This window comes from Pseudomonas sp. PK-RTE-24 (genome assembly GCF_054052265.1).
Genome location: NZ_CM133224.1, coordinates 3,847,917 through 3,960,765 on the forward strand (window position 1 = coordinate 3,847,917; position 112,849 = coordinate 3,960,765).

The following is a 112,849-nucleotide window of genomic DNA, read 5'->3' on the forward strand; positions in this document are numbered from 1 at the left end:
TCCTTGCTCAAGCGATTGTCGCACAGCGTGTCGTACCAGATGCGTCCGGCCTTTTCCCAGGCGAAGCCACCAAACGCTCGCGCTGCCAGGTAAAACGCGCGGTTGGGAATGCCGGAGTTGATGTGTACGCCGCCATTGTCTTCGCTGGTGATGACGAACTTGCGCATGTGATCCGGTTGCGGATCCTTGCCCAGCATCGGGTCGTCGTATGCCGTGCCGGGGTGCGACATCGAGCGCAGGCCCTTGCCTTGGATCTGTGGCATCAGCAGGTCGGCACCGATCAGCCAGTCTGCCTGCTCGGCGGTTTGGCCGAGGATGTATTGCTTGATCAACACGCCGAATACATCCGAGAGCGACTCGTTCAGCGCGCCGGACTGGTTGGCATAAATCAGCCCGGCTTCGCTTTCGGTGACGCCGTGGGCCAGTTCATGGCCGATGACGTCGAGCGAGCGGGTGAAGCGCTGGAAGATCTCGCCATCGCCGTCACCGAAAACCATCTGCGCGCCATTCCAGAACGCGTTTTCGTAGGCTTGCCCGTAATGCACGCTGCCGATCAGCGCGAATCCCTGATTGTCGATCGAGTCGCGACCAAGCACCTTCCAAAAGAAATCATAGCTGGCGCCCAGCGCATCGTAAGCCTCATCGACCGCCGGATCCCCGGACGCCGGCTGGCCCTCGAGGCGCACCGGCATGCCCGGCAGGAGCATTTTGTTCTGCGCATCATGCACACTGCGCCGCGCCACGCCCGGCTTGCTCGCCTCCGGCAGAATCGCCCGCGCCGGCGCCTGCGAAGGGCGTCCGGGGTTGGGCAGTAGACTGCGTACATGATTGAGCGTCTGCATCGCGGCGTTGCGCTGCGGCTCGGAACCGTGGGCAATGATGCGGTTGAGGATGTAGGGCGGGATGAAACTGCGCAGCAATCGAGAGTCGGTCATCTAAGCATCCTTGTCGTCATTCGATGTCGATACACATGTGAGCGGCTAGGCGTGTTTTCGGTTCCATGGATTGCCATCGCCGCCGGATTCTGCGAAAAACGCCGCCTGCGAACATCTCAAGAGCCAACGACATGACAGACGAACTGCAAATCATCGACCTGCAACCGGGCGACGGCAAAGCCGCGGTGAAAGGCGCGCTGATCACCACCCAATACACCGGCTGGCTGGAAGACGGCACTGAATTCGATTCGTCCTGGAGCCGGGGCAAACCGTTTCAGTGCGTGATCGGCACTGGCCGCGTGATCAAAGGCTGGGATCAGGGCCTGATGGGCATGCAAGTCGGCGGCAAGCGCAAATTGCTGGTACCGGCGCATCTGGGGTACGGCGAGCGGACCATGGGCAAGATCCCGCCGAATTCGAATCTGGTGTTTGAGATTGAGTTGCTGGAGGTTTTGACGCGGGAGGATTGAAGGGGAGGAATCATCCAGCGGAACTCCTGTGCAGCTGGATGATGTCGATGGTTAGCTGCGAAGTTGCATGCTATTCAACTCCCTCGATTTCAAAACTCGGAATGCAGGGTGGACATTGCCACGCAGAGCCAGTGTCAGGCCCATTGCAACGGGCCTGACGGAAAGCAAATGTCCACCTCCAGCCTTGCAGCAGCTGACAGGTTGACCAATGCATCGAGCGAGAATTTGTCGATTTTCCCGTTGAGTACATCATTGAGGCGTGGCTGCGAGATTCCCAATCTCTGTGCCGCGTCCTTTTGAGGGAGCTCCCACGCTCGAATGGTCTCGCAAAGCGAACGCATGAGCTTGGCTCGCAGACGCATGTTGGCAGCTTCCTGAGGCGTGTCCTCCAATGCATCCCATACACTGGAAAATCGTTGGGATGAGTCTTGATGTTCCTTCATGGCTTAACCTATTTCCTGATATCTGGCCCGGGCCAGTTCGATGTCTCTAATTTCCGTTTTACGTGTGGTTTTGTGCATGGCGTGAAGCACATAGATTGCTTCAGGTCGATTGACTACATAAAACACGCGAAACGCCCCTGAGTCCTCGGTGATCCTGATTTCGTTAACACCGCGTCCTACGGTTTTCACAGGGCGCCAATCGAGTGGGGCATCACCCTGTTGCAACAGATCCAGCTCAAACCCCGCCGCTCTTCGGGCATCAACCGGGAACGCTTTGAGATCTTTCAACGCGCTTCCCACGAACACCACATCCTTGTGTTTCGGCATCGGCTTGTCCTGTGTCAAAAGGAAAAGCGTAATAGCTGAACGTAAGCGGCGACGGTGAGTTTTATTGCAAGAAATGCCAGTGCCCGTTTGATTTTCAGGTTATATCAGAATCAATATAAAGCAAGCCGCATTTTCCGTTTCACAATTTTCACCGCGAGCGTTTCTGCCGGCCTCGCCGTCAACGTCAGCGCTTAAAACGCTGCGGGATGGAGCGAAAGCTTGTTGCTTCGCCCAAACCGCTCCCGATAAACCGACGGCGGTACGCCCACCACGCTGCGGAACGCCACACGAAAACTTTCCACCGAGCGATAGCCGCAGCGCTGGGCGATCTGCTCGGTGTGTTGATGGGTGCTCTCAAGCAGCTCCCGCGCTCGCGCCAGGCGTTCATGTTGCAGCCAGGCTTTCGGCGATTGCCCGCTGGCTTCGGTGAAGCGCCGCAGAAACGTGCGCTCGCTCATTGCCGCTTCGCTGGCCAGATCGCGGACTTCCAGTGGTTCGTGCAGGCGTTCGCGGGCCCATTGCATGACGCGCGACAGGTCGCTGCGGGGCGTCGGGCTGACCGGGGTGGGGATGAACTGGGCCTGGCCGCCGGTGCGTTGTGGCGACATGACCAGGCGCCGCGCGACGGCGTTGGCGACCTGCGTGCCGAAGTCACGTGTCACCAGATGCAGGCAGGCGTCGATGCCGGCGGCGCTGCCGGCGGAGGTGATCAGTTGACCGGCGTCGACGTAGAGCACGTCCGGATCGACCTCGATCGCCGGGAAGCGTTGCGCCAGTTCACCGGTGTAGCGCCAGTGTGTGGTGGCGCGGTGGCCGTCGAGCAGGCCGCTGGCTGCAAGGACGAACACCCCGGAGCAGATCGACAGCAACCGCGCGCCTCGGTCATGCGCCCGACGCAATGCGTCGATCAGCGCTGACGGTACCGGGGCGTTGCGGTCGCGCCAGCCCGGAATGACGATGGTGCGCGCTGCGGCGAGCAATTCCAGGCCACCATCGGCCAGCACCTGAATGCCACCCATGGCGCGCATCGGGCCTGGATCGACTGCGGCAATCGCATGCTCGTACCAAGGGAAATCGAACTCTGGTCGGGCCAGGCCGAAGATCTCCACGGCAATGCCGAACTCGAATGTGCAGAGGCCATCGTAGGCCAGAATGGCAACCAGATTGGGCTGAGTGAGCATTTGGCGGAAAACTCCCGGTCGGTGTCTTGCGCGCCACTGTAGCGGCAAGCGCCGTCTCGATAAAGTCTGTTCATCCCCCACAGACAAAGGAGCAACACAACATGACCAGCCTGGTTCGCGAAATCCCCGCCGCACCTTCGGCGATTGCCCTGATGCATTTCAGCAATCGTCTGACCTTCGAAACCGATTGTTCCGACGTGTTCAGTAGCCAAGAGGCCGGGGAGGTCGACTTCGTTCTGGTGGATGTGCGCGGCCCATTGGCGTTTGAGCGCGGCCATGTGCCCGGCGCGATCAATATCCCGACACGCTTGCTCACGGCGGAGCGCTTGGCCGATTACCCGAAACACACTTTGTTCGTAGTCTATTGCGCCGGGCCGCATTGCAATGGGGCGAACAAGGCTGCGGTGAAGCTGGCGGCGTTGGGTTATCCGGTGAAAGAGATGATCGGCGGCGTCACCGGATGGCTCGATGAAGGTTTCGAACTGAGCGCGGCGTCAGTCGCCAATACACCTGTCGCCTGCGAATGCTGACGTTTCTGTAGGAGCTGCCGAAGGCTGCGATCCTCTGATCTTGATCTCAAAAAAACAAGATCAAAAGATCGCAGCCTCCGCGAGCTCTACGGGAGGATCGGCGTTTCTTGCTCTGAAAACAGTCTTGTCCTACATCCTTCGCACCAACACGGCGCACGCGTTTACTCTCGTCAAAGTGATCGCCGATGTTCTGTAAGTATTTGTCGCTTAAAAACAATTGCCTCCGTGCGCGCCGCCATAGACTGCCGGCCACTTCGGTTTTTGCCGTTAGAACGCCATGACCGAACGCTGACTCGAAAGCTGCCAATAAAAGCCTCCGCACGGGAGTAATAAATGAAAAAGCTAGTGATGTTCGGTGCCCTGGCACTGTCGATGTTGTCCCTGACCGCTGTGGCCAAAGACGACGAGCCGTTCCGCATCGGTATCGAAGCCGGGTACCCGCCATTCTCGATGAAAACCCCTGACGGCAAACTCACTGGTTTTGACGTGGACATCGGTGACGCACTGTGCGCGCAGATGAAAGTCAAATGCACGTGGGTCGAGCAAGAGTTCGATGGCCTGATCCCGGCACTCAAAGTGAAAAAAATCGACGCGATCCTGTCGTCGATGACCATCACTGACGATCGCAAGAAGAACGTCGACTTCACCATCAAGTACTACCACACCCCGGCACGCTTCGTGATGAAGGAAGGCTCGGGCGTCAAAGACCCGCTGACCGAACTCAAGGGCAAGAAAGTCGGCGTGCTGCGTGCCAGTACCCATGACCGCTACGCGACCGAAGTGCTGGTTCCGGCCGGGATCGAACTGGTGCGCTACGGCTCGCAGCAGGAAGCCAACCTCGACATGGTTTCCGGGCGTATCGACGCGATGCTGGCTGACTCGGTCAACCTCAGCGACGGTTTCCTGAAAACCGATGCCGGTAAAGGTTTCGAATTCGTCGGTCCGACCTACGAAGACGCCAAGTACTTCGGCGGCGGCGCTGGCATTGCCGTGCGCAAGGGCGATACCGCACTGGCTGAGCAGTTCAACAAAGCCATCACCGAAATCCGCGCCAATGGCGAGTACAAGAAAGTCCAGGACAAGTACTTCGACTTTGACGTGTACGGCCATTAATACGCCGTGAAAAAAAGTGGCCCCGTTTGCGCGGTGGCCACTTTTTTTATGCTTTTTTATTGATGGAAATTCTCTGTGGGAGCGAGCCTGCTCGCGAATGCGGTCTGACATTCGACATCGTCATCGTCTGACCTGACGCATTCGCGAGCAGGCTCGCTCCCACAGGGTTTTACGTAACCCAGCTATTCAGGAGTTTTTCATGCAACGCATCGACCACGTTCTGCCCTGGAGCCATTTGGGCAGCGAGCGCTCCCTCAGCGTTTTTCGCTACGGCGCTGGCAGCCGCAAGGTGTATATCCAGGCCAGCCTGCACGCCGATGAACTGCCGGGCATGCGCACCGCATGGGAACTCAAGCTGCGCCTGAACGAACTGGAACGGCAGGGCCGTTTGCAGGGCGTTATCGAGCTGGTGCCGGTTGCCAATCCGATCGGCCTGGATCAGCATCTGCAAGGCAATCACATGGGCCGCTTCGAAATGGGCAGCGGCAAGAATTTCAACCGCGCATTCGTCGAACTCAGCGCCCCGGTCGCTGCGCTGGTGGGCGAGCGTCTGGGCGCGGATGCCGAGGCCAACGTCGCGCTGATTCGCCAGGCCATGGCTCAGGTCTTCGAAGAATTGCCGGCGCCGGCCTCGCAACTGGAGGCCTTGCACCGCTTGTTGCTGCGCCACGCCTGCGACGCCGACATCACCCTTGATCTGCATTGCGACTTCGACGCTGCGATTCACCTCTATGCGCTGCCGCAACACTGGCCGCAGTGGCAATCGCTGGCGGCGCGGCTGAAGGCGGGCGTGGCATTGCTCTGCGAGGACTCCGGTGGCAGCTCGTTCGATGAGTCCTGCTCGACGCCATGGTTGCGTCTGGCCAAAGCATTCCCGAACGCGGCGATTCCGGCGGCGAATCTGGCGACCACGCTGGAGCTGGGCAGCATGGGCGACACCCGCGTCGATCAGGCTCAGGCCAATTGCGAAGCGATTCTGGGCTTTCTCGCCGAGCAGGGTTTCATCAGCGGCGAATGGCCGGCGGCGCCGAGCGAATGTTGTGAAGGTCTGCCGTTTGAAGGCACCGAATACCTGTTCGCCCCGCACCACGGCGTGGTCAGTTTCTTGCGCAATGCCGGCGAGTGGGTAGAGCAGGGCGATGCGCTGTTCGAGGTTGTTGACCCGTTGCAGGATCGCGTGACCACCGTGCGCACCGGCACCAGCGGGGTGCTGTTCGCGATTGATCGCGGGCGTTATACCGAGCCGGGGATCTGGCAGGCGAAAGTGGCGGGGCGGGTGCCGTTTCGTACCGGCAAGCTGACCAACGACTGACAGGTTGCGGTAAATGTGCGGGCCTCTTCGCGAGCAGGCTCGCTCCCACAAGGGAAAGCATTTCAACGGTGGGAGTGAGCCTGCTCGCGAAAGGGCCATCAGCCACTCCACAAAATTTGGATCCTCAGCCGAGAATGTTAGGCTCCCCCGCGAACCCGACACTCTGTGAAGGAACGCTGCAATGCTCAAATTGTTCGCCCTGCTGACCCTGCTCGCATCCACCGCCGTCCACGCGCAAACCACCCTGCAATCCGATCTGCCACTCAAGTACCTCGAACAGGTCCACGCCGACGCTGAACCACGTCCGCTGGTGATTTTCCTGCACGGTTACGGCAGTAACGAGGCCGATCTGATCGGTATGAAATTTCAGCTGCCGGCGCAGTACAACTACCTTTCCGTGCGCGCGCCGATGACGTTGGGTGAAGGACGTTACCAGTGGTTTCGCAAGAAGGGCGAAGGCGCCTACAACGGCGAGACCGATGATCTGAAGGTCAGCAGCCAGAAGCTGCGCGACTTTATCGCCCAGGCGGCGAAGAAATATCACGCCGCGCCGGACAAGGTGTACCTGATCGGCTTCAGCCAGGGCGCGATGATGAGCTACGAAGTGGGCCTGCGCGCGCCGGCGGTCGTGGGCGGGTTTGCCGCGTTGAGCGGGCGCTTGTTGCCGGTGCTCAAAGCCGAACTCAAGCCTGGGCAAGCGCCGCTGCCGCTGAGCATTTTTATCGGCCACGGCACCGCTGATGATCCGGTGCCTTACCGTCACGGCACCGAGGCCAACGCGCTATTGCAGAAACTCGATTACCAGCCCGAGTTTCACGCTTATCCGGGCGTCGGCCACAGCATCAGTGCGGCCGAGTTGCGCGATCTGAATGGCTGGTTGCAGCGGCTCAATCCTTGACGATGGCTTTGATCAAGGCATCGTGAGCTTTCTTGTCGCTGGCGCGGGAAATCACCTGCACCAGCGCCATCTTCGTCCCCGAGCCGGCCAGCAGCGTGGTGTTCAGCGTCTGGCCACCGCCCTGAGTGGCGGTGCTGTCAACCTGACGCAGCCCCAGGCCGGTGCCTTTCTGGGTCAGGCTTTTTTCGCTGAGCTTGTTGAAGTCCGGCAGGGCCTTGCGCTGATCGTCGATGAAACTCGACACGCTGCCGTCGAGAAACTCACCGTCGTTGTCCTTGACGTTCTGCCCTGCGGGGATCTGGTTTTCGGCGGCGATGACCACGGTCTTGGTGGCCTGGTTGGTGTACATCGTGCCCTTGGCCCCGCTCGGGCTGGCGGGCAGCGGGTCGGCGACAAAGCCTTTGGGCAGGACAAAGGCAAACTTGCCGTCGAGCAGCGAGACCTTCTCGGTTTTGACTTTTTCCTTGGCGGCGTGCGCGTTGATCGCGGCGAAACCAGCGATGGCCGCCAGCATCAGGACGACGGCTTTTTTGCTCAACAATGACATGTGAATCTCCGGTGAATGGTCGCGCGAGGCGGGCGATCATCCCACGGAGCGTGCCGGGCGTTCCAGCGCGATTCGTCCGGGGGGTTATTGCGCTTGCGCCTTGGCCACTGGCCGCGCCAGCAGACGCCGGGTCACCCCGAGCATCGCCACCGACACTGCCACTCCCACTGCGAAGCCGCTGAGGCCCATGGTCGGCAGCGTCAAGGCCGACACCAGGCAGAACGCCGAGAACGAATACATGCCGGTTGCCGTTGCGCGCAATAACGCAGCGGTAAACGCCGGGCCGCGGGTTTGTTGCGAGAACACTGCCATGACGCTGCCGAGCACCGGGAACACCGCGAGCAGGCCGCTCCAGCGTTCGCCGACGGTGCTGGCGAGCATCGTCACCACCAGCGTCAGCGCCGCACCGGCGATCATCCGCCAGATCAGTTTGTCCGACTTCGGTGCTGGCCCGTTCAACACCGGCTCCACCTCGGGGAACAGATAAGGCGAAGCGAGCAGTGCCACCGCTGCCGCAATCACCGAGAACGGCAAGGACGCCGGGATCACCGACAAGACCGCCGCCAGCGCGGCCCAAACCGCCAGTGAAATGTTCAACGCCCACGGCCAGTTCGCCCGCTGCGCCACCTGCGCATAGGTGATGCAGAAAGCGATCATCGCGAACATTGCCGACAGCGCCGCGACCGCCGATTGCGCGGCAAACTGCGGCCCTTGTTCGATCGCCAGAAAGAACAGAATCGGCCCGACCACTACCGGCAATCCTGACAGCCACCCGGCCACGCTCGGCCCCCAACGTTTGCCCGCCAGGGAAATCAGCAGGAGAAAACCGGGAATCAGCAGCAGTTTGAGGATCAGCACGCGGGTGTCTCCGTCGGGTCAGGATGAGCCACGTTAGCACTGCCGATTAAAGATTGCTGCCTATGTTCGCAATTTTTGTATACAAAAATTCAGGCGCGAATCCGGCTATGCTTTGATCATCAGAATGCAGCGGAGACGATACGGCGATGAACAGAACACCCAAGCTCGTTCGTGGCTGTTGTGGCATCGGTTTATGGGCACTGTTGCTGACGCCGACGTGGGCCAATTGGCAGGACGCAGTGCCAGGGGCGCAAATCATCGGCAGTGGCGATTTCAGCGTGTTCGGCTTCGATGTTTACAGCGCGCGCTTGTGGAGTGCCGCGCGGCCTCTGGCGGACGGCCAGCCGTTTGCCCTGGAGCTGATCTACCGGCGCAACATCTCGCGAGACGATCTGGTCAGCACCAGCGTCGATGAGATCAAACGCCTTGCCGGTCCCCGGGTCACTTCAGCGCAATTGGCCGGCTGGCAGACGCAGATGCAGCAATCGTTTGTCGACGTTCAGGCCGGCACGCGGATTACCGGCGTGTATCTGCCGGGGCAGGGCGCGCGGTTTTTTGTCGGCCAGAAGCTCCAGCATGAGATTGAGGATCCACAGTTTGCCAAGGCGTTTTTCGATATCTGGCTGGATCCGCGAACACGCAGTCCCGAGTTGCGCGAGCAGTTGTTGGGGGTGAACCCATAGGTTCAGTGATCTTTGCGCTTCAAGGCACCAAGCGAAACGACTAAGCTGCCGGGCTCCCGTTTTGTTTCTGGATGTGTGCGTGAAATTCAGTCTGCCCAAAATCGCCACCGCGCCGTTTTGCCCGCCGGAAGTGGCCGGCAGTGTTGCGGTCGATCCGACTGCCTCGTTCTTCAAACGTGTGCTGCGTTTCGCCGGTCCCGGTTTGCTGGTGTCGATCGGCTACATGGATCCGGGCAACTGGGCGACCGCGATCGAGGCCGGTTCGCGTTTTGGCTACAGCCTGTTGTTCGTGGTGTTGCTGGCGAGTCTGGCCGGCATGGTCGTGCAATGTCTGTGCTCGCGGCTGGGCATCGCCACCGGGCGCGATCTGGCGCAGTTGTCCCGCGAGCGCTACAGCACCCCGACAGCGCGCCTGCAATGGATACTGGCGGAGATCTCGATCATCGCCACCGACCTCGCCGAAGTGCTTGGCTGCGCTCTCGCGTTTCACTTGCTGCTCGGTTGCTCGCTGACCTTCGGCATCGCCCTGACAGCGTTCGACACGTTGCTGGTGCTGGCCTTGCAGAACCGGGGTTTCCGCCGTCTCGAAGCAATCATGCTGGTGCTGGTCGCGACCATCGGCGTGTGTTTTTTCGTTGAGCTGTTGCTGATCAAACCCTACTGGCCAGACGTCGCGCTGGGCTTCAAACCTTCGCTGGCGGCCATCGGCGATGCCGCGCCGCTGTATCTGGCCATTGGCATCCTCGGCGCCACAGTAATGCCGCATAACCTTTACTTGCACACCTCGATCGTGCAGACGCGGATGATCGGCAAGGATCTGGCGAGCAAGCAGGACGCGGTGAAACTGGCACGTATCGACACCATCGGTTCGCTGGCCCTGGCGCTGCTGGTCAACGCGGCGATCCTGATTCTCGCGGCGGCGGCGTTTCACCAGTCCGGACACACCGATGTGGTCGACATTCAGGACGCCTATCACCTGCTCGACCCGCTGGTTGGCGGTGCGCTGGCCAGTGTGCTGTTCGGCGTGGCGCTGCTCGCGTCGGGGCAAAGTTCGACCTTCACCGGGACCATCGCCGGGCAGGTCATCATGGAGGGCTATCTGAACCTGCGCATCCCGTGCTGGCAGCGGCGTTTGATCACCCGCGGGCTGGCGCTGATTCCGGCGTTCATCGGCGTCTGGCTGCTCGGCGATGGCGCTATCGGCAAGCTGCTGGTGTTGAGCCAGGTCGTGCTCAGCCTGCAACTGCCGTTTGCCTTGTACCCGCTGATTCGCATGACCAACGACCGGCAGTTGATGGGGCCGTTCGTCAATCGCTGGCCCACGCGGGTGCTGGCCTGGGGGCTGTTTGTGTTGATCAGCGGGGCGAACAGTTGGTTGATATTGCAGTGGGCGGCTTGATCACTGAGTTGAGGTGACTGGCAGGGCCTCTTCGCGAGCAGGCTCGCTCCCACAGGTTTTCGCGGGCGGCCACAATTCAGCTGGCCAGCCGACGAGGGGTCATCCATCAACTTGTTTCCCGGTGGGCGAGCCTATACTGTATATGCACACAGTAAAGAGCCCGCGCCATGCAAATCATCGACAAGCTGAGCATCCTCGCCGACGCCGCCAAATATGACGCCTCCTGCGCCAGCAGCGGTGCGCCCAAGCGCAGCTCCGAGGGCAAGAGCGGGCTTGGTTCGACGGATGGCATGGGCATCTGTCACAGCTACACGCCGGACGGGCGCTGTGTGTCGTTGCTGAAAATCCTGCTGACTAACTTCTGCCTTTACGATTGCCAGTACTGCGTCAACCGCCGTTCCAGCGATGTGCCGCGTGCGCGCTTCACCCCGGAAGAAGTCGTGACGCTGACCATGGATTTCTACCGCCGCAACTGCGTCAGCGGCCTGTTTCTCAGCTCCGGGATCATTCGCTCGGCGGACTACACCATGGAGCAACTGGTGCGGGTGGCGAAGTTGCTCCGAGAAGAGCACGAATTTCGCGGCTACATCCATTTGAAGACCATTCCGGAAGCCGATCCGGCCTTGATCGAGGAGGCTGGGCGTTACGCCGACCGCCTCAGCGTCAACATAGAATTGCCCACCGACGCCAGCCTGCAGACGCTGGCGCCGGAGAAGGACATCACCTCGATCAAGCAAGCGATGAACACCATCTACACCGGCGTGCAAACAGTGTTGAACGAGCCGCGCTCGGCGAAATTCGCCCCGGCCGGGCAGAGCACGCAATTGATCGTCGGTGCCGATGACACCGACGACAGCACCATCCTCCACAGCGCCCAATCCTTGTACGGCAACTTCCGTTTGCGCCGGGTCTATTACTCGGCGTTCAGCCCGATCCCCGACAGCCCGAAAAGCGTACCGCTCGCCGCGCCGCCGCTGATGCGCGAGCACCGTTTGTATCAGGCTGATTTCCTCCTGCGCAGCTACGGCTACAGCGCTGACGAATTGCTTAAAGGCCCGGGCAATCTGGCGCTTGATATCGACCCGAAGCTGGCCTGGGCGCTGGAAAATCGCGAAGTGTTTCCGCTGGACCTGAACCGTGCCGACGCGACGTTGATCGCGCGCATCCCGGGCATTGGCTTGCGCACCACCGAGCGCCTGGTCGAGTTGCGCCGTCAGCGGCGAATCCGTTACGAAGACGTGGCGCGGATGCGCTGCGTGCTGGCCAAGGCGAAGCCTTTCATCATCACCAGCGATTACCACCCGCAACAGGCGGAAGTCACCAGCCACATGCTCTATCAGCAATTGCGCGACCGACCGATGCCGCAGCAGATGGGGTTGTGGGGATGATCAGTCTTGATTGCGATGACCTGTTCGACACATGGCGTCAGCAGGCGCGCTGGTTGCTCAGCCATGAAATCGATCCGAGTCTGGTGAGCTGGGCGGCGGAAGGGGTGGGCGATCTGTTTGCCAGTGATGAGCACGTGCCCGAGGGGCAGGGGCCGTTTCAGGCGCGTATTCCCCGCGCGCTGCTCGACACCCTCGAACAAGCGGCGCGCTATCGCGGCGAGCAACGCTGGAGCCTGTTGTATGAAGTGCTCTGGCGCGTCAGTCACGGCGACCGCACGGCGATGATGGCAGGCGACAAACTCGGCAGCGAGTTGCAGCGGCGCATCAAGCAGGTCAGTCGCGAGGCCCATCATCTGCATGCATTCGTGCGTTTCATCGAGCGGTCGAAGGATCTGCCCGGTCCACAATACGTGGCGTGGCACGAGCCGGCGCATGACATCCTGCACAGCGCCAGCGAGCACTTTATCGGGCGCATGGGCCAGCATCGCTGGTTGATCGCCACACCGCGTGACGGCGTTTATTACGACGGTGAGCAATTGATTCACGAGCGGCAGTGCCCGATTGAGTGGCAGCAACTGGCGCAGAACGTCGACGATCCCCACGGCGATTTGTGGTTGACCTACTACAGCCACATCTTCAACCCGGCGCGGTTGAACCCGAAGGTCATGCAAGGGCATCTGCCGGTGCGGTTCTGGAAGAATCTGCCGGAGGGGGAGTTGATACCGGGATTGATCACCCAGGCGCGGATGGGCAAGCAGCAGAATGGGCAGGCGAGCGGGATTTCGGATCGGACGGGCAAGCGCATTGCCTCCAAAAATCAAAAGCAAACCCTCACCCCAGCCCTCTCCCGGAGGGAGAGGGAGCCGACCGAGGTGTTCTTGCGAACTCCATCGACCTGAATGGCCGAGGTGAACGCGATTTTTGAAAAGCACACAAGTCGGCTCCCTTTCCCCCTCGCCCCCTTGGGGGAGAGGGCTGGGGTGAGGGGGTGACGTTCTTCAATACGACACCAGAGCCCAGCCCTACAAAAAAGCCCCCCACCAATCACTCGGTGGAGGGCTTTGAGCATCAGCAGTCGTCAGATCAAACCTTGACGATCCAGCCCGCTGGCGCTTCGATGTCGCCGGTCTGCACGCCAGTCAGCTCTTTGTAGAGCTGCTGGGTTACCGGGCCTACCTCGGTTTCGCTGTGGAACACATGCAGGTGGTCGTTGTAGCTGATGCCGCCAATCGGCGTGATCACCGCAGCGGTACCGCAGGCACCGGCTTCCTTGAAGTCCGACAGCTTGTCGATCAGCACGTCGCCTTCAACCACTTCCAGGCCCAGACGCGATTTGGCCAGTTCGATCAGCGACAGGCGGGTGATGCCTGGCAGGACCGATGGCGAGTTCGGGGTGACGAACTTGTTGTCGTGGGTGATCCCGAAGAAGTTGGCCGAACCGACTTCCTCGATCTTGGTGTGGGTCATCGGATCGAGGTAGATCGCGTCGGCGAAGTTGGCCTTCTTGGCTTTCGAGCCCGGCATCAGGCTGGCGGCGTAGTTGCCACCGACCTTGGCCGCACCGGTGCCTTGCGGGGCCGCGCGGTCGTAGCTGGAGATCTGGAAGTTGTGCGGGGTCAGGCCGCCCTTGAAGTAGGCGCCGACCGGGATGCAGAAGATCGAGAAGATGAACTCGGGCGCAGTGCGCACGCCGATGTTGTCACCCACGCCGATCACGAACGGACGCAGGTACAGCGCGCCGCCAGTGCCGTAAGGCGGGATGAAACGCTCGTTGGCGCGGACCACGGCTTTGCAGGCTTCGATGAACTGCTCGGTGTCGACCGTCGGCATCAGCAGACGCGCGCAGCTGCGTTGCATGCGCAGGGCGTTCTGGTCCGGGCGGAACAGGTTGATCGAGCCGTCCTTGCAGCGATAGGCCTTCATGCCTTCGAAGCACTGCTGACCATAGTGAAGGGCGGTGGAGCCTTCGCTGATGTGCAGGACGTTATCTTCGGTCAGGGTGCCTTTGTCCCACTCGCCATCGCGAAAGTACGACAGATAGCGCTTGTCGGTCTTGATGTAGTCAAAACCCAGCTTGTCCCAATTGATGCTTTCGTTACCCATGACACCCTCTATCACTGAACAACCGCCGAAACGGTTCAAGGCTTCTGACGTTTTTTTGGATGGGCACAACAATACTTCATTCTTGAGCGGTTTCGCAGCCCGGACTATCGGATGACACTCAGATAAATAGTGTTGCCCTCAAGAATTCGCGAGCAGGCTCGCTCCCACAGGGGGAATGCATTTCAAGTGTGGGAGCGAGCCTGCTCGCGAAGGGGCCTACAGATGCAGCGCATGCCCCAGCGCCCGCAACGCCGCTTCCTGCACCGCCTCACCCAAGGTCGGGTGGGCATGGATGGTGCCGCCGATGTCTTCCAGTCGCGCGCCCATTTCCAGGCTTTGCGCAAACGCCGTCGACAGTTCGGAAACCCCAACGCCCACCGCTTGCCAGCCGACAATCACATGATTGTCGCGACGTGCGACCACGCGGACGAAGCCGCTTTTCGATTCCAGGGTCATCGCCCGGCCGTTGGCGGCGAACGGGAAGCTGGAAACGATGCAGTCCAGCCCCGCAGCCTTGGCCTCGTCCGGGGTTGTGCCGACCACCACCAGTTCCGGGTCGGTAAAGCACACGGCGGCGATGGCGGTCGGGTTGAACTCACGGCTCTTGCCACTGATCAACTCGGCAACCATTTCGCCCTGAGCCATGGCGCGGTGGGCCAGCATCGGTTCGCCGCTCACATCGCCAATGGCGTAGACGTTGCGCATGCTGGTCTGGCAACGGCTGTCGATCCTGATCGCCGAACCGTTCATGTCCAGATTCAGCGCTTCGAGATTAAACCCCTGCGTATTGGGTTTGCGACCGACGGCAACCAGTACCTGGTCGGTTTCCAGATTGAGGGTTTCGCCTTCAGGATCGCGCACCTGCAACGTGCCGTCGAAACCGAGCACGCTGTGCTTGAGGTACAGCTTCACACCCAGTTGCTTGAGCGCCTCATGCACTGGTTGCGTCAGTTCTGCGTCATAGGCCGGCAGGATACGGTCCTGTGCTTCGACCACGCTGACCTCGGCGCCGAGCTTGCGATAAGCGATGCCCAGCTCCAGCCCGATGTAACCACCGCCGACCACCACCAGACGCTTCGGCACAGCCGTTGGCGCCAGCGCTTCGGTGGAGGAGATGATCGGCCCGCCAATCGGCAGGATCGGCAGATTGACGCTGGTCGAACCGGTGGCCAGCACAAGATGTTCGCACTGGATGCGCGTATCGCCGACTTCCACGGTTTTGCCGTCGATGACTTTCGCCCAGCCATTGATGACCTGAACCTTGTTTTTCTTCAGCAGCGCGGCGACGCCAGTGGTCAGGCGATCAACGATGCCATCCTTCCACTCGACGCTTTTGCTGATATCCAGGGTCGGCGCGGCAACGCTGATGCCCAACGCCGAATGCTGGCTGTGATGCTGCGTCTGGTGAAACTGCTCAGCCACATGAATCAGCGCTTTTGACGGAATGCAGCCGATATTCAGGCAGGTGCCGCCCAACGACTGGCCTTCGACCAGGATGGTCGGAATACCCAATTGCCCGGCGCGGATCGCGGTGACGTAACCGCCGGGGCCGCCGCCGATGATCAGCAGCGTAGTGTTCAGAGATTGCATTCGGGCTTACTCCACAAACAAGGTAGCGGGTTGTTCGAGCAAGCCACGAATGGCCTGAATGAAGAGCGCCGCGTCCATGCCGTCGACCACGCGGTGATCGAAGGAGCTGGAGAGGTTCATCATCTTGCGGATCACCACTTGGCCTTTGACCACCATTGGCCGTTCGACAATTTTGTTCACGCCGACAATGGCCACTTCCGGCAGATTCAGCACCGGCGTGCTGACAATGCCGCCCAATGCGCCGAGGCTGGTCAGAGTGATGGTCGAACCGGACAGCTCATCGCGGCTGGCCTTGCCATTGCGCGCGGCGTTGGCCAAACGCGAAATTTCCGCGGCGCTGTCCCACAGGCTGCGCGCTTCGGCGTGACGCACCACGGGCACCATCAGGCCGACATCGCTCTGCGTGGCGACGCCGACATGCACCGCACCGAGGCGGGTGATGACTTGCGCTTCGTCATCGTAACGGGCGTTCATCTGCGGGAAGTCGCGCAGGGCGACGACCAGCGCGCGAACGAGGAACGGCAGCAAGGTCAACTTGCCACGGCTGGCGCCATGTTTTTCATTCAGATGCGCGCGCAGTTCTTCGATCGCGGTGACGTCGATTTCCTCGACATAACTGAAGTGCGCGGCACGCTGAGTAGCATCTTGCATGCGCTGGGCGATCTTGCGGCGCATGCCGATCACTTGAATCTGTTCTTCGTCGTGGCGCTGGGCATAAGCGGCAGCGGCCGGCGCCGAAGCGTTCGACTGACCTTGCGCCAGATAGGCTTCAAGGTCTTCGTGCAACACGCGACCGGCCGGGCCGGAACCGCGCACCAAGCGCAATTGAATGCCCAGATCCAGGGCATGTTTGCGCACGGCTGGCGAGGCTAGCGGGCGTTCATCCGCTTCGCGAGCGACCATCGGGCCCTGGCAAACGGCAGCCAGACGTGGTGCGGCGGCTGCGGCGGGCTTGCTTTCGACAGCGGCTTCAACTTTCGGCGCAACCGGTGCTTCTTTGACCGGCGCGGTTGCGGCGGACTCTTTAAGGTTGCCGGCACCTTCAACCTCGATGCTGATCAGCACACTGCCGACCGCCATCACTTCACCCGGCTGACCACCAAGCGCAATCACTTTCCCGTGTACCGGCGACGGAATATCGACCATCGCCTTGTCGGTCATGACATCCGCCAGCACCTGGTCTTCAACCACCAGATCGCCAACCTTGACGTGCCACTGCGACAGTTCTACTTCTGCGATGCCTTCGCCGATGTCCGGCATCTTGATAACGTGCGTGCCCATTCAGACCTCCATGACCCGTTTCAACGCCGCGCCCACTCGGGACGGCCCTGGGAAATACGCCCACTCCTGCGCGTGCGGGTAGGGCGTGTCCCAACCGGTGACGCGTTCGATCGGCGCTTCCAGGTGATGGAAGCAGTGCTCTTGCACCAGCGATACCAGCTCGGCGCCGAAACCGCAGGTGCGGGTGGCTTCGTGTACCACCACGCAGCGGCCGGTTTTCTTCACCGACTTGACGATGGTTTCCAGGTCCAGCGGCCATAGGCTGCGCAGGTCGATGACTTCGGCATCGACGCCGGATTCTTCGGCAGCGACTTGCGATACATACACAGTGGTGCCGTAAGTCAGCACGGTCACGTCCTTGCCCGGGCGAGTGATCGCGGCAACGTCCAGCGGCACGGTGTAGTAACCGTCCGGCACCTGGGCTTGCGGATGTTTCGACCACGGGGTTACCGGGCGGTCGTGATGGCCATCGAACGGGCCGTTGTACAGGCGTTTCGGCTCGAGGAAGATCACCGGGTCATCGTTTTCGATGGAGGCGATCAGCAAGCCTTTGGCGTCGTACGGGTTGGACGGCATCACCGTACGCAGACCGCAGACCTGAGTGAACATCGCCTCGATGCTCTGGCTGTGGGTCTGGCCGCCGTAGATGCCGCCGCCGCAAGGCATGCGCAGGGTCATCGGTGCGGTGAACTCGCCGGCCGAGCGATAACGCAGACGCGCCGCTTCGGAGATGATCTGGTCGGAGGCGGGGTAGACGTAGTCGGCGAACTGGATTTCGGCGACCGGGCGCAGTCCGTAAGCGCCCATGCCGACAGCCACGCCGACGATGCCGCTTTCCGAAATCGGCGCGTCGAACACCCGCGAGGTGCCGTACTTGGTCTGCAGGCCTTCGGTGCAGCGGAACACACCGCCGAAGTAACCGACGTCCTGGCCGAAGACGACGACGTTGTCATCGCGCTCAAGCATCACATCCATGGCCGAGCGCAGGGCCTGGATCATGGTCATGGTGGTCGTGGTCATGGCGGTTTCCAACTGAATATTGTTGTTGTGATCGTTCATGTCAGATCCCCAACTGCTGACGCTGGCGCTTCAAGTGCTCCGGCATCTCTTTGTAGACGTCTTCGAACATGGTCGCGGCGCTCGGAATCTGACCGCCGGCGAGGGTGCCGTACTGTTCGGCCTGTTTCTGCGCGGCAATCACTTCGGCTTCGAGTTCGGCGCTGACGGCGGTGTGCTCTTCCTCCGACCAGTGACCGACCTTGATCAGGTGCTGTTTCAGACGCGCGATCGGATCGCCGAGCGGGAAGTGGCTCCAGTCATCGGCAGGGCGGTATTTCGATGGGTCGTCGGAGGTCGAGTGCGGGCCGGCGCGGTAAGTGACCCATTCGATCATGGTCGGGCCGAGGTTGCGGCGGGCGCGTTCGGCAGCCCAGGCGGAAGCGGCGTAGACCGCATAGAAATCGTTGCCGTCGACACGCAGCGAGGCGATGCCGCAACCGACGCCGCGTCCGGCGAAAGTCGTGGCTTCACCGCCGGCGATGGCCTGGAAGGTGGAAATCGCCCACTGGTTATTCACGACATTGAGGATCACCGGCGCGCGATAAACGTGAGCGAAGGTGAGGGCGGTGTGGAAGTCGGATTCGGCGGTGGCGCCGTCACCGATCCACGCCGAGGCGATTTTCGTATCGCCCTTGATCGCCGAGGCCATGCCCCAGCCGACGCCCTGGATGAATTGAGTGGCGAGGTTGCCGGAAATGGTGAAGAAGCCGGCGTCCTTGACCGAGTACATGATCGGCAACTGGCGGCCCTTGAGCGGATCGCGCTCGTTGGACAGCAACTGGCAGATCAGGTCCACCAGCGGCACATCACGGGCCATCAAGATGCTTTGCTGGCGGTAGGTCGGGAAGCACATGTCGTCGATGTTCAGCGCCAACGCCTGGGCGCTGCCGATGGCTTCTTCGCCAAGGCTCTGCATGTAGAACGACATCTTTTTCTGCCGCTGGGCGACGACCATGCGGTTGTCGTAGATGCGCGTCTTGAGCATCGCGCGCATGCCTTTGCGCAGGATCTCGGCCGGCACGTTTTCGGCCCACGGGCCGAGGGCGTTGCCCTGATCGTCAAGCACGCGAATCAGGCCACGGGCGAGGTCGGCGGTATCGGCAGGTTCTACATCGACAGGAGGTTTGCGCACCGTACCGGCATCGGTCAAATGCAGGTAGGAAAAATCGGTTTTGCAGCCGGGACGGCCCGAGGGTTCAGGGACGTGCAGGCGCAGCGGTTCATACGCTTGGGTCATGGCTTCTACGCTCGATCTTGTGAATTTCTTGTAGTGAGCTGGCAGTCATTCCCGGGTAGGGGAAATCTTGTCCTACAACAATCATAGGCGTGGCCAAGAAGAATATTTCTCTGTGTTTCGTTGCGCTGGCGACCATTTGCAGATAGAAATTCTGCATAAACATAAAAAACAGGTGGTTTTGTCTCATGCGCAAACTGGACCGTACCGACATCGGCATTCTCAACAGCCTTCAAGAGAACGCGCGGATCACCAATGCCGACCTCGCCCGTTCGGTGAACCTGTCGCCGACGCCATGCTTCAACCGGGTCAAGGCCATGGAAGAATTGGGCTTGATTCGCGAGCAGGTCACGCTGCTGGATGCCGATCTGCTGGGGCTGCATGTGAATGTGTTCATTCACGTCAGCCTGGAAAAGCAGGTAGAGGAAGCGCTGCAGCACTTCGAGGAGGCGATTTCTGATCGGCCGGAGGTGATGGAGTGCTACTTGATGGCGGGTGATCCGGATTATCTGATTCGCGTGCTGGTGCCGAGCATCCAGTCGCTGGAACGCTTCATGATGGATTTTCTGACCAAGGTGCCGGGGGTGGCGAACATCCGATCGAGCTTTGCGCTGAAGCAGGTGCGTTATAAGACCGCGTTGCCGTTGCCTGCGAACGGTTTGACCCTGGGCGCATAACCTGACCTGATGCACCCGACCCGACCCGACCCGACCCGACCCGACCCGACCCGACCCGACCCGACCCGACCCGCCGACGCCCATCGTTCCCACGCTCCGCGTGGGAATGCCGCCAGGGACGCTCCGCGTTCCGCCTTAAGAAGTGACGCAGAGCGTCACGGGATGCATTCCCACGCAGAGCGTGGGAACGATCAGACTTAGGGCGCCTGACTAGGGGTCAGAGTTTGTTAAGCGGAATCTTCAGGTAAACCACGCCGTTGTCCTCAGGCGCCGGCATATTCCCCGCCCGCACGTTCACCTGAATCGCCGGCAGCAGCAACGTCGGCATGCCTAACCCAGCGTCACGTGTCGTGCGCATTTCGACGAACGCCGCTTCATCGATCCCGTCATGCACATGAATATTGCTTTTGCGCTGTTCGCCAACAGTGGTCTGACACTGCGAGGCGCGGCCCTCGGGCGGGTAATCGTGGCAAACGTAAAGCTTCACGCTGGCCGGAAAAGCCAACAGCTTCTGGATCGACTTGAACAAGTGCTGCGCATTGCCACCGGGGAAATCACAGCGCGCGGTGCCGACATCGGGCATGAACAGCGTGTCGCCGACGAGGATCTGTTCGCCGTCGATCAGGTAGGCCATGTCCGCTGGCGTATGGCCGGGGACGTGCAGGGCGGTGGCCTTGAGGTTGCCGATCATGAATGACTCGTTCGGCGCGAACAGGTGATCGAACTGCGAGCCATCGACGCAAAATTCCGGCTCCAGATTGAACAGCGCCTTGAACACATTCTGCACTTTGCTGATCGATTCACCGATGGCGATCTTGCCGCCCAGTTCTCGACGCAGGTACGGCGCGGCGGAGAGGTGATCGGCGTGGGCGTGGGTTTCCAGCAGCCATTGCACCTGCAAGCGATGCGCTCGGACGAAGGCGATGATCTTGTCCGCCTGCGCCGTGCCGGTGCGCCCGGCGGCGCCATCGTAATCGAGCACCGGGTCGACGATCGCGCACTGGCCGCCGTCGGCTTCGTAGACCACGTAGCTGTAGGTCGAGGAGGCGGGGTCGAGGAACGCTTCAATCAGGGCGGGCATGGCGAAAACCTGTGCTGGGTAATTTCGGGTTGCAACACTTTATGTAAAAACATAATGTTCGCAGCTTAAGTGACCTTCAAGGCCTCGTGCAAATGCAATCCAGTCTGACCGAATGTGAAGTCGCCCAACTGCGCGCCTCGGCGTCCAAAGCCTGCGCCTTGCTCAAAGCCTTGGCCAATGAGGATCGCCTGTTGATTCTCTGTCAACTGACCCAGGGCGAACGCAACGTCGGCGAGCTGGAAAAAATGACCGGCGTACGCCAGCCGACGCTGTCCCAGCAACTGGGCATCTTGCGCGATGAAGGCCTGGTCGCGACCCGCCGCGAAGGCAAATACATTTTCTATGGCCTGGCCAGTCACGAAGTGATCCAGGTGATGAAAACCCTCTCGGGGCTGTATTGCGGAGCGGTACTCAAGAGCTGGGAACAGCCATAAATGCCAGCCCTCACAAACATCTCCTGTGGGAGCGAGCCTGCTCGCGAAGGCGGCGTGTCAGCCGACGAATAGTTGACTGAGCCACCGCTTTCGCGAGCAGGCTCGCTCCCACATTGGTTGTTGTGGTGAGCCAAAAAATCCTTGCGTGCAGCAAAAGGAACAAGCAATGAACGATCAACACTGGGGCCTATCCATCAGTGCGGACATCGTGGTCATCGGCGGTGGCACGGCCGGCATCGGTTTTGTCGCCAGCCTGCTCAAGCGTGACCCGCAGCTTAAAGTCACCGTGATCGAACCGAGTTCACAGCACTACTATCAACCGGCGTGGACGCTGGTCGGCGGTGGCGCGTTTGACGTGAAGCACACGGTCAGGCCGATGAGCAAAGTCATGCCGCGTCAGGCGACGTGGATTCAGGCCAGTGTCAGCGCCATCGACCCGCAAAGCCGTCAACTCACCCTCGACGACCAGCGCACCGTCAGCTATCAGAACCTGATCGTCTGCCCCGGCCTGCGCCTGGCCTGGGAGAAAATCGAAGGCTTGCAGGAAAGCCTCGGTCAGCACGGCGTCACCTCCAACTACAGCTATCAACACGCCCAGTACACCTGGGATCAAGTGCAGAAACTGCGCGACGGCCGGGCGCTGTTCACCCAGCCGGCGATGCCGATCAAATGCGCCGGCGCGCCGCAAAAAGCCCTGTACCTGTCTTGCGATCACTGGCGCAAATCCGCCGTGCTGAAAGACATCAAGGTTGAATTCAATCTCGCTGGCGCTGCGCTGTTTGGCGTGCCGACCTTCGTGCCGCCGTTGATGAAGTACATCGAACAGTACGACGCGCAACTGGCGTTCAACTCGAATCTGGTCAAGGTCGACGGCCCGGCAAAAACCGCGTGGTTTGAAGTCAAGGACGCCGACGGCAATGTCAGCCGGGTCGCGAAAACCTTCGACCTGCTGCACGTCGTGCCGCCACAAGTCGCGCCGGATTTCATCGCACAGAGTCCGCTGGCCGATGCCGGCGGTTGGTGCGAAGTCGATCCACACAGCTTGCAGCATCCGCGCTATCCCGAGGTGTTCGCACTGGGCGATATCTGCGGCACCAGCAATGCGAAAACTGCCGCAGCGGTGCGCAAGCAGGTTGTCGTCGTTGCGCAGAACCTGCTGGCCGCGCGCAAACAACAGCCGCTGCCGCTCAGGTACGACGGCTACGGTTCCTGCCCGCTGACGGTGGAGAAGGGCAAGGTGATCCTCGCCGAGTTCGGCTATGGCGGCAAACTGCTGCCGACTTTCCCGCTGAACCCGACCGTGGCCCGCCGTTCGGCATGGTGGCTGAAAGCGACGCTGCTGCCGTGGTTCTACTGGCACGGCATGCTCAAGGGCCGCGAGTGGCTGACGCGTCTGTCCAGGGTCGACTGAGAAAACTCCTATGTTGCTGGCAAGTCTGTTTGGCGTGGTGATGGGGCTGGTGCTTGGCCTGACCGGCGCGGGCGGCGGGATTCTCGCAGTGCCGGCGCTGGTGCTCGGGCTCGGCTGGACGATGACGCAAGCGGCGCCGGTGGCCTTGTTTGCGGTCGGCAGCGCGGCAGCGGTCGGGGCGATCGATGGTTTGCGCCATGGCCTGGTACGTTACCGCGCGGCGCTGTTGATCGCCGCGTTGGGCGCGGTGTTTTCGCCGCTGGGGATCTACTTCGCGCATCAGTTGCCGGAAAAGATTCTGATGATGCTGTTCAGCCTGCTGATGGTCCTGGTCGCCTGGCGAATGTTCAGAAAGGACCGTCAGCAAGCGGGGCCGAGCGACCACGGCCATGCCAGTTGGGGGCAGAAAAACTGCATGCTCAACGAGCAGACCGGGCGCTTCGACTGGACCGCCAAATGCACCGCCACCCTGGCTGCACTGGGAGCGGTTACTGGCGTGGTTTCGGGTTTACTTGGCGTCGGCGGCGGCTTTCTGATCGTGCCGGCGTTCAAGCAACTGACCGATGTGCAGATGCGCGGCATCGTTGCGACGTCGTTGATGGTGATCAGTCTGATTTCCGCGATCGGGGTGATCGGCGCGTTTCATGCGGGGGTGCGCATTGACAGCCAGGGTGCGGCGTTCATTGTCGCCAGCATCGTTGGCATGCTCATCGGTCGCAGGCTGTGCGCGCAGGTGCCGGCGCGGGCGTTGCAGGTGGGGTTTGCCAGTGTCTGTCTGGTGGTGGCGGGGTACATGCTGGTGCGGGCGTGAAGATCAACAGATCACAGCCTCGTTGCACTCGACAGCTCCTACAGGGGTATGCGATTCCTGCAGGAGCTGCGATCTTTTCAGCGGGTTACAACACCAGGTGCGGCAGCCACAGCGAAATCGCTGGAACGTAGGTCACCAGCAGCAGCACCAGGAACAGCACGCCATAGAACGGCAGCAGCGCTTTTACGGTGCTTTCGATACTGACCTTGCCCACCGCCGAGCCGACGAAGAGCACGGCGCCCACCGGCGGTGTTATCAATCCGATCCCCAGGTTCACCAGCATGATCATGCCGAACTGCACCGGATCGACACCGATGCCCATGATCACTGGCATCAGGATCGGCGTGAGGATCAGGATCAGCGGCGCCATGTCCATCACCGTGCCCAACAGCAGCAACATCACGTTGATGCACATCAGGATCACGTAGCGGTTGTCCGACAGGGTCAGGAACAGCGTGGTGATCTTCGCCGGGATCTGCATCAGGGTCATGATGTAGCCGAAGCTGGCGGCGAAACCGATCAGGATCATCACAATGGAGATGGTGCGCACCGTGCGGTGCATCAGCTTGGGCAGCTCGCTCCATTTGTAGTCGCGGTAGATGAACATGGTCACGAAGAATGACCAAAGCACCGCGATGGCCGCCGATTCAGTCGCGGTGAAAATACCCGAGAGAATGCCGCCGAGGATGATCACCATCGCCATCATGCCCCACAGGGCTTCGCCGACGATTTTCAGCGCCTGGCGCATCGGAATCACTTCGCCCTTGGGGTAGTTGCGCTTTTTCGCGAAGATCAGGCACAGCACCATCAGGCAGGCGCTCATCAGCAGGCCCGGGACGATGCCGGCCATGAACAGCGAAGCGATCGACACCGTACCGCCAGCGGCCAGGGAGTAGAGCACCGAGTTATGGCTTGGCGGAGTCAGCAGGGCTTGCACCGAACCGCTGACGGTCACAGCGGTGGAGAAGTCGCGCGGATAACCCTTGCGCTCCATCTCCGGAATCAGCACCGAACCCACCGATGCCGTGTCGGCCACTGACGAACCGGAGATCGCGCCGAAGAACGTCGAGGCAACGATGTTGACCAGCGACAGGCCACCGCGGACGAATCCCACCAGCACCCCGGCACACGCCACCAACCGCCGTGACATGCCGCCCTCGGCCATGATCGCACCGGCGAGGACGAAGAACGGAATGGCCAGCAGCGAGAATTTGTTCACCCCCGAGGCGACCTGGATCATCACCGCCTGGAAGGGAATGTCGATCCACCATGCGCCGATCAGCGCAGCGGCGCCCAACGCGTAGGCGACCGGCATGCCGATCAGGATCAATACGATAAAACTGCCCAGCAGAATCAGAGCGTCCATTAAGCGGCACCTTCACTTTCTTCAACCAGGTCGAACTGCACGACCCGCCGTTTGCTCTGGTCACCGAGCAAGAGTTTTTCCAGAACAAAAATCAGCGTCAGCAGGCCGCCCACGGGGATCGGCAAATACGTTACGCCAACGCGCAGATCGGGCAGGGCGGCCATGAACTGGTTCCAGGTGGAGATGCACAGCTTGGTGCCCCAGATGGTCATGAAGATGCAGATGGCCGCCATCAGCAGTTGCGAAAAAATCGCTGCTGCGGATTTCAGCTGCGGTGGCATGCGGTCGGTGAGCATGGCCACGGCCATGTGCGCACCGGCGCGGTAACTGGCGGCGGCGCCGATGAAGGTGAACACCATCATCAGCAGGATCGCCGTCGGCTCTGGCCAGCTCGAACCGGTGCCGAGCACGTAGCGGGCGAAGACGCCCCAGGGAATCATCAGGGAAATCGCCAGGACGGAAAGGCCGGCGACCCAGATGCACGTCATGTAGATCTTGTCGTTGATACGCAGCAGCAGATTCTTCATCGGGTTCCACCGTAACCGGGCGCGCCTGAACCGCTGGCGCGCCGGGCCTTGTTCATGAGTATGGAGCGGGGGGCGTTACTGAACGGCTTCGATCTTTTTGATCAGATCTGCGTACTTCGCACCGTACTTTTCACGTACCGGAGCGGTGGCGTCGTAGAAGGGTTTCTTGTCAACGGTGATGAACTCGACGCCGGCGGCCTTGAGTTTTTCTTCACTGGCGGCGGACTTCTTGTCCCACAACACGCGTTCTTCAGCCTGGGCAGCTTTGGCCGCCGTTTTCACCATCTTCTGTTGATCCGGAGTGAGTCTTTCCCAGGTGATTTTCGACATCACGATCGGCTCTGGCAGGATCAGGTGACCGGTCAGGCTGTAGAACTTGGCGTTCTGGAAGTGGTTGTGTTCGAGCAGGGTCGGCGGGTTGTTTTCCGCGCCGTCGATCACGCCGGTTTGCAGGGCGCTGAAGATTTCGCCGGTGTCCATGGCGATGCCGTTACCGCCCATGGCGTTCATCATGTCGATGAACATCGGGTTGCCTTGTACGCGGATTTTCATGCCCTTGAGGTCTTCGAGCTTGCGCACCGGTTTCTTGGTGTAGATGTTGCGCGTGCCGCCGTCCATCCACGCCAGGGCCACCAATTTGAATTCGGAGTTGGTGATCTTGTCGAGAATCTCATCGCCCACCGGGCCATCGATGACGTTACGCATGTGTTGCTGGTCCCGGAAAATGAACGGCATGTTGAACACGTTCACATCCGGCACCACGGGGCCGACGATACCCAGGCTGACCCGGGACATCTGTATCGCGCCGACTTGCATCTGCTCGATGACTTCCTTCTCGGAACCGAGCACTCCGCCCGGGAAGTACTGGAAGGTCAGCTCGCCGTTGGTTTCCTTTTCAAGCGTTTTGCCCATGCTCTTTTCGGCCACCACAGTTGGGTAACCGTCTGGATGAATATCAGCGAATTTGAGTTTCATATCTGCCTGAGCGCCACCAGCAAAGGTGAACATCAGCGGGAGTGCAGCGGCGAGCAAGGTGCGTTTGAAGTTCATGGGGGGTGAGTCTCCAGTCTTGTTATTTTTGTGTTCAAGGCGCAGCGGTGCAGCAGAGGGTCTAAAGCAAATCGTTGAATTGCGGTTCGGCGAGGCCCTTGATGCCTGGCTTCAGGGCGAACACGCCGCCGGCCAGGGATTGCGGATCGTGGTCATCGCCGGGGCGAATCGAGGCGACAAACAAGGTGTCCAGGTTGCTGCCGCCGAAGGCACACATGGTCGGTTTCTTCACCGGTACTTCCAGTGAAAAATCCAGACGACCGTCCGGGGCGAAGCGGTGAATCAGGCCGGCGTCGTTGGCGCAGATCCAGTAGCAGCCTTCGGCATCCACGGCAGCGCCATCGGGGCGGCCGGGGAAGTGATTCATGTCGACGAAGGTTCGGCGATTCGATGGCGTACCGGTCTCGGTGTCGTAATCGAAGGCCCAGATCAGTTGCACGTTGGGGTGCGAATCCGACAGGTACATGGTTTTGCCGTCGGGGCTGAAGGCGAGGCCGTTGGGTACGATGAAGCCATCCAGCTGCGCTTCGATCACGCCAGTCTGCCCGGCGCCGTAGCGATAGAGCCGGCCTTCAGGCGCGTTCTGGCCCATATTCAGCACCATGCTGCCGGCCCAGAAACGCCCTTGGCGATCGCAGCGACCGTCGTTGAGGCGCATGTCCGCGCGGCTGTGCCCGACGGTGGCGAGCAATTCGCTGTCGAGGCTGCCGTCGCTGTGCGGGTGCAGGCGATAGAAACCGCTTTCCATGCCGGCGACCCAGCCGCCACTGCGGTGGCGGGTGATGCAGGCGAGCATTTGCGGGGCTTTCCACGAGGCGACGTGCCCGGTGTCAGCGCTCCAGCGTTGCAGCCCGCCGTTGGGGATGTCGACCCAGTACAGAGCGTTTTCCTGCGGCACCCAGACCGGGCTTTCACCGACCGCGTTGCGGGCGTCGACGATCAATTCGGCTTGCATACTCATTCCCTTGGTTTTTATTGGAGGGGGATCAAGTCGAGCGATCAATCGCCAAACGGGCCTGCTGCGACGAAGGCGCCGCCCTGATAGATCCGCGCCGGATCATCGTCGGCTGGCATCGGCTGCGCTTCGACCTTGTCGCGGAACACTTCCGAGGTGTCCTTGGCTTCGAAACCGAGGTGGCTGGCGTAGCGGTTGTCCCACCAGACGTCTTTGTTGGCGGACATGCCGTAGACCACGGTGTGGCCGACGTTTGGTGTGTACAGCGAGCGTTCGAGCAGTTGCGTGAGATCGTCGAAGCTCAGCCAGGTGTGCATCATCCGGCGGTTCTGCGGTTCGGGGAACGAGGAGCCGATGCGGATGCTGACGGTTTCGATGCCGTAGCGATCGAAGTAGAAACTGGCCATGTCTTCGCCGTAGGACTTGGACAAGCCGTAGTAACCATCGGGACGACGCGCCGAAGTGGCGTCGAGCTGTTGGTCCTGTTTGTAGAAACCGATGACGTGGTTGGAACTGGCGAAGATCACCCGTTTCACACCGTGCTTGCGTGCCGCTTCGTAAATGTGGAACACGCCGCTGATATTGGCGCCGAGGATTTCTTCGAACGGCCGCTCGACCGAAACGCCGCCGAAATGCAGGATCGCATCGACTCCTTCGACCAGTTGATGCACGGCTTGCTTGTCGGCGAGGTCGCAGAGCACGACTTCTTCGTGGTCATCGACGGCCGGGGCGAGGGCGGCGATGTCGGACAGGCGCAGCACATTGGCGTAAGGGCGCAGGCGTTCGCGCAGGACTTTGCCCAGGCCTCCGGCGGCACCGGTCAGCAGCAGGCGGTTGAAAGGAGCGCGGGGGGTAGAAATAGACGTCATGGCAATCCCTGAACACATTGTTATTAGGTTTGTTGTAGGTTGTCGTATGACTGCGCTGAAGTATCGGTAGGGTTTCCGGATCTTGTCAACGCGACTTTTGGTGTAGATGACGGAAGGGGCGATTCATTTTTTCAACACCCGATACCTGCCTTGCAATGCAATCCCCTTGTGGGAGCGAGCCTGCTCGCGAAGGCGTTGTGCCAGTCAGAACAAGTCGACTGGTCCGGCGCTTTCGCGAGCAGGCTCGCTCCCACAGGGCAAACCGCCAACCGTTACAACAACGAAATCGGATAGCTGATAAAGATCCGGTTCTCGTCAAATTCGTTGGTGCTGAAGTCCCGGCGAATGGTCGCGTTGCGCCATTTCACGTTGAGGTTCTTCAGCGGGCCGCTCTGCACGGTGTAGGCCAGTTCCGATTCGCGGCCCCATTCCTTGCCGTCATTGGTGGTGGCGGTGTGCACGTTATCGCCGCTGATGTAGCGGTTCATCAGGGTCAGGCCAGGCACGCCCAGCGCAACGAAGTTGTAGTCGTGACGCACCTGCCAGGAGCGCTCTTTGGCGTTGTCATAACTGGCGTTGTAACTGTCGTTGGCCAGGGTGCCGCCGCTGGTGCCGTTGACGCGCATCCAGGCATCGTCGCCGGTGAGTTTCTGCAGGCCGACGTAGAAGGTGTTGCCACCATATTTCGCCGAGAGCAGGGCGAACGCGGTCTTGTTGTCGAGGTCGCCGGCCTGAGCGCTGCCGTCTTCCTTGCCGGTGAAGAAACCGAGGTTGGCGCCCAGCGTCCAGTCGCCCATCGGCTGGCTGTGGCTGAGGTTGAAATACTGCTGCTGATAGATGTCGGTGAGCTCGGCGTACCACACGCCGACCATGGTGCGTTTTTCGTTGAAGCTGTATTCGCCGCCGCCGAAGTTGAAGCGATCGGAGGTGAATGCACCGCGGCCGTTCATCGACATGTCTTCCATGCTCGCGTCGTTGCGCGGGCTGTTGCCACGGAACTGGCCGCCGTAGACGGTCAGGCCGTTGATTTCAGTGGACGTGATCTGGCCGCCGCGAAAGGTCTGCGGTAGGGAGCGGCCGTCGTCGGAGCGCAGGATCGGCAATACAGGCATCCATTCACCGACCTTCAATTCGGTTTTCGAGACTTTGGCTTTCAGCGCCACGCCGAGGCGACCGAAATTGTCGGCCGGGCGACCGTCATCATGAATCGGCAACAGTTGCGTGCCGCCAGTGCCTTTGCCGCCATCGAGCTTTTGCGAATACAGCCCGAGCACATCGAGGCCGAAGCCGACGGTGCCTTGGGTGAAGCCGGATTTGGCGTCGAGAATGAAGCTCTGCGTCCACTCTTCAGCCTTGCCCTGCGGATAGGCCGGGTTGACGAAGTTGCGGTTGAAGTAGGCGTTGCGCAGGTTCAGCGTGGCTTTGCTGTCGTCGAGGAAGCCTTCGGCATCAGCGCTCATGGGCAGGGCCAGGGCTAGGCTGCTGCAACCGATCAGGCTGAGGGTCGAACGCGGCTTGAAATGGGCAAAACGTGAAGGGCGGACGGAATTGCGGGCGAGTGGGCTCACTGTGACGCTCCCTGGATCGTTTGTTGTTTTTATTATTTGTCATACGTCGTCGTACAACATCGATGCGGATATTTCCCAGATTTTCAGGGATTGTCAACTGGAAGTTATACGATGACCTCCCATGCGACGCCGAACCCATGTGGGAGCGAGCCTGCTCGCGAATGCGGACTTTCAATCAATGAAGTTGTCGACTGACACAGCGCTTTCGCGAGCAGGCTCGCTCCCACAGGGTTCCTTGGTGTCTGTCGAGTCGTGTATTGCCCGTCAAATTGCGGCAAACTTCCTTCACCCCCAGCACCAGGCCGATCCATGGATAAATACGCCCCGCGCAACTGGCAACCCCACGAAAAGCCCAGCCTGCCCGGTTCCCCATCGACACCATTGCACTCCACGCCCAAGCGCCTGGCTTATGCGGCGGTTGGCGTGCTGGTGGCGGTGACTGGTGGGTTGGGCAACTCGCTGGTGGTTGCCAACCTGCCTTACCTGCAAGGCTCGCTCGGCGCGACCACGGCGGAAATGGCCTGGTTGCCGGCGGCGTACGTGATGACCAACGTGTCGATGAACCTGCTGTTGGTGAAGTTTCGCCAGCAGTTCGGCTTGCGCGCGTTCACCGAGGTGTTTCTGGTGCTGTATGCACTGGTGACCTTCGGCCATTTGTTCGTCAACGATCTCAACTCGGCAGTGGCGGTGCGAGCAGCGCACGGCATGGTCGGTGCGGCGCTGAGCTCGCTGGGTCTGTATTACATGGTGCAGGCGTTCCCGGCGAAGTGGCGGCTCAAAGCGTTGGTACTCGGCCTCGGCACGTCGCAATTGGCGTTGCCGCTGGCGCGGCTGTTCTCCGAAGACCTGTTGCAGATCGCCGAATGGCGCGGCCTCTATCTGTTCGAATTGGGCATGGCCCTGCTGTCACTCGGCTGTGTGTTGCTGCTGAAGTTGCCGCCCGGTGACCGCTTCAAGACCTTCGAAAAACTCGACTTCCTGACCTTCGCCATCCTCGCCACCGGTGTGGCGTTGTTGTGCGCGGTGCTGTCGCTGGGGCGCATCGACTGGTGGCTGGAGGCGGACTGGATCGGCGTGGCGCTGGCCTGTTCGATCGCGCTGATCATCATGGGCCTGGCCATTGAGCACAATCGCAGCAACCCGATGTTGATGACCCGCTGGCTGGGCAGCGGAACGATGATTCGCCTGGCGCTGGCGGTGACCCTGATTCGCATGGTCACCTCGGAGCAATCCACCGGCGCGGTCGGTTTCATGCAGAACCTGAACATGGGCTATGAGCAATTGCACAGTCTGTATGTGGTGATGCTGATCGGCAGTATCGCCGGGCTTGCCACCAGCGCACTGACCATCGACCCCAAACACTTGCTGATGCCGTTGATCATCTCGCTGGCACTGATGGCCACCGGTTCGGTGATGGACAGTTTTTCCAACAACCTGACCCGCCCGCAAAATCTCTACTTCAGCCAGTTCCTGCTGGCGTTCGGCAGTACGTTTTTTCTCGGCCCGACCATGGTCTTCGGCACGCGCAACGTGCTGACCAATCCGCGCAACCTGGTGAGTTTTTCCGTGCTGTTCGGGATCTGCAACAACCTCGGTGGGCTGCTCGGCGCGGCGTTGCTTGGCACTTTTCAGATCGTGCGGGAGAAGTACCACTCCAGCCACATCGTCGATCATCTGGTGATGTCCGATCCGTTGGTGGCGGCGCGCGTGCAGAGTGGCGGTTCGGCCTACGGCGGTTTGCTCGCCGACCCGAGCCTGCGCAATCTGGCCGGCATTCGCAGCCTCGCCAATGCGGCAACACGCGAAGCGAACGTGCTGGCCTATAACGATGTCTTCATGCTGATCGCGGTCATTGCCGTCCTGACCATGATCTGGCTTTCGATTCGTGCGTTGTGGCTGATGAGCACCACCAAAGCCATTGAGCCGACACCTTCCGTACCACCCAGCGGTGCCACTTCTTCATGACCGAACCGACCACCACAACCACCAATGCCATCGCCGCCACGCCTGAAGGGGAAGCGCCGCCATCGTCGCCGAACACTGCGCCGCGTTCGCTGCGGGTGCGGATCATATCTTCGCTGGGCTTTGCCGCAATCGCCATCGTCGGCGTGCTGATCGTGCTGTATGCGTGGCAACTGCCGCCGTTCAGCAGTGCGGTCGAAACCACCGAAAACGCCTTGGTGCGCGGGCAGGTGACGATCATCGGCCCGCAGCTCAGCGGCTATGTGTTCGAGGTGCCGGTGCAGGACTTCCAGTACGTCAAGGCCGGGGATCTGCTGGTGCGTCTGGACGACCGCATTTATCAGCAACGCCTCGACCAGTCCCTGGCACAACTGGCGGTGCAGAAGGCCGGGCTGGCCAACGTCGTGCAGCAACGCAACAGCGCCGAGGCAACGATCAAATTGCGTCAGGCGGTGCTCGCCGACAGCCAGGCGCAGTTGCGCAAGAGCGAGGCCGATCTGCGGCGTAATCAGGAACTGGTGCGCGACGGCTCGGTGTCCAAGCGCGAATTCGACGTGACCCTTGCTGCCAACGCGCAGAGCACGGCTTCTGTGGCGCAGGCCAAGGCCAATCTGGAAATCGCCCGTCAGGATCTGCAAACGGTGATCGTCAATCGCGGCTCGCTGGAGGCCGCCGTGGCCAGTGCCGAAGCAGCGGTGCAACTGGCGCGCATCGATCTGTCGAACACGCGAATTGTCGCCCCGCGCGACGGCCAGCTCGGGCAGATCGGCGTGCGCTTGGGCGCCTACGTCAACTCCGGCGCGCAGTTGATGGCGTTGGTCCCGGACCAGAAATGGGTGATCGCCAACATGAAGGAAACCCAGATGGCCAACGTACGTGTCGGGCAACCGGTGCGCTTCACCGTCGACGCCTTGAACCACCGCAGATTCACCGGCCATGTGCAGCATATTTCGCCGGGCACCGGCTCGGAATTTGCCTTGCTGCAGGCCGACAACGCCACCGGCAACTTCGTCAAGATCGCCCAGCGGGTGCCGGTGCGCATCACTATCGATCCCGATCAGCAGGAAGCAGAACGCTTGCGGCCGGGGATGTCAGTTGTTGTCAGCATCGACACCGCCGCCGGCGACACCCAACCCCACTGATCAATGCATAACCCTGTGGGAGCGAGCCTGCTCGCGAAAGCGTCGTATCAGTAACATTTCTTTATCTGACACACCGCTTTCGCGAGCAGGCTCGCTCCCACAGGATTAGTGCTCACGGGCTCTATTCATTCGGGCGAGGGGGTGACCCGGCAACTTTTGCGGTTGCGGATCTGCTCGTCGCTGGGCCTCTCGCGGACGAATTCGAAGCGCGGTTCGCCTTCGCTGTAATGCACCAGCCAGCCCCATTCCAGTTCACTTTCGTCCTGTCCGGGATGTGGTGGCCGGGCCCACCAGGGTTCTTTGCTGAGGATCTCGCGCATGGCAGCCTCCGGTTGATGGCAATCCCTGAACTATAGCTTCCTGTCGCGAGTCGTCAGCACAGGCTGTGTAGAATCGGCGCGATCATGACGAACAAGGGGGCAGGGCAATGATTGATGGGGTGCGCAAGGATGAACCTGCAAAGCGGCTGTTCTTTGCCCTGGATTGCCCGCCGGCGCAGCGCAAGGCAATCGCCCAGTGGCGCGCGGAGCTGGGCCTGCGCAGCGGCAAACCGGTGCCGGCGGATAACTTTCATCTGACTCTGCTGTTCCTCGGTGCGGTGCCGTTGGCGCAGATTCACGGCGTCTGCGAAGCAGCGGGCAGTGTGCGTATTCCGGGCGAAACGTTGCGTATTGAGCTGGATCGCTTGCAGGTCTGGCATCGCGCCGGTGTGCTGTCGCTGGCGCCCGAGCAGGCACCGCCGGCGCTGTTGCGCCTGGTCTACGCGCTGGAGCAGGCGATGCTGCCGTTCGGTTTTGAACAACCCACCCACGAGTTCCGTCCGCACTTGACGCTGGCCCGCGAGTACCGCGCGCCGGAGCCGGAAGCGCGCACGCCGCCGGAGTTCTTTCTGCGTGCTGAACGCTTCGCTCTGTTCGAATCGCACAAGGGTCGCTATCGAGTTGTGCAGGACTGGCCGCTGATCTGAACGGACAAAAAAAGGCGCCCGAAGGCGCCTGCAAATTCACCCGAGCCGAGGGAGCCGGGTGAGGCCGTTCAGAGCAGGGTGCAGCGGTGGTAAGGCGCTGCGTGAACGGAAAATTTTCAGCACTGCATTGCTTCATTGTGGGAGCGAGCCTGCTCGCGAAAGGGTCGGCACATGCGGCATCTCAATCGCCTGACACGGCGCCTTCGCGAGCAGGCTCGCTCCCACATTTTGATCATCGCTGTTTTTATTTACCGAGCTTCACCCGCGTCCAGCCGCGCGTCATGATCCGCTGTGTGGCAATCGGCTGATCCGGCACGGCATACAACGTCGCCATCACCGCTTGCGAGGGATACGAGCCCGGTTCGTTGCGGATCGCTTCGTCCACCAATGGCGTGGCCGCTGCGTTGGCGTTGCTGTAGCCGATGCTGTTGGTGACTTCGGCGATGATGTCCGGGCGCATCAGGAAATCCATGAACAGGTAGGCGTTGTCGACGTTCGCCGCATCACGGGGGATGGCGACCATGTCGTAGAAACTGCCGGCGCCTTCCTTGGGAATGCTGTAGTCGATCACCACCTTGTTGCCCGATTCCACCGCGCGGGCCTTGGCCTGCAGGACGTCGCCGGAGTAACCGACCGCCACGCAGATGTTGCCGTTGGCCAGATCGGAGATGTATTTCGAGGAATGGAAATACGCTACGTACGGGCGGATTTTCATGAACAGCGCTTCGGCTTCGGCGATGTGCGCCTTGTCCTTGTCGTTCACCGGATAGCCCAGGTAGTGCAGGGCGGCCGGGAGCATTTCGGTCGGCGAATCGAGGAAACTGATGCCACAGGCTTTGAGTTTTTCCGCGTTCTCCGGTTTGAACAGCAAGTCCCAGGAGTTGGTCGGGGCGTTGGCGCCGAGTACTTCCTTGACCTTGGCCGGGTTGAAGCCGATGCCGATCGAGCCCCACATGTACGGGAACGCATGCGCGTTGTCCGGATCACTGGCGGAAGCGTTTTTCAGCAATACCGGGTTGAGATTCTTCCAGTTCGGCAGCTTCGACTTGTCCAGCGGCTGGTAGACGCCGGCCTTGATCTGCTTGGCCAGGAAACTGTTCGACGGCACGACGATGTCATAGCCGGATTTGCCCGCGAGCAGGCGCGCTTCCAGAGTTTCGTTGCTGTCGAAGACGTCGTAGGTCACGCGAATGCCGGTCTCGTCTTCGAATTTCTTCACGGTGTCCGGCGCGATGTAATCGGACCAGTTGTAAACACGCAGCACCTTGTCGTTGGCCTGGGCGCCCATGACCATTGCGCCCATTAAGGACAGTGTCAGCAGAGTCCTGCCAAACATTTTCATCGGTACAACTCCCTTCTTCTTATTCAAAAACACAAAAGCTCGGTGCACTTGAACCTTGTGGCGAGGGGATTTATCCCCGCTCGGCTGCGTAGCAGTCGCAAAACCTGAATACGGAGTCTTCAGGTAGAACTGCAGGGGCCGCTTCGCAGCCCAACGGGGATAAATCCCCTCGCCACAGTTGTTCATCGGTGTTGCTCAGGCAGTCGCCGTTGCCGGCTGTTGCCACGACTCGTTTGCGGTCTGATCCATCGCTTCCTGGATCGCCCGTTTGCGATTGGCTTCGGCCTTGCGGCCGAAGTACCAGACGAGGAAAGTCACCAGCGATACCGCCAGTAGAATCAGGCTGGCCACGGCGTTGATCTCGGGTTTAACGCCCAGGCGCACCGCCGAGAACACTTCCATCGGCAGCGTCGTCGAGCCCGGCCCGGAAACGAAACTCGCCAGCACCAGATCGTCCAGCGACAAGGCAAACGACATCATTCCGCCGGCGGCCAGCGACGGCGCGATCATGGGAATGGTGATCAGGAAAAACACTTTGAATGGTTTGGCGCCGAGGTCCATCGCCGCTTCTTCGATCGACAGATCCAGCTCGCGAAGGCGCGCGGAGACTACCACCGCGACATAGGCTGCACAAAACGTGGTGTGGGCGATCCAGATGGTGACGATGCCGCGCTCCTGCGGCCAGCCGATCAGTTGCGCCATCGCCACGAACAGCAGCAACAGCGACAGGCCGGTGATCACTTCCGGCATCACCAACGGCGCGGTCACCAGACCACCAAACAGCGTGCGGCCCTTGAAGCGCGTCACCCGCGTCAGCACGAACGCCGCCAGCGTCCCCAGTGCCACAGCGGCAATCGCGGTGTAGCAGGCGATCTCCAGCGAGCGCAGCACCGAGCCCATCAGTTGCGTGTTGTCGAGCAGGCCGACATACCACTTCACTGACCAGCCACCCCACACCGTCACCAGCTTCGAGGCGTTGAACGAGTAGATCACCAGAATCAGCATCGGCAGATAAATGAACATCAAGCCGAAGATCAGCATGAACCTGGAAAAGTTGAAGCGTTTCATCCCCGTGCCTCCATCTCTTTGGCCTGGCTGCGGTTGAACAGCAGAATCGGCACAATCAGGATCAACAGCATCACCACCGCCAGCGCGGAAGCTACCGGCCAGTCGCGGTTATTGAAGAACTCCTGCCACAGCACGCGACCGATCATCAGCGTCTCCGGGCCACCCAGCAGTTCTGGAATCACGAACTCGCCGACCACCGGAATGAACACCAGCATGCAGCCGGCAATGATGCCGTTCTTGGCCAGCGGCACGGTGATCTTCCAGAAGTTGTTGAAGTTGCTCGAACCCAGATCCTGCGCGGCTTCCAGCAGGCTGTTGTCGTGCTTGACGAGGTTGGCGTAGAGCGGCAGCACCATGAACGGCAGATAGGCATAGACCACGCCGATGTACACCGCAGTGTTGGTGTTGAGGATCTCGATCGGGTGATCGGTGAGCCCGGTCCACATCAGGAACCCGTTGAGCAACCCGTTGTTGCTGAGGATGCCCATCCACGCATACACGCGGATCAGGATCGCCGTCCAGGTCGGCATCATGATCAACAGCAGCAGGACATTTTGCGTTTCCTTGCCGGTCTTGGTGATCGCGTACGCCATCGGGAAACCGATCACCAGGCACATCAGCGTGCTCAATGCCGCGACCTTCAGCGAGCCGAGGTACGCCGACAGGTACAGCTCGTCTTCGCCGAGCAGGGTGTAGTTGCCGATGTTCAGCAGCAGCTGGAATTTCTGTTCGGCGAAGGTGTGGATCTCCGAGTACGGCGGGATCGACAGCGCGGCTTCCGAGAAGCTGATCTTCATCACCAGAAAGAACGGCAGCATGAAGAACAGGAACAGCCAGATGAACGGAATGCCGATCACCAGTTTTCGTCCGCTGGGCACCAGGCGCAAGAATTGCTGATTGAAAGTTCTCATGAGCGCAGCACCACGCCGCTGTCGTCTTCCCACCAGACGTAGACTTTGTCGTCCCAGGTCGGCCGCGCGCCACGCCGCTCGGCATTGGCCATGAACGACTGGACGATCTTGCCGCCGGGCAGCTCGACGTAGAACACCGAATGGCCGCCGAGGTAGGCGATGTCGTGGACCTTGCCTTCGGACCAGTTGTAGCGGAACTCCGGTTGGGTGGTGCTGACGAGCATTTTTTCCGGGCGAATGGCGTAAGTGATCGACTTGTCCTGCACCGACGTGCTGACGCCGTGACCGACATAGATCTTCTGCTGCAAGTCGGGGCTGTGAATGATCGCGTGGCCTTCGAGATCTTCCACTACGGTGCCGTCGAAGGCGTTCACGTTACCGATGAATTCGCAGACCATGCGGCTGACCGGCGCTTCATAAATGTCGACCGGGCTGCCGATCTGCGCGATCCAGCCCAGGTGCATGATCGCGATGCGCTGGGCCATGGTCATGGCTTCTTCCTGGTCGTGGGTGACCATGACGCAGGTCACGCCGACGCGCTCGATGATCTCCACCAGCTCCAGTTGCATCTGCGAACGCAGCTTTTTATCCAGCGCGCCCATCGGCTCGTCGAGCAGCAACAGTTTCGGCCGTTTGGCCAACGAGCGGGCGAGGGCGACGCGCTGACGCTGGCCGCCGGACAACTGGTGCGGGCGGCGCTTGGCGTATTGGGTCATGTGCACCAGCCGCAGCATTTCTTCGACGCGGGCATCGATTTCGCTGGCCGGCAAACGGTCCTGTTTGAGGCCGAAGGCGATGTTCTGCGCCACGGTCATGTGCGGGAACAGTGCGTAGGACTGGAACATCATGTTGATCGGCCGCTCGTACGGCGGCATGTCGGTGATGTCCACGCCATCGAGCAGAATCCGCCCCTCGGTCGGCCGCTCGAAACCGGCGAGCATGCGCAGCAGCGTCGATTTGCCCGAACCGGAACCGCCCAGCAGCGCGAAGATCTCGCCCTGATGGATCTCCAGGGACACATCGTCCACGGCCACGGTTTCGTCGAACTTCTTGGTGACACGATCGACTTTCACCAACACCTTTTTCGGTTGCTGATGACCTTCGAGTGCCTTGCGGTAAGTGCTGGAGGCGTTTGCCATGTGAAACTCCCAACAGGTGTCGTGTGCCTGGCCAATGTGGCCGGGCTTAAGTGGATTGCGGAGCGGTCCGGAATGCCTGTCAGCTGGCGCAGAACCTGTGGGAGCGAGCCTGCTCGCGAATACGGAGTGTCAGTCGACATCATCGTTTGCTGATACACCGCTTTCGCGAGCAGGCTCGCTCCCACAGGGGATATGCGTTGACCTGAGTGGCCTTTGTCCGTACCGATCCGGCTTGTTCGGCGCCGCCGTCCTGGCTGCCTGGGTCGTACTTGTTGTTATCACGGGTGTCGCTGTTCACGAATGACGGATGTGCGCAGGCACACCCGACGTCCGTGGGGGCAGTAATCGTTATGGATTCTTGGGTTGAGTCAGCGCTGACTGCGCTTCGCCGCCCGTTGCCGGCACGCTGCGCCGAACGCCTGGAAAATCTTCAGGTAGTTCGGGTTGTCCAGCACTTGCCATTCCGGGTGCCATTGCACGCCGAGGGCGAAGGTCGTGCTGTGCTCGACCGAGATCGCCTCGATCAAACCGTCCGGCGCCACGGCTTCAGCACACAGGCCGGGAGCGAGGCGGTCGATGCCTTGGCTGTGAATCGAATTGACCTGAAATTTGTCGGGCAGCCCCAACGCTTCGAACACGCCGCCAGCGATCACGCTGACCGCATGGGCCGGTGCATATTGCACGGCCACATCCGGGCTGTCGGCTTCGCGGTGATCAAGCATGCCGGGCAGCTCATGCACCTTCTGATGCAGGCTGCCGCCGAACGCCACATTCATCTCCTGGAAACCACGGCAGATGCCGAGCACCGGAACGCCCGCCGCGATGGCTGCACGCAATAAAGGAAGGGTGGTGGCGTCACGGGCCGGATCGTGATCCGTGCCGGGCGCACTGGCCGCGCCTTGATAGTGGAAGGGCTCCACGTTCGAGGGAGAGCCGGTGAGCAACAGACCGTCGAGCTGACCGAGCAGGTCATCGATTTCAGTCAGGTTGCCGAGGGAAGGAATGACCACTGGCAACCCTTGAGCGCCAACGCTGACAGCACGTACGTACTTGTCGCCGCTGATGTGATAGGGGTGCAGGCCAATCTGTTTGACGCACGCAGTAACGCCGATCAATGGCTTGAATGCCATTTTTATTCACCTCGAAGTCTGTCGCTTGAACGAGCTTTTCCGGAGCTTAGCTTCGTTGATTTTAATTAACAACTGTCATGTAAAAAATTCTAAACGCGGTTCATCAAATCGTTTAGGTTTACCGGGGTTTACCGGCGGATATGGCACGAGAGTGTTAAGAAAAGCCCGAAAAATAAAGGCTGCAGGGCAGGGTGTTCGCTATTGACTTCACTTTGCCTTTCGGATTGACTGGCTGCGCAACACAGTGGTGAACATAATAATTAACAGCTAAATAGGTGCATCATGTCGGTCCCTCTGCGTACCGTTCAACTCAACGAAGCCAACGCATTCCTTAAGAAATATCCTGAGGTTTTGTACGTCGACCTTCTGATTGCGGATATGAACGGTGTGGTGCGCGGCAAGCGCATCGAACGCACCAGTCTTCATAAGGTGTACGAAAAAGGCATCAACCTGCCGGCGTCGCTCTTTGCGCTGGACATCAACGGCTCGACGGTGGAAAGCACCGGTCTGGGCCTGGATATCGGCGATGCCGATCGCATCTGCTACCCGATCCCCGGCACCCTGAGCATCGAGCCGTGGCAAAAACGCCCGACCGCTCAACTGCTGATGACCATGCACGAGATCGAAGGTCAGCCGTTCTTCGCCGACCCGCGTGAAGTGCTGGCCAACGTTGTGCGCAAATTCGACGACCTCGGCCTGACCATCTGCGCGGCGTTCGAACTCGAGTTCTACCTGATCGACCAGGACAACGTGAATGGCCGTCCGCAATCGCCACGTTCACCGGTATCCGGTAAGCGTCCGGTGTCGACCCAGGTTTACCTGATCGACGATCTCGACGAATACGTCGATTGCCTGCAAGACATCCTTGAAGGCGCGAAAGAGCAGGGCATCCCGGCGGATGCCATCGTCAAGGAAAGCGCCCCGGCGCAGTTCGAAGTCAACCTGCATCACGTCTCCGACCCGATCAAGGCGTGCGATTACGCGGTTCTGCTCAAGCGTCTGGTGAAGAACATCGCCTACGACCACGAGATGGACACGACCTTCATGGCCAAGCCTTATCCGGGCCAGGCCGGCAATGGTTTGCACGTGCACATTTCGATTCTGGACAAAGAAGGCAACAACATCTTCGCCAGCGAGGATCCCGAGCAGAACGCCGCACTGCGTCACGCGATCGGCGGTGTGCTCGAGACCCTGCCGGCGCAAATGGCGTTTCTCTGCCCGAACGTCAACTCGTACCGCCGCTTCGGCGCACAGTTCTATGTGCCGAACTCGCCGAGCTGGGGCATCGACAACCGCACCGTGGCCGTGCGCGTGCCGACAGGTTCAGCGGACGCCGTGCGCATCGAACACCGCGTCGCCGGTGCCGATGCCAACCCGTACCTGCTGATGGCTTCGGTGCTGGCCGGCATTCACCACGGGCTTACCAACCAGATCGAGCCTGGCGCGCCGGTCGAAGGCAACAGCTACGAGCAGAACGAGCAGAGCCTGCCGAACAACCTGCGCGACGCCTTGCGCGAGCTCGACGACAGCGAAGTCATGGCGCGCTACATCGACCCGATGTACATCGACGTGTTCGTTGCGTGCAAGGAAAGCGAGCTGGCCGAGTTCGAGAACTCGATTTCTGACCTTGAGTACAACTGGTATCTGCATACGGTCTGAAGATCAAAAGCCCCTCACCCTAACCCTCTCCCGGAGGGAGAGGGGACTGACCGCGTCGTCTGGAGATATCCGGCGACCTGAACGATCCAGTCGATGATGGATTCGGCAAAGATTTTTCAGGTCGGCGCAGTTACCAGACATCCCCCGATCGGTCCCCTCTCCCTCTGGGAGAGGGCTAGGGTGAGGGCAGCGATTCCCGGCCAGGCAAAGCAACCAGACCAACCCCCAAATTCCCCCTTGTCGAGCTCAAAAACAATGACCACAACCCGCAACGACTGGGAACAACGCTTCCAGTCTCTGTCCATCGAATCCCGCGCCTTCATCAACGGCGAATACCGCCCGGCGATCAGCGGCGACACTTTCGAATGTCTGAGCCCGGTCGACGGCCGCTTTCTTGCCGCCGTCGCCAGCACCGATGAAGCCGACGCCAACCTGGCCGTCGAAGCCGCGCGCCAGTCCTTCAACTCCGGCATCTGGGCGAAAAAAGCCCCGGCCGAGCGCAAGCGCGTGCTGATCCGCTTCGCCGATCTGATCCTGCAGCACCAGGAAGAACTGGCACTGCTGGAAACCCTCGACATGGGCAAGCCGATCAGCGATTCGATGAGCATCGACATCCCGGCGACCGCCAACGCGATCCGCTGGAGCGCCGAGGCCATCGACAAGATTTACGACGAAGTCGCCGCCACCCCGCACGACCAACTTGGCCTCGTCACCCGTGAGCCCTCGGGTGTGGTCGCGGCGATCGTGCCGTGGAATTTCCCGCTGATCATGGCCAGCTGGAAGTTCGCCCCGGCGCTGGCGGCGGGTAACTCGTTCATCCTCAAACCTTCGGAAAAGTCACCGCTGACCGCCATCCGCATCGCGCAACTGGCGCTGGAGGCGGGCATTCCAAAGGGCGTGTTCAACGTGCTGCCGGGCTACGGCCACACCGTCGGCAAGGCACTGGCGTTGCACATGGACGTCGACGTGCTGGCCTTCACCGGCTCCACGGCGATCGCCAAGCAACTGATGATCTACGCGGGCCAAAGCAACATGAAACGCGTCTGGCTTGAGGCCGGCGGCAAAAGCCCGAACGTGGTGTTCGCCGACGCACCGGATCTGCGCGCAGCTGCTCAAGCGGCGGCCAGTGCCATCGCCTTCAACCAGGGCGAAGTCTGCACTGCCGGCTCGCGTCTGCTGGTCGAGCGCTCGATTCGCGAGCAGTTCATCCCGCTGCTGGTGGAAGCGCTGCAAGCGTGGAAACCGGGGCACGCACTGGATCCGGCGACCACCGTCGGCGCCGTGGTCGACCAGCGTCAGCTCGATAACGTGCTGCGCTACATCAGCATCGGCCGCGAGCAGGGCGCCGAGTTGATTGCCGGCGGTCAACGCACCCTCGAAGAAACCGGCGGCCTCTACGTGCAGCCAGCGATTTTCGACGGCGTGACCAATGCGATGACCATCGCCAGGGAAGAAATCTTCGGCCCGGTGCTGTCGCTGATCACCTTCGACACTGCCGAAGAAGCCCTGCAGATCGCCAACGACAGCATCTTCGGCCTCGCCGCCGGGGTGTGGACCAGCCACCTGAGCAAGGCACACACCTTCGCCCGCGGCCTGCGCGCCGGTAGCGTCTGGGTCAACCAGTACGACGGTGGCGACATGACCGCGCCATTCGGTGGCTTCAAGCAATCGGGCAACGGCCGCGACAAATCGCTGCATGCGTTCGACAAGTACACCGAGCTGAAAGCGACCTGGATCAAGCTCTAATTCTTTTACAGCGGCGGTCGCCCCTGGTTGGCGACCCTCGGAGAAATGTATGAAACAGCAACACGTCAACAGCTACTACGCCGCCACCCGCAACGAAGTCATCGACTTTCCGATTCTCGAAGAAGCGCTGGACTGCGACGTCTGCATCATCGGCGCCGGCTATACCGGTCTGTCCTCGGCGCTGTTCCTCAGCGAAGCCGGCTACAAAGTCACCGTGCTGGAAGCGGCGAAAGTCGGCTACGGCGCCAGCGGTCGCAATGGCGGCCAACTGGTCAACTCCTACAGTCGCGACGTCGATGTCATCGAAGAGCGCTACGGCGACAAGACTGCAGAAATCCTCGGCAGCATGATCTTTGAAGGCGCCGACATCATTCGTTCGCGCATCAAGGATTACGACATCAAGTGCGACTATCGCCCGGGCGGCATCTTCGCAGCGATGAACAAGAAACAACTCAATGGCCTGGCAGAGCAGAAGCGCAATTGGGAACGCTACGGCAACCGCAATCTGAAGATGCTTGATGCAGCGGACATTCGTCGCGAAGTCGGCTCCGACGCCTACGTTGGCGGCTTGCTGGACATGCAGGGTGGCCACGTTCATCCATTGAATCTGGCGCTAGGGGAGGCCGCTGCCATCGTGCGTTTGGGCGGCAAGATCTACGAGCAATCGGCGGCGGTGGAAATCGCCTACGGCGAGCCGATCACCGTGCGCACTGCCAAAGGTCTGGTCCGCGCCAAATATTTGCTGATCGCCGGCAACGCTTATCTGCCGCAAGGCCTCGACAATCGCGTCACCGCGAAAAGCATGCCGTGCGGCTCGCAGATCGTCGTCACCGAACCGCTGACCGAGCAGCAGGCGCGCAGCCTGATCACCAATAATTACTGCGTCGAGGACTGCAACTATCTGCTGGATTACTACCGCCTCACCGCTGACAACCGCCTGCTTTACGGTGGTGGTGTGGTCTACGGCGCGCGGGAGCCGGACGATATCGAGCAGCTGATCCGGCCGAAGATCCTCAAGACCTTCCCGCAGCTCAAGGACGTGAAGATCGACTACCGCTGGACCGGCAACTTCCTGCTGACCATGTCGCGCATGCCGCAATTCGGCCGCATCGAAAAGAATGCCTACTACATGCAGGGCTACAGCGGCCACGGCGTCACCTGCTCGCACCTGGCCGGCAAACTGATCTCGGAAATGATCCGCGGCGACGCCGAACGCTTCAACGCCTTCGCCTCGCTGCCGCACATGCCAATGCTCGGCGGCCGCACCTTCTCCGCACCGCTTACCGCTCTGGGCGCGGTCTACTACTCCCTGCGCGACCGCTTCGGCGTCTGACTTACCTCCCGGCGGCGGTCCGAAAGACCTCGCCGGTTTTTCACTTATGCAAAACCACTGATGTCCACTGTGGGAGCGAGCCTGCTCGCGAAGAGGCCATATCAGGCGACATCGATTCGCCAGACACTACGCTTTCGCGAGCAGGCTCGCTCCCACAGTGGCTGTATTGCCAAGGCCAACAGGACTTTTGCCGCACCATCCATCGAACCTGCTGAGCAACACCGGCAAACGTGATTTAATAGCCGCCTTTCACGGTTCCGGGACACGGGAGCAACGTGATCCGCGCGACCTGCGCGTCACCCGCCACCCACCCCCATCGCCCCTTTTACATAAGGCAGTCATGGATACGGGTTCTCGACTCAAACTAGTACGCGAAAGCTACAAACTCTCCCAGCGCGAGCTCGCCCGGCGTAGCGGCGTGACCAACGCGACCATCTCGCTGATCGAACAGAACCGCGTCAGCCCCTCCGTCAGCTCGCTGAAAAAGCTGCTCGAAGGCATACCGATGTCCCTGGCCGACTTCTTCACCTTCGACCAGCCCCCGCGCGAACACCAATACGTATTCCGCGCCAACGAACAACCTGACCTTGGCCGCCACGGCCTGCGCCTGCTGCTCATCGGCGCCTCCGTCCCTAGCCGTCAGATGCGCCTGCTCCGCGAACAATACGCCCCCGGCGCCAGCTCCGGCGAAGAGCCGATCGTGCATGCCGAAGGCGAAGAGTGCGGACTGGTCACGCGCGGCACGGTAGAACTGACCGTGGACGGGCAGGTGAGTGTGTTGAGTGCGGGGGATGGTTATTACTTTCCGACGACGTTGCCGCATAAATTCCGCAATATCGGCGCGGATGAGGCGGAGATTATCAGTGCGAATACGCCGGCGAATTTCTGATCGGATAACGCATATTGTTTGTTGACCCGGCATCTTTTAGGGGGTGTCGGGTTGTTTGTTCCTGCCATTCGTCACCCCTTCCGCATTTTCCCCGCGCACGCGCTTCCAATGCATAACTCACCCCCGCAGAGGAACCGCCGACATGCATAAATCCAGTCTCGCAGCATTCACCTTGGCCACGCTGTTATCCGCCACTTCGCTCTATGCAACAGCCGCCAGCGATACCCCGGCACCCACCGCTAACGACGGCAATAGCCAAACCAATCCGAGTGCGCCGGAAGACATTCATTCCAATGGCGCCACCGTGCCCAAAGGCACGCAGGGCAACACCACCAACAATGACGGCTCTACACCTTCGGGTTCCAAGCCCAGTGGTTCGAAGCAATCGAACGACAGCGGCACGAGCAGCGGTGCAGGTGAAGGTTGAAGCTGTTTGCAGATGCAGCAAGCCCGGCATCAAGCCGGGCTCTCTGTCAGGCAATCCTCGATAACCGAGACTATTTAGCCTTCCAGTTCCCGCCGCTGTTTTCACAATCAATCTTCGCCTGCGCCAAGTGCTCACCGTTGTAGTAATACGTGGTGACTTTGGCGTTGTCGGGCATGTTCAGCGGTTTGGCGCTTTTGTCTTTGCTGGTCGAGTGCGGGTTGGCGAGGGATTCCTGGGTGAGGCGGGCGGTGCAGGTGGCCTGGTAGTGGTCGTCGCAGCGATCGACTTTTTTCTTGGTGGCGTTGAGGGTGTCCTTGGTTTCGTTGCTGCAGGACCAGTTGATGGAGTCCACCGGCATGCCTTCGTATTCGTAACAGCTATGGGTTTCCACGGCGGGCACTGCGGCGCTGGAGGAGCGGGTCTGGACGTCGCAGCCTTCGGCCATGACGCAGGTGGGGATGATGGCGAATGTGGCGATCAGGAGCAGCAGTCGGGTTTTCATCGGCAATTCCTCTCCAATGGCGCCGCGTCTGATCGGTGATTTGGCGCTTGTCTGGTTTCGAGGCGGCGAGGGCGGGCAAGGTTCAATCGGCTTTGCGCTGCGCCATCTTCGCGTACACTGCGCAACAATCAGAAACATAAAGCGCAGGATTCGATTCCCATGGCCCAAACCCTCGAACGCGCTATCGCCATTGCCGCCACGGCCCACACCGGGCAGGTGGACAAGGGCGGGACGCCGTACATTCTGCATCCGCTGAAAGTCATGTTGCGCATGCACACGCTGGAAGAACGCATCGTCGCTGTGCTGCACGATGTGGTCGAGGATTGCGGGGTGAGTCTGGATGATTTGCGCGGGGAAGGTTTCAGCGAAGAGGTGCTGGCGGCGATTGCAGCGGTGACCAAAGTGCCCGGCGAGTCCTACGAGGATTTTGTCGACCGCGCCGCGCAAAACCCGATCGGCCGGGTGGTGAAGCTGGCGGATCTGGACGAGAACAGCGATATCTCGCGGATTGCCTCGCCGAGTTGGGAGGATCTGGAGCGGATCGAGAAATATCGGCGGGCGATTGCACGCTTGCGTATGTAAGACGTATTGGATTCTTGTGGGAGCGAGCCTGCTCGCGAAGGCGATAGACCAGTTATCTATCTGTGACTGGCAGGACGCTTTCGCGAGCAGGCTCGCTCCCACAGGGGAATGGTGGTGCGTCAGATAAATAGCCAGGAAGGCGAACTATGAAATCCATTGTGTGCTTGTTGATTGCGGCCGGTTTCGGCGCGTTGTTGCAGTTTGAAGGCGTGCCTCACGGCTTGCTGTTGGGCTCGATTGTCGTTACTGCGTTGTTTGCCAGCAAAACCGGCATCGCCCCGGCAACTCCTTATGGCTTGGGCTACATCCAGGTTACGCTGGGCATCGCCACCGGGCTGATGTTCGAAGCATGGGACAGCGAAACGGCGACGACGATGTTGCCCAGCCTTGTCGTATTGCTGATCTGCCTGACCGTACAAATTGCACTCGCCGGATGGTGGCTGACACGCGGCGCCGGCTGGAATCGCACCGATGCACTGCTGGCGTTGTATCCCGGCGCGTTGGCCGCAGTGTTCGATTTGCTTGAGTCGGAAAAGGCTTCGAGCAAAGTCATCATCGTGCATCTCATGCGACTGCTGTTGATCACCGTGCTGGTGAGTTTGCTCATTCCCGGGCAAGCAGCGGTGGCTGAAGTGGTCAGCGATCCGTTGACCACAGGCATGGCGCTGACCGCGTTCTCTGTCATCGCGCTGAGCGTATTGCTCGGCCGCCTGCTGTTGCTGATCGGCGTCCCGGCGCCGTTCATGCTCACTGCGATCATCATCACTGCTGTGTTTGTGAAGTCGGGATGGCTGCACGGCTTTCACATGCCGGATTGGAGTTTGAACCTGGCCGCACTGATTCTTGGCGTGCGTATCGGCTCACGGTTTCAGGGGCTCGGCATCGCAGAACTGGCGCGTCATGGGCGCACCGCTCTGGTTTCGGTCGGCTTGATGATCGTCGTCGCAGCGGCGTTTGCCGAGATAGCTGCGCGCTGGCTGGGCAGTGATCCGCTGGCGCTGTGGCTGGCGTACATGCCGGGCGCGATCGAGACGATTGCGATTGTCGCATTTGGCGGCGGGCTGAATGTGGTGTTTATCCTGACGCATCACTTGAGCCGGATGGTGCTGCTGCATTTTGCCCCGGCGTTGTTGGTGCAGGTCAGGCGTGGCCCAAGGCAATCGCGAACGACACGACGATCATGCAGGCGAAGGCGAAATTGAGATTCATGGGCTGTTCATCCTGACCTTTTGAGAGTGGGGCCATTGTGAACAGGCGCAGCGCAAAGAAAAAATTCGCCGTGTTGATTCCAATGATCGAAAGCATTGATAGCCGTTGCGTTTGTATTTGCCTGAGACTTTCGCTAGTGTCGCTGAAACCTGCAACTACAAGCACAAACAGGCACAACCATGCACGACCATTCCATCGCTGAACTTCCGTCCCTGCGTCGGCAAAAAATCCTTTTGCTTCTCGAACGTGACGGCAAGGTCATGGCTTCCGAGCTGAGCCAGCATTTCGCAGTGTCCGAAGACACTATCCGCCGCGACCTTGCCGAACTGGACAGCGCCGGGCTGGTGCAGCGCGTGCATGGCGGGGCGTTGCCGCGACCGAAGGACTCAGGCAAGGATTACTTCACCCGTCTGGATGAGACCGACGAGGTCAAGGTGCGCCTGGCGCAACTGGCGGCGCAGCACATCGAGGATGGGCAGATTGTGCTGTTCGATTCCGGCTCGACCACCTTGCAGGTGGCGCGCGCGTTACCGTCCCATATCCGCATCACCGCCGTGACCGCTTCCCCACTGACGGCGATTGCCTTGTCCGAATACAAGTGCGTGAAAGTGATTCTGGCGGGCGGTGAATTGAATCCGCATTCGATGTCGGCCAGTGGTCAGGAAGCGCTGCGACTGCTGGCGGGGATCAAGGCGGATCTGGCAATTACCGGGGTGTGTGCGATTCATCCCGAGGTCGGGATCACCTCGCTGCATTTCGATGAAGTGCCGATCAAACAGGCGATGCTAGACAGTGCAGCGCGGGTGATTGCAGTGACTACGGCAGACAAGCTGGGTGCGGTGGAGCCGTTTGTGGTCGCGCCGTGCACGCGCCTGCATAGGTTGATTACCGAGCGGCATCCCGGGTCGGGGAATGTCGAGGATTATCGGCGGTTGGGGATTGTGGTGGAGCAGTTGCCGGATTGAATTTTGTGTGGGGTTTGAGGGCCTCTTCGCGAGCAGGCTCGCTCCCACAGGGTGTTGTGTCGTGCACAAATCCAATGTGGGAGCGAGCCTGCTCGCGATAGGGCCAGTGAATTCAGCGCAACCGCTCAAGCATCTGGTAATACCACATCCCCGCCGCCAGCAACGGATTGCCCAGCAGGTCGCCCATTGGCACGCGGATGTGCTGGCACGCGGCGAAGGTGTCGAATTGCTCCATTTGCCCGGTGATCGCGCGGCTCATGATCTCGCCCATGATGTGCGTGGTGGCGATGCCATGTCCCGAGTAGCCCTGGCAATACCAGACGTTGTCCGAGAGCTTGCCCAGTTGCGGGATGCGGTTGATGACGATGCCCATCGCGCAGCTCCACTGGTAATCGATCGGCACGCCTTTTAGCGCCGGGAACGTGCGTTCGATACACGGGCGCAGTTCCGCAGCGATGTCGCGCGAATCCTTGCCGCTGTAGTTGGCGCCGCCGCCGAACAGCAAACGGCCGTCGGCGGTGAGCCGGTAGTAATCGAGGACGAAGCGGCAGTCGTACACGGCGAGGTCTTCGGGGTTGATCTGTTGCGCCAGATCACCGAGCGGCGCGGTGGTAACGATACCGCCCATGGCCGGGAAAATCTTGCCCTTGAGCTGGCCCGGTTCGAGCTTGTGATAGACGTCACCGGCGAGCATCACCTGACTGGCGTCGATCTGGCCGTGAGCGGTGCGCACGCCAGGTGTGTCGCCGTGGATGATCTCCAGCACTTCACTGTTTTCGAAGATCAGCGCGCCCAGGCTTTCGGCTGCGCGTGCTTCGCCAATGCACAGGTTGAGTGGGTGCAGGTGCATGTTGCGGGTGTTCTTGATTGCGCCGTGGTAAAGCTCGCTTTGCAGCAGGTCGCGAACCTGGCTGCGGTCGAGCAGGCTCACTTCATCGCCTAATCCGCGACGCACGGCTTCGTCGTAGTCCTTGCGCAGATCGACCATGTGGCTCGGCTTGTACGCCGCGTGCAAGTGGCCGTGTTTGAGGTCGCACTGGATCGCATATTTCTCGACGCGCTCGCGGATGATTTCATGCCCGCGCCAGCGCAGATGCCAGATGAAATCGTCCACGTCATCGCCTAGTTTTGCACGCATCTGTTTGCGCATCGCGCCGTCGCCGGAAAGGCTGCCGGTGACTTGCCCGCCATTGCGCCCGGTGGCGCCCCAGCCGATCTTGTGGCTTTCGACGATGGCGACTTTCAGGCCTTTTTCCGCCAGTTCAACGGCAGTGGCGACGCCAGTGAAACCGCCGCCGATGATCACCACATCGACCTTGTGCCGACCTTGCAGGGTCGGGTAGTCGGTGTCGTGGTTGAGGGTGGCGGTGTAGTAGGAATTGCAGCGAATGGTCATGTCAGGGTCCACAAAAATTCTAGTTCGAAGTGCATTCCCTGTGGGAGCGAGCCTGCTCGCGAAAGCGGTGTGTCAGTCACCCAAAATGTTGAATGTGACGACGCCTTCGCGAGCAGGCTCGCTCCCACAGGTTCGGTGTTGGATCTTTAAGCTTCGGTCAGGTACCACCGCCAATCCTGCTCACCCACTTCAGCCATGAACTGCCGATACTCGGCACGCTTCACCGCCAGATACACCCCAAGGAATTCCTGCCCCAATGCCTCCCGTGCCCACGTGGAATTTTCCAGCGCCTGTAACGACGTCAGCCAATCGGTCGGCAGCAGTTCTTTCGCCTGGGCATAACCATTGCCCTCGACCGGTGCCCCCGGATCCAGCTCTTCACGGATGCCGCGATGAATGCCGGCGAGGATCGCTGCCGCTGCCAGATAAGGGTTGGCATCGGCGCCGCAGATGCGGTGTTCGATGTGTCGTGTCGGCGCCGGCCCGCCGGGTACGCGCAGGCTGACGGTGCGGTTGTCGACGCCCCAGGTCGGCGCCAGTGGCGCGTAGCTGTTGGCCTGGAAACGCCGGTAAGAGTTGGCGTTGGGGCAGAACAGCAGCAGCGAATCGAGCAGGGAGGCGAGCATGCCGCCAATCGCCGTGCGCAACAGTGGCGTGCCGGCCGGGTCTTCAGAGGCGAACAGATTACGCCCCTCGGCATCGGCGAGGCTGACGTGCATGTGCATGCCGGTGCCGGCCAGATCATCGAACGGCTTGGCCATGAACGTCGCCTGCATGCCGTGCTTGTGCGCTACGCCTTTGACCAGACGTTTGTAGCGTACCGCCTGATCCATCGCCTCCAGTGCGTCGCCATGTTCGAGGGTGATTTCCACTTGCCCCGGGGCGTATTCGGAGATCGCCGTGCGCGCCGGAATACCGTGCAGTTTGCACGCGCTGTAAAGGTCGGCGAGGAACGGCTCGATCTGTTCCAGCTCGCGCAAACCGTAGACTTGCGTGTGTCGCGGTCGCCCGCCGTCAGCGTCCAGCGCCGGTTGTGGGCGGCCGTTGTGGTCGCGTTTGGCATCGAGCAGATAGAACTCCAGCTCGCAGGCCATTATCGGGTGGAAACCCTCGGCCTTGAGTCCGTCGATCACCTTGATCAGCAGGTGCCGAGGGTCAGCGATGCTCGCCGGCAGGCCCTCGGTCGGGTGCATGCTGACCTGCACGGCGGCGGTCGGAATCTGTCGCCACGGCAGGCGCACCAGACTGCCTTGCAGCGGATAGGCGCGGCAGTCGATGTCGCCCACATCCCAGACCAGTCCGGAGTTCTCGACGTCCTCGCCTTGTACGGTCAGGCCAAGGATGGTGCTCGGCAGCGGTCGACCGCTTTCGTATACGGCGAGCAGTTCTTCACGGTGCAACAGCTTGCCGCGCGCCACCCCGTTGGCGTCGAGGATGAACAGTTCGATCATGTCGATATCGGGGTTCTGTTCGAGGAACAGGCGTGCGTCTTCAATGGCTGCGAATTTCATGGCAAATCACTCACGGTGGCGCCGCACAGGCGCGCAGATTCGGCCGGACACGACGCGACAAAAAGGCGTAAGTGTCCCGGCAGGGATATCAGGAAAATCGGGAAATTGACTGTCGCGGTTTCAGCTCACGCGATCAGGCAGGAATGGCGATATCCGGCGGGCGTGCGGAGTGACGCAGCTTGGAGCGGCGCAGGGCCATGGGCAGATTGACGATGCGGTTCATACGCGGCCCCTGTTGCAGTGGGCGCGTACAGCAGAGACGTGCAACCTTTGGGGTTGTTGTGGTGACGTACTCATAACGCGTGTTTCCGTTGGCGGAAAGCGTCGGCGGCAGGGCAGGCCCGGCGACCGGTGTGCCCGGATAGTAAGGGGGAATTCGCGCGCGTGTAAACGGAAGATTCGTCGGTGGCGCTTTCCACCGTTTGGGCTAATTGACCGAGTTGCCTTTTTCGCGAGCAGGCTCGCTCCCACAGGAGAATGCATTTCAACTGTGGGAGCGAGCCTGCTCGCGAATGGCCGCACCTCGGTCCCGAGAGGACGCGCCGGGCCATCTCGTTGTTTGCCGCTGAGCCATTCAGCGCAGCACGTAGTCGTCCGGCTCCGGCGCGGGGGGCAATGGCGAGACGCCCAGTTCGTACAGCACATCGCGCTCCAGGGTGCGCACCAGTGCATCGGTCGGCAGATCGTTTTCATCGCGCCCGAACGGATCTTCGAGTTCATCGGCAATCGCGTCAAAGCCGAAAAAGGTGTAGCTGACAATTGCCGTGAACAGCGGCGTCAACCAACCCAGCGATTGCGCCATGGCGAACGGCAGCAGCAGGCAGAACAGATAGATGGTGCGGTGCAGCAGCAGGGTGTAAGGGAAGGGCAGTGGCGTGTTCTTGATCCGGTCGCACACCGCCTGGGCCTGGCTCAGGCAGGTCAGGTGATTGGCCAGCAACTGATAACGCCATGGCGACAGCACACCGGCCGTTTCCAGCGCTGAGCACTGGCGCCCGAGCTGATGAAGGATCTGTCCGCAGTGATCCGGCGCAGCCCCATCGATCGGTGGGCTGACCCAGTCGGTGCTGGCCTGCTCCTCGCTGTCTCCACGCAGCCGTGCATTCAACGCGTGGGCGAAACCGCACAGGTTGCGCAACAGTTGTCCACGCAGGCGGGTGTCATCGAGGCCTTGGGTTTCGCGCATCACCGCGCGCACCCGCAACAGCACCTCGCCCCAGGCCTTGCGCCCCTCGTACCAACGGTCGTAACAGGCGTTATTGCGGAAGCTCAGGAAAATCGACAGCGACAGGCCGAGCAGGGTGAACGGCGTCGAATTGATCTGGGCGAAGTAGCTCGGCACCAGAAGTTCGATCAGCACAATCGCCGCCGCCAGCAGTGTCAGCATCAAGGTGCGCACGGCGATGCGTTTGGCGATCGAGCCTCTAAGGGTGAACAGCACGGCGAACTGATTGGGTCTCGGTCTGACGATCATCTCGCGGTCCCGGTTGCGCGGCGAATCAGCCGCCGGTCATGTTCATGAAACGCACCACTTGCACGTCGTCGTTGACTTCGAAATTGTGTCGATACGGCTTGAGTTTCATCGCCTCGATGATCGCGTTTTCCAGGCGTTCCGGGTGGCCGGGATGGGCGCGCAACACCGCTTTGAGGTCCATCGAATGCTCGTTGCCCAGGCACAGCAGCAAGCGACCTTCTACGGTCAGGCGCACGCGATTGCAGGTGCCGCAGAAGTTGTGGCTGTGCGGCGAAATTAAGCCCAGACGAATGTTTGGTGCTTCCGCCACGCGCCAGTAGCGCGACGGCCCTTGCGTCGATTCGGTCGAGTCGATCAGGGTGAAGCGTTCGGCAATGCGTTCGCGCACTTGCGCGCTGGAGTAGAAGGATTCGGCGCGGCTGTGTTCGGCGATCGCGCCCAGCGGCATCTCTTCGATGAAGGAAATATCCAGATCACGCTCGATGGCGAAACTGACCAGATCGTTGATCTCGTGATCGTTGCGGCCCTGCATCACCACGCAATTGAGTTTGGTACGGGTGAAACCGGCGGCACGTGCGGCATCGATGCCGTCGATGACCTGCGCCAGATCGCCGGTACGGGTCAGCTCTTTGAAGCGCTGCGGATCGAGGCTGTCGAGGCTGATGTTGAGACGCTTGACCCCGGCGTCGAACAGCGGCCTGGCCAGTCGGCCCAATTGCGAGCCGTTGGTGGTCAGGCACAGCTCGCGCAGGCCGGGCAGGGCGGCGATCTGTTCGCAGAGTTGCACAACGCCGGGGCGGATCAGCGGCTCGCCACCCGTGAGGCGGATCTTGCGCGTGCCGAGGGCGACGAAGCTTTGCGCCACCTGGAACAGCTCTTCGAGGGTGAGGATCTGCTGGCGCGGCAGGAACTGCATGTCCTCGGCCATGCAATAGACGCAGCGAAAATCGCAGCGGTCGGTCACCGACAGGCGCAGATAATCCACGCGGCGGTTGTGACCATCGATCAATTCACGCTGTGTCATGGGCTCGCCTCGTGGATGTGGAACGCCGTCAGCGGGCGCAGATCGCGCAGGGTAGGCTGCGCTCGCCACGCCGTCCAATCACTCTGGCTGACCGAGTGATTGACGGCGTCGATGATGCCTTACGGTGCGCCAAACATTGCCGTCCAGTAAATGCCGGCGTTGCTTTTCGGATCGGTCGCGTAAGCGGCGCCCAGTTCCTGATATTGCGGATTCATCAGATTGGCGCAATGGCCTGGGCTGGCGAGCCAGCCGTCAACGACCTTGCCGACGGTGTCTTGCCCGGCGGCGATGTTTTCACCGACCAGTTGTCCGCTGTAACCGGACAGTTCGGCGCGGTCGCCCGGCGTGCGGCCGTCGCGGTCCTTGTGGTCGAGGTAATTGTTGTTGGCCATGTCGCGGCTGTGGTCCTGAGCGACCGTGCCCAGCGTGGCGTTCCACGCCAGCGGTGCTGCCGCCGCGAAGGACTGGCCGCCGCACTGGCGCGCCTGGCTGCGCGCGGTATTGAGTTGCGCCAGCAGCTTTTGCCCTTCGCTTTGTGCATCGCCGAGTTTCGCCGTCAGCAACGGCCGCGCGAGGACGATGCGCCAGTCGCGGTCAACGCGGTTGACACCGATATCGACAAACTGCGGATCGAGCACCACCTGACAGAAGCTTTCCTGAATCGCCTTCATTGCTGACGCCGCATCGCGGGGGCCGTTGAGGGTGATCGCCTGCACGTTGACCATCGGGTAGTGGGCGCTGGTCATGGCCTGCTGCAGATCAACCGCGCCGCTGGCCGGCAGGCGCAGCCGTGGATCGGCCGACAGCGGTGGCAACTCGTTTGACGCCTGCGTGCCGCAACGCTGGGGCTGGCTGCGATAGCTGTTGATCGACTCGATCAATTGCAGTTCATCGGCGGCCAGCGCCGAGGTGGCGAACACCACGCCCAGCGACAATGCGGCATAACGCAAAACGGACGGCATGAAGCGCATGGAAATCTCCCTTGAGCTGAATGCGCCCATGATGCGCGAAAGGCCCCCGGTGAGTGAATGTGTTTTTCTTTGCGGCGGATTTTTTCTGCGCTGGTGTGCCCGCGCATTTGCTCGCTACACTCTGCGAAGACCCCGCAAACCGGGCGTCTCACCGACGTAACATCTTGCCCCGGGCGGGCGCTGACGGAAGAATCGACATGGGATCGAAAGGCTTGGCGGGCGGTTTGTTGTGGATCTTTTTGACCGGCGCAGCATGGGCCGGGGCGCAGGCGCCGATCGAGGCCAAGGCCGAACAGAAAGCCGAGGTGCTTGAAGAGAAAGCGGCGGATAAAGTCAGCGCTGCTCCGGCGCCGAAATCCGAGGCGATCACCCCGACCGAAGCGCAGGCGGTGGACCCGGCCGGCGCCGCGCCGCTGGACGATCCGCTGACCTGTCTGGCGCGCAGTATTTACTGGGAAGCCAAGGGCAAGGACACCCCGGAAATGGAAGCCGTCGCCAGCGTGGTGATGAATCGCCTCGGCCATGACGGCTTTCCCGACACGGTATGCGCGGTGGTCAAGCAAGGTTCGGAAAGCGGCAACTGCCAGTTTTCCTGGTGGTGCGATGGCAGGCCCGATCAGGTCAAGGAAGACGCCGAATACGCGTTGGCCAAGGAAATTGCCGGCAAGGCGTTGAACCGTCAGCTCAAGGACCGCACGCGCGGTGCCCTGTATTTTCACGATCGCGGCGTGCACCCGAGTTGGGCCAAGGCCTATCGCAACACGGCGCAGACCGGCAGGTTCCTGTTCTACAAACCCGCCGGAGGCGACGCGCGTTAACTGGCGTGGGTGTTGAGAATGCTCGCCACCTGCTGCGGCTGGCAGTTCAGGTACGGTGACTTCTGCAGCCAGCGTTGATCCGGATACCAGGAAAACATGAACTGGCCGTTCTTCAGGCGATCGATCACCTGTTTGGCAATCTGCGGCCGCACGGCGGGGCAACCCTGACTGCGGCCGATTCGCCCCTGACGCTTGCTCCACAGCGGGTTCACGTAACTGGCGGCATGAATCACGATCGCGCGATCGCGGGCCAGATCATTGAAACCGGGTTCCAGACCATCCATGCGCAGCGAGTAGCCGTGGGTGCCTTCGTAGCTTTCCTGGGTGCGGAACAGCCCGAGGCTGGACTGGTAACTGCCTTCGCGGTTGGAAAACTGCGTGGCGAAGTTTTCCCCGGAGTTCGAACCGTGGGCAACCAGATCGCGCAGCACCAGCTTCTTTTTGCTCAGGTCGAAGATCCACAGGCGGCGTTCGGTGGACGGTTGCGAATAATCGATGATCGCCAGATGTCGCGAGGGTTTCGCGCCGTTGTTGACCGCGCATTGCATGGCGTTCAATGCACCTTTGAGCGCTTGGGGATTGAGTTCCGGCGCGGCGTGGGCGAGGCTGTTGTAGAGAACCGGCGATGGCTTGCCGGCGGCAAATACTGGGCTGGTCACGGCGACAAGGGTCGCGGTGCTCAACAGAAGTCGGCGCAAAAACGTCAACATTTTATAAAGTGTCCTCAACTTGCTACATAAACGGCACTTTGGCTCCTGACTCCCAGTCAATACCCGCAGGCTCGCGGTTCGAGCCTGACTGTTCAGCGCACCTGATGTAAGGTTGACCGTCATCTGGACGGCCATGGATTGGAGTAAAGCAGTTGTTCAAAAAGTACGCATGCTACTTGAGCATTTGTTTGCTCGCTGCGCCGTTTGTCGCTTGCGCCGATGAGCCGCTGCCCCCGCTCGAAACCCTGCCGACGCCTGAAACGCAATTGCCGGTCGAGCCGCGCAGCCCGTTGCAGGCGGTTTTGATCAGCCTGGCGCAGTCGTGCCCGGCGATCGCTCCGCGGCTCAATGGCCCGGCGTTGAGCCAGTTGCAGGCGTTTTATGAACAGCAGGACTGGATGCCGGTGTGGGCGAGTGAGTCCGCACGCTTGCCGGCATTGCGCGCGCAATTGCAGCTGTTGGCCGATGATGGGTTGAATCCGAATCGCTACGCCGTGGCCACTACGCCGCCGCAGGACGGCGAGTTGTGCGCCGACATCGACATCAGCCGCAACTACTTGCAGGCCTTGCAGGATCTGCATTACGGCCGTCTGTTGCAGTCGCATTTCGAACCGCTGTGGCGTGTCGACGGCCCGCCGACCGATCGTCAGGCGCAATTGCTCAGCATTGCCGTGCCGGGCATGAACGATATTGCTGCGGCGTTCGACCTGGCGCGTCCGCATCTGCCGCAATATCAAAGCCTGCGTCAGCTGTATGCCGCGCAACGCTTGCAAGCCTTGCCGCAATGGCAGCCGGTGGGCAACGGCCCGTTGCTGCGTCCGGCGATGGAAGACCCGCGCGTGCCGGAACTGGCCCGTCGTCTGTACAACGAAGGTTATCTGGCACATGCGCTGGTCACGCCGGATAACGCCTACGATGACGTGCTGGTGGAGGCAGTGAAACACTTTCAGGCCAGCCATTCGTTGCAGGCTGACGGCGTGGTCGGGCCGGGCACCATTGCCGAGCTGAACATCAGCCCGCTGACCCGCCGCGATCAGTTGCGGGTCAATCTCGAACGTTTCCGCTGGATGGCCCAGGACATGGAACCCAGTGGTCTGGTGGTCAATGTCGCGGCCGCTGAGCTGACGCTGTATCAGGGCGGTCAGCCGGTATGGCAGACCCGCACTCAGGTCGGCCGCGCCGAACGCCAGACCCCACTGCTCAAATCCCGCGTCACCCGGCTGACGCTGAACCCGACCTGGACCGTTCCGCCGACTATCTGGAAGGAAGACAAGCTGCCGGAAATCCGCAAGGACCAGACCTTCCTCAGCCGCCAGAACCTGCAAGTGCTCGACGCCAACGGCCAGCCTCTGGCAGCGGCCGATATCGACTGGGACAACCCGGGCAACATCCTCCTGCGTCAGGACGCCGGCCCGCGCAATCCGCTGGGGCAAATGGTCATCCGTTTCCCCAACCCGTTCTCGGTCTACCTGCACGACACGCCGAGCAAGGCGCTGTTCGACAAAGGCCCACGGGCGTTCAGTTCCGGTTGTGTGCGCGTCGAGCACCCGCTGCAACTGCGCGATCTGCTGCTGTCCCCGGCGGAAAAAGCTCGCACCGAGACTTTGCTGGCAACCGGCACCACCCATGAATTTCGCCTGTCGGCGCCGGTGCCGATCCTGATGACCTACTGGACGGCGCAGGTCGACAGCAGTGGCCAGGTGCGTTATGCGCCGGATATCTACAGCCACGACAGCGCATTGCTGGCGGGGCTGGATCGGGCGCATTGAGTCCGGCACCAGCACGGCAGTCAAAGATCTGAGTTCGATGAGTGATTTCAGGTCGACGAATCCCGTACAAACACCTCGGTCAGTCCCCTCTCCCTCGGGAGAGGGCTAGGGTGAGGGGCCGATTTCAAGCCGAACCCATTACTCAAAATCTCACCGCCTCAGCTCCTCCACCAACCACGGCAAAAGCTCCTCACACGAGCCTTCAATCTTCAAATCCAGCAGATCATCCGCCCGGGTCTTGCCCAGATTGATCGCCATCAACGGCTTGCCACGCTCGGCAATCACCCGACACAAGCGAAACGCCGAATACGCCATCAACGACGATCCCACCACCAGCAACCCCGCCGCATTCTCGGCGGCGGCCAGCGCGCGTGCCGCTGTCGTCGGCGCCACGTTCTCGCCGAAGAACACCACATCCGGTTTCATCCGCTCACCCGCGCAATGCGGGCACCGGGGCACTTGAAACCGCGCTTCAAACGACGGATCCAGCAAGGTATCGCCATCCGGCGCCTGCACCGCATCAACACCACTCAGGTAGGGATTGTGTGCCTCCATCTGCTGCTGGATCGCATCGCGCTCGCTGCGTTGCCCGCAATCCAGGCAAAGCACCCGATGCAGACTGCCATGCAGCTCGATCACATCCTGGGTGCCGGCCTGATCGTGCAAGGTATCGACATTCTGCGTGATCAAATCGCTGATCCGGCCGCGCTGCTGCAACGTCGCCAGCGCCTCATGCGCCGCGTTCGGTCGGGCCTGACGGACGCGCGGCCAGCCGAGCATGGCCCGCGCCCAGTAGCGCCGGCGTGATTCCGGGGCGGCAAGAAATTCCTGATACATCATCGGCTGCCGCCCGCGACGCACGCCGTCACTGTCGCGATAGTCCGGAATGCCCGACGGCGTGCTGATGCCGGCGCCGGTCAATATCAGGAATTTATCGTCGGCCATGGCCTGCAACAGCGTATCGAGATGTTCGCGGATCGGGCTATCGAGCATGCTCAGCACTCCAGAATGGGCAGTGCCCGCAGGTTAGCATGCGATCCGCTCGGGTTACTTGCGCGCCTCCAGTATCAGGTTGAAAGGCGTCTGCGTGGCGCGACGGAACTGCTTGAACCCGGCCTCGACAAAGACTTTGCGCAGGCGCATTTCCCCGGCCTGCGCACCGAGCCCCAGGCCGACTTCCTGGGACAGCGAATTGGGCGTGCAGATAAACGTCGAGGCGGCGTAGAACAGGCGCCCGACCGCGTTGAGATTGTCGTCCAGTTTGTCGTTGGCGAACGGTTCTACCAGCAATACCGTGCCATCGTCTTTCAGCGACTCATAAGCGTGGCGAGCGGCGCCGACCGGGTCGCCCATGTCGTGCAGGCAGTCGAAAAAGCAGATCAGGTCGTAGTCGCCGCCAGGATAGTTTTTCGCCGTGCCCTCAAAAAATCTGGCGCGATTGCCCACGCCGCCTTCTTCGGCCCGTTGCGTGGCCACGGTGACTGACGGCGCGTGGAAGTCGAAGCCGACAAACTGCGATTTGGGGAACGCCTGGGCCATGATCACCGTTGAGGCGCCGTGACCGCAGCCGATGTCGGCAACCTTGGCACCGTGTTCCAGCTTGGCCACCACACCGTCCAAGGCCGGAAGCCATTCGGCAATCAGGTGACCTTTGTAGCCGGGGCGGAAGAAGCGTTCAGTGCCGCTGAACATGCACGGATGGTGATCGCCCCAAGACAAGGCGCCATTGCCGCGCATGGCCTTGACCAGTTTGTCCTTGTCATGGAAAAACGACGCCACCACGCCGAGACCGCCAGCGACGTACACCGGCGAATCCTCCACGGCCAGCGCCAGTGCCTGTTCTTCAGGCAAGCGAAATTGACCGTCAAGGTGTTCCATATAGCCCGATGCGGCATGGGCGCTGAGCCATTCACGCACCAGGCGCGGATTGCAGGTGGTTTTTGCTGCGAGGGCTTCGGGGCTGATCGGTTGGCTGTCGGCCATTGCCCGGTACAGACCGAGTTCTTCGCCGACGATGACATTGGCCAGCATCGCCGCGCCGCCCATGTCGTTGACCAGTTTGCCCATGAATTCGTTGAGCTTCGCCTCATTCATCACGTGTGCTCCTGAAACAGGATCACCGTCCGGCGGCGTTGAATGTCGAGGCAGGCGCCACCGGGCGGTGGTCACGGATTGGGGCAGGGCACAGCAGACGTCCTGCGGCCCCCTCGACTGGGTAATGAATGAGTCTAGTCGGTGTTTTTCTCAGCGTGGCAGCGGCAACTTCAGTTCAGCGCACAACCCGCCACCTTCACGATTGCTCAACAGCAGCGAGCCACCGAGCGCCAACGCCAATTGCTGGGCGATCGCCAATCCGAGCCCGGTGCCGCCGGTGTCACGATTGCGCGAGTTTTCCACGCGATAGAACGGTTCCAGCACCTGCGCCAACTCGGCCTCGGCGATGCCCGGGCCGCGATCGAGGACTTTCACCGACAGGCAGTTGCCCTGCGCTTCGACCTGCAATTGCGCGGCGCCGGCGAATTTCAGGGCGTTGTCGGTCAGGTTCACCAGGACCCGGCGCAGGGCCTGCGGGCGGGTTTCGATTACCGCCTTGCTCTTGCCGCCGAGCTGCACGTCCTTGCCCATGTCCTGATAGTCGAAGACCAGGCTGTCGAGGAACGAGTCGAGATCAGTACGCCGGCTCTCTTCGGTGGCGCCGTGAACGCTGCGGGCGTAGGCCACGCCTTCGCGCACCAGATGCTCGATTTCGCCGAGATCGCTGCTCAGTTTGTCTTTTTCGACCGAGTCGTCCATGAACTCTGCGCGCAATTTCATCCGGGTGATCGGCGTTTGCAGGTCGTGGGAAATCGCCGCGAGCAGTTGCATGCGTTCTTTCAGGTAGGCGGCGATGCGCGTTTGCATGGCGTTGAACGCCCGCGCGGCGTGGACCACTTCGGTCGGCCCTTGCTCGTCGAGTTTGATCGGATGGGCGTTGGGGTCGAGGGTTTCCACCGCATTGGCGAGGCGGGTGAGGGGGCGAATGGCGATGCGCACGGCGAGCCATGTGCAGAGGATCAGCAATGCCAGTTGGCCGAGCAGCACCACCGGCAACCATGGTGACAACGGCACCATCGCCGGACGGATATCGATGGTCACCGGGCTGCCGTCGCTCAGGCGCAGGTGGCCCTGGAAGTGTTGTCTCGGACCGCCGGGAACTTCGGTAAACACGATTGGATAAGTGTCGCCGATGGCCGCCGTAATTGAGGCAATCGCGACGGACTTTTCAGCCGAGGTCACCGGCATGCCCGGTTCGCCCTCGTTGAGCAGGTAGCCGTAATTGCGCCGGGCCAGTCGCGGCAGCCAGGCCTCGCGCTCGGCGGCGGGCAGGCGATCGAGGATCGCCATCGAAGTCGAGACGTCGGTTTCGAGGTTGCCGAGCATGGTGCTTTTCGCGCTCTGGTAACGCTCGTAATACTGCGCGCCGAACGACAGGCCCTGCGCCAGAATCAGTCCGATCAGGAAAATCAGCGACAGGCGCGAGGCGAGAGTGCGCGGCCATTGCAGCTTGAGTTTCATGCCGAAGCCCCAAGCAGTTCGACCGGCAGCGAGAACACATAACCTTCACTGCGCACGGTCTTGATATAGGCCGGCTCGCGGGCATCGTCCAGCAGGCGTTGACGCAGGCGACTGACCAGCAGATCAATGGAACGGTCGAACAGATCGGCCTCGCGGCCCTGGGTAAGATTGAGCAGTTGATCGCGGCTGAGCACCCGTTGCGGGTGGTCGAGGAACACCCGCAGCAAGCGGTATTCGGCACCGCTGAGGGCAACCATGGTGCCGTCGCTGTCGAGCAGGTGCCGGGCCGAGGTGTCCAGCTGCCAACGACCGAAGGCCAGCAGGCGTCCGGCTTCGGTGACCACCAGGTTCGGCGGCAACATGCGCGTGCGGCGCAACACGGCGTTGATCCGCGCCAGCAGTTCGCGGGCGGCGAAGGGTTTGCTCAGGTAATCGTCCGCGCCCATTTCCAGACCGATGATGCGGTCGGTCTCATCGTTGCGCGCGGTGAGCATCAGCACCGGCGTGGCCTTGTGTTTGCCTACACGCAATTCGCGGCACAGCTGCAGGCCATCGTCGCCGGGCATCATGATGTCGAGCACGATCAGGTCGACAGTGTTGGCATCAAGGAAGCTGCGCATCTGCCGGCCATCAGCGACCACTGTCGTGCGCAGGCCGTTCTTCTTCAGGTAGTTGCCTACCAGTTCACGGATCTCGCGGTCGTCGTCGACGATGAGAATGTGATCGACATGTTCCATCGGTTCAAGCCTCTGTCAAAGGGGGAATGCCGTGCAGTCTATAGCGCCGTAGACCGCACGCCTGCCTGCCTTTGTATTGCAGTGTATCTGCCGCAGCGGCGGATACACACCGACGCAAAATCACGATTTTTTCGGGGTTTTGTATCGCTGTGTATCTACACGCTGCAGGGATACACAACGAGTGATTCTCGTCCTTTCCTGACACAGACGCGATACCTCGAAGGCCTCAAATAGGCTCCATCGAGGCACACACAGACTGCCTCGGCTCAAACCCACTGAAGCCTTGAGGACTACACCATGAACAACAAATCCGTATTCGCCGCCTGCCTGTTCGCCGCTCTGAACATCTGCACCCTGTCGGCCCACGCCGAAGCTGACGTCAGCCGGCAAACCTACACCTACGGCACCCATCTGGATATCCAGAAAGTGCTGTCGATGACCGAAGACACCTCGGTGACCTGCGGCATCACCGAGGCGCGCATGACCTACCTCGATTCCGCCGGCAAAACCCGCGAGCTGGATTACAGCAAATTCGCTGACGGCTGCAACAACCAGAACTGAGTCATCCCTACTTTTTCTGCAAGGAGTTTTGCCATGAACAACGTCTCGCGCTTTCTGACCGCAGCAGCCTTCGCCTTCACCGGTGCCGCCGCCCACGCCAACAGTGCTGTGGAGCACAGCAGTTGCGCCAGCAGCACCTGCTTCCAGCTGACCACGGTCGCGAAGGAGGGCAGCGATGCACTGATCGCCGCTGATGGTTCCAGCCGCACGCCGCAGGGGCAGATGGTTGCCGCTGACGGGTCGAGCCGCACGCCGCAGGGCCAGATGGTTGCCGCTGATGGATCGAGCCGCACGCCGCAAGGCCAGATGGTTGCTGCTGACGGATCGAGCCGCACACCGCAGGGCCAGACGGTTGCCGCTGATGGTTCCAGCCGCACACCGCAAGGCCAACTGGTCGCGGAAAACGGTGCCAGTCGCACGCCTCAAGGGCAGCTGCTGGACGGCCAGACCGCATGAGCCACGGCGTAGATAAAGCAGGCTAGCGAGGGACGTTTCCCTCGCTGCCCGGTTGCGTGCCCAGCCCCCACATTCAAGGTGACCCCGTTATGTACCTCATCGCATTTCTCGGCGGTCTGCTGACCGTCCTCAGTCCGTGCATCCTGCCGGTGGTGCCGTTTCTGTTCGCTGGCGCCAACCGTACCCGTTCCTCGATCTTGCTGACCCTCGCCGGCATGGCGCTGACCTTTGCGCTGATCTCAAGCCTCGCGGTGGTCAGCAGCGAGTGGGTGATTCAGGCCAGCAACACCGGCCGCCACGTTGCCTTGTTGGTCATGGCGCTGTTCGCCCTGTCGCTGATCTCGGCCCGCGTCGGTGACTGGCTGACCAGGCCCTTCGTCGCCCTGGGCAATCGTCTCGATCAGGACACCCGTAAAAGAGCCGGACCGATGGGTTCGATCATGCTCGGCGTCGCCACCGGCCTGTTGTGGGCGCCCTGTGCCGGGCCGATCCTTGGGGTGATTCTGACCGGCGCAATGTTGCAAGGCGCCAATGCCCAGACCAGCCTGTTGCTGCTGGCTTACGGCGTCGGCAGTGCCTTGTCGCTGGGCACGTTGATCTTCGCCGGGCGCGGTCTGGTCAATCGGCTGAAACCGTCGATCCCGTTCAGCGGCTGGTTGCGCCGTGGTGCCGGGGTTGCGGTGCTTGCTACAGTCGCGGTGATTTCCACGGGCGCCGATAAGACTTTGCTTGCCAACACCTCTTCCGAAGGCGTGGCCAGCTTCGAGAAAAACGTCCTGGAAAACGTGCCGAAAGTGGTCGACTACTTCGTCAGCAAGGTCCGCGCCGATTCGATGATGGACCAGGCCCGGGGCTCAATGCCGTCGCTGTCGGGCGCTGTGCAATGGCTCAATTCACCAGAGCTCAGTGCCGAATCCCTGCGCGGCAAAGTGGTGCTGGTGGACTTCTGGACCTACGACTGCATCAACTGCCAGCACACCCTGCCGTACGTCAAAGACTGGGCGAAGAAATACGAGAAGGACGGCCTGGTGGTGATCGGCGTGCACACACCCGAGTATGGCTACGAGCGCATCATCAACAACGTCAAGGATCAGGTGAAAAAACTCGGCATCACCTACCCGGTGGCCATCGACAACGACTACGCGATCTGGCGCAACTTCGACAATCAATACTGGCCGGCGCATTACCTGATCGACGCCAAGGGCCAGATGCGTTACAGCCACTTCGGTGAAGGTCGCTATGCCGAGCAGGAGCAGATGATCAAGCAGTTGCTGGAAGAGGCGAAAGCTCCGGCAGCCTGATCAAAAAAACCAATGGCTCACAGGTCGCGGACCATGAGCCATTGTTGTTTTTCCCACGCCTGAAAACCCTCCAATAGCTGCCAGCCGCGTTTACCGTAGTAGTCGTGTTTGTCTTGCGTGTGCAAGTACAAGCGCGACACCCCACGCTGCTTTGCTGCCTCGCAAATCCCTTCAATCAGCTGCTCCGCCAAGCCTCGCCCGCGCGCCTCGGGGTCAACGAATACGCAGGCGAGCCATGGGCCGAGATCGGCGCGATCAGCCAAGTCGTTGCGGGCCAGTGCGGCACCACCCAGCAGGTGTTCACCGTCCATGGCAATCAGGCACGACCATTCGCCATTGCTTTGGCCCTCGGCAAATTCGCGCTGCCATTGAGCCAGGGGCTGGTCGGCGTATTCGTAGTGGAATTGTTGGTGAATCCACGCCGCGTAGCGATCGCTGTGTTGCATGTGCGCGGCGAGCCAGTCGAGGTGCAGTGACATCGGTCGAGTCCTTTGCGTGGGCGAGCCCGCATCAGAAACCAATCCCGCGACGCTGACAATGCGCAAGGTGTATCAGGTGCTTGACAGATTCGCGCCGCTCATCGGCAAAGTGCCGGGTTTATGGGGCTGGCGGACGATTGACAGGGACGCCGTGCAGCCTCGGCGCGATAGTGACCAAGCACAGTCTGCGCCGCCGACTGTGCATTCTCTCTGCCACGGAGCTCGCTGTCATGAGTACCCCGCTTGATCTCACTGCCCTGAAGGAACGTCAGAAAGTCGCTTGGGCCAGTGGCGACTACGCCGTGATCGGCACCACCTTGCAAATCGTTGGGGAAAACCTCGCCGAGGCTTGCGATCTGCGCTGTGATGAACAGGTGTTGGATGTCGCTGCCGGCAACGGCAATGCAACCCTGGCAGCGGCGCGGCGCGGTTGTGTGGTGACCTCGACCGATTACGTCGCGGCACTGCTGGAGCGTGGTCAGGATCGTGCCCGGGCCGAGCATCTGGAGGTGATTTTTCAGGTGGCCGATGCCGAGGCTTTGCCTTTCCCCGATGAAAGCTACGACGCCGTGTTGTCGACGTTCGGCGTGATGTTCGCGCCTGACCAGGTCACCGCCGCTGCTGAACTGGGGCGGGTCTGTCGTCGCGGCGGGCGGATTGGTATGGCGAACTGGACGCCGGAGGGCTTCGTCGGCCAGATGTTCAAGACTCTCGGCCAGCATCTGCCACCGCCAGCAGTGGCCCAGCCACCGTCGAACTGGGGCTCGGATGCGTGGCTGCACAAGCATTTCGATGACCGCGATTTTGTCGTGCGCGTGACCCGCAGCCACTTCAATTTCCGCTACCGCTCGGCGGCGCATTTCATTGACATTTTTCGGCACTGGTATGGGCCGGTGCACAAGGCTTTTGCGGTGTTGCCAGCGGAGGCCGGGCAGGCGCTGGAGGATGATCTGACCGAGTTGCTCAATCGCTCGAATCGCGCGGGGGAGGCGTCGCTGGTGGTGCCGAGTGAGTATCTGGAGGTGGTGATTACCAAGCGCTAGTCCCCATCGGATCTCCTGATCGATGAAGATCTCTGTGGGAGCGAGCCTGCTCGCGAAAGCGGTGTGCCAGCCAACCTTGATGTTGATGGAACGACCGCATTCGCGAGCAGGCTCGCTCCCACAGGGGATGTGCTTATTTCAAATGGCTGCGATCAAACCACTCCAGCGCCGTGCGCCAGATGCAGATCCCCAGGAAATAAGCCGACATCAGCAACCACAAGCCCATCACCAGCGGGTTGATCACCGGGTGATTGAGCACCAGTGACAGGCTGCACAACAGCCAGATCGCCGTCACCGCGATATTGATCGGCATGAAACGACGCACGCGAAACGGGTGCAGGAACTTCATCCGCGTCACCGTCAGCAGCGCCAGCCCGATCACGGTGAGAAAGGTAATCCACGGCCCCGGGCCAATGATGTACAGGCACAGCGCAACCACGTTCCAGGCCGCCGGGAAGCCGACAAAATAGTTGTCCTTGCTCTTCATGTTGACGTTGCAGAAGCAGAACAGCGACGACACCAGAATCACCGACACCGTCAGCAACAGGGTGTAATCGGGCAGGGGAATGTAGCGGTAGATAAACAGTGCCGGGATGAATACATAAGTCAGGTAATCGATCACCAGATCGAGGATCGAACCGTCGAAACTCGGCAGCACCGATTGCACATTGACCTTGCGCGCCAGTGCGCCATCGAGGCCGTCGACGATCAGCGCAACGCCCAGCCACATCAGGCAATGGATCGGCTGGTTTTCCAGCAGGGCGAGTGTGGCGAGGAAGGCGGTGACCACGCCGGTCGCGGTAAAACCATGGGCGCCCCATGCTTTCAGCCTGGCGATGTGTACGGTTGATATCACGGGGGCGTTCTCCAGAAAGTGAAGCAAGCCGGTTATCGCCCATCATCAGAAAGGGCGTCGGCAAACCGGGTCGGGTTGCAGCTATCGACCGGTTTAGCCGGGATAAGGTTCACCACCCCTGAATCTTAGCTGGCTGGCGAAAATTTTCTCGCATGGCGATTCAACGGTGATCGGGCGTCAGCCCAACGGTGCTGGCGCTATGGCTGCGTCGGTCTATCGTTGCCTGACGCGATCGGGCCGTGGCCTCGGAGGATAACGTCATGAACACCAGCGATTTGCTTGAACAACTGCTGCGAGGCCAGGCCTCGGCGGGACAACAACGCGGAGCTTCGGCCGGTGACGGCCTGGGCGGTTTACTTGGTGGCCTGTTGGGCGGCGGCAGTCAGTCCGGAACGGGTGGCGCGGCTGCTTCGGGTGGCCTCGGCGGCCTGGGAGGGTTACTCGGCGGCTTGCTCGGCGGTGGTGGCTTGGGAAGCGCCCTCGGTGGCGGTAGCAGAAGCCGTTCTGGCGGGACCAATTACGCCGCACTCGCTTCGCTGGGCATGATGGCCTACCAGGCGTACCAAGCCTGGCAACGCAGCCAGGCCAGCAAGGCGCCGCAAGATCTGCCACAAACCGCCGACCTGCTCGCCGGCCCGCAAATCGAAACCCACAGCCACGCGGTGCTGCGCGCCCTGATCGCCGCCGCCAAGGCTGACGGACGCATCGACGACGCAGAAAAGCATCTCATCAGCAGCGAAATCGGCAAACACACCGCCGACCCGCAGTTGCAACAATGGCTCGACGCCGAAGTCGCCAAACCGCTGGATCCCCGGGAAGTGGCGCAATCCGCTGACGGCGACCCGGCCGTAGCCGCCGAAATGTACCTGGCCAGCGTCATGCTGGTAGACGATCAACAGGACGCCGAACGCAGCTATCTCGATGAGCTGGCCGCAGCCTTACAGATCGATCCGGATCTGCAGGTGCATCTGGAACAGCAGGCGAAAGGGCAAGCCTGACCCGCTGTAAAAATCCCTGACACTCCCAGCCCCGGCCGCTCCATCCGTCCGGGGCTTTTTTACCTCGATTGAATTTTTCCGCCGCCGAGTTGCTCTTCTGCATAACAGAACCCGTCTGCCATCGGTGTGCTCATGAACAGGAACCTCGACGATTACAACCGCATGCGTGATTTTTCCGCGACGTCGGAGCCGGCCGCAGTCAAGCGCTCGGGCCGTAAGTCGGCCAAGGATCATGCCTTGCAGTTCTGCATCCAGAAGCACGACGCTTCGCACCTGCATTACGACTTTCGCCTCGAGCTCGACGGCGCCCTGAAGAGCTGGGCGGTGCCGAAGGGGCCGTCGCTGGACCCGTCGGTCAAGCGTCTGGCGATTCATGTCGAGGATCATCCGCTCGATTACGCGACGTTCGAAGGCAGCATTCCCGAGGGGCATTACGGCGCCGGTGATGTGATTGTCTGGGATCGCGGCGTGTGGATTCCGCTGGAGGATCCGCACAAGGCCTATGCCAAGGGCCGACTGAAGTTCGAGCTGCAGGGCGAGAAGCTCGGCGGCGTGTGGAATCTGGTGCGCACGCACATGCCGGGCAAGAAAGAACAATGGTTCCTGATCAAGCATCAGGACAACGCCGCGCGCCCGCAGGATGATTTCGACGTGCTGGTCGCCGAGCCCGACAGCGTGCTCAGCGAGCGCACGATTGTCGGCAAATCAGCGGCGGCCGCCGATAAGGCCAAACCGGTGAAAAAAGCCCCGGCCAAGCCGCGCAAGCAGGCGTCCGGGCAGCTTACCGGCGCACGCAAGGCCAAGCTGCCGGCGCTGATCAAGCCGGAACTGGCGACGCTGGTTGACAGCGCGCCCGAAGGGCAGTGGAGCTACGAGATCAAGTTCGACGGCTACCGGATCATGGCGCGGATCGATCACGATGAGGTGCAGCTGTTCACCCGCAATGGCCACGACTGGACGCACAAACTGCCGCAGCAGGCCAAGGCACTGGCGGCGCTGGGTCTGGAATCGGCATGGCTCGACGGCGAAATGGTCGTGGCCAATGAGCAAGGTGTGCCGGATTTTCAGGCGTTGCAGAATGCTTTCGATGCCGGGCGCAGCGGCAACATTGTTTATTACCTGTTCGACGTGCCGTATCTGAATGGCGTCGACCTGCGCGATGTGCCGGTGGAAGAACGCCGCGCCGCGCTGAGCACCATCCTCGGTGCGCAGAAAGAATCGTCAACGCTGCGCTTCTCCGAAGCCTTCGAAGAAACCCCGGACGCGCTGCTCAACAGTGCCTGCCAAATGCAGATGGAAGGCCTGATCGGCAAGCGGCTCGGCTCGCCTTATGTGTCGCGGCGCAGCGGCGACTGGATCAAGCTCAAGTGCAAGCATCGCCAGGAGTTCGTCATCGTCGGCTACACCAATCCGAAAGGTGCGCGCAGTGCCTTCGGTGCCTTGCTGCTCGGCCTGCACGACCGTGACAGCGGCGAGTTGCGCTATGCCGGCAAGGTCGGCACCGGGTTCAACGAAACCACATTGAAAAGCATCCTCGCCCAACTCAAGCCGTTGCAGACCAAAACCGCCGCAGTGGTCAATCCGCCCAGCGGTTTCGAGGCCAAAGGCGTGCACTGGCTCAAACCCAAACTGCTGGCCGAAGTGGCATTCGCCGAGATGACCAAGGACGGCTCGGTGCGCCACGCCGTGTTCCATGGTTTGCGCGATGACAAACCGGCCAAGGACATTACCGAGGAGCGAGCGAAGCCTGTGAAAGCTGCCAAGTCCGAAAAGACCGAAAAAAACGAAAAAACCGAAAAGACCAAAACCGCCGAAAAGACCAAAACCGCCGACAAGCAGCCGGCAAAGAAAACCGCCGCCAGCAAAAAAGACGAAACCGCCCCTTCGCAAGCAGGTCTGGCCGGCGGCAAGGTACGCATCACTCACCCCGATCGAGTGATCGATGCGGTCAGCGGCACAACCAAGATGCAACTGGCGCAGTATTACGCCAGCGTTGCCGAACACATCCTGCCGCAACTTAAGGATCGTCCCGTGGCCTTAGTGCGTGCACCGGACGGCATCGCCGGCGAACTGTTTTTCCAGAAGAACGCCGAACGCCTGGCCATTCCCGGTATCACTGCTCTGGACAAGGACGTCACCGGCCAGCCAGTGATGATGATCAACAATCCCGAAGCGCTGGTCGGTGCGGTGCAGATGAGCACCGTCGAACTGCACACTTGGAACGCGACGAAGGTGGATCTGGACAAGCCCGATCGCTTCGTTCTCGACCTCGACCCGGATCCTGCGCTGCCATGGAAAAGCATGGTTGAAGCCACCGCGCTGACCCTGACTGTGCTCGATGAGCTGGGCCTCAAAGCCTTCCTGAAAACCAGCGGCGGCAAAGGCATTCACCTGGTGGTGCCGTTGACGCGCAAGCATGGCTGGGACGAAGTGAAAGACTTCAGCCACGCCATCGTCAGCCACATGGCCAAGTTGCTACCGGACCGGATTTCAGCGGTGTCCGGGCCGAAAAACCGCGTCGGGCGGATCTTCATCGATTACCTGCGCAACGGCCTCGGTGCCACCACCATTTGCGCCTACGCCGCCCGGGCGCGGGAAGGCATGCCGGTGTCGGTGCCGCTGTACCGAGAGGAGGTCGCTGAAATCAAGGGTGGTAATCACTGGAACATCTACAACGTTCACGAGCGTCTGACCGAAGTCGGCGATGAACCTTGGGCGGACATGAAGAAAACCCGTCAGACCATCACCGCCGAGATGCGCAAACGCGTCGGCATGAAAAAGTGATCAGGTGTCGCGCAGCAAGTCGTGGGCGTTGAGCAGTTCGAAGGCGATTTGCGGGTGGTTTTCCAGGCCCTTGCGAATCGCCGCCGGGATTGCCGCGCGAGTCTTGCGACACAAGCCTGGCAGCTCATCGATCTGAATGGCAATGCCGCGCATGGTGCGCACTTCATTGAAGCCGGGGGCGACGTCGACACGGATGCCGAGTTGCTCGTACATACGCTGTTGCAGGCGTTTGAGGTCGGCGAGGTCTTTGAGTTGTTCCAGGCGCGCCAGAAGAATTTTTTCCTCAGCGCGGGTCAAGCGCAGGATGCGCAGATCGGCTCCGGGCGTTTCCAGCAACGGATCGCGCCCGCAGATGCAGGCGCCGGGAGGGCAGGGTGAGCGCAAGGGCACGGTCGTCGTCATGGCCTCCATCATAGAGGCCGTCGGACATGTTTGCCTATGTGCACTCAGCGGCCGTCCATCGGCCGCTGCTTCCCTCGTGACTACTGCTGCACGCCTTCGTATTGCACCAGAATGGCGTTGGCCAGGTCTTCATCACTGGCGTTCAAGCCAGGGTTGGCCTGGCGCACCTGTTGCAGTACCGACTCAAGATAAACCCCACGGATGGCCCCGCCACTGGCGACAAACGCAGACACGTCGTCACGGGCCGGAATCACCATTTTGTCGTCCTTGAAGGTCGAGTACAGCGACGCGGAGACACCTGCCGAAGTGGCGACGTCACCCGCGTCAACGCGGGCCAGCGCCGATCCGACCGGCAGGCAAAGCATTAAAGAAGAAATCAGGACTAACTTGCGCATGACGTGTTCCTCCACAAGCGCTAAGCAAAAAGGGAAGGGACTACATAACGTCAGAGGTGAACGGCGCGCGGGAGTTCCGTGAGCGGTGAAAAGCCGTGAGTCAGAGTTTTCACCGCTCAGTCGGTTCAGATTACCCCGCAAGCCATGCGGTCGCCGCCACCGCCCAGTGGCTTTGGCATGTCGGAATGGTTATCGCCGCCGGCGTGAATCATCAGGGCGTGGCCCTTGATCTCGGAAATCTTCTTCAGGCGCGGTGCCAGCACCGGATAGTTGGCGACCCCGTCAGCCGTCACATACACCGCTGGCAGATCACCCAGATGCCCGTCGGCGTAAGGGCCGAGATGCTTGCCGGTTTTCGCCGGATCGAAGTGTCCGCCAGCCGCCAGTGCCGCGCCTTTGACGCCATCCTTCGTGCCCGCTTCGCAGCTGCCGTTTTCATGGACATGGAAACCGTGAATGCCGGCAGGCAATGATTTCAGCTCGGGTGTGAACAGCAGGCCGTACGGCGTCTCGCTGACAGTGACAGAGCCGATCGCCTGCGGCGCGCCGTCGGCGCTGACCAGGTTGATCGCGACTTTCTCCGTTGCCGCTTGCGCGGTGCCGATTGCCAGGGTGCCGAGCAGACCAAACCACAGTGCGCGTTTCATAAGCGTTTCCTTCAGCTGCATGAATGTTCGTAGCCATGGATTGATAGCCTGCCGGGGTTAACCAGCGATGAAGGCGTTATCCATCGGCGCTGCAAGGTGTGACCGGGTTCACGCTTGAAAAGTTTTGCCGGATTCAAGTCGCCCCTGACATCAGCCGATATGCTCTGTGTCGGCAGTTCCCTGCACATAGGCTTAACTGAAATCCGACAAGCGCAATCCAGCGTGCCCACGGGAGATTCCACGGTGTCGATCAAACTGCGTTTGGTGTTGCTGATTGCGACCAGCCTGCTGACGGCGCTGATCGTGAGCCTGGTCAGTTACGTCGGCAATCTGCGGATGGCCACGGCGGTAGGCGATAACACGGTGAGCATGAGCGCGCTGCGCAATCACATGGAAGCGGACATGATGCACGACGCCCTGCGCGCCGATGTCTATTCGGCGATGCTGGTCGGCCTGGGCAAAAGCACCGCCACCGCCACAGAAGTGCGCGATTCGCTGGCCGAGCACGCAGGGCATTTTCGTGAAGTGCTGGATGACAACCTGAAGCTGCCGATCAACCCGCAGTTGCGCACGGCGCTGGAGCAGATCAAGCCGAGCCTCGACACCTACATCAAATCCGCCGAGCAGATCGTCGGCGTGGCGCTGGACAATCCGGATGCCGCCCAGCAGCAGCTCGGCACGTTCAATGCCGCGTTCAGCCAGCTCGAAGAACAAATGGCGACGCTCAGCGAATTGATTGAAAGCAACACTCGGCAAACCAGCGAAGGCACCGAAGCGGCCATTAGCAATGCCAATCTGGCCCTTGGTGTGGTGCTGATCGCCAGTCTGTTGCTGCTGCTGATTCAGGGGCGCTGGGTGATCCTGAGTATCATGGGACCGCTGAAATCTGCCAGCCGCATCGCTGAAAGCATTGCCCATGGCAATCTCAGCGAACCGATTGTCGAGCCCGCCGGCAAGGACGAAGCCAGCGTTTTGATCCGCACATTGGCGACCATGCAACGTGACTTGCGCAACATGATCGACGTGGTCCGGCGCAACGCCCACGGTGTCAGCGGCATGAGCGAGCAACTCAGTCAGGGCTGCCATCAGGTCGCCGACAGCAGCCAGCAGCAAAGCGTTGCCGCCGGGACCATGGCGGCCGCCGCCAGTCAGATGACCGCCAGCATCGAGGAAATCACCCGCCACGCCGAACGTGCCCTGAGCATGGCCAATCAGGCGGAAACTCTAGCGAAGGAGGGCGGCGGGGTGATTCATCAAGTGGTCAGCGACATGGACGACATCGCCCGCTCGGCACAGCAGTCGGCGCAGGTGATCCGCACGCTGGATCAGGAATCCGAGGCGATCTTCAACATCATTCAGGTGATCAAGAGCATCGCCGACCAGACCAACCTGCTGGCCCTTAACGCCGCGATCGAGGCGGCGCGGGCAGGTGAGCAGGGCCGTGGCTTTGCCGTGGTCGCGGATGAAGTGCGCAGTCTGGCCGCACGCACCAGCGCCTCGACCCAGGAAATTGCCGCAATGGTCGCGCGCATCCAGAGCAGCACGCGCGAGGCGGTCAACAGCATGGAGGCCGGCGTGGCGCAGGTCGACAAGGGCATGGCGGTGACCGCGGAAGTCGAGCGGGCAATTCGCGAGATCCTCGACGCCACGCTGAACACCACGCAACTGGTCAACGACATCACCCGCACGATTGGCGAACAGAGCCAGGCCAGTAACGAGATCGCCCATCAGGTGGAGATGATTGCCGGGATGAGCGAGGGCAACAGTCGGGTGATCGGGCAAACGGCGACGACCACCGATGAATTGTCGAATCTGGCGGGGCAGCTGGCGCGGTCGGTGGATCGGTTTCGGTTGTGATAGCGGTAGGACCCATTACATTTCTGGTGTCTATCACGGCCTTATCGCTGGCAAGCCAGCTACCACAGGGTCTGATGTTGTGAATGCAACGGTGTGCACACCATCATCCACTGTGGGAGCGGGCTTGCCCGCGATTAGGCCAGCTCGGGCAACACTGAATCAAACCTATGTGCCCTTAATCAGAATCTGAACGCCTGCCGCCCCACCAACAACCATTTCCCGCCCTGTTTCTGCCAGATCTGGAAATTTTCGATCTCGGTCGGAATCACCTCAGTCCCCTTCAACGCCTGCGCGGAGAAGTGGTGGCGCACCAATGCGGTATCGCCGGACATCGTGATGGTCTGCTTCTGCATCTCCAGGGTCTTGAATGCGCTGCGGCCGGTTTCGATGTCGGCGATGAATTCCTGCTTGTCCTGAATCTTGCCGCTGGAGTGGCCGTAGGTCAGGTTCGGCGCGGTCAGAGCGTTCAGTTCGGCGATGTCTTTGTGCAGCATCGCCTGGGTCAGGTGATCCACCGCTTGGGCCACTTGCTTTTCCGCCGGGGCAGGGGCGGCCATGGCGCAGGCGCTGAAGGCGCAGAACAAACCGATGAGGAGGCGGGATTTGGTCATGTTGTTTCCTTGTTGTTATTGGGTCGGAATGACTGGCTTAGTTTGTCAGTCATCGTACAACGTAGCAGGTTATTTTCTGCTTGAACAACGAGCCGTTCGCAATGATTTATCAAGTTGCGATGTGTATCGCGCAAAAAACTTTGCAGGCCAATGCCTGATCACGGTCATGTTTGGTGGCCCATGGCCGATAAGCCCCAGAGCGGAAAAAGACTTTCAAGTCGGGAACAGACGCGCGGGTTCGCCCTGACGTGATATTCTCCGCGCCAAATTTGCTTTGACTTAATTCGGTTGGCTGGCCTTTCAGGCGGGCCGACGGGATCCCTGTCGCTCAAGCAGCTGAAGCCAATAACGATAAGAAGTCAGTTCAGAAGGGACATTAACTGAGGTCGATGCCACATGTCGGCCTTGTGTGCCCACCCGTCAATATTGAAGTGTGCCGGATTGCGCGACGCCAGCCTGAGCGTCAACAAAGCGCAACGCAGACTGATAACAACGACGGGCGGAAGGCGTTTTATCATAGGTGCAACAGATGTTTAAGAAAGTGAACACAGCCTTGCTCGGTCTGGCTTTGGCGATGGGGATGTCGTCTGCCAATGCTGCCGAAGCCAAGAAAGTTGATGTCCTGCTGATCGGCGGCGGCATCATGAGCACCACCCTGGGTGTGTGGATCAATGAGCTGGAACCGACCTGGTCGATGGAAATGGTCGAGCGCCTCGATGGCGTCGCCCTGGAAAGCTCCAACGGCTGGAACAACGCCGGTACCGGTCACTCCGCCCTCGCCGAGCTGAACTACACCCCGGAAGACGACAAGGGCAACGTGACGATCCCGAAAGCCGTCGAGATCAACGAAGCGTTCCAGGTTTCCCGTCAGTTCTGGGCGTGGCAGGTTCAGCAGGGCGTGCTGAAGAACCCTCGCTCGTTCATCAACACCACTCCGCACATGAGCTTCGTGTGGGGCGATGACAACATCAAGTTCCTGAAAAAGCGCTACGAAGCGCTGCAGGCGAGCCCGCTGTTCGCTGGCATGCAGTATTCCGAAGATCCGGCTGTGATCAAGAAGTGGGTACCGCTGATGATGGAAGGGCGTGACCCGAACCAGAAAATCGCGGCCACCTGGAGCCCGCTGGGTACGGACATGAACTTCGGCGAAATCACCCGCCAGTTCGCCGCTCACCTGCAAACCAAACCCAACTTCGATCTGAAACTGTCGAGCGAAGTTGAAGACATCACCAAGAACGCCGATGGCACCTGGCGTGTGAGCTACAAAAACCTCAAGGACGGTACCAAGACCGAAACCGACGCCAAGTTCGTGTTCATCGGCGCTGGCGGCGGTGCTCTGCACCTGCTGCAGAAGTCGGGCATTCCTGAAGCCAAGGAATACGCAGGCTTCCCGGTTGGCGGCTCGTTCCTGGTGACCGAGAACCCGACGATTGCCGAGCAGCACCTGGCCAAGGCCTACGGCAAGGCTTCGGTTGGCGCGCCACCGATGTCCGTTCCGCACCTGGACACCCGTGTCCTGGACGGCAAGCGCGTCATTCTGTTTGGCCCGTTCGCGACCTTCAGCACCAAGTTCCTCAAGGAAGGTTCGTACTTCGACCTGCTGACCAGTACCACCACCCACAACATCTGGCCAATGACCAAGGTCGGCATCAAGGAATACCCGCTGGTCGAGTACCTTGCCGGTCAGTTGATGCTGTCGGATGAAGACCGTCTGAACGCGCTGAAGGAATACTTCCCGAACGCCAAAGCCGAAGACTGGCGCCTGTGGCAAGCCGGCCAGCGCGTGCAAATCATCAAGCGTGATGAAGCCGCTGGCGGCGTGCTGAAACTGGGCACCGAGATCGTTGCTTCGCAAGACGGCTCGATCGCTGGCCTGCTGGGCGCATCGCCAGGCGCGTCGACTGCTGCACCGATCATGCTGAGCGTGCTGCAGAAAGTCTTCAAAGACAAAGTCGCAACCCCTGAGTGGCAGACCAAGCTGCACCAGATCGTGCCGAGCTATGGCACCCAGCTGAACAGCGATCCGGCCAAAGTGGCTGCCGAGTGGGCTTACACCGCGAAAATCCTCGAACTGCCGACGCCTCCAGCGATCGGTCAGGTAGCTGCTCCGGCGGCACCTGCGGCTGACAAAGCCGTAGCGCCGAAGGAAAACGCTGCACGTGACATGGCTCTGTAACCAGAACCCTGACACACAAAACCCACTGAACCGGCGACGGTCAGTGGGTTTTTTTATACGCCGGACCTGTAGGAGCTGACGAGTGCATTCGGTAGGGTCAGGCTTTCGCGTTCGCCAGGTAGGCCCCCAGGCGCCGACCCATTTCTTCGCCCAGTGCCTGCAACCCGCTCAGCGGCCGCACCATCACTTCAAACTCGACAATTTTGCCGTGTTCATCGAAGCGAATCATGTCGATGCCTTTGAGTTCCTTGCTGCCGACCCTGGCGCTGAATTCGAGAATCACATTCAGGCCATCCGCCGTCGCCAATTCGCGGTGATAGGCGAAATCTTCAAAGACTTCGAACACGGTGTTGAGGATCATCGCCACCACCGGCGCGCCGGGGTAGGGCGTGTGGGCCATGGGCGAGCGGAACACAGCTTGCGGATCAAGCAGTTCAGGCAGGGCTTTGAGATTGCCGCTGCGGATCATCTCGTGCCAGCGCGCGAGGGATGCGGCGACGTTGGGCTGCAAGGCAAGGTCGGGCATGGTCACTCCGGTTTTTATTGTTGTCGGTCGGCAATGACTGTAGATCAACCGGGCCGAAAGTGAATCCCCAAGTCTCAGGCTGAATACCTGTTCATGCCCGAAGCGGATCAGATGCGCATCTGATCCGTATTTTTCTGTTTCATCTGCCTCTGTATTCAGTACAGCCACAGGCTCAGAATGCCCCGGCAGTGCGGCCAATCACCCTCCGACCTCATCCCGAAGCGTCCGGTGCACCGCACACCCCGCATCAAGGAGCGCGACATGTACAAGATGGCAATTTTTCTCGGCGGCTTTCTGACCTTGACCATTCTGATCGGCGTGCTGGCGACGATCTCTCCAGTCTGATCCGCGCGCATTTTTTCGAACTCCGCCGTTCTCCTGCTTTCAGTTGCAGAACAGGGCCAGCATGCGCCCGTTACAGAAGTTCGAGGAGTGAAACATGCGTACGACAACCTCGCAGGGACGTTGGGTTCCCATTGGTTTGATGGTCGCCGCGCTGACTGGTTGCGCGATGAGCAACACCGAGTCACCGGTGCAGACACCGGGTCAGGCCAAGGCCTCCGATACTGAAATGCTCGAAGTCGGCGCGCAGTGGTTGCAGGACAAACCGCCGATCCGCGCGTTGAACATGTACCTTGATGGCTTTCATTTTTACAACGGTCATCCCGGCGCGCAGATGGAAGCGCACCATTACTGCTCGGCGCTCAATGAGGAAGTGTTCCAGTGCGTGATCTACGACGGCAACACGGCTGAAGCGAAGTTGATGGGCGTGGAATACATCATCAGTCAGCGCCTGTTTACGCAATTGCCGGCAAAAGAAAAAGCCTTGTGGCACAGCCATGCTCACGAGGTGACTTCTGGCCAGTTGGTCGCGCCGGGCATCCCGCAAGTGGCGGAAAAGCGCCTGATGGAAAAACTCGCCAATACTTACGGCAAGACTTGGCACACCTGGCACACCGATCAGGACAAGCAACTGCCGCTGGGCGTGCCGCAGTTGATGATGGGCTTTACCGCTGACGGTCAGGCCGATGCACAAATGGTCCGCCAGCGCGATCAGCGTCTGGGCATCGACAGTGCCGAAAAGAAAAAGGCTCGTGCCGGGATCAAACCGGCGCCTGTCGCAACGGGGGCTGATGCGTGGCAGAAGGGCAACGCCGTGCAGCTCAACGACCCGACCGGGCATCAGCACGTCACGCCGCGCTCGGCCACCTCTGGCGATGAAAATGCCCGGAGCGGCAGTCAGCCTTAGCTTTGGACAGTAGCTGGAAATGGTGTTGTCTGTACCGGCGTCATCGCGAGCAGGCTCACTCCTACATTTAAAATGCGTTCCCCCTGTAGGAGTGAGCCTGCTCGCGATGGCGTCCGTCTGATCGCTACATCCTTCAGCGATTCAACACATCCACAATCCACTGCAAATATTGCTCGCGCTCGGAAATCGAGTTATGCCCCGAGTCCGGCACCACCTTCAGCGTCGCCACGCCCGCAGGAAAACGCTCGAACAGCCGCTGCGTACTGCTGCGCCCAATCACTTCGTCATCACTGGCCGCCAAGAGCAACGTCGGTGCGCGAATATGCGCCGCGTATTTGCCTGATTCGAAACGATCCTTGAGCAACCACTTCACCGGCACCCACGGGTATTGCCGTTCGGCGATTTCCTCAAGGCTGTTGAACGGCGTCACCAGGATCAGATTCTGCACCGGCCGCTGACTGGCCAGGCGCACCGCCACCCCCGAACCGAGGCTGCGTCCGATGACAGCAATCTGCGGGTGGCTGGCATAGACCTGATCGAACAGCGCCAGCGCATCTTCGGCAATCGCGGCTTCCGATGGCGAGCCGGTGCTGCCACCAAAGCCCCGATAGTGCAGGAAATACAGCGCGTAGTCGGGAAACGCCTCGGCGAATTCCGGCAGATTTCGCGAGACGTCCTCGGCATTGCCCCCGAAATAGATCAGCGCCCGCGTTCCGCTGCGCTCTCGGTCAGTCACCCAGACCTCGGCATCCGGCATCGACAGTTTCAAGCGCGAATCCGCTGCAACCACGGCGGCAGGCTGGGGAAACCAGATCAGCGAGCGCTGAAACACGAACAGCGCGGCGCACAGCACCAGGTACACGGCAACGATGAAAACGACGAGTGACATCAGGGTTCGGGACATTCGGCTACTTTTAACGGGGTGAGAGGTTGGCTGTGGCAGTGTAGTTCAGCGCCTGCGCCTGACAGCCTGCGCACACACCATGCAACAGATCCGCGCAGCAGGAGGACACGCATGCGCCACACTGAGGGTTATTCCCGCCGCCGCTTGCTCACCCTGGCTGCCCAGGCTGCGGCGCTGTTCACCATTGATCGGGCGTTGGCCAGCAGCGTAGCGCCGACCGCCACTGCGCCGCACACGGCAGGAGACCAGACCATGCAGACCCGCGCCATCCCTTCGAGCTCCGAGGCACTGCCCATGGTCGGGTTGGGCACCTATCGCGGTTTCGACGTCGCGCCGGGCGATCCGGTTTACCGGCAGTTGCCCGCCGTCCTCGAAGCGCTGTTCAGAAAGGGCGGCACGCTGATCGACAGCTCGCCCATGTATGGCCGCGCCGAGCAGACCACCGGTGAACTGCTGTCGATCCACGAACCACGTTCGCCGGCTTTTCTCGCCACCAAGGTGTGGACGCGCGGGCGCCAGGAGGGCATCGCGCAGATGGAGCAGTCCTTCAGTCTGCTGCAAACCGAGCGCATCGACCTGATGCAGATTCACAACCTGCTCGACTGGCAAACCCACTTGCCGACCCTGCGCGAATGGCAGGAGCAGGGGCGGATTCGCTACATCGGCATCACCCATTACACCTCGTCGGCCTATGACGAGGTCGAGGCCGTGCTGAAAGCCGAAAAGCTGGATTTTCTGCAGATCAACTACGCCCTCGATGATCGCGCGGTCGAGAAACGCATCCTGCCGCTGTGCCGTGAGCGTGGGGTGGCGGTGATTTGTAATCGGCCGTTTGGCGGCGGCGATCTGCTCGCCCGGCTCAAGGGCAAGCCGCTGCCGGCCTGGGTCTCGGATGTACAGGTCAACAGCTGGCCGCAACTGGCACTGAAATTTCTCCTGGCGCACCCGGCGGTGACCTGTGTGATTCCGGGGACCAGCAATCCGCGCTACATGGCTGACAACGCCGGAGCCGGTTTTGGGCCGATGTTGACCGATGCGCAACGGCATCAGTTGATTGCGTTGCTGGGCTGAGCCGGGTCAACCGCGATAGCGCAACGCCTCCAGCAACAACGCAAACGCCGGCGCCGCCTGGCGTCGGCTCGGGTAGTACAGGTGATAACCGGAAAATGCCGGGCACCAGTCTCCCAGCACCTGGACCAGGCGACCGTCCGCCAGAAACGGCGCAACGACGTTTTCCGGGATGTAGCTCAAACCGAAACCGTCCAGCGCGGCGTCGAGCAATGGGTACACGCCATTCAGGGTGACCTGGCCGGAGACGCGCACTTTCAGGCTTTCACCATCCTTTTCGAACTCCCACGAATACAGTCCGCCATTGGTTGGCAGGCGCAGGTTGTTACAGGCGTGGTCGGTCAGGTCGCGCGGGGTTTGCGGCGCAGGGCGCCGGGCGAAGTAGGCGAGGGAGCCGACCACGGCCATGCGCATGTCCGGACCGATACGGGTGGCGATCATGCCTTGGGCGACGTCTTCGCCCAGGCGCACACCGGCATCGAAGCCTTGGCCGGCGATGTCGACGAAGCCATAGTCACAGCAAACCTCGACGGACACATCCGGGTACTGCGGCAGGAAATCCTGCAACACCGGACGCAGGATCCAGTTCAGCGAATGGTCGGTGGCGCTGATGCGGATCTTTCCCGCCGGGGTTTCGCGCAGGTTGCTCAGGGCGGCCAGTTCCACCTCGATTTCCTCGAAGCGCGGGCCGATGGTTTGCAGCAAATGTTCGCCGGCCTCGGTCGGCGACACGCTGCGCGTGGTGCGGGTCAGCAGGCGCAGGCCGAGTCGCGCCTCGAGACTGCGAATGGTGTGGCTGAGCGCCGATTGCGACACGCCGAGTTTGGCTGCGGCCTTGGTGAAACTGCGTTCACGGGCGACGGCGAGAAAGGCGAGCAGGTCGGTGGCGTTTTCCCGGAGCATTGATGATCGTCCTGCATAAGTTTTTTCGGATTCTAGTCGATTATCCAAAGAGTGCGGATCGCTACAGTGGTTGCATCATTTATTGGAGGAAAAGCCATGAACCCGATTGCTGCTTCTGCACTGACGCTTTCGCTGCTGGCTGGCGAGGTGTATGCCACTGAAAATCCGCGTGTCACGGTCACACCGAATGGCTCGCAACCGTCGGCCAAAGGCCCGGCTGACTGGTTTACCGGCACGGTGCGGGTGGATGCGCCGTTCAAAGGTACCGACGAGGCGCGGGTCAGTGGCGCGACCGTAACGTTTGAGCCGGGCGCGCGAACGGCGTGGCATACCCATCCGCTGGGGCAGACATTGATCGTCACCTCGGGGGCAGGGTTCGTGCAGGAGTGGGGGCAGCCAGTGCGGGAAATCCGGCCGGGCGATACCGTGTGGATTGCTCCGGGCGCCAAGCATTGGCACGGCGCAGCACCGACGACGGCGATGAGTCATATCGCGATTGCCGAAGTGCTGGATGGCAAGGTGGTGGACTGGATGGAGCAGGTCGGTGATGAGCAATATCCGAAGACCGAGTGAAACCGTTCCCCTCACCCCAGCCCTCTCCCGAGGGAGAGGGAGCCGATTGGGGGATGCTCGAGACGTTCGGCATTCTGCAAACGTGGTGGTGAATCCACTCGACCCCTAGCACCCCATGCAGGTGCGCTAACAGCATGCGACTCACCCCAGGCGTCTCCCGGGGGAGTGAGAGCCGACCGAGGTGTCTTGCGATGTGCATCGACCTGAACTTGCCGTTGCGATTATGGATACACAGAAAGACTTTCACGTCGCTGCACATCCTGAATATACCCGGATCGGTCCCCTCTCCCTTTGGGAGAGGGCTAGGGTGAGGGGCTTTTCGCTTCAGATCATCTCCGGCAACGAATCAAGAATCTTGTCCAGCGTAATCGGATACTCCCGCACCCTCGCGCCGGTGGCGTTGTAGATTGCATTCGCCACCGCCGCGCTCACGCCGCAAATCCCCAATTCACCTACGCCCTTGGCCTTCATCGGCGATGAAATCGGGTCGGTTTCTTCGAGGAAGATCACTTCCTGATGCGGAATGTCGGCGTGCACCGGCACCTCATACCCGGCGAGGTCATGGTTGACGAAAAAGCCCAGACGCTTGTCCACCGCCAGTTCTTCCATCAACGCCGCGCCGACGCCCATGGTCATCGCGCCGATGACCTGACTGCGCGCCGACGTCGGGTTGAGGATCCGCCCCGCAGCGCACACCGCGAGCATGCGCCGCACGCGGACTTCGCCAGTGGCAGCATCGACCGCGACTTCGACGAAATGCGCGCCGAAGGTCGATTGCTGATACTTCTCGGCCAGATCACCGAACTCGATGCTGTCCTCGCCGACCAGTGCGCCGCCTTCAGCCGCGTTGCGCAGCGGCAGGCTCTTGCTGCCGACGCGCACCTGACCATCGGTGAACTCCGCCTGATCCGCCTCGAGTCCCAGCTTCTGCGCCACCGCTTCACGCAGTTTCACACAGGCGGCATAGACGCCCGAGGTCGAGCAGTTCCCACCAAACTGACCGCCAGAACCAGCCGAAACCGGAAAGTCCGAGTCGCCCAGACGCACCACCACATCATCGAGACCAACGCCCATCATCTCGGCAGCGGTCTGCGCGATAATCGTGTAGCTGCCGGTGCCGATATCGGTCATGTCGGTTTCGACAACGACCTTGCCATCACGCTCCAGGCGCACACGGGCGCCGGACTTGACCAGCAGGTTGTTGCGAAACGCCGCCGCCACACCCATGCCGATCAGCCAACGGCCTTCACGACGGCTGCCCGGTTGCGCCTTGCGCTGATCCCAGCCGAATTTCTCCGCGCCGATCTGCAGGCATTTGACCAGTTGACGCTGGGAGAACGGCCGCTCGGTTTTCACCGGGTCGACTTGAGTGTCGTTAGCGATGCGGAACAGCACCGGGTCCATCTTCAGCTGTTCGGCCATTTCGTCCATGGCAATTTCCAGCACCATCAGCCCCGGCGCTTCACCCGGCGCGCGCATGGCGTTGCCTTCAGGCAGGTCGAGCGGGGCGAGGCGCATGCTGACGCGGCGGTTTTCTGCGGCATAGAGCAACTGGCTCGGTTGCGCGGCCAGTTCGACCTTGCCGTCAGCAAGGTTGCCTGACCAGCCTTCATGGGCGATGGCGGTCAGCTTGCCGTCCGCCGTTGCGCCCATGCGGATGCGCTGAATCGTAGCCGGGCGATGGGTGGTGTTGTTGGCCATTTGCGGGCGGGCGAGGGCGACTTTCACCGGCCGCCCCGCCATGCGCGCGCCGAGAGCGGCGAGGATTACGTCGGCGCGAATAAACAGCTTGCCGCCGAAACCACCGCCGATGTACGGCGAGACCAAACGCACTTTTTCCTTCGGCAGGCCGAGGGTTTTCGCAATGTCGCCGACACTCCAGGCGACCATCTGGTTCGACGTCCACACGGTCAGTTGATCGCCTTTCCACGCGGCCAGTGTGGCGTGCGGTTCCATCATCGCGTGGGACTGGTCTGGCGTGGTGTAGGTCTGATCGAACTGCACCGGCGCGGCGGTGAAGGCCTTGTCGAAGTCGCCGTGATTGACGTCGGGCAACTCGTCTTTCGGCTCGACGCCGAGGTCTTTGACGCTGGCCAGATCGAACTTGCCTTCGCTGGTCTCGTAATCGACCCTGACCAATTGCGCGGCGGCGCGGGCCTGTTCGAAGGTCTCGGCAACCACCAATGCAACGGCTTGCTGGTAATGCTGCACTTCGGGACCAGCGAGCAGATGCGCAGCGTTGTAATCACCCTTGTCGAGCTTGCCGGCGTTCTCGGCAGTAACGATCGCCAGCACGCCGGGCGCCGCTTTGGCCTCGCCCAGATGTATGGCTTTGATCCGGCCTTTGGCGATCGCCGAATCGACCATGAAACCGTAGGCCTGATTGGCTGCCGCTTCATGTTGTTCATAGGCGTAAGTGGCCTGGCCGCTGGTTTTCAGCGGGCCTTCAACGCGCTCGGTGGGCTGGCCGACGACCTTCAGGCGGTCGATGGGATTGGTGGTGGCGGGCGTGTCGAATTTCATGCGGTTTCCCTCGCTTGCGCCAACACCGAGGCCAGCGTGCGCTCGACCAGTGTCAGTTTGAATTGGTTGTCATCGGTGGGCGTCGCGCCTTCAAGCAGGCGTTCGCTGACCGCTTTGGCGCCCTTGGGCAACAGCGCTTCAGCGGCTTCGACCCGCCACGGTTTCGGCGCGATACCGCCGACGGCCACGCGGCCGGTACCGTCCTTTTGCAGGATCAAACCGACCGAGACCAGGGCAAACGCATAAGACGAGCGATCCCGCACCTTGTGATAAATGTGCGTGCCGCCAACCGGCGCCGGCAGGGTCACGGCGGTAATGAATTCGCCGGGCGTGAGGCTGGTTTCGATGTGCGGCGTGCTGCCCGGCAACTGGTGGAAATCGGCCATGGCAATGCTGCGCGTGCTGCCGTCAGGCTTGACCGTTTCGATCTGCGCATCGAGTGCGCGCATGGCGATGGCCATGTCGCTCGGGTGGGTGGCGATGCAAGCGTCGCTGACGCCGATGATCCCCAGCTGCCGGGTGACCCCGCCGATCGCCGCGCAACCGCTGCCTGGATTGCGTTTGTTGCAGGCCTGGTGGGTGTCGTAGAAGTACGGGCAGCGGGTGCGTTGCAGCAGGTTGCCGGCGGTGGTCGCCATATTGCGCAACTGCCCGGAAGCCCCGGCGAGCAAGGCGCGGGAGAGCAGGGCGTAGTCCTTGCGCACGCGCGCGTCGGCGGCCAGATCGGTGTTGCGCACCAGCGCGCCGATGCGCAGTCCGCCCTCGGGTGTTGCTTCGATCTGGTCCAGGCCGAGGTGGTTGATGTCGATCAGGTGCACCGGGGTTTCGATGTCGAGTTTCATCAGGTCGAGCAGGTTGGTGCCGCCGGCGATGAACTTGGCGCCTTCGACGTGCGCAGCCTGGGAAGCGGCTGCGGCAGGTGAGTCGGCGCGGCTGTAATTGAAGGCTCTCATGCCGGCACCTCCGCGACTTCAGTGATGGCTTCGATGATGTTCGAGTAAGCGCCACAGCGGCAGATATTGCCGCTCATGCGCTCCTGCAGTTCGGCGGCGATCAGCTTCGGCGGCTCGGTCAGGCTCGGGCTGACGTGGCTGGGAATGCCGTCGCGGATTTCCTTGAGCACGGCGACCGCCGAGCAGATCTGCCCCGGCGTGCAATAGCCGCACTGATAACCGTCGTGCTTGATGAACGCGGCCTGCATCGGGTGCAGCTTGTCCGGCATGCCGAGGCCTTCGATGGTGGTCACCTCACTGCCGTCGTGCATCACCGCCAGGGTCAGGCAGGAGTTGATCCGCCGACCGTCGGCGATCACCGTGCAGGCGCCGCACTGGCCGTGGTCGCAGCCTTTCTTGGTGCCGGTCAGGTGCAGGTGTTCGCGCAAGGCGTCGAGCAGAGTGGTGCGGGTGTCTACTTCGAGGGTTTGCGGTTTACCGTTGACTTGCAGGGTAACTTGACTCATGGCCGGTTGCTCCAGACTGGCCGCGTAGGCCTTGAGGCTGATAAAGGGGGGCATGGCGAACGCCGTCGCGGTTACGGCGCCGAGGATCATGAAATTGCGTCGGGAAATCGGCATGGTTCGATTCCTTTTCTCTCATCGGGCGGCAGGATTGCAAAAGGCCCAAACGGGCGCGCCGGCATGCATGCCAGTCTCGTAAAAGGAGTGACCGCAGCGGGAGGGAAAAGGTTTTGTCGGATTTGCGCTAAAGAGTTATGTGCTGAACTCATCAATTGGCCTGTGGGAGCGAGCCTGCTCGCGAAAGCGTCGGGTCAGACCCAGCCGCTGCTGGATGTGCCGACCTCTTCGCGAGCAGGCTCGCTCCCACAGTGGAGTTGTGTTTTGCAGTTATGGCCCACCCACCACCATCGAGGTAAACGGTGCGACATACGCCTGCAACGTCACCAGCCCGCCGACCAGGATCGCCAGCACGATCGAGTGGAAGAACACGTAACGCAGGATCTCGCCCTCATGCCCGTACCAACGGGTCGCGGTGGAGGCGACGACGATCGACTGCGCGTCGACCATTTTGCCCATCACCCCACCGGAACTGTTCGCTGCCGCCATCAGCACCGGACTGATACCCAGCTGTTCCGACGTTACCCGTTGCAATCCGCCAAACAGCACGTTTGACGCGGTATCGGAACCAGTCAGCGCCACCCCCAGCCAGCCGAGCAGCGTGCCGAACATCGGGTAGAAAATCCCCGTCGCCGCAAACGCCAGGCCCATGGTCGCATCCAGTCCCGAATAGCGGGTGAGGAAGCCCAGCGCGAGCATCGCCGCAATCGTGATCAGCGAAAACCGCACCACCCACAATGTGCGCAGGTACTGCTTGATCAATTGCGGGATCGAATAACCCATCAGCAAGCCGCCAACGATCGCCGCCAGCAAGATCCCGCTGCCGGTCGCGGTCAGCCAAGTGAACTTGTAAATCGCTTCCTCGGCTTTCGGCGCCGCGACCACGGGCGGCACTTTTTCTATTTGCAGATGCAGACCGGTGAAGGTCACCGCAGGGGCGAAGATCGGGTTGGCCTCGCGCACCGGTTTGCCTTGCGGGTCGAGCTTGGCCGATTGCGTGACCGGGTCGATCACCGGGCGCGTATCGAACATGTTCTTGAAGCCCTGGGTGCCCCAGGCAAACACGAACACCGTGAGAATGATCCACGGCATCCACGCACGCATCACTGCCGGGCGCGCCTGATCGCTGAACGCGGCGCTGGCGGTGACTGTTTCTTCGTCGACCTTGGAGTTGTCGACGCGCCCGGACAGCGCCGCCGAGGTATGGATCGTCGCCGGTTTCCACACCTTGAGGAACAGCGTCAGACAGGCCATGGAAATCAGCGCAGCGATGACGTCCACCAGCATCGGCCCGTGGTAGTTGGACACGAGAAATTGCGGGATGGCGAAACTCACCCCGGCCACCAGAATCGCCGGCCACACCTCGAGCATCTTGCGCCACCCGGCAAACGCCCAGATCAACCAGAACGGCACCAGCACCGAGAAGAACGGCAACTGCCGCCCGACCATCATCGACAGCTCCATCTCATCCAGCCCGGTGACTTTGGCCAAGGTGATGATCGGTGTGCCCAGCGCACCGAAAGCAACGGGTGCAGTGTTGGCGATCAGCGCTAGGCCGGATGCGGCCAATGGCGAAAAACCCAGGCCGATCAGAATCGCACCGGTCACCGCCACCGGCGTGCCAAAGCCTGCCGCGCCTTCGAAGAACGCACCGAAACAGAAGGCGATCAGCAGCAATTGCAAACGTCGGTCATCGGTGATGCGCGCGAGGGAGTCCTGCAGCACTTTGAACGAACCGTTTTCGGTGGTCAGGCGATGCAGAAAAATGATGTTGAGCACGATCCAGCCGATCGGCAGCAAGCCATTCGCCGCGCCGAACAGCGCGGCCGAGCCGGCCATGCCCGCTGGCATGTCGAAGGCGAAGATCGAGATCAGCAGGGCGGACGCGAGCGCCAGCAAGGCTGCCAGATGTGCCTTGACGTGAAAGAACGCCAGCGCCGCGAGCATCACCACCACCGGCACTGCGGCCATCAGCGTGGAGAGCACCGGGTTGCCGAACGGGTCGTAGATTTGCTGCCAGACCATGGTCCACCTCTGCTTATTGTTATTGAGGGCGCAGATCCATTGCATGGGGGTTGGTTGCAAGCAGTATAGGTGGCATTCCGCCGCCGTTCGGGCATGGCGAACGGGCCGACCAACGGTCGATAGTGGCCACTGAATCAACGTGCTTTTGCCCGGTCGTATCTGCGGCTGCGCGCACTGCGTCCCGAAGACGCGGGCAGCGTGGCGATTTCCGTCGTCAAGACCTTGGGTTTTAGGGAAGTGTTGAATGAAGCAAGCGACAACGATGCTGCTCACTGTGACCGCCGCCGTATTGCTGAGCGGCTGTATTGCGGATTTTGATGATGACCACCGGCATGGCCGGCACTACGACCGCGACCACGGCCGCTATTACGACCATGACCGGCGTTGGGACGACCGCGATGACGACCGCCGCGATGGCCGTCGTTATCACCGTGATCGCGATGATGACTGATTGAAAGCAGAGGGCGTTCCCGTTAAAGGAACGCCCTCTGTGCATCAGCCTTCAGTTGAAAAAACGAGCGTTCGCCTGGACGCGGGATCGCGCAGGCACCGGGGCCTCGTGATCGAGCAGATGGGTGGCGAGTATGTCGCTCAGAAAACGGAACTGATCGTTGAGGCCGACCACTTCATTGCTGAAATGATTGCTGGCGGCGGGCATCAGCAGATCGTCGAAATCTTCGTTGAACACCAGTGTCTGCGCCTTGCGCGGCACGACGTGCTGTTGGTAGTAGTTGCTGCCGAACACCGGGAAACTCACGGAGAGGGTGACTTGGGTGTGGATCATGATGTGAACGCCTCGTTGTGTTTCGGATGAGTCAATCGTGCCTTTCATCATGGGAGGGCGGAAGGCAATCGTGGCGATGGTGGATATCGATGGTGGTGATGGTTGAGGTTTGCGGTGCTGCTGATGGCGCCTTCGCGAGCAGGCTCGCTCCCACAGGTGCAACACATTTCAAATGTGGGAGCGAGCCTGCTCGCGAAGAGGCCGGAACCTTCAGCATCGGAATCGACTGACCTGCCTATACTCAAACCTGCACCTCCCCAAGCCAAAGGACACCACCACCGTGAACCCACGCGCGCTGGTCGTCGCCGCACTGTTTCTGCTGGCCGGCTGCGCCTCCTCGGCTCGGGCGCCGGTGAGCGCGCCGCAGGCGGTGGTGGTGTCGGCGCAAACCTGGCAGCAGATCGACCGCGAGATCCTCAGCGCATCGCAACAGGCCACCGAGCAGGTCAAGCTGTTCGCCCGTGGCTCGATGGAACATTGGCGCACTCGGGTCTATCAGCAAACTGAAGAAAATTTCATCCCTTGGTTCAGCAGCTACTGGACCCAGGAATGGCTGTCGATGAAGGTCAGTTGGTACACGATCAGCGCCGGCGGTGAGCAGGATGCTTCGGCGAAACGGCTGGCGGCGTATCTGCTTGAGCAATATCAGGAAAAAGTCCTCGCGCCGGTAGCAGTGGAGATCGATCCGGATGCGATTCTGGCGCAGGCCACGGCGTTCTATGCGCAGTTGATGGCGCAGCAGATGCCGCTCATCGCCCAGCGTCACGGTGTGCCGATTGCGCAGCTCAACGGACGCTTGCAGAAGATCCCGGCCATCGCCCTCGGCCCGCCGCCGGCGCGGGATGCTTCGCTGTTCAAAGTCATCAGCACCGAGCCGCTCAACACCCTCCCGGCGTACGCCGCACTGATCGACAAGATCCACACCGACGGCGGCGCCAAGGGCATTTCCTCCACCGACGCGGCGATGGCCCCGGTGGCCAAGCGCGCCAGCCAGCGCATCGAAGCCGAAATGGCCCCGCGCGGCGCCGCCAGTGCGGTGGCGGCAGCGGCGGGGAAACTGGCCGGGGCGATGATTTCGGTCGGCGTGGCCGGCATACGCGCAATCATCCAGGCCAACGACCGCCCTGACAGTGAAGCGCTGATTCGCAGCAGCCTCGGCAACACCTTCGACAAGGCCTGGCAGAAGCTGCTGCAAAATCCGACCACGGGCGTGATGGCCGGCACGTTGCACATGGCCGGGCAGGTCGAAGGCAATTTGGGCGTGAGTGAACCAACGCCTATCGGTGTGAGCGCTGTGCCATAGCGCCTGCACCTGTGAAGTTTTGTTGGCGGCGGTCGCGCCCGGATCAGAGCGGATGCTAGTCTTGCGCAACGCTGTTGTCAGGGAGCCCACATGGGCAATCACAAGATCGAGATTCGCCGCAGTAACGTCGAGAAAATCCTGCTGGCGGCGGAAAAGGTTTTCGCCGAAAAAGGCTTCGGCAGCACCGCCATGGCGGACATCGCTGCCGAAGTGCAGTTGCCGCGTTCCAATCTGCATTACTACTTCAGCACCAAGAGCGAGCTGTACAGCGCGGTGCTGTTCGATCTGCTGGAAGTGTGGAAGCAGGACGCGCTGTGCTTCGAGATGTTCGACGACCCGCGCGTGGTGCTGAGCAGTTACATCCGCGCCAAGATGAATCATTCGCGCAGCCGGCCCTATGGCTCGAAAGTCTGGGCCAACGAGATCATCCACGGCGCGCCGACCCTGGGCGAAGCGCTGGATGCGAGCCTGTATGACTGGGCGAAGATGAAGGAGGCGAAGATTCGCCAGTGGGTCGAGGACAAGCGGATCCTGCCGGTGGAGCCGTCGGGTTTGCTGTACATGATCTGGGCGTCGACCCAGCACTACGCCGACTTTGATCATCAGGTGAACATTCTCAATGATCACCAGCCGTTGTCGGATATGCAGTTCGAGCGGGCGGTGCAGACCGTGACAGGTGTGATTTTGCGCGGGATCGGGCTGGAGCCTTGAAGAGCACCATCAAGGGCTTACCCTCACCCCAGCCCTCTCCCAGAGGGAGAGGGGGCCGACCGAGGTGTATTGAGAGGTACATCGACCTGAAAGACCGTGTCGATTATGGATTCACAACAACTCTTTCAGGTCGGCGAAGTTTGTCAGCATCCCCCAATCAGTCCCCTCTCCCTTTGGGAGAGGGCTAGGGTGAGGGGGTTTTTCAGACTGCAACGTGGTAGGGATTGCGCGGATCATGATTCCAGTCCAGAAACGGCTTGCCCGTTTCCATCGGTACCATCTCGATGCAGTCGGCCACGGGGCAGGTGATCTGGCACAGATTGCAGCCTACACATTCCTCATCGATCACTTCATATTTATGCGTACCGTCGGCCTGTTTCAAACTGCCGATCGCCTGGTGTGACGTGTCTTCACAAGCGATGTGGCAACGCCCGCAACCAATGCACGCCTCCTGGTCAATCTTTGCGATCACCTGGTAGTTGATATCGAGGTACTTCCAATCCGTGGTGTTGCCCACGGCGCGCCCGGAAAATTCGGCGATATTGGCGTAACCCTGGCTGTCCATCCACCGCGACAAGCCGTCCTTCATCTCTTCGACAATGCGGAAACCATGCAGCATCGCCGCCGTGCACACCTGCACCGCGCCGCTGCCCAGCGCCATGAACTCCGCCGCGTCGCGCCAGCTGCCGATGCCGCCGATGCCGCAGATCGGCAAGCTCTGGGTCTGCGGATCACGGGCGATTTCCGCGACCATGTTCAGCGCAATCGGCTTGACCGCCGAACCGCAATAACCGCCGTGGGTGCTTTTGCTGCCGACGGTGGGCAGGGCGACCATGTGGTCCAGGTCGACGCTGGTGATCGAGTTGATCGTGTTGATCAGCGACACCGCATCCGCGCCTCCACGATGCGCCGCCCGGGCAGCGACGCGGATGTCGGTGATGTTCGGGGTGAGTTTGACGATCACCGGCAGCGAGCAGTACGTCTTGCACCAGCGTGTCACCTGCTCGACGTACTCCGGCACCTGGCCGACCGCCGCGCCCATGCCGCGTTCGGGCATGCCGTGGGGGCAGCCGAAGTTCAGTTCGATGCCGTCGGCGCCGGTGGCTTCGACCAGCGGCAAGATGTGTTTCCACGACTCCTCGACACACGGCACCATCAGCGACACGATCAGCGCGCGATCCGGCCAGTCCTTCTTCACCTGGGTGATTTCGCGCAGGTTGATTTCCAGCGAGCGGTCGGTGATCAGTTCAATGTTGTTGATGCCCAGCACTTCGCGATTGGCACCGTAATGCGCCGAATAACGCGAGGAAACGTTGACCGCCGCCGGATCCTCACCCAGGGTTTTCCAGACCACGCCACCCCAGCCCGCTTCGAAGGCGCGGACCACGTTGTAGGCCTTGTCGGTGGGTGGCGCAGAGGCCAGCCAGAACGGGTTGGGCGCTTTGATACCGGCGAAGACTATCGAGAGATCGGCCATTTACGCAGCCTCCACGTTGAGCATCAGTTGAGCGTTGATCGCCTCGGCGGCGCGTTTGCCATGCTGCACCGCTTGCACGGTAAGGTCCTGATCGAGGCTGGTGCAGTCGCCGCCGGCATACACGCCGGGGACGCTGGTGCGCAGGTGTTCATCGACCTCGATGCGTTCGCCCTGACGTTTGAGCTCGCGCGCCAACGGATCGCTGAGGGTGCTGTCATCGAAGCTCTGGCCGATCGCTTTGAAGATCGCGTCGGCAGCCAGCTCAAAGGTTTCTCCGGTGGTTTGCAGACGGCCTTCAACCAGATCAGTGCGGGCGAAACGCATGCCGCGCACGCGGCCCTGATCATCGAGCAACACTTGCTCCGGCTGCGCCCAGGTCAGCAACCGCACCTGATTGGCTTTGGCGATGTCCTGCTCATGGTGGGTGGCGCCCATGTCTGCCGCACCACGGCGATACACCAGATTGACGTCGCGCGCGCCGAGGCGGGCCATTTGCACGGCCATGTCGATCGCGGTGTTGCCAGCGCCGAGAACGATGCAGCGTTCAGCCAAGGGCAGTTGCGTGAGGTCATCGGCCTGGCGCAGTTCGCGGATGTAATCGGTGGCGGCGAGCAGGCCCGGCGCGTCTTCGTGGGCCAGACCGAGTTGCTTGCTGGCATTCAGGCCGAGGCCGAGGAATACCGCGTCAAACTGCTGATGCAGTTCGCTCAGGGTCAGGTTTGCACCGAGTTTCTGGCCGTGGCGGATTTCTATCCCGCCAATCTGCAGGAGAAAGTCCAGCTCCTTCTGCGCGTAGTCATCGACCAGTTTGTACTTGGCGATGCCGTATTCGTTGAGCCCGCCGGCCTTTTCCCGTGCTTCGAAAATCACCACATCATGCCCGTGCATCGCGCTGCGATGGGCGCAGGACAACCCGGCCGGCCCGGCGCCGACCACGGCGATACGTTTGCCCGTGGCCGGGGCGCGCTGGAACGGATGTTCGGCGAAATGTGCGTTGTCTACGGCATAACGTTGCAGCAGACCAATCAGCACCGGCGCGCATTCCTGCGCGTTGTTGCGCACGCAGGCTTGCTGGCAGAGGATTTCCGTCGGACAGACCCGCGCGCAACTGCCGCCGAGGATGTTTGCCGACAGGATTTTCTGCGCCGCGCCTTGGACGTTGTCTTGATGGATGTTGCGGATGAACGACGGGATATCGATTTCGCTGGGGCACGCATTGACGCAAGGCGCGTCGTAGCAATACAGGCAGCGCGAGGCTTCCAGATGCGCCTGACGGGCATTGAGCGGCGGCGCCAGATCAGTGAAATGACCGGCGAGGGCGGCCGCGCTTTCGTGCGGGTGGGGGAGGTGGTTCAGGGTCTCGATCACGGTTCATGGCCTCATGGCTAATTGAGGTGCTGCCTCTGGTGGGCAGTGGTTTTATGGCGTCAGGGAGGGCCTCTTCGCGAGCAGGCTCGCTCCCACATTTGCTATGCGCTCACCTGTGGGAGCGAGCCTGCTCGCGAAGGCCGAAGGCCTGGCTGTCAGCGTTTCACCGCCGTCGGCCTGTGCAACTCCGCCCGCTTGCTCAACAAATCAAACACCGCCGGATAGGCCGGCCGTTCGATGTAGCGTCCGGCGCCGCGTTCGGCGCGCAGGTCGCCGTCGGCCCAGACCACGCGGCCCTGGCTGACGGTGTGGCTCGGCACGCCGCGCACGGTCTTGCCTTCGAAGATGTTGAAGTCCACCTGCTGATGGTGGGTCTTGGCGGAAATGGTCCGTGTGCCTTGCGGATCCCACAGCACCAGATCGGCATCGGCGCCAACGCGGATCGCGCCTTTGCGTGGATAGATATTGAATATCTTCGCGGTGTTGGTGGAGGTCAGCGCGACGAAATCCTGCATCGACAATCGCCCGGAGTTGACGGCTTCATCCCACAACACTGCCATGCGGTCTTCGATGCCGGCGGTGCCGTTGGGAATCTTGCTGAAGTCGTCGCGTCCGGCAGCTTTCTGCTCGGCGCAGAAACAGCAGTGGTCGGTGGCGGTGGTGTGCAGATTGCCGTTCTGCAGCCCGTGCCACAGCGCCTCCTGATGGCCGCGCGGACGAAACGGCGGGCTCATCACGTAGCCGGCAGCGGTCTGCCAGTCCGGGTGTTGATAGACGCTGTCGTCAAGCAGCAAGTGCCCGGCCAGCACCTCGCCGTAAACCGGCTGGCCCTTGCTGCGGGCATAGGTGATTTCGTCCAGAGCTTCCTTGGTGGAAACGTGCACCAGGTACAACGGCGTGCCGATGGTTTCGGCAATGCGGATTGCCCGGCTCGCGGCTTCACCTTCGACCTGCGAAGGCCGCGACAGCGGATGCGCTTCCGGCCCGGTAATGCCCTGGGCCATCAGCTTGCGTTGCAGGTGATAGACCAGCTCGCCATTTTCTGCGTGTACGGTCGGCACCGCACCAAGTTCCAGGCAGCGCTCGAAACTCGCCACCAGAGTGTCGTCGGCGGCCATGATCGCGTTCTTGTAGGCCATGAAGTGCTTGAAGCTGTTGATGCCGTGGTGGCTGACCAGCTCGGCCATTTCCTCGCGCACCTGTTCGCTCCACCAAGTGATCGCGACGTGGAAGCCATAGTCCGACGCAGACTTTTGCGCCCAGCCGCGCCACTGATGAAACGCTTCCATCAGCGATTGCTGCGGATTGGGAATGACGAAATCGATGATCGAGGTAGTGCCGCCGGCCAGGCCGGCAGCGGTGCCGCTGTAGAAATCCTCGCTGGCAACGGTGCCCATGAACGGCAGTTGCATATGCGTATGCGGATCGATGCCGCCGGGCATCAGGTTTTGGCCACTGCCGTCGAGCACTTCGGCGCCGGCGGGAATGTCGAGGTTTTCACCAATGGCTTTGATCACGCCGTCAGCGCAATAGACGTCGGCGCGGTAACTTTCATCATGGGTAACAACGGTGGCGCCACGGATCAACAGAGACATTCCGGATTCCTCGCAGGCATGACCGACTTGTGCCGGTTCTAAATGTTTTATTGAAGTACAGCGGCGCAGTTCGTATTCCTGTCATCGCTGTCAGGAATAGAAACTAGTCGCGATTTCAAGAATGATCAAGAATATTTTTTATAAGCTTATAGCTGTTTCAAGCTATTGATAAATAGAGATAAAAACGAGAAATCACCAAAATGGGTAGGGCGCTCACCATTTTGACGCACTTGACAGGATGGAAATATGAGCAAGATTTCCTATGTGAAATCAGCCGCTTGAAGTTGTGCTGCGGTTGCGGGTTCACCGACAAAAATAAATGCAGTGCACCAGTTTGAGTCCTGACACTTCGGACAACTTGCCCGACGTTTAGCCTGAGCGTTCAGACAAGTTTTCCCGGACTCAGCGAATATTCAATTAAAACTGATGAATATCAGAAAGTTGCAAAGCGTGCAGTGCACCGCCCAAGCGTTCAGCGCCAGACCCGGCACGTTTATTGATGCCGCCGCTGACACCATGGCCGGTGCGTGAAAGTTGTCAGTTCCTCCGGCCATCGTCCGGCTGGCGCCGTATGCGCTCGCCGCCTGATGAGCAAAAAATAATCAGAAAAACAGTGGAGCGGCCATGCAACAGACCAGATCACAAGTGACCGAGCGCGACGGCTTGTACGAGCTCGAAGCGGGCAGTGATGTCCTCGACAGTCCCCGCTACAACCACGACATGGCACCGACCAAGGTGCGCGAACGCACCTGGAACAAATGGCACATCACCGCGCTGTGGGTCGGGATGTCGATTTGCGTGCCGACCTACACCCTCGGCGGCGTGCTCACCGCCTATTTCGGCTTGAGCGTCGGCGAAGCGCTGCTGGCGATTCTGTTTGCCAACGTCATTGTGTTGATTCCGCTGACCCTCAACGCCTTCCCGGGCACCAAATACGGCATTCCGTTTCCGGTGCTGCTGCGCTCGTCGTTCGGCATTCTCGGTTCGAACGTGCCGTGCCTGATCCGCGCGTTGGTGGCGTGTGGCTGGTTCGGTATCCAGACCATGTTCGGCGGACTGGCGATCCACCTGTTCCTCGGCTCGGTGTTCGAGGGCTGGAAATCCCTCGGCGGCACCGGCGAGGTGATCGGTTTCATGGTGTTCTGGGCGCTGAATCTGTGGGTGGTGATTCGCGGCGCCGAGTCGATCAAATGGCTGGAAACCTTGTCGGCGCCGTTGTTGGTGGCGGTGGGCATCGGCCTGCTGGTGTGGGCGATGCCCAATGTGTCGATGACTGAGTTGCTGGCGATCCCGCCCAAGCGTCCGGAAGGCGCCAGCGTGGTCAGTTATTTCGCGGCAGGGCTGACGGCAATGGTCGGCTTCTGGGCCACGCTGTCGCTGAACATTCCCGACTTCAGTCGCTACGCCAAGAGCCAGAAGGATCAGATCCTCGGGCAGATTTTCGGTCTGCCGCTGACCATGTTTCTCTTCGCTGCGCTGGGCGTGGTGATGACCGCCGCATCGGTGAAACTGGTCGGCGTCACCGTGTCCGACCCGGTCACGCTGATCGGGCATATCCAGAGCCCGGTGTGGGTGGCGGTGGCCATGGCGCTGATCATCGTTGCCACACTGTCGACCAACACCGCCGCCAATATCGTCTCGCCAACCAATGACTTTCAGAACATCGCGCCGAAGGTGATCAACCGCACCAAAGCGGTGTTGCTCACCGGTCTGGTCGGGCTGGTGCTGATGGGCCATGAACTGCTGAAAAAGCTTGGCCTGATCGTTTCCGACATCAGCCTGGAAACCGTGTACTCAAACTGGCTGCTGGGCTACTCGAGCCTGCTCGGGCCGATCGCCGGGATCATGGTGGTGGATTATTTCCTGATCAAGAAACAGCGACTGGACCTCGCCGGGCTGTACCGCGATGACGTGTATCCGGCGTGGAACTGGGCCGGTTTTCTCGCCTTTGGCGTGCCGGTGGCGCTGACTCTGCTGTCGCTGGGCAGCGACGCGTTCAGCTGGTTCTACAGCTATGGCTGGTTCACCGGCTCGGCGTTGGGCGGAATTATTTATTACGGGTTGTGCGTGATGCGGGCGCAGCCTTCGGTCGTGAAAACAGCGGTGTGAGCAAGGCCTTTTCGCGAGCAGGCTCGCTCCCACATTGGAAATGCATTCTCACTGTGGGAGCGAGCCTGCTCGCGAAGGCGATGCTCCATACACCGCCGAAACTGATCGTTCCCACGCTCTGCGTGGGAATGCAGCCTGGGACGCTCCGCGTCCCAACAGCGGACGCAGAGCGTCCATGGATGAATGCCCACGCAGAGCATGGGCACTATCGGCATCAGCATTGAGGAGATCCCCATGAACGCAGCCGTCGACGTTCTGCAATCCACCCATCAGCACATCAACCGCGATCGCCTCTGGGCCTCGCTCATGGAACTGGCGAAACTCGGCGCCACGGTCAAGGGCGGCGTCTGTCGCCTGGCCCTGACCGACCTCGACCGCCAGGCGCGCGACCTGTTCGTGCAGTGGTGCAAGGACGCCGGTTGCAACGTCACGGTCGATGCCGTCGGCAACATTTTCGCCCGGCGTGCCGGGCGCAACCCGAACCTGCCGCCGGTCATGACCGGCAGCCACATCGACACCCAGCCCACCGGCGGCAAGTTCGACGGCTGCTTCGGCGTGCTCGCCGGCGTCGAAGTGCTGCGCACCCTCAACGACCTCGGCGTGGAAACCGAAGCGCCGCTGGAAGTGGTGGTCTGGACCAACGAAGAGGGCTCACGCTTTGCCCCGTGCATGATGGGCTCAGGGGTCTTCGCCGAGAAATTCACCCTCGAGGAAACCCTCGCCAAGGTCGATGCCGACGGCGTCACCGTCGGCGAAGCACTGGATGCGATCGGCTACGCCGGCCCGCGCAAGGTTAGCGGGCACGCGGTTGGCGCGTATTTCGAAGCGCACATCGAACAAGGCCCGATTCTCGAGGACGAAGAGAAAACCATCGGCGTGGTACTCGGCGCGCTCGGGCAGAAGTGGTTCGACCTGAAATTGCGCGGCGTCGAAGCCCACGCCGGCCCGACGCCGATGCACCTGCGCAAGGACGCCCTGGTCGGTGCCTCGGTGATCGTCGGCGCCGTCAACCGCGCCGCCCTCGGCCATCAGCCCCACGCCTGTGGCACGGTCGGCTGCCTGCAAGCCTATCCCGGCTCGCGCAACGTGATTCCCGGCGAAGTGCGCATGACTCTGGATTTTCGCCACCTGGAGCCGGCGCGGCTGGATTCGATGATTGCCGAAGTGAAACAAGTGATCGAGGCGACCTGCGAAGAGCGCGGCCTTACCTACGAACTGACCCCGACCGCCGACTTCCCGCCGCTGTACTTCGAAAAAGGCTGCGTGGAAGCGGTGCGCGGTGCTGCGAAAGGGCTGGGTCTGTCGCACATGGACATCGTCAGTGGTGCCGGGCATGACGCGATTTTCCTCGCCGAGCTCGGCCCGGCGGGAATGATTTTTGTGCCATGCGAGGGCGGCATCAGCCACAACGAAATCGAGAATGCCGCGCCGGATGATCTGGCAGCGGGGTGCGCGGTGTTGTTGCGGGCGATGCTCGCGGCGTCGGCGATGGTGGCGGCCAGCGAGCGTGCCGCCTAAGGTAAACACACCCAGTAAACCTGTGGGAGCGAGCGTGCTCGCGAATGCGCCGGGTCAGTCACCGAATGGTCTGTCTGACCCAGCGCATTCGCGAGCAGGCTCGCTCCCACAGGGGTTTTTTGGCGATTTTGGGGTTGTGGCACGATCCCGAGCCGCCGCGGTCGTACTCTTCACCTAGCCGCATCACAGTGTGGAGATCCAATGAGCCAGGAAGTCCTGACCACCGAAACCAACCGTCGCCAGTTGCAGCAGATCATTGCCGGGCTGTCGGACGGGGTGATTCTGCTGGAACTCGACAAAAGCATTCTCTGGGCCAACGAAGCGGCGCTGACCATGCACGGTGTCAGCACCATCGGTGATCTGGGCAGTAACGCCGACGAGTACGCCAGACGCTTCACGCTGCGCTATCGCAATAATCATGTTTTGCCGCCGGACAACTACCCGATCAGCCGCGTCGCCCGCTGCGAGGCGTTCAATGATGTGCTGATCGAAGTTTCGTCCGTGGACGACCCGGAGCGGGTCTGGGTGCACAGCGTGCGCAGCATGGTCCTGACCGACCGCGTCGGCCAGCCCGAGTCGCTGGTGCTGATCATGAGCGACGTCACCGATTGGGCCAACGCTGAGCTGCGTTTCGAAAAAACCTTCAATGCCAACCCTGCACCGGCAGTGATCTGCCGACTCAGCGATTTGCGCTACATCAAGGTCAACCCGGGCTTTCTGGAAATGACCGGCTATACCCGCGATCAGGTGATCGGCACTTCGGCTTACGAAATCGATATCTTCGAGCAGGCGGATCAGCGCGATCTGGCTGTCCAGCGCTTGCGCGATGTCGCGACCATTCCGCAGATGCAGGCGGAACTGCGCCTTCCGGACGGTGGCAGTAAACAGGTGATCGTTGCCGGTCAGCCGCTGCTGCTCAATGACGAGAATTGCATGCTGTTCTCCTTCGTCGACATGGAGCCTCGGCGCCGGGTCGAGGTTGCCTTGCGTCAGAGCGAGGAGCGCTTTGCCAAGGCTTTTCGTCTGACTCCGGTACCGATTTTGATCTGCACCGCTGACAAGCAGGAGGTCATCGATGTCAATCAGGCGTTCCTCGATACCCTGGCCTATGACAGCGATGATGTACTCGGCAAAACCGTGACGCAATTGAGCTTCATCCACGATGACAGCGCGCGCACGCGCCTGCTGTCGGCGCTGGCGAAGAACGGTCGGGTGGATCGGGTCGATGTGCCGGTGCGCAAGAAGGACGAGGAGTTGTTGGAATGTGCGGTCTCGGCCGACACCGTGAACATTCACGACACGTCCTGCTATCTGCTGGTGTTGATGGACATGACCGAGCGCAAGCGCACTGAGCTGGAACTGGTCGCGGCGATCGAAGAGGTGATGAAGGATGCGTCGTGGTTCAGCCGAACGCTGATCGAGAAGCTGGCCAACGTGAAGAAGATCAACTCGCCGCAGCTGCCCAGCGCCTCGTTCACCGACCTGACGGCCCGTGAGCGTGATGTCCTGGGTTTGATCTGTGAAGGTCTGGCGGACAAGGAGATCGCCGCGCGGTTGAAACTGGCGCCCAATACCGTGCGCAATCATGTGGCCACCGTGTACTCGAAAATCGATGTGCATAGCCGCAGCGAGGCGATCGTCTGGGCTCGAGAGCGCGGTTTGTTTTCGGGAGAGTGGGGCACCAAAGGCCAGCGCTGAGGGGTGCAAATGCACTAGTTACAAGGGTGCAAATTCATGTATTGGCCAAGGCGTTGTGTTCTTAGGCTGGTGGGGTGCGGTGTGGGCCATTTCGGGCCTGCGATCGTGCCCCTTTTGAAACAGTCATAGGAACAACGTCAATGATGAATCTTGCGCAGTTGCGCGCTCGGCTCGAGCACAGTTTTGCGCCGCTGGCTTGTGAGTGTTCGGTGGATGGTGATCATTCGCTGACGGTCAAGTTGTATCACCGGGATTCGGGGCAGGTGGATCTGGTGATCAGTGGGCTGGATCTGGCTGCGCTGCGTACGCCCGGGGCGGTCGAGGCGTTGGTGGGGGAGTTGCGGTATGAGCTTGAGAGCAATTCCTTGCGTTCTTCGCGGGATCCGGATTTGGCTTAAGCGCGCTTTGGTCTTGGCGGCCTTTGGGCCGGCCATGCTCTGGGGGGGGGGTGGGTGTATATCCGTTTCTGCGGGTGCTGCTGGTTACGGTTCCGCCCTTACGGCGGGTCACTTTTGGCAAACGCCCCAAAAGTAACCAAAAGGTCTTCGCCCTGACGTTCGGCCCGCTCGCTTAGGCTCGGGGTTCCTTCGCTGCGGGATCGATCCTGGCGCAGCGGCTCCGGTTTGCTTCGCTGCACCTACACTCGCTGTGTACGACTGCGTCGTACGGTCGCTGCGCTCCCACGCCCGGATCAATCCCTCCACTCAGCCTGCCGACGGGCTCCAAGATCAAGATCAAAAGCGGTACTCGAGCTAACGCTCATCGTGTGTAGGAGCTGCCGAAGGCTGGGATCTTTTGATTTTGATTTTGATTTTCTGTGGGAGCGAGCCTGCTCGCGAAGGCGGCCTGACAGCCGACCTGATTGTTACTGAACTCACTCGATCAAACCTGTGGGAGTGAGCCTGCTCGCGATGAGGCCCTCGCCGACAACCATCATCCCAATCCAGCCCTCTGCCGGAAAATCCCCGCAAAAACCGACAGCCCAAACCAGCCAATCACCCCAATCCACTGGCGCTAACAAGGCGCTCAGCTATAAAGAATGAGTGGTCAGGTCTTCCGCGGCCGGTTGGGTTGCGGGAGTTTGTCTCTCTTTACCGCGGGTCGTCCTATGAATAATCCTGGGAAACGCGTATTGCCGTTGGCTTTTCTTGCTGTGCTGTTGGCCGGTTGTGCCAGTCCTCCACCCCCTGCGCCTGTCGCGCCGCCGCCACCGCCGGAACGTCGGTGTGAGGTGCTGGAAAATACTGAGGTTGCCGGGGATGTGTATGTGGATGGGCAGGTGACGCGCCACATCACCACTACGCGTTGCATAACCCAATAAGATTCGCGATTCCTCGATTGCACGAAGCCTGGAACCCAGCAGTGACCCTGTGGGAGCGAGCCTGCTCGCGAATGCGTGGTATCAGTCAAAACATAGCTGACTGACACAACGCTTTCGCGAGCAGGCTCGCTCCCACACGGGTTAGCAATTTGCCCTGGAAATCAGGACAGGAATCCGCCATCCACATTCAGCGCCACGCCAGTGGTGTAGCTCGACGCATCGCTGGCCAGGTACAGCACCGCGCCGGCCATTTCGCTTGGATCGGCTACGCGTTTGAGCGGGATCTGGGTCAGTGCCTGTTTCAGAATCGCGTCGTTCTTGACCAGTGCCGAGGCGAATTTGGTGTCGGTCAGGCCGGGGAGCAGGGCGTTGCAGCGGATGCCGAATTGCGCGCATTCCTTGGCGAAGACTTTGGTCATGTTGATGACCGCCGCTTTGGTTACCGAATAGATGCCTTGGAAGATTCCCGGCGAGATGCCGTTGATCGACGCGACGTTGATGATGCTGCCGCCACCGTTTTCGCGCATGAGCTTGCCGGCTTCGACCGACATGAAGAAGTAGCCGCGAATGTTCACATCGACGGTCTTCTGGAACGCCCCCAGATCGGTGTCCAGCACGTTGCAGAATTGCGGGTTGGTCGCGGCGTTGTTGACCAGGATGTCGAGGCGGCCGAATTGTTCCTTGATCCCGGCGAAGACCTGGCTGATCTGCTCCATCTCACCGATGTGGCAGGCCACGGCTGTCGCCTTGCCGCCGGCGGCGATGATGGCGTCGGCGACGTGTTGGCAGCCTTCGAGCTTGCGGCTCGAGACGATCACGTGGGCGCCTTGCTGGGCCAGCAGTTTGGCGATGGCTTCACCGATGCCACGGCTGGCGCCGGAGACGAAAGCGATTTTGCCGTCGAGGTCGAACAACTGAGTCTTGGACATGGGTTTCCCTTGTTGAAAGTCTTGTTATTGGCCCGGATCAGAGGCTGGATTTCTGAATGACCTGCAGGCTCATCTGCTCCAGCAGTTTGTTCATGTGAATGAACTGCGCGAAGCGTTTGTCCTGCGTCTGGCCATGGTAGAAGCGGTAGTAGATCTGCTGCACGATGCCGGCCAGGCGGAACAGGCCGTAGGTGTAGTAGAAGTCGAAATTGTCGATGCGGATGCCCGAGCGCTCGGCGTAGTAGTCGACGAATTCGCGGCGGGTCAGCATGCCCGGCGCGTGGCTTGGCTGGCGGCGCATCAGTTGCACCGGTGCCGGGTCGCCGGCTTCGATCCAGTAGGCGAGGGTGTTGCCCAGATCCATCAGCGGGTCGCCGAGGGTGGTCAGTTCCCAGTCGAGCACGCCGATAATTTGCATCGGATTGGCCGGGTCGAGAATGACGTTGTCGAAGCGGTAGTCGTTGTGGACGATGCTCGACGTCGGGTGGTCGGCCGGCATCTTGTCGTTGAGCCAGGCTTTGACCGCTTCCCAGTGCGGCGCGTCCGGGGTCAGGGCTTTTTCGTAACGCTCGCTCCAGCCCTTGATCTGCCGGGCGACGTAGCCTTCAGGCTTGCCCAGATCGCCGAGGCCGCAGGCGTTGTAATCGACCCGATGCAGTTCGACGAAACGGTCGATGAAGCTTTTGCACAGCGCTTCGGTTTTCGCCGAATCGAGGCCCAGCTCCGGCGGCAGTTCAGCGCGCAGGATGATGCCCTTGACCCGTTCCATCACATAGAACTCGGCGCCGATAACGGCTTCGTCGGTGCAATGCACATAGGCCTTCGGGCAATACGGAAAGCCCTCGCGCAGTTGGTTGAGAATGCGGAACTCACGGCCCATGTCGTGGGCGGATTTGGCTTTGTGGCCAAACGGCGGACGGCGCAGAACGAATTCTTGCTCGGGGTATTCCAGCAGGTAGGTCAGGTTCGACGCGCCGCCAGGAAACTGGCTGATCTGCGGCGTGCCGGTCAGGCCGGGAATGTGCGCCTTGAGGTACGGATCGATCAGGCTGGCATCAAGTTCTTCGCCTGCGCGGATCCGGGTGGACTGGTCAGTAAGCGCCATGCTTATCCCTTCTGCTTATTTTGGAGGCCAGACATCATTGGCTAATCTAATAGCGCGCTCGGGTGCTCACAAGCGCGGGTCGGTCTTATAGGTTAGCGTGTTGCTGGATAATCAACTTTGAGAATGGGGCAAAGATCGGCGCGGTTCGACGATGCCACGCGCGTTAATGCACGCGCTGGTTGTTCAACTTGGGCGGCAAGGCGACGGGAGTCAGCACCGGTTGCCCGGAGAAAAACGCCATCAGGTTTTTCCCCACCAGTTCAACGGTGCCTTGCGTGGCTTCAGGGGACAACCCGGCGACGTGTGGGGTTAGCACAACGTTGCTGAGGTGTTTCAGGGCGTCGGGCACTTCCGGTTCGTGATCGAACACGTCCAGCGCTGCGCCGGCGATACGACGTTGCTCAAGTGCGGTGATCAGGTCTGCCGTTGCGATAACGCTGGCGCGGGCGATGTTGACGATAAAACCCTTGGGGCCGAGCGCATCGAGCACTGCTCGCGTCACCAGATGTTGCGTACCAATGCCGCCGGGCGTGGCAACGACCAGGAAGTCCGAGGCTCGCGCCAGATCGGTCGGTGTCGAGCAGAACGCATAAGCGACTTCGCTGCGCACCTGGCGGCTGTGGTAGCTGACCTGCATGTCGAACCCGAGCTCCGCACGTTTGGCAATCGCCATGCCCACGGCGCCCAGCCCGAGGATGCCCAGACGCTTGCCGGCCAGCGACGGGCGCATGATTTTCGGCCATTCACCGCGGCGCACGGCGGCATCGCAGCGCGGGATGTCGCGGACCAATGCCAGCAGCAATGCCATCGCATGATCGGCCACTGACGAGGCGTTGACTCCGGCGCCATTGGTGACGGTGATGCCACGGTCACTGGCTGCTTGCAGATCGACCTGTTCATAACCGGCGCCGATCACGGTGATGATTTTCAGGGCGGGCAGGGCGCTGATCTCTTGCGCGGTCAGACCCAGCGGGCCGCGAGTGAGCACGGCATCGATGCGACTGCCATGGGTGGCGATGGCTTGCGCACGTTCGGCTGGCGTTGGTGCGAGGATCAGGTGGAATCCCTGATGCTCAAGAATCGGCAGATAGTCATTGATCGTTTCAACCAGTACCAGAACGGTTGCGGGCATTGCGCGGCTCCTGTGATTGGCGGCGGGTGGGTCGCGAAAGTCGACTCAGAGTGCTGAATCCGCAGCGGCTTGGCAATCGTTGCATTCGCGCAGTGGTGCTTTGATTCTGGACGGGTTCGTGGAACAAGCAAGCACGCAGGCATGGGCGCTGCGAATCAGCTGACGTATTGCGCAATGCCGTTGCCAAACGACCAGTTCTCTTTCTTTACCTCCAGCAGATTGATGAATACATCCTCCAGGCGAATACCCAGTTGCGCATGCAGGCTCTCGGCAATGGTTTTGAACAGCAACTGCTTCTTTTCCACGCTGCGCCCTTCGCTGATGGTGATCTGGATGAACACCACGCCGTCGCTGCGCTGGATGCCGAGGTATTGAGGGTCGTACACGAAGTGCTGACCATCGTGCTCATTGAGAATCTGGAAATTGTCGTGTTCGGGCACATCGATACAGCTGCGCAGGGCGGCGTAGATCTGTTCGCCGATGCGCCTGGCGAAAGTGGGGTCTGGGTTTTGCTGGATGTCGACGCGGACCAGTGGCATGGGAGGCTCCTTGGGTTATGGCTTCTCTCACGCTAGATCAATGGCGGAGTTCTGGCAGGTAGTTGGTCTGGAATATTGCGGATCACTCGTATGAGGAGGCTTACGTGACTCGCGGATTTTGCCTACGGGGATGGCAGATGCGTCTGCTGGTCAGCGTGAATGGAACAGTTTGATGATAAGGGCATGACGATAGCCGTCGATGTGCATGCAAATGCTGACACCGATCCGCCAGCAGCCAAGGAGGGCAAATGTTCCATAACGATCGCGAAAATCTGGAGCTAGACAGGCTGGAAAACGAATCAAGGAAACTCGTGGCTGAATGGAAAAAGCTTCAGGCTGAAGAGAAAAAGTTATCAAGGGAGACGAAGCTCTATCCAATTGCAGTGTTTGGTGGAGTCTTGACTGCAATCACCGCAGTGGCAGGGTTTTTCTTCAAGTTGTGAGTCTTCATGCTTCACGACCGTCAGGCGCATTATTCAAAGGTTAATCAGTATGAGCACATATGACCGTAAGGCACGACTGGAGCAAATTGAGCGAGAGTTCGCAGAATATGACGAAGCGGTGCGCAATAGAGACAAGCGCGAAAATGGCAAGCTCTGGTTGCTTTTCGGCTTCGGGCTGTACTGCGTTTTATTGGGTTTCATGCTCGGCATATCGCTCTAGGCGCATTCGATGACGCATGGGTGGGTGCAAAACGTATCCGTTTGCGGCATCCGACGTATCCATAAACGACCTTGTTTTTTCTATAAACGACCATCCTTGGATCTGCTCCGCACAACCATTCCTCAGCTAAGTCTTTGCTTGCATTGATTTATCACGGAGAATCGCGCCCCTGTTTCGGCCGGAGCATGTCTGTCGGTTTTTTCCGACGCGTCCTGACCGAGTGGCAAGTGACCGGAATGCGGAGATCCGACCGGATGAATGATCAGGCCAATAGCCTCGAAAAGCGCTTCGACGCAGCAGCACCCGCTGAACTTTCGAGCTGGAATCGCCAGGACACCACCTGGATGCTGGGACTGTTTGGGACGGCCATTGGCGCCGGCACCCTGTTTTTGCCGATCAACGCAGGATTGGGTGGCTTCTGGCCGCTGGTGATCCTCGCGCTGCTGGCATTTCCGATGACGTTTTACGCGCACCGTGGCCTGACCCGTTTTGTCCTGTCCGGTCGCGAAGGCGCCGATATCACCGAAGTGGTCGAGCAGCATTTCGGTATCAAGGCCGGTGCCTTGATCACGCTGCTGTACTTCTTTGCCATCTTCCCGATCCTGCTGATCTACAGCGTCGGCCTGACCAACACGGTCGCCAGTTTCCTCGAACACCAACTGCACATCACGCCGCCACCGCGCGCATTGCTGTCGTTCGTGCTGATTCTCGGCCTGCTGGCCGTGGTTCGTTGCGGTGAGCAGGCGATCGTCAAGGCCATGAGCCTGATGGTCTATCCGTTCATCGTTGCGCTGCTGTTCCTCGCCGTGTACCTGATTCCGCACTGGAACGGCGGCATCCTCGCCACCGCCTCGCAAGTGCCGGCGCCGTCAGCGCTGCTGCACACGCTGTGGCTGGCAATTACGGTGATGGTGTTCTCGTTCAACCATTCGCCGATTATCTCGGCGTTCGCGATGGACCAGAAGCGTCGTTACGGTGTGCACGCCGACGAGCGCAGCTCACAGATCCTCGCGCGCGCTCATGCATTGATGGTCATTTTGGTGCTGTTCTTCGTATTCAGTTGCGTGCTGACCCTGTCGCCAGAGCAACTGGCTGAGGCAAAAGAGCAGAATCTTTCGATCCTGTCGTACCTGGCCAACCACTTCAGCAACCCGACCATCGAGTTTGCGGCGCCGTTGATTGCGTTTGTGGCGATCTCCAAGTCGTTCCTCGGTCATTACATCGGGGCCAGCGAAGGCCTCAAGGGCCTGATCGTCAAGAGCGGCAGGCGTCCGGGCGCCAAAGCGCTGGATCGCATCGTGGCGGCGTTCATGCTGGTGATCTGCTGGATCGTCGCAACGCTTGATCCGAGCATCCTGGGCATGATCGAAACCGTCGGTGGGCCGGTGATTGCGGCAATCCTGTTCCTGATGCCGATGTACGCGATTCGCAAAGTGCCAGCGATGGCGCGCTATCGCGGGCAGGCGTCGAACGTGTTTGTTACGGCGGTGGGTCTGGTGGCGATTTCGGCGCTGGTTTACAAGCTGGCTGTGTGACCTGTCACTGATGACTGATCGTTCCCACGCTCTGCGTGGGAATGCCTCTTGTGACGCTCTGCGTCACGCTTGGGGACGCAGAGCGTCCGGGGCTGCGTTCCAACGCGGAGCTTGGGAACGATCAGAATGCTTGCCCGGCAGGCATAAAAAAACGCCGCTCATCTCACGATGGGCGGCGTTTTTTATGGCCTTGCAGCGTTAGGCTTGAACGACCGGGATCTTGGCGTTCGCAGCAGCTTCACGGAACTCGGCGATCTGGTCGAAGGACAGGTAGCGGTAGACATCGGCCGCCATGCTGTCGATCTTGCCAGCGTATTCCATGTACTCCTCGACGGTCGGCAGGCGACCCAGGATCGAAGCAACGGACGCCAGCTCGGCCGAGGCCAGGTAGACGTTCGCGCCGTCGCCCAGACGGTTCGGGAAGTTACGGGTCGACGTCGAGACCACGGTGCTGTTCGGCTCAACGCGTGCCTGGTTACCCATGCACAGCGAGCAGCCTGGCATTTCCATGCGAGCGCCAGCCTTGCCGTAGATGCCGTAGTAGCCTTCTTCGGTCAGTTGGTGAGCGTCCATCTTGGTCGGCGGCGACAGCCACAGACGGGTTGGCAGCTGACCCTTGACCTGATCCAGCAGTTTACCGGCAGCGCGGAAGTGACCGATGTTGGTCATGCACGAACCGATGAACACTTCGTCGATCTTCTCGCCAGCAACGCTGGACAGCAGACGGGCGTCGTCCGGATCGTTCGGCGCGCAGAGCACAGGCTCGTTGATCTCGGCCAGATCGATTTCGATGACTTCGGCATATTCGGCGTCGGCATCGGCTTCCATCAGCTCAGGATTGGCGATCCAGGCTTCCATCGCTTGAGCACGACGTTCCAGGGTACGCGCATCGCCGTAGCCTTCGCCGATCATCCAGCGCAGCAGGGTGATGTTGGACTGCAGGTACTCGGTGATCGACTCTTTCGACAGCTTGATGGTGCAACCGGCAGCCGAGCGTTCGGCCGAGGCGTCGGACAGTTCGAACGCCTGCTCCAGGGTCAGACCTTCCAGACCTTCGATTTCCAGGATGCGGCCGGAGAAGGCGTTTTTCTTGCCTTTCTTCTCGACGGTCAGCAGACCGTTCTGGATAGCGAAGTACGGAATGGCATGAACCAGGTCACGCAGGGTGATGCCAGGTTTCATCTTGCCTTTGAAACGCACCAGGATCGATTCCGGCATGTCCAGCGGCATGACGCCAGTGGCAGCGGCGAACGCGACCAGACCGGAACCGGCCGGGAACGAGATGCCCATCGGGAAACGGGTGTGCGAGTCACCACCGGTACCGACGGTGTCCGGCAGCAGCATGCGGTTCAGCCACGAGTGGATGATGCCGTCGCCCGGACGCAGGGAAACGCCGCCGCGGGTCATGATGAAGTCAGGCAGGGTGTGGTGGGTGGTCACGTCGATCGGCTTTGGATAAGCCGCGGTGTGGCAGAACGACTGCATCACCAGATCAGCGGAGAAGCCCAGGCACGCCAGGTCTTTCAGTTCGTCACGGGTCATGGGACCGGTGGTGTCCTGAGAACCCACGGTGGTCATCTTCGGTTCGCAGTAGGTGCCAGGACGCACGCCTTGGCCTTCTGCCAGACCGCAAGCCTTGCCGACCATTTTCTGCGCCAGGGTGAAACCCTTGGTGCTTTCAGCCGGAGCTTCCGGCTTCTTGAACAGGTCGAACGGCGGCAGACCCAATTCGGCGCGAGCCTTCTCGGTCAGGCCACGGCCGATGATCAGCGGGATACGACCGCCGGCACGGACTTCGTCCAGCAGCACCGGGGTTTTCATTTCGAAAGTGGTGATGACTTCGTCGGTACCGTGCTTGCAGACTTTGCCAGCGTGCGGGTACAGATCGATCACGTCGCCCATGTTCATGTTCGACACGTCGAACTCGATCGGCAGGGCGCCGGCATCTTCCATGGTGTTGTAGAAGATCGGAGCGATCTTGCTGCCGAAGCAGAAACCGCCAGCGCGCTTGTTCGGCACGTACGGGATGTCGTCGCCGAAGAACCACAGCACCGAGTTGGTGGCCGATTTACGCGAGGAACCGGTACCGACCACGTCACCGACGTAGGCGATCGGGAAGCCCTGGCCGCGCATTTCTTCGATCTGCTTCATCGGGCCGGTCTTGCCTTGCTCGTCCGGAACGATGCCGTCACGGGCCATTTTCAGCATGGCCAGGGCGTGCAGCGGGATATCAGGACGCGACCAGGCGTCTGGCGCAGGGGAGAGGTCGTCGGTGTTGGTTTCGCCGGTGACCTTGAATACGCGCAGGCTGATCTTGTCGGCCAGCACCGGGCGCTTCTTGAACCACTCGCCGTCAGCCCAGGATTGCAGCACGGCCTTGGCGTGAGCGTTGCCGTTCTTGGCTTTTTCGGCGACGTCGTGGAAGGCGTCGAACATCAGCAGGGTGTGCTTGAGTTCTTCGGCGGCGACTGGCGCCAGCTCGGCGTCGTCCAGCAGTTCAACGAGGGTGACGATGTTGTAGCCGCCCTGCATGGTGCCGAGCAGTTCTACAGCGCGTTTCTTGTCCAGCAGAGGGGAGGTGGCTTCGCCTTTGGCCAGGGCAGACAGGAAACCGGCCTTGACGTAGGCGGCTTCGTCCACTCCAGGCGGTACGCGATTGGTGATCAGGTCAACGAGGAAAGCTTCTTCGCCAGCCGGAGGGTTCTTCAGCAGCTCGATCAGGCCTGCTGTTTGTTCGGCGTTAAGCGGCTGGGGAACGATACCCAGGGCTGCACGCTCTTCGATATGTTTGCGGTAGGCTTCAAGCACAGTTATTACCCTCATCAGTGGTCCCAAATGGGTGTCCGGGACGCTCATCCCGAAATTGCCGTACTCATGCGCCTCACGACGTTGTGGGTCGTTCGGCCAGAATTACCGGCAATTCCTTACAGAAGCTGCTTTCAAAGTTTTACGCCTGCAGAACGGGGAGCTGATGAGGGTTGGCGTTGGGCTTTTCCCCGCTGGAAAAACCCTTCGCCAACACCGCTCTGAAGGAACGACTGTGCTCGTGACGCTTTGAAAACAGCTTCTAACGGACATTGGCGCCTTAAAAGGCTGGCTGATTCTACGGCAAAAAAAATTTAAAGGTAAGTCGCGCTCTATTGGACTTTCGTGGCAATCAGCGTGGCCGGAGCAAACCTGCGACGCCGGCGAGACCTTGCTGTTTGAGGGGTGATCAATGCCCGACAAAGGGCTAACATGCCGGCCTGTTCCGCGTTTCAGTGTTCTGCCCATTTATGCCCAATCAGACCATCAAGACCCCCTGCGTCGGCCTCTGCTCCACCGTTTACGGTGACCTGGTGTGCCGTGGCTGCAAGCGTTTCCATCACGAAGTGATCCATTGGAACGGATACAACGAGGAGGAAAAACGTGCGGTGTGGCTGCGTCTGGAGCAATTGCTGTCACAAGTGATGGCGAGCAAAGTCGAGATCTTCGATCCGGCGCGCCTGCGCGAGCAGCTCGAACAGCGCAAGATCCGTTTCGTACCGCATCAGTCGGAATATTGCTGGGCCTACCAGCTGATCGCCAGGGGGGCGCGGGTGATCATTAATCTCGAGGCGTACGGGATGGTGTTGCTGCCGGAATTCCGCGACTGGAACCTGCCGGAACTGCGCGATGCCATTGATCGGGAATTCTTCCTGCTGTCGGAAGCGCATTATCAGCGCTATATCGCCCCCGGCTTTCTCAAAGACGCCTTTGGCGCCTGAACAGCAAAAGATCGCAGCCTTCGGCAGCTCCTACATGGGAATGCGTTCTACCTGTAGGAGCTGCCGAAGGCTGCGATCTTTTGCTCTTAATGTTTTACGGCCAGTTCCACCAGATGATCCTCAACCTCCTGCGGCTTGAGCACCAGCACATCGCTTTCCAGGGTATCCAGCACCGCTTCCGCCGTATTGCCGATTAACGCGCCTGACAAACCACTGCGCGCCACCGTGCCAATAACCGTTACTGCCGCCTGGAGCTTGTGCGCCATGAACGGGATCAACACATCCGCCGGGCCTTCCTCGATGTGCAGGTGCTCGTCATCGACATCGAACTCCGCCTGAAACGCCCGGCACTGCTCGCGGTATTTGGC

Annotated in this window: 105 protein-coding genes and 2 pseudogenes (2 of these 107 only partly in view); 49 read left to right on the forward strand and 58 right to left on the reverse strand. The window is 60.8% G+C overall.

What is annotated here, in order from left to right:
* Positions 1-935, reverse strand: the 5' portion of a protein-coding gene (locus ACV8MC_RS17410) for a M4 family metallopeptidase (RefSeq protein ID WP_457262754.1). It extends 112 nt beyond the left edge of the window; the window shows 935 of its 1,047 coding nt (coding positions 1-935); it begins with the start codon at positions 933-935; its stop codon lies off the left edge, out of view.
* 131 nt (positions 936-1,066) lie between these two features.
* Between ACV8MC_RS17410 and ACV8MC_RS17415 the strand changes: the two genes are divergently transcribed.
* A complete protein-coding gene (locus ACV8MC_RS17415; RefSeq protein WP_041477007.1) occupies positions 1,067-1,405 on the forward strand; it encodes an FKBP-type peptidyl-prolyl cis-trans isomerase in 339 nt (112 codons plus the stop codon).
* A gap of 134 nt (positions 1,406-1,539) precedes the next feature.
* Here ACV8MC_RS17415 and ACV8MC_RS17420 read toward each other — a convergent pair whose 3' ends face one another.
* The 3 genes from ACV8MC_RS17420 to ftrA all read right to left on the reverse strand — a co-directional run bounded on the left by ACV8MC_RS17420 (position 1,540) and on the right by ftrA (position 3,356).
* Positions 1,540-1,848, reverse strand: a complete 309-nt coding sequence (locus ACV8MC_RS17420; protein ID WP_016775213.1) for a helix-turn-helix domain-containing protein — start codon at positions 1,846-1,848, stop codon at positions 1,540-1,542.
* 3 nt (positions 1,849-1,851) lie between these two features.
* Complete coding sequence (locus tag ACV8MC_RS17425; protein ID WP_457262757.1) at positions 1,852-2,175, reverse strand: type II toxin-antitoxin system RelE/ParE family toxin; 324 nt, start codon at positions 2,173-2,175, stop codon at positions 1,852-1,854.
* A 191-nt stretch (positions 2,176-2,366) separates the two neighbouring features.
* Complete coding sequence (ftrA, locus tag ACV8MC_RS17430; RefSeq protein ID WP_457262758.1) at positions 2,367-3,356, reverse strand: transcriptional regulator FtrA; 990 nt, start codon at positions 3,354-3,356, stop codon at positions 2,367-2,369.
* A 101-nt stretch (positions 3,357-3,457) separates the two neighbouring features.
* Here ftrA and ACV8MC_RS17435 point away from each other — a divergent pair, with 101 nt between their 5' ends.
* The 4 genes from ACV8MC_RS17435 (at position 3,458) to ACV8MC_RS17450 (ending at position 7,209) form a co-directional block, all read left to right on the forward strand.
* The gene (locus ACV8MC_RS17435) at positions 3,458-3,886 is read left to right on the forward strand and encodes a rhodanese-like domain-containing protein (protein WP_041477005.1); all 429 of its coding nucleotides are present in this window, start codon (positions 3,458-3,460) and stop codon (positions 3,884-3,886) included.
* A gap of 333 nt (positions 3,887-4,219) precedes the next feature.
* Positions 4,220-4,999, forward strand: coding sequence for an ABC transporter substrate-binding protein (locus ACV8MC_RS17440; protein ID WP_353187571.1), 780 nt, complete (start codon positions 4,220-4,222; stop codon positions 4,997-4,999).
* A 199-nt stretch (positions 5,000-5,198) separates the two neighbouring features.
* The gene (locus ACV8MC_RS17445) at positions 5,199-6,311 is read left to right on the forward strand and encodes a succinylglutamate desuccinylase/aspartoacylase family protein (protein ID WP_457262761.1); all 1,113 of its coding nucleotides are present in this window, start codon (positions 5,199-5,201) and stop codon (positions 6,309-6,311) included.
* Between the two features lie 181 nt (positions 6,312-6,492).
* Entirely contained in the window at positions 6,493-7,209 is a 717-nt protein-coding gene (locus ACV8MC_RS17450; RefSeq protein WP_353187573.1) for an alpha/beta hydrolase, read from the forward strand.
* Here ACV8MC_RS17450 and ACV8MC_RS17455 read toward each other — a convergent pair.
* Both ACV8MC_RS17455 and ACV8MC_RS17460 read right to left on the reverse strand, forming a co-directional pair.
* Positions 7,199-7,756, reverse strand: coding sequence for a DcrB/PsbP domain-containing protein (locus tag ACV8MC_RS17455; protein WP_041476999.1), 558 nt, complete (start codon positions 7,754-7,756; stop codon positions 7,199-7,201). The genes ACV8MC_RS17450 and ACV8MC_RS17455 overlap by 11 nt on opposite strands.
* Before the next feature lie 84 nt (positions 7,757-7,840).
* Positions 7,841-8,614 carry a hypothetical protein gene (locus tag ACV8MC_RS17460; protein ID WP_252876534.1) on the reverse strand — a complete coding sequence of 258 codons (774 nt, stop codon included), beginning with the start codon at positions 8,612-8,614 and terminating at the stop codon, positions 7,841-7,843.
* 146 nt (positions 8,615-8,760) lie between these two features.
* Between ACV8MC_RS17460 and ACV8MC_RS17465 the strand changes: the two genes are divergently transcribed.
* From ACV8MC_RS17465 to ACV8MC_RS17480, 4 genes are all read left to right on the forward strand, one after another.
* Complete coding sequence (locus tag ACV8MC_RS17465) at positions 8,761-9,297, forward strand: chalcone isomerase family protein (RefSeq protein ID WP_095182013.1); 537 nt, start codon at positions 8,761-8,763, stop codon at positions 9,295-9,297.
* A 79-nt stretch (positions 9,298-9,376) separates the two neighbouring features.
* Positions 9,377-10,696, forward strand: a complete 1,320-nt coding sequence (locus ACV8MC_RS17470) for an Nramp family divalent metal transporter (protein WP_252876533.1) — start codon at positions 9,377-9,379, stop codon at positions 10,694-10,696.
* A 167-nt stretch (positions 10,697-10,863) separates the two neighbouring features.
* Entirely contained in the window at positions 10,864-12,084 is a 1,221-nt protein-coding gene (locus tag ACV8MC_RS17475; protein ID WP_024013352.1) for a putative DNA modification/repair radical SAM protein, read from the forward strand.
* Positions 12,081-12,983, forward strand: a complete 903-nt coding sequence (locus ACV8MC_RS17480) for a TIGR03915 family putative DNA repair protein (RefSeq protein WP_236168606.1) — start codon at positions 12,081-12,083, stop codon at positions 12,981-12,983. The genes ACV8MC_RS17475 and ACV8MC_RS17480 overlap by 4 nt, the downstream gene beginning before the upstream one ends.
* 184 nt (positions 12,984-13,167) lie before the next feature.
* Here the strand turns inward: ACV8MC_RS17480 and ACV8MC_RS17485 are convergent, their stop codons facing one another.
* From ACV8MC_RS17485 to ACV8MC_RS17505, 5 genes are all read right to left on the reverse strand, one after another.
* Entirely contained in the window at positions 13,168-14,187 is a 1,020-nt protein-coding gene (locus ACV8MC_RS17485; RefSeq protein WP_016775201.1) for a branched-chain amino acid aminotransferase, read from the reverse strand.
* Between the two features lie 216 nt (positions 14,188-14,403).
* Positions 14,404-15,777, reverse strand: a complete 1,374-nt coding sequence (lpdA, locus tag ACV8MC_RS17490; protein WP_457262765.1) for a dihydrolipoyl dehydrogenase — start codon at positions 15,775-15,777, stop codon at positions 14,404-14,406.
* A gap of 6 nt (positions 15,778-15,783) precedes the next feature.
* Positions 15,784-17,058, reverse strand: coding sequence for a dihydrolipoamide acetyltransferase family protein (locus ACV8MC_RS17495; protein ID WP_457262767.1), 1,275 nt, complete (start codon positions 17,056-17,058; stop codon positions 15,784-15,786).
* On the reverse strand, positions 17,059-18,117 hold the full coding sequence (locus ACV8MC_RS17500) for an alpha-ketoacid dehydrogenase subunit beta (protein ID WP_003224000.1): 1,059 nt from the start codon (positions 18,115-18,117) through the stop codon (positions 17,059-17,061).
* Between the two features lies 1 nt (position 18,118).
* Entirely contained in the window at positions 18,119-19,354 is a 1,236-nt protein-coding gene (locus tag ACV8MC_RS17505) for a thiamine pyrophosphate-dependent enzyme (protein WP_457262768.1), read from the reverse strand.
* Between the two features lie 185 nt (positions 19,355-19,539).
* On the opposite strand from ACV8MC_RS17505, the gene bkdR reads away from it, so the two are divergent.
* A complete protein-coding gene (gene bkdR, locus ACV8MC_RS17510) occupies positions 19,540-20,028 on the forward strand; it encodes a Bkd operon transcriptional regulator BkdR (protein ID WP_041476986.1) in 489 nt (162 codons plus the stop codon).
* A gap of 217 nt (positions 20,029-20,245) precedes the next feature.
* Here bkdR and ACV8MC_RS17515 read toward each other — a convergent pair whose 3' ends face one another.
* Positions 20,246-21,109 carry an MBL fold metallo-hydrolase gene (locus ACV8MC_RS17515; RefSeq protein WP_457262771.1) on the reverse strand — a complete coding sequence of 288 codons (864 nt, stop codon included), beginning with the start codon at positions 21,107-21,109 and terminating at the stop codon, positions 20,246-20,248.
* A gap of 92 nt (positions 21,110-21,201) precedes the next feature.
* Here ACV8MC_RS17515 and ACV8MC_RS17520 point away from each other — a divergent pair, with 92 nt between their 5' ends.
* The 3 genes from ACV8MC_RS17520 (at position 21,202) to ACV8MC_RS17530 (ending at position 23,765) form a co-directional block, all read left to right on the forward strand.
* Positions 21,202-21,543 (forward strand): ArsR/SmtB family transcription factor, encoded by a 342-nt coding sequence (locus ACV8MC_RS17520; RefSeq protein WP_016775194.1) that lies wholly within the window; start codon positions 21,202-21,204, stop codon positions 21,541-21,543.
* Between the two features lie 166 nt (positions 21,544-21,709).
* A complete protein-coding gene (locus tag ACV8MC_RS17525; RefSeq protein ID WP_457262773.1) occupies positions 21,710-22,954 on the forward strand; it encodes an FAD-dependent oxidoreductase in 1,245 nt (414 codons plus the stop codon).
* 10 nt (positions 22,955-22,964) lie between these two features.
* On the forward strand, positions 22,965-23,765 hold the full coding sequence (locus ACV8MC_RS17530) for a sulfite exporter TauE/SafE family protein (protein WP_457262774.1): 801 nt from the start codon (positions 22,965-22,967) through the stop codon (positions 23,763-23,765).
* Between the two features lie 85 nt (positions 23,766-23,850).
* Here ACV8MC_RS17530 and ACV8MC_RS17535 read toward each other — a convergent pair whose 3' ends face one another.
* From ACV8MC_RS17535 to ACV8MC_RS17560, 6 genes are all read right to left on the reverse strand, one after another.
* Complete coding sequence (locus tag ACV8MC_RS17535) at positions 23,851-25,131, reverse strand: TRAP transporter large permease (protein WP_016775191.1); 1,281 nt, start codon at positions 25,129-25,131, stop codon at positions 23,851-23,853.
* On the reverse strand, positions 25,131-25,658 hold the full coding sequence (locus ACV8MC_RS17540; RefSeq protein ID WP_056789065.1) for a TRAP transporter small permease: 528 nt from the start codon (positions 25,656-25,658) through the stop codon (positions 25,131-25,133). The genes ACV8MC_RS17535 and ACV8MC_RS17540 overlap by 1 nt, the downstream gene beginning before the upstream one ends.
* Before the next feature lie 75 nt (positions 25,659-25,733).
* Positions 25,734-26,708 carry a TRAP transporter substrate-binding protein gene (locus ACV8MC_RS17545; protein WP_150634991.1) on the reverse strand — a complete coding sequence of 325 codons (975 nt, stop codon included), beginning with the start codon at positions 26,706-26,708 and terminating at the stop codon, positions 25,734-25,736.
* Between the two features lie 61 nt (positions 26,709-26,769).
* The gene (locus ACV8MC_RS17550; RefSeq protein ID WP_457262777.1) at positions 26,770-27,663 is read right to left on the reverse strand and encodes an SMP-30/gluconolactonase/LRE family protein; all 894 of its coding nucleotides are present in this window, start codon (positions 27,661-27,663) and stop codon (positions 26,770-26,772) included.
* Positions 27,664-27,707: 44 nt separating this feature from the next.
* The gene (locus ACV8MC_RS17555; protein ID WP_095182003.1) at positions 27,708-28,532 is read right to left on the reverse strand and encodes an NAD-dependent epimerase/dehydratase family protein; all 825 of its coding nucleotides are present in this window, start codon (positions 28,530-28,532) and stop codon (positions 27,708-27,710) included.
* A gap of 272 nt (positions 28,533-28,804) precedes the next feature.
* A complete protein-coding gene (locus ACV8MC_RS17560) occupies positions 28,805-30,100 on the reverse strand; it encodes an OprD family porin (protein ID WP_016775185.1) in 1,296 nt (431 codons plus the stop codon).
* Between the two features lie 309 nt (positions 30,101-30,409).
* Between ACV8MC_RS17560 and ACV8MC_RS17565 the strand changes: the two genes are divergently transcribed.
* Both ACV8MC_RS17565 and ACV8MC_RS17570 read left to right on the forward strand, forming a co-directional pair.
* Positions 30,410-32,065: an MFS transporter gene (locus tag ACV8MC_RS17565; RefSeq protein ID WP_236168615.1), complete on the forward strand. Its 1,656-nt coding sequence runs from the start codon at positions 30,410-30,412 to the stop codon at positions 32,063-32,065.
* Positions 32,062-33,204 carry an HlyD family secretion protein gene (locus ACV8MC_RS17570; protein WP_041480937.1) on the forward strand — a complete coding sequence of 381 codons (1,143 nt, stop codon included), beginning with the start codon at positions 32,062-32,064 and terminating at the stop codon, positions 33,202-33,204. Before ACV8MC_RS17565 ends, ACV8MC_RS17570 begins: the two co-directional genes overlap by 4 nt.
* 125 nt (positions 33,205-33,329) lie before the next feature.
* On the opposite strand, the gene ACV8MC_RS17575 is transcribed toward ACV8MC_RS17570, so the two are convergent.
* Positions 33,330-33,524 carry a hypothetical protein gene (locus ACV8MC_RS17575; RefSeq protein WP_024013337.1) on the reverse strand — a complete coding sequence of 65 codons (195 nt, stop codon included), beginning with the start codon at positions 33,522-33,524 and terminating at the stop codon, positions 33,330-33,332.
* Between the two features lie 107 nt (positions 33,525-33,631).
* Between ACV8MC_RS17575 and thpR the strand changes: the two genes are divergently transcribed.
* The gene (gene thpR, locus ACV8MC_RS17580) at positions 33,632-34,171 is read left to right on the forward strand and encodes an RNA 2',3'-cyclic phosphodiesterase (RefSeq protein ID WP_150741094.1); all 540 of its coding nucleotides are present in this window, start codon (positions 33,632-33,634) and stop codon (positions 34,169-34,171) included.
* A gap of 244 nt (positions 34,172-34,415) precedes the next feature.
* On the opposite strand, the gene ACV8MC_RS17585 is transcribed toward thpR, so the two are convergent.
* From ACV8MC_RS17585 to ACV8MC_RS17605, 5 genes are all read right to left on the reverse strand, one after another.
* The gene (locus ACV8MC_RS17585; protein WP_073471234.1) at positions 34,416-35,513 is read right to left on the reverse strand and encodes a polyamine ABC transporter substrate-binding protein; all 1,098 of its coding nucleotides are present in this window, start codon (positions 35,511-35,513) and stop codon (positions 34,416-34,418) included.
* A 195-nt stretch (positions 35,514-35,708) separates the two neighbouring features.
* Positions 35,709-36,581: an ABC transporter permease subunit gene (locus tag ACV8MC_RS17590; protein ID WP_252876523.1), complete on the reverse strand. Its 873-nt coding sequence runs from the start codon at positions 36,579-36,581 to the stop codon at positions 35,709-35,711.
* Positions 36,578-37,492 (reverse strand): ABC transporter permease subunit, encoded by a 915-nt coding sequence (locus ACV8MC_RS17595; protein WP_457262781.1) that lies wholly within the window; start codon positions 37,490-37,492, stop codon positions 36,578-36,580. Before ACV8MC_RS17595 ends, ACV8MC_RS17590 begins: the two co-directional genes overlap by 4 nt.
* The gene (locus ACV8MC_RS17600; RefSeq protein ID WP_039763289.1) at positions 37,489-38,631 is read right to left on the reverse strand and encodes an ABC transporter ATP-binding protein; all 1,143 of its coding nucleotides are present in this window, start codon (positions 38,629-38,631) and stop codon (positions 37,489-37,491) included. The genes ACV8MC_RS17595 and ACV8MC_RS17600 overlap by 4 nt, the downstream gene beginning before the upstream one ends.
* A gap of 368 nt (positions 38,632-38,999) precedes the next feature.
* The gene (locus ACV8MC_RS17605) at positions 39,000-39,761 is read right to left on the reverse strand and encodes a gamma-glutamyl-gamma-aminobutyrate hydrolase family protein (protein WP_457262783.1); all 762 of its coding nucleotides are present in this window, start codon (positions 39,759-39,761) and stop codon (positions 39,000-39,002) included.
* 282 nt (positions 39,762-40,043) lie between these two features.
* Between ACV8MC_RS17605 and ACV8MC_RS17610 the strand changes: the two genes are divergently transcribed.
* From ACV8MC_RS17610 to ACV8MC_RS17630, 5 genes are all read left to right on the forward strand, one after another.
* Positions 40,044-41,420, forward strand: a complete 1,377-nt coding sequence (locus tag ACV8MC_RS17610) for a glutamine synthetase family protein (protein ID WP_007918694.1) — start codon at positions 40,044-40,046, stop codon at positions 41,418-41,420.
* 255 nt (positions 41,421-41,675) lie between these two features.
* Positions 41,676-43,166: an aldehyde dehydrogenase gene (locus tag ACV8MC_RS17615; protein ID WP_457262785.1), complete on the forward strand. Its 1,491-nt coding sequence runs from the start codon at positions 41,676-41,678 to the stop codon at positions 43,164-43,166.
* Positions 43,167-43,215: 49 nt separating this feature from the next.
* The gene (locus ACV8MC_RS17620) at positions 43,216-44,499 is read left to right on the forward strand and encodes an NAD(P)/FAD-dependent oxidoreductase (RefSeq protein WP_457262787.1); all 1,284 of its coding nucleotides are present in this window, start codon (positions 43,216-43,218) and stop codon (positions 44,497-44,499) included.
* A 340-nt stretch (positions 44,500-44,839) separates the two neighbouring features.
* The gene (locus ACV8MC_RS17625) at positions 44,840-45,388 is read left to right on the forward strand and encodes a cupin domain-containing protein (RefSeq protein ID WP_011333561.1); all 549 of its coding nucleotides are present in this window, start codon (positions 44,840-44,842) and stop codon (positions 45,386-45,388) included.
* A gap of 142 nt (positions 45,389-45,530) precedes the next feature.
* Entirely contained in the window at positions 45,531-45,815 is a 285-nt protein-coding gene (locus ACV8MC_RS17630; RefSeq protein WP_217849279.1) for a hypothetical protein, read from the forward strand.
* Between the two features lie 70 nt (positions 45,816-45,885).
* Here ACV8MC_RS17630 and ACV8MC_RS17635 read toward each other — a convergent pair whose 3' ends face one another.
* Positions 45,886-46,317 carry a hypothetical protein gene (locus tag ACV8MC_RS17635; RefSeq protein WP_457262789.1) on the reverse strand — a complete coding sequence of 144 codons (432 nt, stop codon included), beginning with the start codon at positions 46,315-46,317 and terminating at the stop codon, positions 45,886-45,888.
* Between the two features lie 159 nt (positions 46,318-46,476).
* Between ACV8MC_RS17635 and ACV8MC_RS17640 the strand changes: the two genes are divergently transcribed.
* The 3 genes from ACV8MC_RS17640 to ACV8MC_RS17650 all read left to right on the forward strand — a co-directional run bounded on the left by ACV8MC_RS17640 (position 46,477) and on the right by ACV8MC_RS17650 (position 49,073).
* Positions 46,477-46,899 (forward strand): HD domain-containing protein, encoded by a 423-nt coding sequence (locus ACV8MC_RS17640; RefSeq protein WP_457262791.1) that lies wholly within the window; start codon positions 46,477-46,479, stop codon positions 46,897-46,899.
* Between the two features lie 146 nt (positions 46,900-47,045).
* Complete coding sequence (locus ACV8MC_RS17645) at positions 47,046-48,101, forward strand: AbrB family transcriptional regulator (protein ID WP_457262792.1); 1,056 nt, start codon at positions 47,046-47,048, stop codon at positions 48,099-48,101.
* A gap of 186 nt (positions 48,102-48,287) precedes the next feature.
* Positions 48,288-49,073: a DeoR/GlpR family DNA-binding transcription regulator gene (locus tag ACV8MC_RS17650; protein ID WP_457262794.1), complete on the forward strand. Its 786-nt coding sequence runs from the start codon at positions 48,288-48,290 to the stop codon at positions 49,071-49,073.
* Between the two features lie 112 nt (positions 49,074-49,185).
* On the opposite strand, the gene ACV8MC_RS17655 is transcribed toward ACV8MC_RS17650, so the two are convergent.
* The 5 genes from ACV8MC_RS17655 to ACV8MC_RS17675 all read right to left on the reverse strand — a co-directional run bounded on the left by ACV8MC_RS17655 (position 49,186) and on the right by ACV8MC_RS17675 (position 55,449).
* Positions 49,186-50,469, reverse strand: a complete 1,284-nt coding sequence (locus tag ACV8MC_RS17655; RefSeq protein WP_336342263.1) for an NAD(P)/FAD-dependent oxidoreductase — start codon at positions 50,467-50,469, stop codon at positions 49,186-49,188.
* 146 nt (positions 50,470-50,615) lie between these two features.
* Entirely contained in the window at positions 50,616-51,980 is a 1,365-nt protein-coding gene (locus ACV8MC_RS17660) for a glutamine synthetase family protein (RefSeq protein WP_457262796.1), read from the reverse strand.
* Between the two features lie 574 nt (positions 51,981-52,554).
* Entirely contained in the window at positions 52,555-53,454 is a 900-nt protein-coding gene (locus ACV8MC_RS17665) for a bestrophin family protein (RefSeq protein ID WP_056789108.1), read from the reverse strand.
* A 25-nt stretch (positions 53,455-53,479) separates the two neighbouring features.
* Entirely contained in the window at positions 53,480-54,478 is a 999-nt protein-coding gene (moaA, locus tag ACV8MC_RS17670) for a GTP 3',8-cyclase MoaA (protein ID WP_457262799.1), read from the reverse strand.
* 119 nt (positions 54,479-54,597) lie between these two features.
* A complete protein-coding gene (locus tag ACV8MC_RS17675) occupies positions 54,598-55,449 on the reverse strand; it encodes a CAP domain-containing protein (protein ID WP_095181988.1) in 852 nt (283 codons plus the stop codon).
* A 197-nt stretch (positions 55,450-55,646) separates the two neighbouring features.
* Between ACV8MC_RS17675 and ACV8MC_RS17680 the strand changes: the two genes are divergently transcribed.
* Positions 55,647-56,267: a cell wall hydrolase gene (locus ACV8MC_RS17680; RefSeq protein WP_130929693.1), complete on the forward strand. Its 621-nt coding sequence runs from the start codon at positions 55,647-55,649 to the stop codon at positions 56,265-56,267.
* Here the strand turns inward: ACV8MC_RS17680 and ACV8MC_RS17685 are convergent.
* A complete protein-coding gene (locus ACV8MC_RS17685) occupies positions 56,264-56,977 on the reverse strand; it encodes a murein L,D-transpeptidase catalytic domain family protein (RefSeq protein WP_016775166.1) in 714 nt (237 codons plus the stop codon). The genes ACV8MC_RS17680 and ACV8MC_RS17685 overlap by 4 nt on opposite strands.
* 152 nt (positions 56,978-57,129) lie before the next feature.
* Between ACV8MC_RS17685 and ACV8MC_RS17690 the strand changes: the two genes are divergently transcribed.
* Positions 57,130-58,746: a L,D-transpeptidase family protein gene (locus tag ACV8MC_RS17690; RefSeq protein WP_457262800.1), complete on the forward strand. Its 1,617-nt coding sequence runs from the start codon at positions 57,130-57,132 to the stop codon at positions 58,744-58,746.
* Positions 58,747-58,896: 150 nt separating this feature from the next.
* Here ACV8MC_RS17690 and ACV8MC_RS17695 read toward each other — a convergent pair whose 3' ends face one another.
* The 4 genes from ACV8MC_RS17695 to ACV8MC_RS17710 all read right to left on the reverse strand — a co-directional run bounded on the left by ACV8MC_RS17695 (position 58,897) and on the right by ACV8MC_RS17710 (position 63,038).
* The gene (locus tag ACV8MC_RS17695) at positions 58,897-59,739 is read right to left on the reverse strand and encodes an NAD-dependent protein deacetylase (protein WP_457262802.1); all 843 of its coding nucleotides are present in this window, start codon (positions 59,737-59,739) and stop codon (positions 58,897-58,899) included.
* 54 nt (positions 59,740-59,793) lie between these two features.
* Positions 59,794-60,840: a class I SAM-dependent methyltransferase gene (locus ACV8MC_RS17700; protein ID WP_457262804.1), complete on the reverse strand. Its 1,047-nt coding sequence runs from the start codon at positions 60,838-60,840 to the stop codon at positions 59,794-59,796.
* Positions 60,841-60,990: 150 nt separating this feature from the next.
* Positions 60,991-62,301, reverse strand: a complete 1,311-nt coding sequence (locus ACV8MC_RS17705; protein WP_457262806.1) for an ATP-binding protein — start codon at positions 62,299-62,301, stop codon at positions 60,991-60,993.
* Positions 62,298-63,038, reverse strand: a complete 741-nt coding sequence (locus tag ACV8MC_RS17710; RefSeq protein ID WP_024013314.1) for a response regulator — start codon at positions 63,036-63,038, stop codon at positions 62,298-62,300. Before ACV8MC_RS17710 ends, ACV8MC_RS17705 begins: the two co-directional genes overlap by 4 nt.
* A 297-nt stretch (positions 63,039-63,335) precedes the next feature.
* On the opposite strand from ACV8MC_RS17710, the gene ACV8MC_RS17715 reads away from it, so the two are divergent.
* From ACV8MC_RS17715 to ACV8MC_RS17725, 3 genes are all read left to right on the forward strand, one after another.
* The gene (locus tag ACV8MC_RS17715; protein ID WP_016775158.1) at positions 63,336-63,599 is read left to right on the forward strand and encodes a DUF2790 domain-containing protein; all 264 of its coding nucleotides are present in this window, start codon (positions 63,336-63,338) and stop codon (positions 63,597-63,599) included.
* Positions 63,600-63,632: 33 nt separating this feature from the next.
* Complete coding sequence (locus ACV8MC_RS17720) at positions 63,633-64,055, forward strand: hypothetical protein (protein ID WP_457262808.1); 423 nt, start codon at positions 63,633-63,635, stop codon at positions 64,053-64,055.
* 89 nt (positions 64,056-64,144) lie between these two features.
* The gene (locus tag ACV8MC_RS17725; protein ID WP_457262810.1) at positions 64,145-65,356 is read left to right on the forward strand and encodes a cytochrome c biogenesis protein DipZ; all 1,212 of its coding nucleotides are present in this window, start codon (positions 64,145-64,147) and stop codon (positions 65,354-65,356) included.
* Between the two features lie 17 nt (positions 65,357-65,373).
* Here ACV8MC_RS17725 and ACV8MC_RS17730 read toward each other — a convergent pair whose 3' ends face one another.
* Positions 65,374-65,835, reverse strand: a complete 462-nt coding sequence (locus ACV8MC_RS17730; RefSeq protein WP_457262811.1) for a GNAT family N-acetyltransferase — start codon at positions 65,833-65,835, stop codon at positions 65,374-65,376.
* A gap of 230 nt (positions 65,836-66,065) precedes the next feature.
* Here ACV8MC_RS17730 and ACV8MC_RS17735 point away from each other — a divergent pair, with 230 nt between their 5' ends.
* The gene (locus ACV8MC_RS17735) at positions 66,066-66,878 is read left to right on the forward strand and encodes a class I SAM-dependent methyltransferase (protein ID WP_056789144.1); all 813 of its coding nucleotides are present in this window, start codon (positions 66,066-66,068) and stop codon (positions 66,876-66,878) included.
* 133 nt (positions 66,879-67,011) lie between these two features.
* Here ACV8MC_RS17735 and pcsA read toward each other — a convergent pair whose 3' ends face one another.
* Positions 67,012-67,734: a phosphatidylcholine synthase gene (pcsA, locus tag ACV8MC_RS17740; RefSeq protein ID WP_016775154.1), complete on the reverse strand. Its 723-nt coding sequence runs from the start codon at positions 67,732-67,734 to the stop codon at positions 67,012-67,014.
* A gap of 260 nt (positions 67,735-67,994) precedes the next feature.
* Between pcsA and ACV8MC_RS17745 the strand changes: the two genes are divergently transcribed.
* Together ACV8MC_RS17745 and ligD are read left to right on the forward strand one after the other, a co-directional pair.
* Positions 67,995-68,732 carry a tellurite resistance TerB family protein gene (locus tag ACV8MC_RS17745; RefSeq protein WP_110645571.1) on the forward strand — a complete coding sequence of 246 codons (738 nt, stop codon included), beginning with the start codon at positions 67,995-67,997 and terminating at the stop codon, positions 68,730-68,732.
* 132 nt (positions 68,733-68,864) lie between these two features.
* Positions 68,865-71,516: a DNA ligase D gene (ligD, locus tag ACV8MC_RS17750; RefSeq protein WP_457262814.1), complete on the forward strand. Its 2,652-nt coding sequence runs from the start codon at positions 68,865-68,867 to the stop codon at positions 71,514-71,516.
* Here ligD and ACV8MC_RS17755 read toward each other — a convergent pair whose 3' ends face one another.
* The 3 genes from ACV8MC_RS17755 to sodC form a co-directional block, all read right to left on the reverse strand.
* A complete protein-coding gene (locus ACV8MC_RS17755; protein ID WP_071172813.1) occupies positions 71,517-71,918 on the reverse strand; it encodes a hypothetical protein in 402 nt (133 codons plus the stop codon). It abuts the gene before it with no gap.
* An 80-nt stretch (positions 71,919-71,998) separates the two neighbouring features.
* The gene (locus tag ACV8MC_RS17760) at positions 71,999-72,313 is read right to left on the reverse strand and encodes a DUF2388 domain-containing protein (protein WP_016775151.1); all 315 of its coding nucleotides are present in this window, start codon (positions 72,311-72,313) and stop codon (positions 71,999-72,001) included.
* A gap of 125 nt (positions 72,314-72,438) precedes the next feature.
* Complete coding sequence (gene sodC, locus ACV8MC_RS17765) at positions 72,439-72,960, reverse strand: superoxide dismutase family protein (protein ID WP_042609346.1); 522 nt, start codon at positions 72,958-72,960, stop codon at positions 72,439-72,441.
* A gap of 159 nt (positions 72,961-73,119) precedes the next feature.
* On the opposite strand from sodC, the pseudogene ACV8MC_RS17770 reads away from it, so the two are divergent.
* Positions 73,120-73,911: pseudogene (locus tag ACV8MC_RS17770) on the forward strand (MCP four helix bundle domain-containing protein); the annotation flags it as partial.
* Positions 73,912-74,223: 312 nt separating this feature from the next.
* Positions 74,224-74,817 (forward strand): annotated as a pseudogene (locus tag ACV8MC_RS17775) (methyl-accepting chemotaxis protein); the annotation flags it as partial.
* 179 nt (positions 74,818-74,996) lie between these two features.
* Here the strand turns inward: ACV8MC_RS17775 and ACV8MC_RS17780 are convergent.
* The gene (locus ACV8MC_RS17780) at positions 74,997-75,428 is read right to left on the reverse strand and encodes a nuclear transport factor 2 family protein (RefSeq protein WP_236168635.1); all 432 of its coding nucleotides are present in this window, start codon (positions 75,426-75,428) and stop codon (positions 74,997-74,999) included.
* A 529-nt stretch (positions 75,429-75,957) separates the two neighbouring features.
* Between ACV8MC_RS17780 and mqo the strand changes: the two genes are divergently transcribed.
* Complete coding sequence (gene mqo, locus ACV8MC_RS17785; protein WP_041480875.1) at positions 75,958-77,604, forward strand: malate dehydrogenase (quinone); 1,647 nt, start codon at positions 75,958-75,960, stop codon at positions 77,602-77,604.
* A 97-nt stretch (positions 77,605-77,701) separates the two neighbouring features.
* Here the strand turns inward: mqo and ACV8MC_RS17790 are convergent, their stop codons facing one another.
* Complete coding sequence (locus tag ACV8MC_RS17790; RefSeq protein WP_095180270.1) at positions 77,702-78,130, reverse strand: nuclear transport factor 2 family protein; 429 nt, start codon at positions 78,128-78,130, stop codon at positions 77,702-77,704.
* A 439-nt stretch (positions 78,131-78,569) separates the two neighbouring features.
* Here ACV8MC_RS17790 and ACV8MC_RS17795 point away from each other — a divergent pair, with 439 nt between their 5' ends.
* On the forward strand, positions 78,570-79,379 hold the full coding sequence (locus ACV8MC_RS17795) for an OBAP family protein (RefSeq protein WP_056789164.1): 810 nt from the start codon (positions 78,570-78,572) through the stop codon (positions 79,377-79,379).
* A 133-nt stretch (positions 79,380-79,512) separates the two neighbouring features.
* Here ACV8MC_RS17795 and ACV8MC_RS17800 read toward each other — a convergent pair whose 3' ends face one another.
* Entirely contained in the window at positions 79,513-80,283 is a 771-nt protein-coding gene (locus tag ACV8MC_RS17800) for an alpha/beta hydrolase (RefSeq protein ID WP_056789165.1), read from the reverse strand.
* A gap of 111 nt (positions 80,284-80,394) precedes the next feature.
* Here ACV8MC_RS17800 and ACV8MC_RS17805 point away from each other — a divergent pair, with 111 nt between their 5' ends.
* Positions 80,395-81,354 (forward strand): aldo/keto reductase, encoded by a 960-nt coding sequence (locus ACV8MC_RS17805; RefSeq protein WP_323620380.1) that lies wholly within the window; start codon positions 80,395-80,397, stop codon positions 81,352-81,354.
* 6 nt (positions 81,355-81,360) lie between these two features.
* Here the strand turns inward: ACV8MC_RS17805 and ACV8MC_RS17810 are convergent, their stop codons facing one another.
* The gene (locus tag ACV8MC_RS17810; RefSeq protein WP_457262819.1) at positions 81,361-82,254 is read right to left on the reverse strand and encodes a LysR family transcriptional regulator; all 894 of its coding nucleotides are present in this window, start codon (positions 82,252-82,254) and stop codon (positions 81,361-81,363) included.
* Between the two features lie 96 nt (positions 82,255-82,350).
* Here ACV8MC_RS17810 and ACV8MC_RS17815 point away from each other — a divergent pair, with 96 nt between their 5' ends.
* Positions 82,351-82,827, forward strand: coding sequence for a (R)-mandelonitrile lyase (locus ACV8MC_RS17815; RefSeq protein ID WP_056789169.1), 477 nt, complete (start codon positions 82,351-82,353; stop codon positions 82,825-82,827).
* A gap of 324 nt (positions 82,828-83,151) precedes the next feature.
* Here the strand turns inward: ACV8MC_RS17815 and paoC are convergent, their stop codons facing one another.
* The 4 genes from paoC to ACV8MC_RS17835 form a co-directional block, all read right to left on the reverse strand.
* Positions 83,152-85,350 carry an aldehyde oxidoreductase molybdenum-binding subunit PaoC gene (gene paoC / locus ACV8MC_RS17820; protein ID WP_457262821.1) on the reverse strand — a complete coding sequence of 733 codons (2,199 nt, stop codon included), beginning with the start codon at positions 85,348-85,350 and terminating at the stop codon, positions 83,152-83,154.
* Entirely contained in the window at positions 85,347-86,303 is a 957-nt protein-coding gene (locus ACV8MC_RS17825) for an FAD binding domain-containing protein (RefSeq protein ID WP_457262822.1), read from the reverse strand. Before ACV8MC_RS17825 ends, paoC begins: the two co-directional genes overlap by 4 nt.
* Positions 86,300-86,923, reverse strand: a complete 624-nt coding sequence (gene paoA, locus ACV8MC_RS17830; RefSeq protein ID WP_041480864.1) for an aldehyde dehydrogenase iron-sulfur subunit PaoA — start codon at positions 86,921-86,923, stop codon at positions 86,300-86,302. The genes ACV8MC_RS17825 and paoA overlap by 4 nt, the downstream gene beginning before the upstream one ends.
* Positions 86,924-87,193: 270 nt before the next feature.
* On the reverse strand, positions 87,194-88,948 hold the full coding sequence (locus ACV8MC_RS17835) for an L-lactate permease (protein WP_056789178.1): 1,755 nt from the start codon (positions 88,946-88,948) through the stop codon (positions 87,194-87,196).
* A 244-nt stretch (positions 88,949-89,192) separates the two neighbouring features.
* Here ACV8MC_RS17835 and ACV8MC_RS17840 point away from each other — a divergent pair, with 244 nt between their 5' ends.
* Complete coding sequence (locus tag ACV8MC_RS17840) at positions 89,193-89,399, forward strand: hypothetical protein (protein ID WP_016775135.1); 207 nt, start codon at positions 89,193-89,195, stop codon at positions 89,397-89,399.
* A 51-nt stretch (positions 89,400-89,450) separates the two neighbouring features.
* Here ACV8MC_RS17840 and ACV8MC_RS17845 read toward each other — a convergent pair whose 3' ends face one another.
* Complete coding sequence (locus ACV8MC_RS17845; RefSeq protein ID WP_236168640.1) at positions 89,451-89,732, reverse strand: hypothetical protein; 282 nt, start codon at positions 89,730-89,732, stop codon at positions 89,451-89,453.
* 280 nt (positions 89,733-90,012) lie between these two features.
* On the opposite strand from ACV8MC_RS17845, the gene ACV8MC_RS17850 reads away from it, so the two are divergent.
* Complete coding sequence (locus ACV8MC_RS17850; protein WP_150741062.1) at positions 90,013-91,035, forward strand: hypothetical protein; 1,023 nt, start codon at positions 90,013-90,015, stop codon at positions 91,033-91,035.
* A gap of 90 nt (positions 91,036-91,125) precedes the next feature.
* Positions 91,126-91,746 carry a TetR/AcrR family transcriptional regulator gene (locus tag ACV8MC_RS17855; RefSeq protein WP_024013291.1) on the forward strand — a complete coding sequence of 207 codons (621 nt, stop codon included), beginning with the start codon at positions 91,126-91,128 and terminating at the stop codon, positions 91,744-91,746.
* 202 nt (positions 91,747-91,948) lie between these two features.
* Here ACV8MC_RS17855 and preA read toward each other — a convergent pair whose 3' ends face one another.
* From preA to hydA, 3 genes are all read right to left on the reverse strand, one after another.
* Positions 91,949-93,223, reverse strand: a complete 1,275-nt coding sequence (gene preA / locus ACV8MC_RS17860; RefSeq protein WP_457262825.1) for an NAD-dependent dihydropyrimidine dehydrogenase subunit PreA — start codon at positions 93,221-93,223, stop codon at positions 91,949-91,951.
* Positions 93,224-94,591, reverse strand: coding sequence for an NAD(P)-dependent oxidoreductase (locus ACV8MC_RS17865; RefSeq protein ID WP_346623727.1), 1,368 nt, complete (start codon positions 94,589-94,591; stop codon positions 93,224-93,226).
* Positions 94,592-94,746: 155 nt separating this feature from the next.
* The gene (hydA, locus tag ACV8MC_RS17870) at positions 94,747-96,186 is read right to left on the reverse strand and encodes a dihydropyrimidinase (RefSeq protein ID WP_457262827.1); all 1,440 of its coding nucleotides are present in this window, start codon (positions 96,184-96,186) and stop codon (positions 94,747-94,749) included.
* A 624-nt stretch (positions 96,187-96,810) separates the two neighbouring features.
* Between hydA and ACV8MC_RS17875 the strand changes: the two genes are divergently transcribed.
* The 4 genes from ACV8MC_RS17875 (at position 96,811) to ACV8MC_RS17890 (ending at position 101,909) form a co-directional block, all read left to right on the forward strand.
* Positions 96,811-98,295, forward strand: a complete 1,485-nt coding sequence (locus ACV8MC_RS17875) for an NCS1 family nucleobase:cation symporter-1 (protein WP_423663187.1) — start codon at positions 96,811-96,813, stop codon at positions 98,293-98,295.
* Positions 98,296-98,529: 234 nt separating this feature from the next.
* Positions 98,530-99,813, forward strand: a complete 1,284-nt coding sequence (locus ACV8MC_RS17880; RefSeq protein WP_457262829.1) for a Zn-dependent hydrolase — start codon at positions 98,530-98,532, stop codon at positions 99,811-99,813.
* 201 nt (positions 99,814-100,014) lie between these two features.
* Positions 100,015-101,511 (forward strand): helix-turn-helix transcriptional regulator, encoded by a 1,497-nt coding sequence (locus tag ACV8MC_RS17885; RefSeq protein ID WP_095180256.1) that lies wholly within the window; start codon positions 100,015-100,017, stop codon positions 101,509-101,511.
* 140 nt (positions 101,512-101,651) lie between these two features.
* Positions 101,652-101,909, forward strand: a complete 258-nt coding sequence (locus ACV8MC_RS17890; protein WP_150635024.1) for a DUF1652 domain-containing protein — start codon at positions 101,652-101,654, stop codon at positions 101,907-101,909.
* Positions 101,910-102,993: 1,084 nt separating this feature from the next.
* On the opposite strand, the gene ACV8MC_RS17895 is transcribed toward ACV8MC_RS17890, so the two are convergent.
* From ACV8MC_RS17895 to ACV8MC_RS17910, 4 genes are all read right to left on the reverse strand, one after another.
* The gene (locus ACV8MC_RS17895) at positions 102,994-103,761 is read right to left on the reverse strand and encodes an SDR family oxidoreductase (RefSeq protein ID WP_041480848.1); all 768 of its coding nucleotides are present in this window, start codon (positions 103,759-103,761) and stop codon (positions 102,994-102,996) included.
* Positions 103,762-103,798: 37 nt separating this feature from the next.
* Positions 103,799-104,866, reverse strand: a complete 1,068-nt coding sequence (locus ACV8MC_RS17900; protein ID WP_252867796.1) for a phosphotransferase family protein — start codon at positions 104,864-104,866, stop codon at positions 103,799-103,801.
* Positions 104,867-105,029: 163 nt separating this feature from the next.
* Complete coding sequence (locus ACV8MC_RS17905) at positions 105,030-105,998, reverse strand: 2-hydroxyacid dehydrogenase (RefSeq protein WP_305380979.1); 969 nt, start codon at positions 105,996-105,998, stop codon at positions 105,030-105,032.
* Between the two features lie 155 nt (positions 105,999-106,153).
* Positions 106,154-106,537: a tautomerase family protein gene (locus ACV8MC_RS17910; RefSeq protein WP_236168648.1), complete on the reverse strand. Its 384-nt coding sequence runs from the start codon at positions 106,535-106,537 to the stop codon at positions 106,154-106,156.
* A gap of 248 nt (positions 106,538-106,785) precedes the next feature.
* On the opposite strand from ACV8MC_RS17910, the gene ACV8MC_RS17915 reads away from it, so the two are divergent.
* The 3 genes from ACV8MC_RS17915 to ACV8MC_RS17925 all read left to right on the forward strand — a co-directional run bounded on the left by ACV8MC_RS17915 (position 106,786) and on the right by ACV8MC_RS17925 (position 108,735).
* Positions 106,786-106,980, forward strand: coding sequence for an FtsB/FtsL family cell division protein (locus ACV8MC_RS17915; RefSeq protein ID WP_056789207.1), 195 nt, complete (start codon positions 106,786-106,788; stop codon positions 106,978-106,980).
* Between the two features lie 49 nt (positions 106,981-107,029).
* On the forward strand, positions 107,030-107,200 hold the full coding sequence (locus tag ACV8MC_RS17920; RefSeq protein ID WP_163032915.1) for a hypothetical protein: 171 nt from the start codon (positions 107,030-107,032) through the stop codon (positions 107,198-107,200).
* Between the two features lie 254 nt (positions 107,201-107,454).
* On the forward strand, positions 107,455-108,735 hold the full coding sequence (locus tag ACV8MC_RS17925; protein WP_024013278.1) for an HAAAP family serine/threonine permease: 1,281 nt from the start codon (positions 107,455-107,457) through the stop codon (positions 108,733-108,735).
* A gap of 198 nt (positions 108,736-108,933) precedes the next feature.
* On the opposite strand, the gene acnB is transcribed toward ACV8MC_RS17925, so the two are convergent.
* Positions 108,934-111,543 (reverse strand): bifunctional aconitate hydratase 2/2-methylisocitrate dehydratase, encoded by a 2,610-nt coding sequence (acnB, locus tag ACV8MC_RS17930; protein WP_150635890.1) that lies wholly within the window; start codon positions 111,541-111,543, stop codon positions 108,934-108,936.
* Positions 111,544-112,010: 467 nt separating this feature from the next.
* On the opposite strand from acnB, the gene ACV8MC_RS17935 reads away from it, so the two are divergent.
* A complete protein-coding gene (locus ACV8MC_RS17935) occupies positions 112,011-112,481 on the forward strand; it encodes a DUF1289 domain-containing protein (RefSeq protein WP_024013275.1) in 471 nt (156 codons plus the stop codon).
* Positions 112,482-112,567: 86 nt separating this feature from the next.
* On the opposite strand, the gene ACV8MC_RS17940 is transcribed toward ACV8MC_RS17935, so the two are convergent.
* Positions 112,568-112,849, reverse strand: partial view of a universal stress protein gene (locus ACV8MC_RS17940; protein WP_041480840.1) — the 3' portion only. Its footprint extends 582 nt past the window's final position; only the last 282 of its 864 coding nucleotides appear in the window; its start codon lies beyond the right edge, outside the window; its stop codon occupies positions 112,568-112,570.

Bases quoted from the DNA above. Each gene is read 5' to 3' on its own strand.
- ACV8MC_RS17880 (WP_457262829.1), top strand. From the start codon at position 98,530: ATGAACGCAGCCGTCGACGTTCTGCAATCCACCCATCAGCACATCAAC.
- ACV8MC_RS17810 (WP_457262819.1), bottom strand. From the start codon at position 82,254: ATGCTCCGGGAAAACGCCACCGACCTGCTCGCCTTTCTCGCCGTCGCC.
- ACV8MC_RS17625 (WP_011333561.1), top strand. From the start codon at position 44,840: ATGGATACGGGTTCTCGACTCAAACTAGTACGCGAAAGCTACAAACTC.
- ACV8MC_RS17570 (WP_041480937.1), top strand. From the start codon at position 32,062: ATGACCGAACCGACCACCACAACCACCAATGCCATCGCCGCCACGCCT.
- thpR (WP_150741094.1), top strand. From the start codon at position 33,632: ATGATTGATGGGGTGCGCAAGGATGAACCTGCAAAGCGGCTGTTCTTT.
- ACV8MC_RS17620 (WP_457262787.1), top strand. From the start codon at position 43,216: ATGAAACAGCAACACGTCAACAGCTACTACGCCGCCACCCGCAACGAA.
- ACV8MC_RS17595 (WP_457262781.1), bottom strand. From the start codon at position 37,492: ATGAGAACTTTCAATCAGCAATTCTTGCGCCTGGTGCCCAGCGGACGA.
- ACV8MC_RS17925 (WP_024013278.1), top strand. From the start codon at position 107,455: ATGAATGATCAGGCCAATAGCCTCGAAAAGCGCTTCGACGCAGCAGCA.
- ACV8MC_RS17505 (WP_457262768.1), bottom strand. From the start codon at position 19,354: ATGACCCAAGCGTATGAACCGCTGCGCCTGCACGTCCCTGAACCCTCG.
- lpdA (WP_457262765.1), bottom strand. From the start codon at position 15,777: ATGCAATCTCTGAACACTACGCTGCTGATCATCGGCGGCGGCCCCGGC.
- ACV8MC_RS17900 (WP_252867796.1), bottom strand. From the start codon at position 104,866: ATGGCGCTTACTGACCAGTCCACCCGGATCCGCGCAGGCGAAGAACTT.
- paoC (WP_457262821.1), bottom strand. From the start codon at position 85,350: ATGAAATTCGACACGCCCGCCACCACCAATCCCATCGACCGCCTGAAG.
- ACV8MC_RS17630 (WP_217849279.1), top strand. From the start codon at position 45,531: ATGCATAAATCCAGTCTCGCAGCATTCACCTTGGCCACGCTGTTATCC.
- ACV8MC_RS17705 (WP_457262806.1), bottom strand. From the start codon at position 62,301: ATGAAACTCAAGCTGCAATGGCCGCGCACTCTCGCCTCGCGCCTGTCG.
- ACV8MC_RS17745 (WP_110645571.1), top strand. From the start codon at position 67,995: ATGAACACCAGCGATTTGCTTGAACAACTGCTGCGAGGCCAGGCCTCG.
- ACV8MC_RS17530 (WP_457262774.1), top strand. From the start codon at position 22,965: ATGTTGCTGGCAAGTCTGTTTGGCGTGGTGATGGGGCTGGTGCTTGGC.
- ACV8MC_RS17475 (WP_024013352.1), top strand. From the start codon at position 10,864: ATGCAAATCATCGACAAGCTGAGCATCCTCGCCGACGCCGCCAAATAT.
- bkdR (WP_041476986.1), top strand. From the start codon at position 19,540: ATGCGCAAACTGGACCGTACCGACATCGGCATTCTCAACAGCCTTCAA.
- ACV8MC_RS17420 (WP_016775213.1), bottom strand. From the start codon at position 1,848: ATGAAGGAACATCAAGACTCATCCCAACGATTTTCCAGTGTATGGGAT.
- ACV8MC_RS17695 (WP_457262802.1), bottom strand. From the start codon at position 59,739: ATGCTCGATAGCCCGATCCGCGAACATCTCGATACGCTGTTGCAGGCC.
- ACV8MC_RS17485 (WP_016775201.1), bottom strand. From the start codon at position 14,187: ATGGGTAACGAAAGCATCAATTGGGACAAGCTGGGTTTTGACTACATC.
- ACV8MC_RS17495 (WP_457262767.1), bottom strand. From the start codon at position 17,058: ATGGGCACGCACGTTATCAAGATGCCGGACATCGGCGAAGGCATCGCA.
- ACV8MC_RS17545 (WP_150634991.1), bottom strand. From the start codon at position 26,708: ATGAACTTCAAACGCACCTTGCTCGCCGCTGCACTCCCGCTGATGTTC.
- ACV8MC_RS17415 (WP_041477007.1), top strand. From the start codon at position 1,067: ATGACAGACGAACTGCAAATCATCGACCTGCAACCGGGCGACGGCAAA.
- ACV8MC_RS17800 (WP_056789165.1), bottom strand. From the start codon at position 80,283: ATGTCCCGAACCCTGATGTCACTCGTCGTTTTCATCGTTGCCGTGTAC.
- ACV8MC_RS17875 (WP_423663187.1), top strand. From the start codon at position 96,811: ATGCAACAGACCAGATCACAAGTGACCGAGCGCGACGGCTTGTACGAG.
- ACV8MC_RS17525 (WP_457262773.1), top strand. From the start codon at position 21,710: ATGAACGATCAACACTGGGGCCTATCCATCAGTGCGGACATCGTGGTC.
- ACV8MC_RS17725 (WP_457262810.1), top strand. From the start codon at position 64,145: ATGTACCTCATCGCATTTCTCGGCGGTCTGCTGACCGTCCTCAGTCCG.
- ACV8MC_RS17700 (WP_457262804.1), bottom strand. From the start codon at position 60,840: ATGAATGAGGCGAAGCTCAACGAATTCATGGGCAAACTGGTCAACGAC.
- sodC (WP_042609346.1), bottom strand. From the start codon at position 72,960: ATGAAACGCGCACTGTGGTTTGGTCTGCTCGGCACCCTGGCAATCGGC.
- ACV8MC_RS17915 (WP_056789207.1), top strand. From the start codon at position 106,786: ATGTTCCATAACGATCGCGAAAATCTGGAGCTAGACAGGCTGGAAAAC.
- ACV8MC_RS17780 (WP_236168635.1), bottom strand. From the start codon at position 75,428: ATGACCAAATCCCGCCTCCTCATCGGTTTGTTCTGCGCCTTCAGCGCC.
- ftrA (WP_457262758.1), bottom strand. From the start codon at position 3,356: ATGCTCACTCAGCCCAATCTGGTTGCCATTCTGGCCTACGATGGCCTC.
- ACV8MC_RS17855 (WP_024013291.1), top strand. From the start codon at position 91,126: ATGGGCAATCACAAGATCGAGATTCGCCGCAGTAACGTCGAGAAAATC.
- ACV8MC_RS17680 (WP_130929693.1), top strand. From the start codon at position 55,647: ATGGGATCGAAAGGCTTGGCGGGCGGTTTGTTGTGGATCTTTTTGACC.
- ACV8MC_RS17600 (WP_039763289.1), bottom strand. From the start codon at position 38,631: ATGGCAAACGCCTCCAGCACTTACCGCAAGGCACTCGAAGGTCATCAG.
- ACV8MC_RS17450 (WP_353187573.1), top strand. From the start codon at position 6,493: ATGCTCAAATTGTTCGCCCTGCTGACCCTGCTCGCATCCACCGCCGTC.
- ACV8MC_RS17665 (WP_056789108.1), bottom strand. From the start codon at position 53,454: ATGATCGTCAGACCGAGACCCAATCAGTTCGCCGTGCTGTTCACCCTT.
- ACV8MC_RS17500 (WP_003224000.1), bottom strand. From the start codon at position 18,117: ATGAACGATCACAACAACAATATTCAGTTGGAAACCGCCATGACCACG.
- ACV8MC_RS17590 (WP_252876523.1), bottom strand. From the start codon at position 36,581: ATGAAACGCTTCAACTTTTCCAGGTTCATGCTGATCTTCGGCTTGATG.
- ACV8MC_RS17710 (WP_024013314.1), bottom strand. From the start codon at position 63,038: ATGGAACATGTCGATCACATTCTCATCGTCGACGACGACCGCGAGATC.
- ACV8MC_RS17835 (WP_056789178.1), bottom strand. From the start codon at position 88,948: ATGGTCTGGCAGCAAATCTACGACCCGTTCGGCAACCCGGTGCTCTCC.
- ACV8MC_RS17550 (WP_457262777.1), bottom strand. From the start codon at position 27,663: ATGCAAGCCGAATTGATCGTCGACGCCCGCAACGCGGTCGGTGAAAGC.
- ACV8MC_RS17540 (WP_056789065.1), bottom strand. From the start codon at position 25,658: ATGAAGAATCTGCTGCTGCGTATCAACGACAAGATCTACATGACGTGC.
- ACV8MC_RS17615 (WP_457262785.1), top strand. From the start codon at position 41,676: ATGACCACAACCCGCAACGACTGGGAACAACGCTTCCAGTCTCTGTCC.
- ACV8MC_RS17885 (WP_095180256.1), top strand. From the start codon at position 100,015: ATGAGCCAGGAAGTCCTGACCACCGAAACCAACCGTCGCCAGTTGCAG.
- ACV8MC_RS17805 (WP_323620380.1), top strand. From the start codon at position 80,395: ATGCGCCACACTGAGGGTTATTCCCGCCGCCGCTTGCTCACCCTGGCT.
- ACV8MC_RS17795 (WP_056789164.1), top strand. From the start codon at position 78,570: ATGCGTACGACAACCTCGCAGGGACGTTGGGTTCCCATTGGTTTGATG.
- ACV8MC_RS17635 (WP_457262789.1), bottom strand. From the start codon at position 46,317: ATGAAAACCCGACTGCTGCTCCTGATCGCCACATTCGCCATCATCCCC.
- ACV8MC_RS17605 (WP_457262783.1), bottom strand. From the start codon at position 39,761: ATGGCATTCAAGCCATTGATCGGCGTTACTGCGTGCGTCAAACAGATT.
- ACV8MC_RS17455 (WP_041476999.1), bottom strand. From the start codon at position 7,756: ATGTCATTGTTGAGCAAAAAAGCCGTCGTCCTGATGCTGGCGGCCATC.
- ACV8MC_RS17845 (WP_236168640.1), bottom strand. From the start codon at position 89,732: ATGATCCACACCCAAGTCACCCTCTCCGTGAGTTTCCCGGTGTTCGGC.
- ACV8MC_RS17715 (WP_016775158.1), top strand. From the start codon at position 63,336: ATGAACAACAAATCCGTATTCGCCGCCTGCCTGTTCGCCGCTCTGAAC.
- hydA (WP_457262827.1), bottom strand. From the start codon at position 96,186: ATGTCTCTGTTGATCCGTGGCGCCACCGTTGTTACCCATGATGAAAGT.
- ACV8MC_RS17445 (WP_457262761.1), top strand. From the start codon at position 5,199: ATGCAACGCATCGACCACGTTCTGCCCTGGAGCCATTTGGGCAGCGAG.
- paoA (WP_041480864.1), bottom strand. From the start codon at position 86,923: ATGCCGATTTCCCGACGCAATTTCATGATCCTCGGCGCCGTAACCGCG.
- ACV8MC_RS17760 (WP_016775151.1), bottom strand. From the start codon at position 72,313: ATGCGCAAGTTAGTCCTGATTTCTTCTTTAATGCTTTGCCTGCCGGTC.
- preA (WP_457262825.1), bottom strand. From the start codon at position 93,223: ATGGCCGATCTCTCGATAGTCTTCGCCGGTATCAAAGCGCCCAACCCG.
- ACV8MC_RS17585 (WP_073471234.1), bottom strand. From the start codon at position 35,513: ATGAAAATGTTTGGCAGGACTCTGCTGACACTGTCCTTAATGGGCGCA.
- ACV8MC_RS17555 (WP_095182003.1), bottom strand. From the start codon at position 28,532: ATGACGTCTATTTCTACCCCCCGCGCTCCTTTCAACCGCCTGCTGCTG.
- ACV8MC_RS17645 (WP_457262792.1), top strand. From the start codon at position 47,046: ATGAAATCCATTGTGTGCTTGTTGATTGCGGCCGGTTTCGGCGCGTTG.
- ACV8MC_RS17535 (WP_016775191.1), bottom strand. From the start codon at position 25,131: ATGGACGCTCTGATTCTGCTGGGCAGTTTTATCGTATTGATCCTGATC.
- moaA (WP_457262799.1), bottom strand. From the start codon at position 54,478: ATGACACAGCGTGAATTGATCGATGGTCACAACCGCCGCGTGGATTAT.
- ACV8MC_RS17440 (WP_353187571.1), top strand. From the start codon at position 4,220: ATGAAAAAGCTAGTGATGTTCGGTGCCCTGGCACTGTCGATGTTGTCC.
- ACV8MC_RS17515 (WP_457262771.1), bottom strand. From the start codon at position 21,109: ATGCCCGCCCTGATTGAAGCGTTCCTCGACCCCGCCTCCTCGACCTAC.
- ACV8MC_RS17675 (WP_095181988.1), bottom strand. From the start codon at position 55,449: ATGCGCTTCATGCCGTCCGTTTTGCGTTATGCCGCATTGTCGCTGGGC.
- mqo (WP_041480875.1), top strand. From the start codon at position 75,958: ATGTTTAAGAAAGTGAACACAGCCTTGCTCGGTCTGGCTTTGGCGATG.
- ACV8MC_RS17825 (WP_457262822.1), bottom strand. From the start codon at position 86,303: ATGAGAGCCTTCAATTACAGCCGCGCCGACTCACCTGCCGCAGCCGCT.
- ACV8MC_RS17640 (WP_457262791.1), top strand. From the start codon at position 46,477: ATGGCCCAAACCCTCGAACGCGCTATCGCCATTGCCGCCACGGCCCAC.
- ACV8MC_RS17755 (WP_071172813.1), bottom strand. From the start codon at position 71,918: ATGACGACGACCGTGCCCTTGCGCTCACCCTGCCCTCCCGGCGCCTGC.
- ACV8MC_RS17895 (WP_041480848.1), bottom strand. From the start codon at position 103,761: ATGTCCAAGACTCAGTTGTTCGACCTCGACGGCAAAATCGCTTTCGTC.
- ACV8MC_RS17815 (WP_056789169.1), top strand. From the start codon at position 82,351: ATGAACCCGATTGCTGCTTCTGCACTGACGCTTTCGCTGCTGGCTGGC.
- ACV8MC_RS17790 (WP_095180270.1), bottom strand. From the start codon at position 78,130: ATGCCCGACCTTGCCTTGCAGCCCAACGTCGCCGCATCCCTCGCGCGC.
- ACV8MC_RS17565 (WP_236168615.1), top strand. From the start codon at position 30,410: ATGGATAAATACGCCCCGCGCAACTGGCAACCCCACGAAAAGCCCAGC.
- ACV8MC_RS17465 (WP_095182013.1), top strand. From the start codon at position 8,761: ATGAACAGAACACCCAAGCTCGTTCGTGGCTGTTGTGGCATCGGTTTA.
- ACV8MC_RS17685 (WP_016775166.1), bottom strand. From the start codon at position 56,977: ATGTTGACGTTTTTGCGCCGACTTCTGTTGAGCACCGCGACCCTTGTC.
- ACV8MC_RS17920 (WP_163032915.1), top strand. From the start codon at position 107,030: ATGAGCACATATGACCGTAAGGCACGACTGGAGCAAATTGAGCGAGAG.
- ACV8MC_RS17425 (WP_457262757.1), bottom strand. From the start codon at position 2,175: ATGCCGAAACACAAGGATGTGGTGTTCGTGGGAAGCGCGTTGAAAGAT.
- ACV8MC_RS17575 (WP_024013337.1), bottom strand. From the start codon at position 33,524: ATGCGCGAGATCCTCAGCAAAGAACCCTGGTGGGCCCGGCCACCACAT.
- ACV8MC_RS17655 (WP_336342263.1), bottom strand. From the start codon at position 50,469: ATGACCATTCGCTGCAATTCCTACTACACCGCCACCCTCAACCACGAC.
- ACV8MC_RS17905 (WP_305380979.1), bottom strand. From the start codon at position 105,998: ATGCCCGCAACCGTTCTGGTACTGGTTGAAACGATCAATGACTATCTG.
- ACV8MC_RS17890 (WP_150635024.1), top strand. From the start codon at position 101,652: ATGATGAATCTTGCGCAGTTGCGCGCTCGGCTCGAGCACAGTTTTGCG.
- ACV8MC_RS17480 (WP_236168606.1), top strand. From the start codon at position 12,081: ATGATCAGTCTTGATTGCGATGACCTGTTCGACACATGGCGTCAGCAG.
- ligD (WP_457262814.1), top strand. From the start codon at position 68,865: ATGAACAGGAACCTCGACGATTACAACCGCATGCGTGATTTTTCCGCG.
- ACV8MC_RS17660 (WP_457262796.1), bottom strand. From the start codon at position 51,980: ATGAAATTCGCAGCCATTGAAGACGCACGCCTGTTCCTCGAACAGAAC.
- ACV8MC_RS17650 (WP_457262794.1), top strand. From the start codon at position 48,288: ATGCACGACCATTCCATCGCTGAACTTCCGTCCCTGCGTCGGCAAAAA.
- ACV8MC_RS17910 (WP_236168648.1), bottom strand. From the start codon at position 106,537: ATGCCACTGGTCCGCGTCGACATCCAGCAAAACCCAGACCCCACTTTC.
- ACV8MC_RS17435 (WP_041477005.1), top strand. From the start codon at position 3,458: ATGACCAGCCTGGTTCGCGAAATCCCCGCCGCACCTTCGGCGATTGCC.
- ACV8MC_RS17935 (WP_024013275.1), top strand. From the start codon at position 112,011: ATGCCCAATCAGACCATCAAGACCCCCTGCGTCGGCCTCTGCTCCACC.
- ACV8MC_RS17520 (WP_016775194.1), top strand. From the start codon at position 21,202: ATGCAATCCAGTCTGACCGAATGTGAAGTCGCCCAACTGCGCGCCTCG.
- ACV8MC_RS17610 (WP_007918694.1), top strand. From the start codon at position 40,044: ATGTCGGTCCCTCTGCGTACCGTTCAACTCAACGAAGCCAACGCATTC.
- ACV8MC_RS17730 (WP_457262811.1), bottom strand. From the start codon at position 65,835: ATGTCACTGCACCTCGACTGGCTCGCCGCGCACATGCAACACAGCGAT.
- ACV8MC_RS17840 (WP_016775135.1), top strand. From the start codon at position 89,193: ATGAAGCAAGCGACAACGATGCTGCTCACTGTGACCGCCGCCGTATTG.
- ACV8MC_RS17735 (WP_056789144.1), top strand. From the start codon at position 66,066: ATGAGTACCCCGCTTGATCTCACTGCCCTGAAGGAACGTCAGAAAGTC.
- ACV8MC_RS17720 (WP_457262808.1), top strand. From the start codon at position 63,633: ATGAACAACGTCTCGCGCTTTCTGACCGCAGCAGCCTTCGCCTTCACC.